At 58.8% G+C, this 115,343-nt stretch carries 92 protein-coding genes and 3 pseudogenes (2 of these 95 running past the window's edge); 38 read left to right on the top strand and 57 right to left on the bottom strand.

Translation table 11 applies throughout. The features are described 5' to 3' along the window. The 6 genes from HHL24_RS02060 to HHL24_RS02030 form a co-directional block, all read right to left on the bottom strand. Positions 1–339 carry the 5' portion of an ABC transporter substrate-binding protein gene (locus tag HHL24_RS02060; RefSeq protein ID WP_169483725.1) on the bottom strand. Its footprint begins 657 nt before the window's first position, so only the first 339 of its 996 coding nucleotides appear in the window; its start codon is at positions 337–339; its stop codon lies off the left edge, out of view. Between the two features lie 191 nt (positions 340–530). Next, on the bottom strand, positions 531–2,639 hold the full coding sequence (gene fhuB, locus HHL24_RS02050; RefSeq protein ID WP_169483724.1) for a Fe(3+)-hydroxamate ABC transporter permease FhuB: 2,109 nt from the start codon (positions 2,637–2,639) through the stop codon (positions 531–533). Next, complete coding sequence (locus HHL24_RS02045; RefSeq protein ID WP_169483723.1) at positions 2,636–3,511, bottom strand: ABC transporter ATP-binding protein; 876 nt, start codon at positions 3,509–3,511, stop codon at positions 2,636–2,638. The genes fhuB and HHL24_RS02045 overlap by 4 nt, the downstream gene beginning before the upstream one ends. Beyond that, positions 3,508–4,590, bottom strand: coding sequence for a TauD/TfdA family dioxygenase (locus HHL24_RS02040; protein ID WP_230417305.1), 1,083 nt, complete (start codon positions 4,588–4,590; stop codon positions 3,508–3,510). Before HHL24_RS02040 ends, HHL24_RS02045 begins: the two co-directional genes overlap by 4 nt. A gap of 54 nt (positions 4,591–4,644) precedes the next feature. Next, complete coding sequence (locus HHL24_RS02035) at positions 4,645–4,902, bottom strand: MbtH family protein (RefSeq protein ID WP_169483722.1); 258 nt, start codon at positions 4,900–4,902, stop codon at positions 4,645–4,647. Between the two features lie 130 nt (positions 4,903–5,032). Then, positions 5,033–5,704, bottom strand: coding sequence for an RNA polymerase factor sigma-70 (locus HHL24_RS02030; protein ID WP_169483721.1), 672 nt, complete (start codon positions 5,702–5,704; stop codon positions 5,033–5,035). Between the two features lie 198 nt (positions 5,705–5,902). On the opposite strand from HHL24_RS02030, the pseudogene HHL24_RS02025 reads away from it, so the two are divergent. From HHL24_RS02025 to HHL24_RS02015, 3 genes and pseudogenes are all read left to right on the top strand, one after another. Then, a pseudogene (locus tag HHL24_RS02025) lies at positions 5,903–6,094 on the top strand (glycerol-3-phosphate responsive antiterminator); the annotation flags it as partial. A 25-nt stretch (positions 6,095–6,119) separates the two neighbouring features. Beyond that, positions 6,120–6,428 (top strand): putative quinol monooxygenase, encoded by a 309-nt coding sequence (locus HHL24_RS02020; protein ID WP_169483719.1) that lies wholly within the window; start codon positions 6,120–6,122, stop codon positions 6,426–6,428. Then, positions 6,428–7,588, top strand: coding sequence for an iron-containing alcohol dehydrogenase (locus HHL24_RS02015; RefSeq protein WP_169483831.1), 1,161 nt, complete (start codon positions 6,428–6,430; stop codon positions 7,586–7,588). Before HHL24_RS02020 ends, HHL24_RS02015 begins: the two co-directional genes overlap by 1 nt. Before the next feature lie 329 nt (positions 7,589–7,917). Here the strand turns inward: HHL24_RS02015 and HHL24_RS44740 are convergent, their stop codons facing one another. Then, positions 7,918–8,538 (bottom strand): hypothetical protein, encoded by a 621-nt coding sequence (locus tag HHL24_RS44740; RefSeq protein WP_329606580.1) that lies wholly within the window; start codon positions 8,536–8,538, stop codon positions 7,918–7,920. On the opposite strand from HHL24_RS44740, the gene HHL24_RS02010 reads away from it, so the two are divergent. Together HHL24_RS02010 and HHL24_RS02005 are read left to right on the top strand one after the other, a co-directional pair. Further along, positions 8,465–9,718 (top strand): collagen-like triple helix repeat-containing protein, encoded by a 1,254-nt coding sequence (locus HHL24_RS02010; protein WP_329606579.1) that lies wholly within the window; start codon positions 8,465–8,467, stop codon positions 9,716–9,718. The genes HHL24_RS44740 and HHL24_RS02010 overlap by 74 nt on opposite strands. 78 nt (positions 9,719–9,796) lie before the next feature. Further along, positions 9,797–11,065 carry an isoprenylcysteine carboxylmethyltransferase family protein gene (locus tag HHL24_RS02005; RefSeq protein ID WP_169483717.1) on the top strand — a complete coding sequence of 423 codons (1,269 nt, stop codon included), beginning with the start codon at positions 9,797–9,799 and terminating at the stop codon, positions 11,063–11,065. A 229-nt stretch (positions 11,066–11,294) separates the two neighbouring features. On the opposite strand, the gene HHL24_RS02000 is transcribed toward HHL24_RS02005, so the two are convergent. Next, positions 11,295–12,173 (bottom strand): EAL domain-containing protein, encoded by an 879-nt coding sequence (locus HHL24_RS02000; RefSeq protein WP_169483716.1) that lies wholly within the window; start codon positions 12,171–12,173, stop codon positions 11,295–11,297. Between the two features lie 434 nt (positions 12,174–12,607). On the opposite strand from HHL24_RS02000, the gene HHL24_RS01995 reads away from it, so the two are divergent. Next, entirely contained in the window at positions 12,608–12,886 is a 279-nt protein-coding gene (locus tag HHL24_RS01995) for a transposase (RefSeq protein ID WP_169483715.1), read from the top strand. Between the two features lie 390 nt (positions 12,887–13,276). After that, positions 13,277–13,594, top strand: coding sequence for a DUF4148 domain-containing protein (locus HHL24_RS01990; RefSeq protein ID WP_169483714.1), 318 nt, complete (start codon positions 13,277–13,279; stop codon positions 13,592–13,594). 313 nt (positions 13,595–13,907) lie between these two features. Here HHL24_RS01990 and HHL24_RS01985 read toward each other — a convergent pair whose 3' ends face one another. The 5 genes from HHL24_RS01985 to HHL24_RS01965 all read right to left on the bottom strand — a co-directional run bounded on the left by HHL24_RS01985 (position 13,908) and on the right by HHL24_RS01965 (position 19,895). Next, on the bottom strand, positions 13,908–14,156 hold the full coding sequence (locus HHL24_RS01985; protein ID WP_169483713.1) for a hypothetical protein: 249 nt from the start codon (positions 14,154–14,156) through the stop codon (positions 13,908–13,910). A 173-nt stretch (positions 14,157–14,329) separates the two neighbouring features. Continuing rightward, positions 14,330–15,376, bottom strand: a complete 1,047-nt coding sequence (locus HHL24_RS01980) for a phytoene/squalene synthase family protein (protein ID WP_169483712.1) — start codon at positions 15,374–15,376, stop codon at positions 14,330–14,332. Between the two features lie 109 nt (positions 15,377–15,485). Then, the gene (locus tag HHL24_RS01975; RefSeq protein ID WP_169483711.1) at positions 15,486–17,399 is read right to left on the bottom strand and encodes a feruloyl-CoA synthase; all 1,914 of its coding nucleotides are present in this window, start codon (positions 17,397–17,399) and stop codon (positions 15,486–15,488) included. A gap of 117 nt (positions 17,400–17,516) precedes the next feature. Further along, positions 17,517–18,968 carry an aldehyde dehydrogenase gene (locus tag HHL24_RS01970; RefSeq protein WP_169483710.1) on the bottom strand — a complete coding sequence of 484 codons (1,452 nt, stop codon included), beginning with the start codon at positions 18,966–18,968 and terminating at the stop codon, positions 17,517–17,519. A 99-nt stretch (positions 18,969–19,067) separates the two neighbouring features. Then, on the bottom strand, positions 19,068–19,895 hold the full coding sequence (locus HHL24_RS01965; RefSeq protein WP_169483709.1) for a p-hydroxycinnamoyl CoA hydratase/lyase: 828 nt from the start codon (positions 19,893–19,895) through the stop codon (positions 19,068–19,070). A 167-nt stretch (positions 19,896–20,062) separates the two neighbouring features. Here HHL24_RS01965 and HHL24_RS01960 point away from each other — a divergent pair, with 167 nt between their 5' ends. The 9 genes from HHL24_RS01960 to HHL24_RS01920 all read left to right on the top strand — a co-directional run bounded on the left by HHL24_RS01960 (position 20,063) and on the right by HHL24_RS01920 (position 30,961). Further along, on the top strand, positions 20,063–20,533 hold the full coding sequence (locus HHL24_RS01960) for a MarR family winged helix-turn-helix transcriptional regulator (protein ID WP_407947465.1): 471 nt from the start codon (positions 20,063–20,065) through the stop codon (positions 20,531–20,533). 468 nt (positions 20,534–21,001) lie between these two features. Further along, on the top strand, positions 21,002–22,162 hold the full coding sequence (mhpT, locus tag HHL24_RS01955; RefSeq protein ID WP_230417316.1) for a 3-(3-hydroxy-phenyl)propionate transporter MhpT: 1,161 nt from the start codon (positions 21,002–21,004) through the stop codon (positions 22,160–22,162). 81 nt (positions 22,163–22,243) lie between these two features. Beyond that, positions 22,244–23,383: a porin gene (locus HHL24_RS01950; RefSeq protein WP_169483706.1), complete on the top strand. Its 1,140-nt coding sequence runs from the start codon at positions 22,244–22,246 to the stop codon at positions 23,381–23,383. 15 nt (positions 23,384–23,398) lie between these two features. Beyond that, a complete protein-coding gene (locus HHL24_RS01945; RefSeq protein ID WP_169483705.1) occupies positions 23,399–25,132 on the top strand; it encodes a tannase/feruloyl esterase family alpha/beta hydrolase in 1,734 nt (577 codons plus the stop codon). A gap of 394 nt (positions 25,133–25,526) precedes the next feature. Then, the gene (locus HHL24_RS01940; protein ID WP_169483704.1) at positions 25,527–27,002 is read left to right on the top strand and encodes an ATPase domain-containing protein; all 1,476 of its coding nucleotides are present in this window, start codon (positions 25,527–25,529) and stop codon (positions 27,000–27,002) included. 6 nt (positions 27,003–27,008) lie between these two features. Beyond that, on the top strand, positions 27,009–27,359 hold the full coding sequence (locus tag HHL24_RS01935) for a response regulator (protein WP_169483703.1): 351 nt from the start codon (positions 27,009–27,011) through the stop codon (positions 27,357–27,359). 125 nt (positions 27,360–27,484) lie between these two features. Further along, a complete protein-coding gene (locus HHL24_RS01930) occupies positions 27,485–28,918 on the top strand; it encodes an MFS transporter (protein ID WP_169483702.1) in 1,434 nt (477 codons plus the stop codon). Positions 28,919–28,934: 16 nt separating this feature from the next. After that, complete coding sequence (locus HHL24_RS01925) at positions 28,935–30,134, top strand: CaiB/BaiF CoA transferase family protein (protein ID WP_169483701.1); 1,200 nt, start codon at positions 28,935–28,937, stop codon at positions 30,132–30,134. A 2-nt stretch (positions 30,135–30,136) separates the two neighbouring features. Beyond that, entirely contained in the window at positions 30,137–30,961 is an 825-nt protein-coding gene (locus tag HHL24_RS01920; RefSeq protein WP_169483700.1) for a citryl-CoA lyase, read from the top strand. On the opposite strand, the gene HHL24_RS01915 is transcribed toward HHL24_RS01920, so the two are convergent. Both HHL24_RS01915 and HHL24_RS01910 read right to left on the bottom strand, forming a co-directional pair. Then, the gene (locus tag HHL24_RS01915; RefSeq protein WP_169483699.1) at positions 30,949–31,713 is read right to left on the bottom strand and encodes an IclR family transcriptional regulator; all 765 of its coding nucleotides are present in this window, start codon (positions 31,711–31,713) and stop codon (positions 30,949–30,951) included. The genes HHL24_RS01920 and HHL24_RS01915 overlap by 13 nt on opposite strands. A gap of 125 nt (positions 31,714–31,838) precedes the next feature. Next, entirely contained in the window at positions 31,839–32,303 is a 465-nt protein-coding gene (locus HHL24_RS01910; RefSeq protein WP_169483698.1) for a DUF4126 domain-containing protein, read from the bottom strand. A 232-nt stretch (positions 32,304–32,535) separates the two neighbouring features. On the opposite strand from HHL24_RS01910, the gene HHL24_RS01905 reads away from it, so the two are divergent. Next, a complete protein-coding gene (locus HHL24_RS01905) occupies positions 32,536–33,408 on the top strand; it encodes a LysR family transcriptional regulator (protein ID WP_169483697.1) in 873 nt (290 codons plus the stop codon). A gap of 11 nt (positions 33,409–33,419) precedes the next feature. On the opposite strand, the gene HHL24_RS01900 is transcribed toward HHL24_RS01905, so the two are convergent. Continuing rightward, positions 33,420–33,674 carry a hypothetical protein gene (locus HHL24_RS01900; protein ID WP_169483696.1) on the bottom strand — a complete coding sequence of 85 codons (255 nt, stop codon included), beginning with the start codon at positions 33,672–33,674 and terminating at the stop codon, positions 33,420–33,422. A 46-nt stretch (positions 33,675–33,720) separates the two neighbouring features. Then, positions 33,721–34,224, bottom strand: a complete 504-nt coding sequence (locus tag HHL24_RS01895) for a lecithin retinol acyltransferase family protein (protein WP_169483695.1) — start codon at positions 34,222–34,224, stop codon at positions 33,721–33,723. Positions 34,225–34,766: 542 nt separating this feature from the next. On the opposite strand from HHL24_RS01895, the gene HHL24_RS01890 reads away from it, so the two are divergent. Both HHL24_RS01890 and HHL24_RS01885 read left to right on the top strand, forming a co-directional pair. Further along, a complete protein-coding gene (locus tag HHL24_RS01890) occupies positions 34,767–35,054 on the top strand; it encodes a hypothetical protein (protein WP_054035641.1) in 288 nt (95 codons plus the stop codon). 5 nt (positions 35,055–35,059) lie between these two features. Next, a complete protein-coding gene (locus HHL24_RS01885; RefSeq protein ID WP_169483694.1) occupies positions 35,060–35,830 on the top strand; it encodes a PP2C family protein-serine/threonine phosphatase in 771 nt (256 codons plus the stop codon). A gap of 105 nt (positions 35,831–35,935) precedes the next feature. Here HHL24_RS01885 and HHL24_RS01880 read toward each other — a convergent pair whose 3' ends face one another. The 9 genes from HHL24_RS01880 to HHL24_RS01840 form a co-directional block, all read right to left on the bottom strand. Next, positions 35,936–37,294: a sigma-54 interaction domain-containing protein gene (locus HHL24_RS01880; RefSeq protein ID WP_169483693.1), complete on the bottom strand. Its 1,359-nt coding sequence runs from the start codon at positions 37,292–37,294 to the stop codon at positions 35,936–35,938. Continuing rightward, positions 37,291–40,347, bottom strand: coding sequence for a peptidase domain-containing ABC transporter (locus HHL24_RS01875; protein WP_169483692.1), 3,057 nt, complete (start codon positions 40,345–40,347; stop codon positions 37,291–37,293). Before HHL24_RS01875 ends, HHL24_RS01880 begins: the two co-directional genes overlap by 4 nt. Positions 40,348–40,459: 112 nt before the next feature. Further along, positions 40,460–41,212 (bottom strand): peptidylprolyl isomerase, encoded by a 753-nt coding sequence (locus HHL24_RS01870; RefSeq protein ID WP_169483691.1) that lies wholly within the window; start codon positions 41,210–41,212, stop codon positions 40,460–40,462. Positions 41,213–41,249: 37 nt separating this feature from the next. After that, entirely contained in the window at positions 41,250–42,623 is a 1,374-nt protein-coding gene (locus HHL24_RS01865) for an HlyD family efflux transporter periplasmic adaptor subunit (protein ID WP_169483690.1), read from the bottom strand. Beyond that, positions 42,601–45,219 (bottom strand): FHA domain-containing protein, encoded by a 2,619-nt coding sequence (locus tag HHL24_RS01860; protein ID WP_169483689.1) that lies wholly within the window; start codon positions 45,217–45,219, stop codon positions 42,601–42,603. The genes HHL24_RS01865 and HHL24_RS01860 overlap by 23 nt, the downstream gene beginning before the upstream one ends. Positions 45,220–45,456: 237 nt before the next feature. Continuing rightward, positions 45,457–46,869 (bottom strand): efflux transporter outer membrane subunit, encoded by a 1,413-nt coding sequence (locus tag HHL24_RS01855; protein WP_169483830.1) that lies wholly within the window; start codon positions 46,867–46,869, stop codon positions 45,457–45,459. A 319-nt stretch (positions 46,870–47,188) separates the two neighbouring features. After that, positions 47,189–47,473: a hypothetical protein gene (locus HHL24_RS01850; RefSeq protein ID WP_169483688.1), complete on the bottom strand. Its 285-nt coding sequence runs from the start codon at positions 47,471–47,473 to the stop codon at positions 47,189–47,191. Between the two features lie 286 nt (positions 47,474–47,759). Then, entirely contained in the window at positions 47,760–48,203 is a 444-nt protein-coding gene (locus tag HHL24_RS01845; protein ID WP_169483687.1) for a DUF4399 domain-containing protein, read from the bottom strand. A 46-nt stretch (positions 48,204–48,249) separates the two neighbouring features. Then, positions 48,250–48,753, bottom strand: coding sequence for a DUF4399 domain-containing protein (locus tag HHL24_RS01840; protein WP_169483686.1), 504 nt, complete (start codon positions 48,751–48,753; stop codon positions 48,250–48,252). A gap of 428 nt (positions 48,754–49,181) precedes the next feature. Here HHL24_RS01840 and HHL24_RS44970 point away from each other — a divergent pair. Continuing rightward, positions 49,182–49,940: pseudogene (locus HHL24_RS44970) on the top strand (caspase family protein); the annotation flags it as partial. Positions 49,941–50,501: 561 nt separating this feature from the next. Continuing rightward, positions 50,502–51,182 (top strand): formylglycine-generating enzyme family protein, encoded by a 681-nt coding sequence (locus tag HHL24_RS44965; RefSeq protein ID WP_407947467.1) that lies wholly within the window; start codon positions 50,502–50,504, stop codon positions 51,180–51,182. Between the two features lie 16 nt (positions 51,183–51,198). Here HHL24_RS44965 and HHL24_RS01830 read toward each other — a convergent pair whose 3' ends face one another. Then, positions 51,199–53,439, bottom strand: coding sequence for a serine/threonine protein kinase (locus HHL24_RS01830; RefSeq protein WP_169483684.1), 2,241 nt, complete (start codon positions 53,437–53,439; stop codon positions 51,199–51,201). 415 nt (positions 53,440–53,854) lie between these two features. On the opposite strand from HHL24_RS01830, the gene HHL24_RS01825 reads away from it, so the two are divergent. The 6 genes from HHL24_RS01825 (at position 53,855) to HHL24_RS01800 (ending at position 59,632) form a co-directional block, all read left to right on the top strand. Continuing rightward, positions 53,855–54,142, top strand: coding sequence for a hypothetical protein (locus tag HHL24_RS01825; RefSeq protein WP_169483683.1), 288 nt, complete (start codon positions 53,855–53,857; stop codon positions 54,140–54,142). A gap of 88 nt (positions 54,143–54,230) precedes the next feature. Further along, the gene (locus HHL24_RS01820) at positions 54,231–54,515 is read left to right on the top strand and encodes a hypothetical protein (RefSeq protein ID WP_169483682.1); all 285 of its coding nucleotides are present in this window, start codon (positions 54,231–54,233) and stop codon (positions 54,513–54,515) included. A gap of 183 nt (positions 54,516–54,698) precedes the next feature. Beyond that, positions 54,699–54,926 (top strand): hypothetical protein, encoded by a 228-nt coding sequence (locus tag HHL24_RS01815; protein WP_169483681.1) that lies wholly within the window; start codon positions 54,699–54,701, stop codon positions 54,924–54,926. A gap of 487 nt (positions 54,927–55,413) precedes the next feature. Continuing rightward, positions 55,414–55,698 (top strand): DUF3303 domain-containing protein, encoded by a 285-nt coding sequence (locus HHL24_RS01810; RefSeq protein ID WP_169483680.1) that lies wholly within the window; start codon positions 55,414–55,416, stop codon positions 55,696–55,698. A gap of 19 nt (positions 55,699–55,717) precedes the next feature. Then, complete coding sequence (locus tag HHL24_RS01805) at positions 55,718–57,358, top strand: MFS transporter (protein WP_169483679.1); 1,641 nt, start codon at positions 55,718–55,720, stop codon at positions 57,356–57,358. Positions 57,359–58,681: 1,323 nt separating this feature from the next. Next, positions 58,682–59,632 (top strand): glycoside hydrolase family 26 protein, encoded by a 951-nt coding sequence (locus tag HHL24_RS01800; RefSeq protein ID WP_169483678.1) that lies wholly within the window; start codon positions 58,682–58,684, stop codon positions 59,630–59,632. On the opposite strand, the gene HHL24_RS44735 is transcribed toward HHL24_RS01800, so the two are convergent. The 12 genes from HHL24_RS44735 to HHL24_RS01740 form a co-directional block, all read right to left on the bottom strand. After that, entirely contained in the window at positions 59,618–60,718 is a 1,101-nt protein-coding gene (locus tag HHL24_RS44735; protein WP_169483677.1) for a glycosyltransferase, read from the bottom strand. The two genes, HHL24_RS01800 and HHL24_RS44735, sit on opposite strands and share 15 nt — an antisense overlap. Positions 60,719–60,726: 8 nt before the next feature. Continuing rightward, on the bottom strand, positions 60,727–61,671 hold the full coding sequence (locus HHL24_RS01790; protein ID WP_169483676.1) for a glycosyltransferase: 945 nt from the start codon (positions 61,669–61,671) through the stop codon (positions 60,727–60,729). Beyond that, on the bottom strand, positions 61,668–63,110 hold the full coding sequence (locus HHL24_RS01785; protein ID WP_169483675.1) for an oligosaccharide flippase family protein: 1,443 nt from the start codon (positions 63,108–63,110) through the stop codon (positions 61,668–61,670). Before HHL24_RS01785 ends, HHL24_RS01790 begins: the two co-directional genes overlap by 4 nt. A gap of 4 nt (positions 63,111–63,114) precedes the next feature. Further along, a complete protein-coding gene (locus HHL24_RS01780; RefSeq protein ID WP_169483674.1) occupies positions 63,115–64,278 on the bottom strand; it encodes a glycosyltransferase in 1,164 nt (387 codons plus the stop codon). Positions 64,279–64,286: 8 nt separating this feature from the next. Next, a complete protein-coding gene (locus HHL24_RS01775) occupies positions 64,287–65,507 on the bottom strand; it encodes a hypothetical protein (protein WP_169483673.1) in 1,221 nt (406 codons plus the stop codon). Positions 65,508–65,512: 5 nt separating this feature from the next. Further along, positions 65,513–67,738, bottom strand: coding sequence for a polysaccharide biosynthesis tyrosine autokinase (locus HHL24_RS01770; protein ID WP_169483672.1), 2,226 nt, complete (start codon positions 67,736–67,738; stop codon positions 65,513–65,515). Between the two features lie 69 nt (positions 67,739–67,807). Next, a complete protein-coding gene (locus HHL24_RS01765) occupies positions 67,808–68,257 on the bottom strand; it encodes a low molecular weight protein-tyrosine-phosphatase (RefSeq protein WP_169483671.1) in 450 nt (149 codons plus the stop codon). 730 nt (positions 68,258–68,987) lie between these two features. Then, positions 68,988–70,061: a glycosyltransferase family 4 protein gene (locus HHL24_RS01760; protein ID WP_169483670.1), complete on the bottom strand. Its 1,074-nt coding sequence runs from the start codon at positions 70,059–70,061 to the stop codon at positions 68,988–68,990. Between the two features lie 230 nt (positions 70,062–70,291). Beyond that, on the bottom strand, positions 70,292–71,464 hold the full coding sequence (locus HHL24_RS01755) for a polysaccharide biosynthesis/export family protein (protein WP_407947464.1): 1,173 nt from the start codon (positions 71,462–71,464) through the stop codon (positions 70,292–70,294). A gap of 480 nt (positions 71,465–71,944) precedes the next feature. Continuing rightward, complete coding sequence (locus HHL24_RS01750) at positions 71,945–72,679, bottom strand: carboxypeptidase regulatory-like domain-containing protein (protein WP_169483669.1); 735 nt, start codon at positions 72,677–72,679, stop codon at positions 71,945–71,947. Positions 72,680–72,698: 19 nt separating this feature from the next. After that, complete coding sequence (locus HHL24_RS01745) at positions 72,699–75,077, bottom strand: YjbH domain-containing protein (RefSeq protein WP_169483668.1); 2,379 nt, start codon at positions 75,075–75,077, stop codon at positions 72,699–72,701. A 23-nt stretch (positions 75,078–75,100) separates the two neighbouring features. After that, positions 75,101–76,480, bottom strand: coding sequence for an undecaprenyl-phosphate glucose phosphotransferase (locus tag HHL24_RS01740; protein ID WP_169483828.1), 1,380 nt, complete (start codon positions 76,478–76,480; stop codon positions 75,101–75,103). Positions 76,481–77,431: 951 nt separating this feature from the next. Here HHL24_RS01740 and HHL24_RS01735 point away from each other — a divergent pair. Both HHL24_RS01735 and HHL24_RS01730 read left to right on the top strand, forming a co-directional pair. Then, positions 77,432–77,587: a DUF3309 family protein gene (locus tag HHL24_RS01735; protein WP_169483667.1), complete on the top strand. Its 156-nt coding sequence runs from the start codon at positions 77,432–77,434 to the stop codon at positions 77,585–77,587. Positions 77,588–78,141: 554 nt separating this feature from the next. Further along, positions 78,142–78,513, top strand: coding sequence for a hypothetical protein (locus HHL24_RS01730; RefSeq protein ID WP_169483666.1), 372 nt, complete (start codon positions 78,142–78,144; stop codon positions 78,511–78,513). Positions 78,514–78,597: 84 nt separating this feature from the next. Here the strand turns inward: HHL24_RS01730 and HHL24_RS01725 are convergent, their stop codons facing one another. Then, the gene (locus HHL24_RS01725) at positions 78,598–79,218 is read right to left on the bottom strand and encodes a LysE family translocator (RefSeq protein ID WP_169483665.1); all 621 of its coding nucleotides are present in this window, start codon (positions 79,216–79,218) and stop codon (positions 78,598–78,600) included. 394 nt (positions 79,219–79,612) lie between these two features. On the opposite strand from HHL24_RS01725, the gene HHL24_RS01720 reads away from it, so the two are divergent. After that, positions 79,613–80,086, top strand: a complete 474-nt coding sequence (locus HHL24_RS01720; protein ID WP_074286292.1) for an Lrp/AsnC family transcriptional regulator — start codon at positions 79,613–79,615, stop codon at positions 80,084–80,086. Position 80,087: 1 nt separating this feature from the next. Here HHL24_RS01720 and HHL24_RS01715 read toward each other — a convergent pair whose 3' ends face one another. The 4 genes from HHL24_RS01715 to HHL24_RS01705 all read right to left on the bottom strand — a co-directional run bounded on the left by HHL24_RS01715 (position 80,088) and on the right by HHL24_RS01705 (position 81,951). Continuing rightward, positions 80,088–80,246: a hypothetical protein gene (locus HHL24_RS01715; RefSeq protein WP_169483664.1), complete on the bottom strand. Its 159-nt coding sequence runs from the start codon at positions 80,244–80,246 to the stop codon at positions 80,088–80,090. A gap of 203 nt (positions 80,247–80,449) precedes the next feature. Continuing rightward, positions 80,450–81,358 (bottom strand): ATP adenylyltransferase family protein, encoded by a 909-nt coding sequence (locus HHL24_RS01710; RefSeq protein ID WP_169483663.1) that lies wholly within the window; start codon positions 81,356–81,358, stop codon positions 80,450–80,452. A 3-nt stretch (positions 81,359–81,361) separates the two neighbouring features. Next, on the bottom strand, positions 81,362–81,508 hold the full coding sequence (locus HHL24_RS44960) for a pentapeptide repeat-containing protein (protein ID WP_407947463.1): 147 nt from the start codon (positions 81,506–81,508) through the stop codon (positions 81,362–81,364). Then, positions 81,466–81,951: an adenosine-specific kinase gene (locus HHL24_RS01705; protein WP_169483662.1), complete on the bottom strand. Its 486-nt coding sequence runs from the start codon at positions 81,949–81,951 to the stop codon at positions 81,466–81,468. The genes HHL24_RS44960 and HHL24_RS01705 overlap by 43 nt, the downstream gene beginning before the upstream one ends. Positions 81,952–82,252: 301 nt before the next feature. Here HHL24_RS01705 and HHL24_RS01700 point away from each other — a divergent pair, with 301 nt between their 5' ends. After that, positions 82,253–82,417, top strand: coding sequence for an FmdB family zinc ribbon protein (locus HHL24_RS01700; protein WP_169483661.1), 165 nt, complete (start codon positions 82,253–82,255; stop codon positions 82,415–82,417). Positions 82,418–82,544: 127 nt separating this feature from the next. On the opposite strand, the gene HHL24_RS01695 is transcribed toward HHL24_RS01700, so the two are convergent. Together HHL24_RS01695 and HHL24_RS01690 are read right to left on the bottom strand one after the other, a co-directional pair. Further along, entirely contained in the window at positions 82,545–83,690 is a 1,146-nt protein-coding gene (locus HHL24_RS01695) for an alpha-hydroxy acid oxidase (RefSeq protein WP_169483660.1), read from the bottom strand. 121 nt (positions 83,691–83,811) lie between these two features. Further along, entirely contained in the window at positions 83,812–85,047 is a 1,236-nt protein-coding gene (locus tag HHL24_RS01690; protein ID WP_169483659.1) for a YbfB/YjiJ family MFS transporter, read from the bottom strand. A 268-nt stretch (positions 85,048–85,315) separates the two neighbouring features. Between HHL24_RS01690 and HHL24_RS01685 the strand changes: the two genes are divergently transcribed. From HHL24_RS01685 to HHL24_RS01675, 3 genes are all read left to right on the top strand, one after another. Further along, on the top strand, positions 85,316–85,981 hold the full coding sequence (locus HHL24_RS01685; RefSeq protein WP_169483827.1) for a nitroreductase family protein: 666 nt from the start codon (positions 85,316–85,318) through the stop codon (positions 85,979–85,981). A gap of 127 nt (positions 85,982–86,108) precedes the next feature. Next, a complete protein-coding gene (locus HHL24_RS01680; protein WP_169483658.1) occupies positions 86,109–86,588 on the top strand; it encodes a hypothetical protein in 480 nt (159 codons plus the stop codon). A gap of 12 nt (positions 86,589–86,600) precedes the next feature. Then, a complete protein-coding gene (locus HHL24_RS01675; protein WP_169483657.1) occupies positions 86,601–87,428 on the top strand; it encodes a 4'-phosphopantetheinyl transferase family protein in 828 nt (275 codons plus the stop codon). A 24-nt stretch (positions 87,429–87,452) separates the two neighbouring features. Here the strand turns inward: HHL24_RS01675 and HHL24_RS01670 are convergent, their stop codons facing one another. From HHL24_RS01670 to HHL24_RS01630, 9 genes are all read right to left on the bottom strand, one after another. Continuing rightward, positions 87,453–88,151, bottom strand: coding sequence for a 4'-phosphopantetheinyl transferase family protein (locus HHL24_RS01670; RefSeq protein WP_169483656.1), 699 nt, complete (start codon positions 88,149–88,151; stop codon positions 87,453–87,455). Positions 88,152–88,351: 200 nt separating this feature from the next. Next, positions 88,352–89,749 (bottom strand): hypothetical protein, encoded by a 1,398-nt coding sequence (locus HHL24_RS01665; RefSeq protein ID WP_230417303.1) that lies wholly within the window; start codon positions 89,747–89,749, stop codon positions 88,352–88,354. 55 nt (positions 89,750–89,804) lie between these two features. Next, positions 89,805–90,092: a PAAR domain-containing protein gene (locus HHL24_RS01660; protein ID WP_169483654.1), complete on the bottom strand. Its 288-nt coding sequence runs from the start codon at positions 90,090–90,092 to the stop codon at positions 89,805–89,807. A 1-nt stretch (position 90,093) separates the two neighbouring features. Next, positions 90,094–91,548 (bottom strand): hypothetical protein, encoded by a 1,455-nt coding sequence (locus tag HHL24_RS01655; protein ID WP_169483653.1) that lies wholly within the window; start codon positions 91,546–91,548, stop codon positions 90,094–90,096. Then, a complete protein-coding gene (gene vgrG / locus HHL24_RS01650; RefSeq protein WP_407947462.1) occupies positions 91,538–95,089 on the bottom strand; it encodes a type VI secretion system Vgr family protein in 3,552 nt (1,183 codons plus the stop codon). The genes HHL24_RS01655 and vgrG overlap by 11 nt, the downstream gene beginning before the upstream one ends. A 326-nt stretch (positions 95,090–95,415) precedes the next feature. After that, complete coding sequence (locus HHL24_RS01645) at positions 95,416–96,738, bottom strand: MFS transporter (RefSeq protein ID WP_169483652.1); 1,323 nt, start codon at positions 96,736–96,738, stop codon at positions 95,416–95,418. A gap of 214 nt (positions 96,739–96,952) precedes the next feature. Then, the gene (locus tag HHL24_RS01640) at positions 96,953–97,189 is read right to left on the bottom strand and encodes a DUF2783 domain-containing protein (protein ID WP_169483651.1); all 237 of its coding nucleotides are present in this window, start codon (positions 97,187–97,189) and stop codon (positions 96,953–96,955) included. A gap of 131 nt (positions 97,190–97,320) precedes the next feature. Beyond that, positions 97,321–99,030, bottom strand: a complete 1,710-nt coding sequence (locus HHL24_RS01635; protein WP_169483650.1) for an FAD-dependent oxidoreductase — start codon at positions 99,028–99,030, stop codon at positions 97,321–97,323. A 70-nt stretch (positions 99,031–99,100) separates the two neighbouring features. After that, positions 99,101–100,060, bottom strand: a complete 960-nt coding sequence (locus HHL24_RS01630) for an MBL fold metallo-hydrolase (RefSeq protein ID WP_169483649.1) — start codon at positions 100,058–100,060, stop codon at positions 99,101–99,103. A gap of 284 nt (positions 100,061–100,344) precedes the next feature. On the opposite strand from HHL24_RS01630, the gene HHL24_RS01625 reads away from it, so the two are divergent. From HHL24_RS01625 to HHL24_RS01610, 4 genes are all read left to right on the top strand, one after another. Then, positions 100,345–101,202, top strand: coding sequence for an IclR family transcriptional regulator (locus HHL24_RS01625; protein ID WP_169483648.1), 858 nt, complete (start codon positions 100,345–100,347; stop codon positions 101,200–101,202). Beyond that, positions 101,199–102,173: an IclR family transcriptional regulator gene (locus tag HHL24_RS01620; protein ID WP_169483647.1), complete on the top strand. Its 975-nt coding sequence runs from the start codon at positions 101,199–101,201 to the stop codon at positions 102,171–102,173. Before HHL24_RS01625 ends, HHL24_RS01620 begins: the two co-directional genes overlap by 4 nt. 223 nt (positions 102,174–102,396) lie before the next feature. Then, on the top strand, positions 102,397–103,935 hold the full coding sequence (locus tag HHL24_RS01615; RefSeq protein WP_169483646.1) for a Fic family protein: 1,539 nt from the start codon (positions 102,397–102,399) through the stop codon (positions 103,933–103,935). Between the two features lie 152 nt (positions 103,936–104,087). Further along, on the top strand, positions 104,088–105,116 hold the full coding sequence (locus HHL24_RS01610) for a MerR family transcriptional regulator (RefSeq protein ID WP_169483645.1): 1,029 nt from the start codon (positions 104,088–104,090) through the stop codon (positions 105,114–105,116). Positions 105,117–105,142: 26 nt separating this feature from the next. On the opposite strand, the gene HHL24_RS01605 is transcribed toward HHL24_RS01610, so the two are convergent. Together HHL24_RS01605 and HHL24_RS01600 are read right to left on the bottom strand one after the other, a co-directional pair. Continuing rightward, on the bottom strand, positions 105,143–110,722 hold the full coding sequence (locus HHL24_RS01605) for a hypothetical protein (protein WP_169483644.1): 5,580 nt from the start codon (positions 110,720–110,722) through the stop codon (positions 105,143–105,145). A gap of 4,476 nt (positions 110,723–115,198) precedes the next feature. Continuing rightward, a pseudogene (locus HHL24_RS01600) lies at positions 115,199–115,343 on the bottom strand (phenol 2-monooxygenase); its annotated part runs 164 nt beyond the window's last position; the annotation flags it as partial.

Below are 115,343 nucleotides of genomic sequence, written 5' to 3'. Positions count from 1 at the left end.
TTTGGCCGCTGCAATCGCCTCGAGACTCGGCTCCTGGCGCGTGCCGATGTCCGGCACCGAGGCAAGACGCGCATCGTCGTAGCCGATCCACACCGGGTAGTACGCGGGATCGGCCATGCCGACCGGGGTGATGCCGAGCGCGGCCAGGTCTTCGGCGAACATGAATTCGAGCACGACGATGCGCTTCGGCCGCGCGGGCAATGACGGACTGGCCTGCGAGACGCTTGGATTGTCGGCGAGCGATGTGCAGCTTTGCGGTGCTTGCGTGGTGGCGCGGACGGCCTTGGCTTCGCTGCCCTGCGCGAACGCGTAAGAGTTGGCGAAAAGCGCGACTGCCATCGCCGTAGCCGCACAAACTCGCTTGAGGTGTTGCGTTTTCCTCGCGCGGCTCGTCAATGCGAAGCGTCCTGCGAAGCGATTTCCGCGTCGTTCATCGTCAATAGCAAGGGGCAGCGTCCACACAGTTGCGTCTCTCCATGAATTTCATAACGTACGCAGCACACGCGCCGTGCGCTACCCCTGCCGCCGCTTCACCGCTTGCCCCGCTTCTCGCGCCGAGCCTCCACGATCAGCAACGCGAGCAGATAAGGCGCGCCGATCAACGCCGTCAGCACGCCCGCAGGAATTTCGCGCGGCGCCAGCAGCGTGCGCGCCGCGATATCGGCGGCCACCAACACCAGCGCACCGCATGCGGCGGCGAGCCACAGACGCGTGCGATGCGCGCGCGCCCCCAGCATCGAGGCTAGATGCGGCGCCATCAAGCCGATAAAGCCGACCGGCCCGACCGCGGCCACGGCGGCGCACGCGGCCAGCATCGCCACGGTCAGCACCAGAGGACGCAGCACACCGATCGGCAAACCGAGCGCCGCCGCCTGGTCGTCGCCTAATGCGAGCAGATCGAGCGGCCGCGCGAGCAGCGCAAACACAGGGACTGCCAGTACGCACCACGGCAGCAGCGCCGTCACTTCGCCCCAACTGCGCCCATACGTACCGCCGACCAGCCACACGACGAACCGCGCGGGTTGCACGCTTTGCTGCGTGATGAGCCATTGCGATAGCGTGGTCCATAGCGTGCCGATGACAATGCCTGTCAGCGCGACGGCCAGCGGCGCGTAGCGATGCCGTCGATTGAGCAATAGCGTGAGCGCCAGCGTCACGCCGCCGCCCGCGAGCGAGGCAACGGCCAGCGTCGAATGTCCCGCGAGCGGCCACGCGACGAGCGCTGCGAGCGTGGCGAGGCCCGCGCCTTGCGTCACGCCTAGCACTTCGGGCCCCGCAAGCGGATTGCGCACGATGCTCTGCATCAATACCCCGCTCGCAGCCAGCAAAGCACCCGCCAGCAATGCGCAGATGAGCCGCGGCAGGCGCAAATCGAGCAGCATGCGTGCGAGATCGTCACGCTGATCCAACACGGCCAACCAGCGATGCAGGCCGATCGTGGTCGGTCCGAACGACGCACCGGCGCAGACGATCAGGATGCCGAACATCAGCAATACCGTCGCCGTCAGCGGCCATGGCCACGCATCGAGCATCCGCACAAAGCGCGTCCCGGCGCGCACGGCGGGACGGTCCTGGCCTGTGTGCAATGCACCCGACCACGCCGCGCCGCTGCGAATCATCGCCAGCATCAGCGGCGTGCCGACGAAAGCGATTGCCACACCGGTCGAGAGGGTCGCGTCGAGATCGAGCGCCTGGACCGCGCTATCGGTGAACAGCACGAGCGAGCCGCCCACCAACGCAGACAACGGCACAAGCACGGCCAGACGCGAGGCCTTCGCGCCGCGTGCCTGGCGCAGCAGATTCGGTGCGATCAAACCGACATATGACAGCGGTCCCGCTACGCTCACTGCAACACTCGCGAAGCCGACCGCCACCACCATCGCCGCGAGCCGCGTCGCGTCGACGCGCACGCCGGCCGCCGCGGCAGCGTCGTCGCCGAGTGCGAGCGGGTCGAGCGGGCGGATCACGAATGGCAACGCGATGAGCGGCAACACGAGCCAGGCGGCCGCGATCTTCAACCCAGCCGCGCCCGGTTGATAGAGACTGCCGCTCGCCCACAGCGACACGCCGACGATGCTTTGCTCGAAGAACGCGAGAATTAGCGTAGTGAGCGCGGAGAACAGCAACATGCAGACGCTGCCGGCGAGCACGAGCCGCAACGGCGTCGCGCGCCAGCCACCTGCTGCGGCGGCCACGCACGCGGCGGCAGCGAGGCCGCAAACGAACAGCAATGGCACCGACGCCACACCCGCCAGCGACGGCACCAGCATCGCAGCGAGCAAGCCGAGTTGGGCACCACCGGTGATACCGAGCAGATCGGGCGAAGCGAGCGGATTGCGCGTCAGCGACTGGAACAACGTGCCCGCGACAGCAAGGCAGCCGCCTGCGATCAACGCCGCCAGGATGCGCGGCGCGCTCAGGTCGAACAGCAGAATACCGGCGAGTTGCGCGGCGTCGCTGCCTGCGGGCGCGGCGAGCCACGTGCGAAAGCCTGGCGCGAGGCGCAATGCAGCCACCACGACGATCAACCCGACGAGCGCGCCACCGATCATCCCTGCGCGGCTTTTTACAGGTGCACGCCAGCCATCGATCGCAGGCTCATGACGGCGCAGGCGTTTGCGCGCTGCAAGCGTCGTCATGCGGCGAGATCCTTGCTCGTGGATACGGAGGCGCTCAATACTTTGTCGTTGAACTCAACTGCTATCTGCGCCGCATCGCCCTCGTAAGCCGGCACGCACATCGGCGCGCCCGTCTGCGGATGCGCGATCTTGAGCATCGGCACACTGAAGGTTTCGTTCAGATGACGCGGGTCGAGCATTGCATCGGGCGAACCGTGGGCGATGATGCGACCCGCGCGCATCAGCACGATTTCGTCGCTGTAGGCCGCCGCCTGATTCAGGTCGTGTAGCACCCAGACGATCGTCAAGCCGCGTTCGCGATTCAGGCGCCGCAACTCACGCAGGATGTCCAGTTGATGATGGATGTCGAGGTACGTGGTCGGTTCGTCGAGCAAGACGATCGGCGCCTGCTGCGCGAGCGCCATCGCGATCCATGCTCGCTGGCGTTCGCCACCTGAGAGCGCGGCGACGTCGCGCGCGGCGTCGTCCGCGAGTCCGCTGGTGACAAGCGCTTCGTCGATGGCCGCGTGGTCGGCGCGCGACAGTCCGCGCAGCCAGCCACCATAGGCGTAGCGACCGTACGCGACCAACTCGCGTACGGTCAATCCAGAAGGAATCTGGTTGAATTGTGCGAGCATCGTCAGCGTGCGCGCCAAGGCACGCCGCCGGTATGAAGCGAGCGGCTTGCCGTCGACTTCAACGCTGCCGGAGAGCGCCGGTTGCAAACCGGCGAGCGTGCGCAACAACGTGCTTTTTCCACAGCCATTCGGTCCGCACAATGCGGTGACGCGGCCGGCGGCGATCGTCAGGTTCAGACCGTGGAGCACGACATGATCGCGGTAGCCGACCGTCAGCGAATGCGCCGCGAGTGCCGCGCCCTGCGTTTTCGTCATTGCGCGGCCGTCCGCTGGTCGCCTTCGCTTCTATCTGCGCCCGTGTCTTTAACTTCGACTTTATCCGCGCCGGTGCCTTTACTGTGGGCTCCGCTATAGCTCTGCGCCATCGCCACGACCACCTTGCGCGGCCCTTCGAATGGATCGCGTGCGTGCGCCGTCAGCATGTTGTCGAGCATCAGCACGTCGCCCGTGAGCCACGGAAACACAATGCGCTGCTGATCGAGCACACCGCGGATCTCCGCGAGCGCATCCGCTTCGAGCGGCACGCCATCGCCGTAATAGACGTTGCGCGGCACGTTTTCAAGCCCGACCGAATCGATCAACGCTTCCTGCATGTCTTCGTCGAGCGACGAGAGGTGGAACAGATTCGCCTGGTTGAACCAGACCATCTCGCCGGTGCGCGGATGGCGCGCTACCGCCTGACAGCGCTCTTGCGTGCGCAACAGCAGTTCGCCGTCTTCACTGTCGCGCCATTCGCAATCGATGCCACGTGTGCGGCAAATCCGTTCGACCACCCTCGGGTCGTCCGAACCGAAGGCCTGTTCCCACGGCAGATCGAGCCCTTGCCCGAAGTTGCGTACGTACAGCAGCTCGCGCTTCGCAAAGCGTGCGACGAGCGCCGGGTCGAGCGCACGATAGATCGCGCGGCTGTCGGCAATCGGCGTCGCGCCGCCCGAGCGCGCGGCGAGCGCGCAGTGAAACCAGATGCGCAGCGGCCACTCGCGCGTGTACGACTGCTCGTTGTGCAGCGGAATCGAACGATGCGGCGGATATTCCGTCGACGTGTACACCGCGCCTTCTACCTGGCTGCGCGGCGTCGAGGCGAATTCATAGCCAATCAACGGATGCCCAAACGAACCGGCAAAGCTTTGGAAAGCATCGATCGAGGCTACGCGAAAACCGGTGAACAGCACGCCGCCGGTCCGTTCAAGCGTATCGCCAGCGATCGCATGCAGCAGCGTCACCGCCTCTTCCAGTGAAATCTCCGCGCCCGCGCGCGGCGAGACGACAGTCGGCAGTCCCGGCTCGATCGACAAGTCGGCGAGCGTGGGCAACGGCATCGAAAGCATGGTCATGCGAACTCCTCTTGCGGAAGCGGCGTGGCCCGGGACTTATCCGGGCTGGCCCAATTACGATGCGCTCGCCTTCGAGGCGGCCTCGTCCATGTAACGACGCAAGCTGGCCGGACGCATGTCGGTCCACACCGAGTCGATATGCGCGAGGCAGGCGGCCTTCGGTCCGCTCACGCCCACTTCGCGCCAGCCGGCCGGCACGGCGCGAAACGTCGGCCAGATCGAGTACTGCTCTTCGTCATTGATGACGACCGTATAGACGGGATCGTCCGCCTCGCCTGCAGCGGCGGAAGGGGTTTGCTGTGCTTGCGTCATGATGATTGGCTCTGTCGATGAATGGTCAGGATGCCTCAGCAGATTGCTGATGAACTACCCCGGAACAGCGGCGGCGGCATCTCGCTCGCCCACCGCCTCTACCCAATTGACGTTTGATGCGCGCGCTTTTTTACCGCCGACGGGCGCGGCCGCTGCAGAACGCGGGACCGGCCACGCCGCGATTGCAGGCGTCGAGGCAGTCTGCGCAATGTTTTTCGGCATCGCGCACCATGAAATGCACGAGCGTTTGTGAAACATCGAGCGCGCGCGCCGTGCTTTGCAGCGTCTCTTCGCGCAAGCGCACCATCTCAAACGCCGCGCGGCTGCGCGGCGGCAGTTGCTCGAGTGCGTTGTAGACGTGCCGCAACGTGTCGCGCACGAGCAGCGCCGCTTCAGGCGAAGGCTCCGGCGAAGGCACGTGCAGGCCGTCGTCTTCGTCAGCGTGATACGTGTTTTCGAGGCTCTGACGGCGGAATGCATCGATCGACGCATTGCGCACCATGCGGGTCACGTAGGCCACGGGTTGCCGCACGGCATCCTGATCCGGGAAGTCGACCAGTTTGATAAAGACATCGTGCACCACGTCCTCCGCGAGACTCGCGCAACCCACAAAGCCGCGCGCCAGATTGACGAGCATCGGCCGGTTGGCGATCAGCACGTCGAGTAGCGTGCCTTTCTCCCAATCGACGGAGCCGGTGTGACTGTGCGGCCGCCGCTGCCCCGGAGGACAGGCGGCGCCGGCGCTGAGAACAGAAATGGGTATCGCTGTTGAAGGCTCTCGCCGGATGAGCACCTCAGCCATAGATTCGCTCCGTATCTCTCAAGGAAGAGCGCCAATCTATCGTAAACGCGAATCATTCTCAATCAAGAATTGGAATAACCTTACAATTTCAATATATTTATCTGATGAAACAGGGCTCGCGCGGGCCGGCTGTTAACTACAGGTAGCCAGAGGTCGGTGCTGGGTACTGGGTGACTGCGGTGACTGCAGTAAAACGGGCCGAATCTGGTACAACTGATGCCTGCGCCGATGCTCTCGCATCTGTCCGCGCAAGACCGCAAGGCTTTGCCGCCAATCATCGCCTCGGGCTTCGTCCGCAATACGGGCGACGGGTTCGATGAGGTGAAGAACGGCGCCGTTGCGGTACCCACCGGCGACACCCAATTGTGGAATCTGGATCCTGAACGTTGAAGGTCCCATCTTGTTGGAGTAATTGATGGCTAATGCTTACCTGCAGGTGATCGCGCATTATTTCGCCAAGCCGGGCAACGGCGACGCGATTGTGAAGCCCCTCACGGAACTCGCTGCGGCGACTCGCGCGGAGCCCAAGAACCTCTACTACGAGTTCTTCCGCTCACCGGCCGATCCCGACCACTTCGTGATTCTGGAACAGTACAGCGACGCCGATGGCCTCACCGCGCATCGCGAGACGCCGCACTTCCAAAGCCTCGGCTTCGGCACGATCATTCCGCTGCTCGACCGGCGCGAAGTCACGAGCCATATGGTGCCTGGGGACGCGGCATGATGAACGCATTCCGGTTTCAAACCGTGCCGACCATGGTCGTCGAATTCGGCGCGGCGCGCCGTCTCGGCGCTTTGTTGCGCGCGCAATTTCCGTCGCTCACGCGCCTGTGCGTGGTGACGGATGGTTTTCTTCACAAGAGCGGGTTGCTGAATCCGGCGCTCGCCGATCTCGCGGCGCATGGCTGGAATACCACCGTAATCGACGACGTAATCGCCGATCCGCCCGAGCATATCGTGCTCGAGGCGACGTCGCGCGCACGCGAGACCGGCGCGGAGATCGTGCTCGGACTCGGCGGTGGTTCGTCGATGGACGTGGCGAAGCTGATCGCCGTGCTGGCTCCGCAACAAGAGCAGGCACTCAGCGAGATGTACGGCGTAAACAAGGTCACGGTGTCGCGCTTGCCGCTCGTGCAGATGCCGACCACCGCGGGCACCGGCTCCGAAGTCACGGCCGTGTCGATCGTGACGGTGGGCGAGGCGAAAAAGATGGGCGTGGTCGCGCCGCAACTGGTCGCCGATCTGGCGGTTCTCGACGCGGAACTCACGCTCGGACTGCCTACGGCCGCGACGGCGGCGACCGGCGTCGACGCAATGGTTCACGCGATCGAGGCGTACACGTCCGCGCATTTGAAGAACCCGGTGTCCGACATGCTGGCGGTGAAGGCGCTTGAACTGCTGTCGCGCAATCTGTTGCCCGCATGCGAGAACGGCCAGAATCGCGAGGCGCGCGAAGCCATGCTGCTCGGCGCGGCGTTCGCCGGTCAGGCGTTCGCCAATTCGCCGGTGGCTGCGGTGCATGCGCTCGCGTATCCGATCGGTGGCATTTATCACGTCCCGCACGGTCTTTCGAATGCGCTCGTGCTGCCGCACGTGTTGCGCTTCAACGCCGAGGCGGCGGCACATCTGTACGCGGAACTCGCGGACGTGATCCTGCCGGGTATAACGGGCAGCGCCGAAAACAAGACGCTGGCGTTGATCGAACGGCTCGAACAGATGATTGCCGCGACCGCGATTCCGGCCCGGTTGCGCGATGTCGGCATCGAGCGTAGCGGGCTCGAACGGATGGCCAGCGACGCGATGTTGCAAACGCGGCTTCTGGTGAATAACCCCCGGCCTGTTACTGAGGCCGATGCGTTGGCGATTTATACCGCTGCGTTTTAATCGGCGTGGGGCGTAAGTGAGGGTGGGCGTCGCTGTGGTGTTTCACGGCGACTCTCCGCGCCGTTACGCCCAGCGGACACGTTACGTAGCATGCACGTGGAACACGGCGCAGCCCCTTTGGACAAAATCGTGTTTCTGACGCTATAAATTCTTCATATCATAATTTCTTCAACCAAATATTTGCTGAATCGCTAAGATGAAGCCACAACTCGCATTTGGCGTACAACTTGCAGTGTTGACCCCCACCAATAGTCGTTCAACGGGGACATCATGCAAAAATTCGTCGGTCGGACAGCCATCGCTGTTGCGACATCTGCATTACTTGCGCTCTATGGTTGTGGATCGACCGTTAACCCCGGCAGCGCGCTGGGTGGCGGTGGACTAGGCGGCACGTCGGGCAGTTCGGGTTCGAGCTCCGGTTCGGGTTCGAGCTCTGGTTCGGGTTCGAGCTCGGGTTCTGGTTCGAGCTCGGGCTCCGGTTCGAGTTCGGGTTCCGGTAGCTCTGGCACCAGCAGTTCGGGCACCAGCAGTTCGGGCACCAGCAGCTCGGGCACCAGCAGCTCAGGCACCAGCAGCTCAGGCACCAGCAGCTCGGGCACCAGCAGCTCGGGCACCAGCAGCTCAGGCACCAGCAGCTCAGGCACCAGCAGCTCAGGCACCAGCAGTTCCGGCACCAGCAGCTCAGGCACCAGCAGCTCAGGCACCAGCAGCTCAGGCACCAGCAGCTCAGGCACCAGCAGTTCCGGCACCAGCAGCTCTGGCACCAGCAGTTCCGGCACCAGCAGTTCCGGCACCAGCAGCTCCGGCACCAGCAGCTCAGGCACCAGCAGCTCCGGCACCAGCAGCTCCGGCACCTCGGGCACCTCCTCCACCCCTATCGGCAACGTTGTCACCCAAGGCAGCAACCTGATCACCGCCGTCGGCACGACCGTCGCTGATACGGGTTCCAAGATCACCGGCACCTCAGTCCCAGGCGTTAACGGCGCAACGACTGCGAATCTCGGCAACGCCATTACGGATCTCGGCAACGGCGTCAAGGTACTCGGCAACGGTACGGCCGCAGGTCTCGGCACGCTGGGCAGTTCGACCAATCCGCTTGGCCCGACCCTGACTTCCACATCGGGGCTCGTTACCAACGCAGGCGCGGCCGTTACAGCGGTCGGCGGTGTGGTGACGAGTCTTGGAACCGGGCCTCTCGCGCCGCTCGCACCCGTCACATCGACCTTGGGTACGGTTGTCGGCGGCGTGGGCGACGGCGTCGTCAAAGTGGGCTCGGGATTGAACTCGGCGCTGACCAGCGCACCGGTCCAGCAGATCGAGACCCAACTGAGCACGGTCATCAACCCGATCACCCTCTTGGCCTCGAATACGACGCAGACCATCGGCAACACCACGGGTCTCGGCGCGCCGCTCAATAACTTGCTGAGCACCATTGGCAACGGACTCGATTCGGCCGGTCAGAAAGTGTCGGGCGCGACCGGCGATCAGGCGGGTAAAGATGTCGGCGGCGTAGTGAGCCAGCTGGGCAAGACGGTCACGAGCACGGGCGGACTGCTGACGGGCGCGACGACCAACCCGTTGGCGCCGATCACCGGCCTGCTGGGCCCGCTTGGCGGACTGAGCGGATCCGGCAGCGGCCTCAGCATTCCGCCGCTGACCGGCCTGATCGGCAACCTCGGTTCGCTCGGTGGGACCGGTAGCACCGGCAACCCGCTCGCGCCGATCACCGGACTTCTCGGCGGCTTGAGTTCGCTCGGCGGCACCTCCGGCGCTGGCAGTCCGCTTGCCCCGGTCACCGGACTGCTCGGCAACCTGGGTTCGCTCGGCGGCACCTCCGGCGCCGGCGGTCCGCTTGCACCGGTCACCGGTCTTGTCACAACGCTGACCTCGACGCTGGGCGGCGCCTCGGGTCAAGGCTCACCGCTCGCGCCCGTCACCGGTCTCGTCACGACGCTGACTTCGACGCTGAGCGGCGCATCATCCGGTAAGACGACCTCGCCGCTAGCGCCGGTCACCGGCCTCGTGACGGGCTTGAGCAGCAGTGCGGGCAGCGGTTCGACCAGCTCGAATCCGCTGGCGCCGGTGACGAACCTTGTCACCGGGTTGCTTGGTGGCGTCGCCGGTAAATAAGCGGTAATTCGGCACAGCGGCCGGGACTTAAAAAATCAAAAGCCCGGCCGCTATCTATGTCATGAATACGAGGATGACATGAACTCCACTCTGGATAACGTAGCGCACGTAGAAGAGCAGCGGCCGCGTTCGGCGACGCCGTTTTCCGTAGGCCTGCTTGGCATCGTCGTCGGCCTTCTTACGCTCTGGCTGCTACGCGACAGTACGGCGCTGGACGGTGCGGGCCGCAGCACCGCCGCCTGTGTCGCGATCATCGCGACGATCGCCCTATACGAACTGTTTGCCGCACGCGTGTATCTACGTCCGAGCGCCGGACTGACCGGCCAGGCGGTTCGACCGCTCAGTGTTGCGCGCGTGGGTTTGCGCCTTGCCGCGCTGGCTTCCGTGTATGCCGGCATCGGTCTGCTCTACTGGCTATTGCCCGAGTATCACGGCACGTTCTATAACCCTTTCTGGACGCTGATCCGCGCGCTCGCACCGTATCTGATCGTGGCCGCGCCGTTTTACTTTGCGTGGATGGACAGGCGTCAGCGTGAAATCGACGATGCCTATATGTTGTGGGGCCGCCTGGTATTTCGCGGTCAGCGCCCAACCAACTGGAAGCCCGTGCGTGAAATGCTGGCCGGATGGATGGTGAAAGCGTTCTTCCTGCCGCTGATGATCACCTATCTCTCCACCGATGCGGACCATATCGGCGCATCGCTTGCGACCGCCATGAACGCGCCGTTCTCGCTTGCGACGTTCAGGTTCATGTACGACCTGTCCTTCACGATGGACCTGATGCTCGGCACTGTCGGTTATCTGTGCACACTGCGCATTCTCGATACCCACGTGCGCAGCGCGGAGCCGACCACGCTCGGCTGGCTGGTTGCGCTTGTCTGTTACCAGCCGTTCTGGTCGCTGATCTCGAGCCAGTACATCCACTACCAGGGCACGATGTTCTGGGACAACTGGCTGATATCCGTGCCCATTGTCCGAATCATCTGGGGCACCGTGATTATCGCCTTGGTCTTCTCCTACGCGCTTTCCACCATCGCGTTCGGATTGCGGTTTTCGAACTTGACCAATCGCGGCATCATCACCTCGGGCCCTTATCGCTTCACGAAGCATCCCGCTTACATCACGAAGAATCTTTCGTTCTGGATGGTCTCAGTGCCATTCATCGAGCCGTTGGGCTGGCGAATCGCGCTCACGCATTGCGTCGCGCTGGCGGCGGTGAACCTGTTGTATTTCCTGCGCGCCAAAACCGAGGAACGGCATCTAATGAGCGATCCCGACTATCGTGCTTACGCCGAATGGATCGCCAAGAATGGCTTGTTCGCCAGGATCGCACGCGCGTTTCAATGAGGTGTTTATTCTACAAACGGGGTGAAGCGAATTTTTTGCAGTGCACCATTTATCAAAGATGCGAGGGCTGTGATCGGTACTTTTTACCGATTCCAATCAGTTGCCGGTGGAAGCAGACCAGAACGTCAGCTGCGTGAAAGACACGATCAACGTCCAACGTTCAGCGAGCAATGGACGCCGGCCTCAACGACATTTCACACGGGACGTTACGTAACGTCCCGTGCCGTGGTTATGATTCGCGGCTTAGCGCCAGCGCACTGGCCAGCCCGGCCTTCGGGCGCGAGAACAGGAAGCCTTGCACCAACGCTTCCGGCCATGTGCTCAGCCATTGCAACTGTGCTTGGGTCTCGACGCCGTTCACCACGACCTGAACATCAAGCGCATGGAGCAGATCCAGCAGCGCCGATATCACCATGCAGGCACGAGGATCACGCGGAACCGCGGCCATCAGCTCAGGCGCGATCGTGACGGTGTCCACGTCGAGCGCACCGAGCAGCGCGAGCGAAGACGCGCCGTTGCCCCACTTGCCCAGCGAGATGCCGGCTCCCGCAGACCGAAGGCCATCCGTCAGGGTACGCAAAGACAGGAGACGTGCCGCGTCAGCGCTATCGGGCACTTCGATGTCAAGCAGGTTGACCGGCACACCATGTGAGCGCGCGATGCGCGTGAGATCGTCGGCAAACGATTCGAGCACGGCCACTTGCGCCGGCACCGTCATAGCGACCGGCAGCAGCGCCATCTTCGCAGAGAGGCAGTCGCGCAGTTCGCGGCACACGCCGTCGATAGCGAACAGGGCCATCTCCCGCGCGACCTGCGGGTGCTCGAGCGGCATCATGAAAATGCCCGGAAGCAGCAGCCCGTAGTCGGGATGCGTCCATCGAACCTGCGCTTCGAGGCGCGCCAGCGCTCCGCTTGCCGTGCGATAGGCGCCTTGAAACACGAGATGAAACTCGCCCGCACGCAGACCTTCGCGGACGCGGCTTTCGAGTTCACTCAGCGCCATGGGATCGTCGCGCGAGTCGTCCCAATCCGCCTGTTCAACGCAAGCGTTGCGCGTGCCGAACGTAGTTGCGGGCGATACAGGCTTTTCATAGTCGAGCGTTAGCATGGCGTGAGCGCAATTCTTTAACCTGGCTAACGCATGCACATGTCGTGCCAAGTTGCGGTTCACTGCGCGACCTAATGGAGACCATGATCGATAACCCCTACTGGACAACGGTTTACGGCGACAAGATCAGGTCTGTCGAGCTGCAATTCCTGTTGCCATACGTTTGCATGGACGCGAACGTTACGTAGCATTTTGCATCGACGTTACGGCGCATCGCATGGTGAAGTTGAACCCCGGCGGTTACCACAGGTCCGTCGCTTCACGCTAAGCAAATGTGTCATGCATAGCGAATCAGATCGCTATACAACAAACGGTGAATTAAGGTACCGCACTGCATCAAGAATATTTGACCGAGAAAAAAAGATTTACTACTATCGGCACCAACGCAGCACGCAACGACTGCGCATTCCTCACACAGTCATTCAAGGCGGCCGATGCTTCAAATCCCCCTCACAGACGCCGATTGGGCGCGCGTCCAGAATCTCTTTCCTGTGGTTCCGTCCGGTCGCGGGCGTCCCCGTCGCAGTGATCGCGAAATCCTCAACGCGGTACTCTGGGTGCTGCAAACGAAAGAAAAATGGCATAGGCTTCCGGCGACTTTTCCGCCGCAGCAGACTTGTTATCTGCGGTATACGACCTGGAAAAGAACGGGCGTTCTGGACCAGGTGAGTGAGCGTCTTCCGCTGTGCGATCCCGCGTTGTCGGCCTATTGAATCAGCGGCAGGCATTGCTTCGCATTCCGTATCGATTCATAAGTGACCTGCTGTTCCAAGAATCGCCTGCGCGCTCACGCCCAGTGGCGGTACGTCATACCTTGCCGCTTATTCGATCCATGAAGGCGGAGAAGCGGGTCGCCGATACTTATAATGCGCTGCGTTCCAATCACGCATTCTGGGGACACGCATCGTTAGTCAACCGATGCGACGAGCACGGTGGTTTCTCTGAGCATGTCCACCGTCCCCCTTTCTTTTATCTCAAATCTCGCAACAAACCTTACCTGAATTGATGATTACTCCGGTCAGATCGCAAAACTACAATGCAATCACTGACTACGAACAAGATCGCTCGTAGCAAGATAAAGACCGAACTGGAGGTAGTTCATCATGAAGACGCTCATTCAAGCCGTTGTTATCGCCGCTGTGCTGGCCGCTCCTGTTGCCTCGTTTGCGCAGTCCAACCAGCCCGTGACCCGCGCCCAGGTGCGCGCAGAACTGATTCAACTCGAAAAGGCCGGCTACCACCCGGGCCGCGCCGACCCGTACTACCCGGCTGACATTCAGGCTGCGCAAGCCCGTGTCGCCGCGCAAAACGGCACTGCGCAACCCGTGGAAAGCGGTTACGGCGGCGCGGTAAGTGGCTCGTCGCAGTCGGGCCACCCGGCTCCGGCAAACGGTCCAAAGTCGATTTACTTCGGCAACTAAGCTCGCAACCCAGTTGATACCTGGCCCGGCAACTGAGCTGGCAACCAGGCTGGCAACCCAGCTGTCCAGCGGAACGAACCGCAAAGGCCCCGCCCTTTGCGCTGATCCGCCGCTAAGCGCGCAAAACAGCCCCGCGCTCTGATTCAAACGAACTGGCCCGCGACCGAGCATCCCCGATCGCGGGCCAGTTCTGTATTCGATACCTCCGTCATCGGGCTCCCGATGACTTCGCCTGGACCTTCACGGTCTGGGCGCTTTTTCTTTTATATAGTGCTACGCCGGGCGGGCCCTCAGTGATGCCAGCCTGCTTGCGTCATTCGCGGGCAACCAGATCGCCCACTTGGCCACGACCCGTGACGAGACAGCTCGACAGGAAATTTTCGCCCTGGCTGCTGGCCCCGGCGTCACCGAAGCCCTTTTTCAACGCGTCCGACTTGATCAGTTCCGCGCCTTGGTGGCACGTAATTGTCCCGATCTCTCCGGCTTGCGCGCGCATCAGCGCCCTATCCGCCATCAAATAGCCAAGCAACAACACCACTGCAATATTGAACGCTTGTCTCATGGATCGTCTCCTCTTTTGAAGAGACTAACGCGAACCATCGGCGCAGGATGCTAGGGGTTTCCCGATTGGTGGCTATTCAATGATGCAGATTAAGTAAGGTGTAATGCCGCGTTAATTCGCTATGCAGCGTGGCTGGATCGGATAACCAACTATCCATACAGCTGAGCAGACGCTCAGAGCCGAGCTTCGATTTGCTTGATCCGCTTTTCCACCGACGCTCGCACCAGGCCATTCGAAGGGACCAGCAGCAGTGACGAGGCGATGATCTGATACACCTGATTGCGCCGGACCTTGGAGACCCTGGCCGGGTCGAGCCAGGCATCGTTATCCACCAGCAACAGCAGTGTCTCCAGGCCGATCAGGATCGGCCACAAACAGGCGAGACGCAAACGCACCGAAAACGCCGGTATCGCCAGCGTGTAGTCCAGGGCTTCACGGAAATGATCCAGCGCCTTGCCCACGAGTTCGACCATCAGAGGCCGAGCGCGAACGGAGTTGGCCGGCTGCAAGAGATCTTCCGCGCTGAGGCCATATTGATCGAGCATCGTCTGCGGAAGATAACAGCGCCCGATCCGCAAATCCTTGCCGCAATCGCGCAGAACGTTGGTCATCTGCAGCGCTTTGCCGAAACGCACACCGCGGCGCGCCATGGTCTCGGGCCGCTCTTTCAGCGTGCCGGGCATGTGCGCGTAGGTCATGGTGGTCCAGAATTCGCCGACGCAGCCCGCCACGAGGTAGGTATAGCGATCAAGTTCCTCGTACTCGCGCAGCGCGGCGATCTGGCCAGAACGTTCGTCAGGGAACGTGCGAAGGTCGAATTCCATGCCCTCGGTCAGCGTCGACACGATCCCGCGTACGGCCTTCCGGTCGGACTCGCTCAGTTGCGATAGCACGTCGAGCGCCGGGCCGAGCGATTCGAGCAGAACCTTTTCATCGGACTGGACCTGCTGGCCCGCCACTTCGGCAGCCATGCGCTGGAACAGCGCGCCGTCGTCCGGGGCGCCGTTGACCTGGTCGCGCAGCGACAGCAGCAACGCAAGACGTTGCTCGGGCGAGATCAGCGAGGTGTCCGCGATCGTGTCGGCCGCGCGTGCCAGCAGGTATGCGAGACCGATCGGATCGCGCATACCGACAGGCAACACGCGCAGGGTGAGATAGAAGGAGCGTGAAACGCCTTTCAGGAGCGGGCCGAGAAGAAAGGCCCGGGTCGGATTCGGCATGGATGGGATCAGGTCAGTATTGGGCAAAAATCAGGCGCAGCCGAATTGTATACGGCGAAGCGCCTTTGCCGTGCGACGAGGAACCCGGAAAGAGCGAGCGACGCGTGCCCTAAGTCGCGCCGCAAGCAGCCGCGTAAATCACGGCGGGATCGCGCTGCGCCGTGTCGTACATCGCGTCGACGAGCGCGGCCCGATGCGTTAGCACCGCGCGTTGATTGATCGATCCTTTGTCGGTGATCTCGCCGAGATCGAGCGAAGGCGCGACGTCCATGAGCCGGATACGGGCGATTGTGGTCGCGCCGCCGGTCGCACTGCGATTGAGCATCTCCAGTAAAGCCGCAAAGTGCCCCCGCACGACGGGGGCTTCGATGACCTCACGCGAGCTTGCCGACAAAGGCAAACCAGCCAGCCTCCGGCAATCGTCGAGCCGCGGAAACACCAGCAAACTCACGTCGTCGCGATTCATACCGGCGACAACCACGTCCTGCACATACGGCGCGCCTTCGGAGATCACGCGAGCCCGCATCGGGCCAACGCTGACGAAGGTGCCCGAACTCAGCTTGAAGTCTTCAGCGATGCGTCCGTCGAACAGCAGCCCAAGTTCCGGACGCTCGACATCGACAAAGCGCAACGCGTCGCCGCTGCAAAAATAGCCTTCTTCGTCGAAGGCGTTATCCGACTCTGCAGAATTCGTGCGCCAATAGCCGGCCATCACATGCGGTCCACGATAGCGCGCTTCGAGCTTGCCGCCGACCGGTGCGAGTTTGACCTCGCAGCCAGGCGCCGGTGAGCCGACATAGCCGGCACGCATGACCGGGCCCGTGGTAAACAGGCAGGACGGCGAGGTCTCGGTCATACCGAGTCCGGCCATGATGCGAATGCGCTCGCCGCAATACTTCTCGGTGACGCGTTCGAGCCGGTCCCACGCGGCTTGCGAGAGCCCCGCACCTGCGAAGAAATACACCTTCACGCGCGAGAAAAACGTCTCACGCAATTGCGCATCCTGCTCCAGTGCGATGGCCAGTTCTTCCCAGCCTTTCGGCACATTGAAGTAGATCGTCGGCGCGATTTCGCGCAGGTTGCGCAGCGTTTCCTGGAACTTGCCGTTGACCGGTTTGCCGTCGTCGATATAGAGCGTTCCGCCGTTGTAAAGCGCAATGCCCGCGTTATGGCTGCCGCCGAAGGTGTGGTTCCACGGCAGCCAGTCGACCAGCACCGGCGCCTCGCTCGCGAACTCAGGAAACGTTTCGAGCAGCATCTGCTGGTTGCTGCACAGCATGCGGTGCGTGGTCGGCACGGCCTTGGGCAGCCTGGTCGAGCCCGACGTGAACAGAAACTTGGCGATGGCGTCCGGGCTCACCGCCGCGTGAACAGAATCGACCGTGCCGGGCGTTGTATCCAGCAGGTCGCCGAACGAAGTCACGCTGCGCGCCGCCTGCGGCGCCTTGGGCCCCGTTGCAGCAACGACTTCGACGTCGACCGGCACCGCTGCATCGATCGCCTTGGCGAATATGTCATAGCCGCTTGCGAAGACCAGGCCCGGCGTCAGCAGATCGATCGTATGCCGCAGCTTGCCGAAGTCGCCGGAAGCGAGTGCATAAGCCGGGGAAATCGCCGCATACGGAATGCCGGCCCACATCGCGCCGAGCGCCAGTTGCAGGTGTTCGAGATCGTTGCCCGACAGAATCACAACCGGACGCTCGACGGAAAGATCGCGCGCCAGCAGCGCTTGTCCGATCGCGCGAGCACTTTGCAGCGCTTTCGCGTAGCTCAGGCCGATCCATTGACCGTCGCTGCCGCGTCGCGCCGCCAGCCAACGCTCCGGATGCTCGCGCGCGCCGCTCGCGAGCCGGTCGGTCAGACGTTGCGGGTGTTCGCCAAGCGGCTCGTTAGCGCGCAAATACCATGTGTCACCGCGCCGTTGCGCGTGCAACGATGGCGCGCCGATCGTCGTCGCGCGGTAATGCGTCGGCGCCTCGTCGTGCGCGCCGGGGGTGTTCGGTTGTCTTGGCTTGGAATGCAAAGCCTGTCTCCTTTGAAAGCTGCCTGCGCGCCGCGTTGCGACGGCGTCGGGCGCTCCGCGCTCTGCGGCGGAGCAACCTTCTTTGATGCTTCCATGTAGCGCATCGACCGCGGACGATCAGATCGGATAGTGACGCGGGCCGGTTTGAATCGTGATCCAGCGCAGGTCCGTGAACTCGGCGATCGACGCCTTGCTGCCAAAACGCCCATAGCCGCTCTTCTTCACGCCGCCGAACGGCATCTGCGCTTCGTCATGCACGGTCGGCCCGTTGATATGGCAGATACCCGATTCGATGCGTTTCGCCACATTCAACGCGCGCGATACATCGCGGCTGAATACCGCCGCGGAGAGACCGTATTCGCTATCGTTGGCAACCTGAATCGCCTCCTCGTCACCGGCCACACGCTGCACCGTCACCACCGGTCCGAAAGACTCCTCGGCATAAAGCTTCATGTCGCGCGTCACACCGTCGACAATCGCCGGTTGCATCACGGCGCCTTCAACCGAGCAGCCGACCGGCAGCTTCGCGCCCTTCTCATGCGCGTCTTCAACGAGCGCCTTGATGCGCCGTGCGGCCGCCACGCTTTCGAGCACGCCGAGCACAGAATCGGCCGCAGCCGGATCGCCTGCCTTCAGGGTTCGCGCTTTGGCCGCGAGCTTCTCGACCAACGCATCGGCGATCTTGCGGTCGACGATCAACCGCTCCGTCGACATGCAAATCTGCCCCTGGTTGAAGAACGCGCCGAACGCGATGCCATCCACTGCTGCATCCAGATCGGCGTCGTCGAGCACCACCACGGGCGCCTTGCCGCCAAGCTCGAGCAAGGCCGGTTTCAGATGCTGCGCGGCATGCTGCGCGACGATGCGTCCAACCCGCGTCGAGCCGGTGAAATTGACGCGCCGCACTGCCGGATGAGCAATCAGCCTTTCAACGATTGCCGGTGCATCTTCGGCCGAATGCGTGACGACGTTCACTACACCGTCGCCAAGCCCGGCTTCCTGCAACACGCTGCCAATCAGCCGATGCACGCCCGGGCAGCCTTCAGAAGCCTTGAGCACGACCGTGTTGCCGCAAGCGAGCGGCATGGCAATCGCCCGCGTGCCGAGGATCACCGGCGCATTCCACGGCGCCATGCCGAGCACCACACCGCACGGCTGGCGCACTGCCATCGCGAGACTGCCCGGCACGTCCGACGGAATCACGTCGCCGTCGATTTGCGTGGTCATCGCGGCGGCTTCGCGCAGCATGTTGGCGGCCAGCATCACATTGAAGCCGTACCAGTTCGGCATGGCGCCGGTTTCGGCCACACCGGTTTCGATGAATTGCGCCGTGCGGGCGTCCATCAGATCCGCTGCGGCCAATAGACGTTTGCGGCGTTCAGTCGGCGCCAATGCCGACCATGCCGGAAACGCGCGCGCCGCGGCTTCTACAGCCGCGTCGGCGTCGGCCAACGTGGCGGCAGCCGCACGCGAGGCCGCCACGCCGCTCGCGGGATTGATCCGCTCGAAGGTTCTGCCGTCCGATGCGCCGCGGCTCTCGCCGCCGATCAACAATGTCACTTCATGCATGTGTCTCGTCTCCTCGCTGTCTCACTTGCCCGCCAGTCTTCACGCGCGCCTCTTCCTACGCGTGTATCTGCTTGAACCCACCTTAGCGCCCGCGATAGCTCAACGCTTGTAGGTTTGCAGACCCGGCTTGATCGCCTTCTCGTCGAGGAACTGCTTCAGACCCTGCTCACGGCCGCCTTCGGGATCGCGCAGTTGCGCCTGATCGAGCTTGGCGTACAGATAGTCTTCGTTCTGATCCCAGGTCAGTTCGCGGCAACGCTTGAAGCCGTTCTTGGCTGCGCGCAGCACCACCGGATTCTTTTGCAGCAGCTTGCCGGCGAGAACACGCGTGGCCTCGCGCAGTTCGGCTCGCGGCACGCTCTTGTTGACGAGGCCCATTTGCGCCGCTTCCTCACCCGTGAACGTCTCGCCGGTCATGATGTAGTAAAGCGCCTGACGATGCCCCACGGTGTCCGCCATTGCCTTACTCACCAGGTTGCCCGGCGGAATGCCCCAGTTGATTTCGGAGAGGCCGAACACGGCCTCGTCAGCGGCGATCGCGAGATCGCACGCCACCAGCGGCGAGAAGCCGCCGCCAAAACACCAGCCGTTGACCATCGCGATGGTCGGCTTCGCGTACATGCGCAACAACTGCCATTGCCAGCGGCATGCATCGCGGCGAATCTTTTCCTGCAGGATTTCCGGGCCGGCGTCGACTTCACGGAAATATTCCTTCAGGTCCATGCCCGCGGTCCACGCGTCACCCTCGCCCGTCAGCACGAGAACCTGTGCTTCGGCGTCCAGTTCGACTGCCTCGAGGACCTCGATCATTTCCTTGTTCAGCGTCGGACTCATCGCGTTGCGCTTCTCGGGACGATTGAACGTGACCCATGCGATTCCCTCTGCAACATCGACCTTGACGGTTTCCCAACGACCTTCGTAATTCATCTTCTTTCTCCGTGAACATTGACCGCGACCGCGGCCTGATGAGTGCATTTAATATCAGGCTACCTGACATGTAAAGCGGAATTTCGCCGACTCGGTGCAAACCCCTATCGGTCGGATCGGCGGCGAGGCGCGCTAAGATGCGGGCTAGACCGAACCTCCTGCCCATCATGAGCAAAAATCAAACTTCGCCCGTCGAACCCGCCACCACGCGCACCCGTCGCTCCAACCTGCGGCTGGCCTATGTGATTGGCAGTCTCGACCGCATCCTCCGGCGCCGCATGACTGAGGCGCTCGCACCGCTCGGTTTGACGCTCGCGCAATTCACCGCGCTTTCGGTACTCGATGCAAAGGGGCAGGCGTCCAATGCGCAGGTTGCCGAGCGCTCCTTCATCACGCCGCAATCGGCCAATGAGGTGATGAACGCCATGGCAAGCCGGAACTGGGTCAGCCGCGAACCGGACCCGACGCACGGCCGCATCGTGCTGCTGCAATTGACCGATGAAGGGCGAGCCGTACTGCGCGAATGCGAGCAGGCGGTCAAGGCGATCGAGAAGCAGATGATGGAAGGCACCGGGCTCGAAGCGGCCGGCGCGGTACAAACCCACCTCGAAACGTTCGTGCGCAACCTGCGCGGCTGACGTTCCCGTCTTGGCAAATTGCTAGGTGTTTTCACCGAAGCGCTTGCGCTTGCTTTATCAGCCTACCTGATATTAAATCCAGTCCACGATGCAGCGGGTGGAGACGCGTTGCATCGCTTCGAGGCAAACGGACAGCAACGCAAGCATCGAACCGATGTGCTGCGCGCTGTGGTTTTCGTCGGGCTGTTCTTAAGCATTCCATCGTCACCTCGATGGCGGTCTGAATCCCGTTTCACCGGGACTGCCTGGAACTTCAGAGCGCCCCGGCGCTGAAGCACCTCAACCGCTTCCGCGCCGAACCGGCGCACCAGACGTGCGACTCGGTACCTGCCGTTCTTCATCGACACCGGAAAACCACGCATTTTAATAAGGATCACTAACGTGAAAAGAACCGGAGCATTACCCTCGACAGAAAGCCTTGCCGGACCGGCGACGTCCAGCCAGACGAGCGTCTTCCTCACACTCGGCTTGTGTTTTGCCATCGCCCTGCTCGAAGGGTTGGACCTGCAGTCGGTCGGCGTCGCCGCGCCACGGATGGCACGCGAGTTCGGTCTGTCGGTCGGGCAGATGGGGCTCGCGTTCAGCGCCGGGACCTTCGGCTTGCTGCCTGGCGCGATGTTCGGCGGACGGCTTGCCGACCGGATCGGCCGCAAGCGTGTGCTGGTGATTTCCGCATGCCTGTTCGGCTTGTTGTCGATCGCGACGGCGCTGGTGAGTGACTTTCACACACTGGTGATCGTGCGTGTGCTGACGGGGATCGGCTTGGGTGGCGCACTCCCGAATCTGATCGCGTTGTCGTCGGAAGCGGTCGAGCCGCGCTCGCGCAGCACTGCGGTGAGTGTGATGTATTGCGGCATTCCGTTCGGCGGTGTGATCGCTTCGGTGATCGGCGTGCTGAGTGCGGGCGACACCGAGTGGCGGCACATTTTCTACGTCGGCGGCGCAGGGCCGCTGGTGCTGGTGCCGCTGTTGCTCGTGTTTCTCGCGGATTCGAAGGCATTCGCCAAGGCCTCGCGAGACGGTCATGCGAAGCCCGCGCCGGTCGGCGAGATCCTGTTCGGCGGCACACGTGGCCTCTCGACCGTGCAGATCTGGGTCAGCTATTTCTGCACACTGATCGTCCTCTACTTTCTGCTCAACTGGTTGCCTTCGCTAATGGCGGCAAGCGGCCTGTCGCGTGCACAAGTGGGCTACGTGCAGATCTTCTTCAACATCGGCGGCGGCATCGGCGCGTTGTGCATCGGCATGTTGATGGACCGGATGCGCTCAGGCGTCGTGGTGGCGGGCATGTACGTCGGGATCATCGCGTCGCTCGCGGCGCTCTCGATGGCGCCCGGCTTCGGCGCACTCGCCACCTCCGCCTTTTTCGCGGGGATGTTCGTGATCGGCGGCCAATCGGTGCTGTACGCATTGTCGGCGGCGTTTTATCCGACTGCCATGCGCGGCACCGGTGTCGGCGCAGCCGTGGCGGTGGGCCGTATCGGCTCGGTGGTCGGACCGCTTGCCGCAGGCCAATTGCTGGCGATGGGTCGCAGTTCGTCGACGGTCATCGGCGCGAGCATTCCCGTCACGCTGATCGCCGCCGCGGCGGCGTTGCTGTTGCTGCGCCGTCCGCGCGCCGACGACTGACCGGGCACATAAGAAGACCCAACAAAACCCCGCAAGCCCCAACAACAAACACATTCAATCAACGGTTTGGAGACACACTTCATGCAAGCATCCGCACGCCTCCTTCTTTGCGGCGCATTGTGCGCCGCCAGTGGCGCAGCAACGGCCCAATCGAGCGTGACGCTCTACGGCATCGTCGACACCGGCATCGAATACGTATCGCACGCGAACGCCGCGGGCAATGGCGTATTCCGCATGCCGTCTGTCACGGGCGAACTGCCTTCGCGTTGGGGCCTGCGCGGCAATGAAGACCTGGGCGGCGGCTATAGCGCGGTATTCACACTGGAAAGCGGCTTCAACGTGCGCGGCGGCGATCTGGGCCAGGGCGGCCGGTTATTCGGGCGCCAGGCGTTCGTCGGCATCAAGAGTCCATACGGCACGGTTTCGTTCGGACGCCAGTACACGATGACGTATCTCGCGCTGATGGGTGCGGACCTGATCGGTCCGGACATTTACGGGCTGGGCTCGCTCGATGCCTACGTGCCGAACGCCCGCGCCGACAATTCAGTGAGCTACCTCGGCACTTATGCGGGTGTGACGCTCGGCGCGAACTATTCGTTCGGCCGCGACTCGGCAGGCACCGGCAACTCGCCGGGCCAGGGCACCTGCACCGGCTCGGTAGCCGGGCATGCAACGGAATGCCGCGAGTGGTCGGTGATGCTCAAGTACGACGTGCCGCTGTTCGGTGTCGCGGCGTCGTATGAGGAGCAGCGCGGCGGCAGTACCGCGGCCGCGAACTTCTTCGACGGCGTTGCGCCCATTCCGCTCACCAACGCCGCCGATAAGGACATCCGCACCCAAGTCAGTGCCTACGCGAATCTCGGCAAAGCAAAGATCGGCGCGGGCTGGCTCAATCGCCGTGTCGAGCCAGCGGCCGTCACGATTGCAGCCGTGCGTTCGGATCTGTTCTTCGTCGGCGCCTCGTACTTCGTGACGCCTGCCTTCATTGTCGATGGCGAGGTCTATCACATCAACAATAGCGAGCACGACACGCGCGCCGCGATGGGCACGCTACGTACCACGTATCTGCTTTCGAAGCGCACCGCTGTCTATGCGCAAGGCTCGTATCTCGCCAACAGTGAGAAGGCGCGCTACTCGGTCAGCGCCGGTGGCGGCGGCACGACACCCACGGCAGGCACCGGCCAGACCGGCGTGATGGTCGGCATTCGTCATTCGTTCTAGCCCAGGAGATACCGCATGAAACACACATCTATCGCTCTGGCAGCGTCTGCCGCGCTCATCCTCGCCGCGTGCGGCGGCAACGATGTCAGCGACTCGGCTAGCACCAACACGAGCGCTAACGCCCTTCCGCAACTGAACGCAGCCACACCCGGCACGCTCGCTGGAAATTGTGCGGCGCTCGCCGCCAAGCTCACATTCGCCAACACCGTCTTCACCTCGGTGACGGACGTGGCAGCCGGCACGCTCAAGGTGGCCGGCAAACCGATCGCCGAGCATTGTCTGATTCAGGGCAGCATGAATCAGCGCGTAAGCAGCGTCGACGGCAACACGTACGCCATCGGCTTCGAGATGCGTCTGCCGCTTGCGTGGAACGGGCGCTTCTTCTATCAGGCTAACGGTGGGCTCGACGGCAATGTCGTCACTGCTACTGGCGAAATCGGCGGCGGCGGCCCGACCAACGACGCGCTCAACATGGGCTTCGCCGTGATCAGCTCGGATGCGGGGCACAGTGCGGCGCAGAATCCGCTGTTCGGACTCGACCCGCAAGCGCGCCTCGACTATGGCTACAACGCGGTCGCCACACTCACGCCAATGGCCAAGCAGGTGATCAAGCTAGCCTACGGCAAGGGACCGGACCGCAGCTATTTCGACGGCTGCTCCAACGGTGGCCGCCATGCATTGGTCGCGGCGGCACGCTCATCGGCGCAATACGACGGGATCATTGCCGGTGACCCGGGCTTTCACTTACCAAAGGCCGCAATCGGTGAAATGTGGAGCGCGCAGCAATTGGCCAAAGTGGCGACCGCCACGACCTCGAACGGCCTGCCCGACATCACGACCGGCTTTACCGCGGCGGAACGTCAAATGGTGGCGTCGAAGATATTGGCCAAATGCGACGCGCTCGACGGCGCCAGCGACGGCATGATTCAGGATATCAAGGCATGCCAGGCAAACTTCAACCTGGCGACGGACGTGCCCACCTGCACGAACAACGTGCGCGACGGAACCTGTCTGACGAGTGCGCAGAAGGACGCGGTCGGCAACGTCTTTTCGGGCGCGCGCAACAGCACCGGCACGGCCCTGTATTCGAGCTTTCCGTACGACGCCGGCCTCGGCCCGGGCTGGTCGGCATGGAAGCAGGCGAACTCGATCACCCTCGATCCCGCCGCAGCGGCATTCACGTTCACCACGCTGCCGCAGAGTGCATCGGTGTTGAGCCAGTTGTCGGCCTATGCGCTGAACTTCAGCATGGATACCGACGCGCCGAAAATCTTCGCCACCAGCGGCGTGTATACCGAATCGGCCTGGTCGTTCATGACGCCGCCCGACGAGACCAACCTCAGCGCGTTGAAGCAGCGCGGCGCAAAACTGATGGTCTATCACGGCACGAGCGACCCGGTGTTTTCGTCGAACGACACGACCGACTGGTATCAGCGGCTCACGACGGCCAACGGCGGCGACGCCTCGAACTTCGCCCGTCTTTACACGATCGCCGGCATGAACCACTGCTCCGGCGGTCCGAGCACCGACCAGTTCGACATGCTCACGCCGATGATCGCGTGGGTCGAACAGGGCAAGGCGCCGGACAGTGTGGTCGCCACCGCGCGCGATGCAAGCAATGTCGTGCCGAACACGGATGTGCCGGCCGATTGGGGCGCGGGACGCACGCGGCCGCTGTGCGCGTATCCGAAAGTCGCCCGCTATCAAGGCGGAGACATCAACGCCGCAAGCAGTTTCGCGTGCAGCTAACGCGTCACTGAGTCGTTGCTGGGTCGTAGGCGGCCCTGCAAGAAAAACGCATAACCCTCGCGCATGATTTGTACTTTGCATGCGCGAGGGAATGCCCATCCCGTCTCCTGCGCTTCCCCCCTTCGTTGCATCGTTTTGAAAAAAACGCTCCTGCACGCTGTCGATACCTGCCTGTAAGCCGCACCCCTCGCGCACCCATTGCGCCGCCCGCCCACACGCCGTTCGCCAAGTGGGAGGGGGCCAGGCGGAACTCCCTTCATCCAATGCCGACACGCGTTATCGCCGCCCACTAGCGGGAACACGACTTGCTGGCAACGTTTGATTGAGCGATACCGGTCCGCTTGATTCCACTTGCAAGCTGTCGCTCCTCCGCACTTTGAACGACGTATCGACAATGACTATCCACGAATCTCAGACCTCCGCTCAGCCCAACGTGGAAACGGGTGTCCCCGGTCTCGACGAGATCCTGGGCGGGGGTCTGGTCCGCGGCGGGGTCTATCTGCTGGAAGGCATGGCCGGCGCCGGCAAAACAATTCTGTCGAGCCAGATTGGTTTTCATCGTGTAAGCAACGGCGAAAAGGTGCTGTACATGACCTTGATCGCCGAGTCGCACGACAAGCTGCTGGCGCACCTAAGAGGTCTGAGCTTCTTCGACGAAACCGCCGTGGCACAGCAGATGCTGTTCGTGTCCGGCTATCACGAGCTGATGCAAGGCGGTCTCGATGGCTTCCTCAAGCTGATCGCGTCGAGCATTTACGACTATCGTCCGAGTCTAATGATCATCGACGGCTTTCGCAGCGCGCGCGAATTCAGCGAAACAGAACTGTCGCTGTCGAAGTTCATCCACGAGTTGAACGCGCTGGTCGCGGCAATGAATTGCACCACCTTGTTGCTAGCACCGCTCTCCGGCAATGAACCGCACCCCGAGCACACGCTGGTCGATGGTCTGATCGAGCTGAACCGCTACGACAACGGCATGCGCCGCGCGCGCGAAATCGAAGTGCACAAGATGCGTGCGCGCAACCACCTGATGGGCAAACATTTCTTTCGCATCGCCGAAAGCGGGCTCTTGACGTTCCCGCGTCTGGAAGGGCTGCGCGCCGGGCAACCGGGCCCAGTCGAACTGAAAACGCGGCTCGGCTTCGGCCTCCCACATCTGGACAACCTGCTTGGCGGCGGTTTCGCTCAAGGCTCCACGACCACGCTGGTCGGGCAGTCGGGTGTCGGCAAAACCTTGCTCTGTCTGCAGTTCCTGGCGGCCGGCCTGGCGCGCGGCGAACGCTGCGTGTATCTGGGTTTCTATGAAGGGCCACAGCGGCTGATCGGCAAAGCCGAGGCCGTCTCTATCGCGCTGACCGACGCGTACAACGACGGCCGCCTCGTCATTCAATGGCAACCCGCCATCGAACTGGCGATCGACGAACTCGCGGCCGTTGCCTTGGCCACGGTCAGGAAGATCGGTGCGTCGCGCATCGTGATCGACGGCGTGGAGGGTTTTCGCGACTCGGCCTTGCGTACCGAACGCTTTGGCCTATTCCTGAACGCGCTGCTTCATCAGCTTCGGGAAGCCTGCGTCACCACCATACTGACGGAAGAGCTGCCGCTTTACGCCGCCCCCGGCCACGCGAAGAGCGTGCGGGTCTCCGCGTTGACCGAAAACCTCGTGCTGCTGCGCTACGCCGAAACGGAGTCGGGTCTGCGGCGCATGGTTTCCGTGGTCAAGCAACGCGAAAGCGCCCATGACAGTTCTCTGCGCGAACTCGTGATTTCGGCTCAGGGCCTCGACGTGATTGGGAATCCGGCCGACCCGGCTAGCGCGTATCCGCCGCAAGGCCTGTCGGCCACGCTGACGCCGCCACGAAATCCCTAACCGCCCATGAAAACCATCCTGGTCGTGGACGACGAGTTCGACATCCTCACGGTCTGGCGACTGTTGCTGGAGCGGCACGGCTATGCCGTACTGACAGCCTCCAACGGAGCCGCAGCACTTGAACAGATCCGCAACACCCGGCCCGACATCATCGTGTCGGACTGCATGATGCCGGTCATGTCGGGGCTGCAACTGTGCGCCGCACTGTATGACGACCCCGATCTGCGCGCCATTCCGATCATCCTGTGCAGCGCGGCCGCGGATATTCCCGCGCAGCCGAATCCCACCATCGAATACGCACGCAAGCCGCTTTCATTCGACACCCTTCTCGCCATGCTGGAGCGGATGGCGGTTTGACGGCTAGGTAAAACCCCGAATTCCTGGCAAACGCCACACAGGCTAACCTCGGCACACTCATTAAATAGAACGTCGTTCTATTAGACAGAACGACACAAGCGAGAGACACTCGAAGGAGAGATTCCATGGCAAGCCTGCCGATCGACACACCCGGCGCGTCGCCCGATTCAAGCGCCGGCGCGCAGTCGCTCACGCCGGGCGTCAATGCGCGCATCGACCGTCTGCCCGCGACGCGCACGATATGGACGCTGGTGTTCCTGTTGTCGATCGGCGGCTGGTTCGAGTTCTACGACCTGTTTTTCACGGCTTATGTCGGCCCCGGCCTCGTCAAAAGCGGGCTCTATGCGACGACGACCGCATCGTTTTTCGGCGTGTCCGGTCTGGGCGCCTTCGTGGCGGCATCGTTCGCCGGGCTCTTCATCGGCACCTTCTTTCTGGCGGGCATGGCGGATCGCTATGGCCGCAGAACCGTTTTTACCGTTTCGCTGCTGTGGTACTCCGCGGCCACGCTGATCATGGCGCTGCAAACCAGCGCGCCGGCCATCAACCTGTGGCGCCTGATCGCGGGCATCGGCGTCGGCGTCGAACTGGTGACGATCGACACTTATGTCAGCGAACTCGTGCCGAAACATCTGCGTGGCCGTGCATTCGCTTTTGTTCATCTGGTGCAGTACACCGCCGTGCCGTCAGTCGCCTTGCTCGCGTGGTGGCTGGTGCCGCAAACGCCGTTCGGCATTGACGGCTGGCGCTGGGTCGTGATCATCGGCGCGGCCGGCGCGCTGGTGGTGTGGGCAATCCGTCGGCGCGTGCCGGAAAGCCCGCGCTGGCTCGCGCAGCAAGGCCGCGCCGCCGAAGCGGAACAGGTCCTGCAAGCGCTCGAGGCGAAAGTCGCGAGGCAATACGGCAAGCCATTGCCCGCACCTGTACCGGCTGTCGAGCCGGCCACCACCAAGGCCGCCTTCCGCGAAATCTGGCAGCCGCCGTATCGCAAACGCGCAATCACGATGCTCGTGTTCAACTTCTTCCAGGCGATCGGCTTCTACGGTTTCGCGTCATGGGTACCGACGTTGCTGGTCTCCAAAGGCATAACGATCACGCACAGCCTGATGTACTCGTTCGTCATTGCGATCTCGAATCCGTTCGGCCCACTGATCGGCATGGCGATCGCGGACCGCATCGAACGTAAGACGTTGATCGTGTTGTCGGCCCTCGGTATCGCCGTGTTCGGCAGCCTTTTCGCGACACAAACCTCACCGGCCATGCTGATGACGCTCGGCGTGCTGATCACGCTGTGCGGCACGCTACTCTCGGTCGGCTATCACGCGTATCAGACCGAACTGTTCCCCACGCGGTTGCGGGCACGCGCCGTCGGTTTCGTTTACTCGATGTCGCGTTTATCCGCGATGTTTTCCGGCTTCATGATCGCCTTCGCGCTGCGCTACTTCCAGGTGCCAGGCGTGTTCGCGTTGATCACGGTGTCGATGGTGATGGTGATGGGCGCGATCGGCATCTTCGGGCCACGTACCAACAATCGCAATCTCGACGAAATTTCGCATTGAACAAGAGGCTTCAAAGATGACGCTGCCGTTAGCTGGAGTGCGGGTACTGGATTTATCGAATGTATTGGCGGGACCGTTTTGCGCGTATCAACTCGCGTTGCTCGGCGCGGAGGTGATCAAGGTCGAGCATCCCGAAGGCGGCGATCTTGCGCGGCGTCTGGGCGCCGACAAGGGAGCGTCGATGCGTAACATGGGGGCCTCGTTTGTCGCGGTGAATGCGGGCAAGCAGTCGATCACGCTCAATCTGAAAGACCCGCGCGGCAAGACCATTTTGCGCGAGCTCGTCAAAACCGCGGACGTGCTGGTCGAAAATTTCCGGCCCGGTGTAATGACGCGGCTCGGCCTCGATTTCGACGCGTTGCGCGAGGTGAATCCGAAGCTCGTGTATTGCGCGATCTCCGGCTTCGGCATGGACGGCGAGTTTTCGAAACGCCCCGCCTACGACCAGATCATCCAGGGCATTTCGGGTGTGATGAGCGTGACCGGCGACGCCGACAGCGCGCCGTTGCGCGTCGGCTATCCGGTATCCGACACGGTCGGCGGTCTCACGGCTGCGTTCGGCATCTGCGCCGCGTTGGTCGATGCCCGCGCGAGCGGACACGGCCGCATGCTCGATGTCTCGATGCTGGAAGCCACGCTCGCGACAATGGGCTGGGTCGTGTCGAACTATCTGAATGCCGGCGTCACGCCTGAGCCGATGGGCAACGAAAACTTCACCGCCGCGCCTTCGGGCACCTTCAAAACCGGCGACGGGCCGCTCAATATCGCCGCGAACGAAAACAAGCAGTTCGCGAGCCTATGCCATCTGATCGGCCGCGCCGATCTGCTCGACGACGCGCGCTTTTCCGAGCGCAACGCGCGCAAAATGAATCGCGCGGCATTGAAGGCTGAAATCGAAGCAGCGCTGGCAAGCGACAGCGCGACGAATTGGGAAGCCAAATTTTTCGAAGCAGGCGTGCCGGCCGGGCGCGTGATGTCGGTGCCGGAGATTCTCGCGCACCCGCATCTGGAATCGCGCGAGTTCATCCGCGAATTCGCCGGCGACGACACTACTGAGCGGCAACGCGTCACCCGTGCGGGCTTTCGTCTCTCCGATGCCGACACGGCGCCGACCACACCCGCACCGGTTCTATCGGCTCACACACGTGAGCATCTCGCCTCGCTCGGTTACGTCGACGCGCAAATCGACCACCTACGCTCCGAAGGAGTGATCTGAATATGACGCAAGCATTCGACGCCGCCAAGCTCGCCGCCGAGTACTGGAGCACCTCGATCATCGACATTCATCCGGGTTCGATCAAGGTGCGTGGCTTCCCGATTCAGGAGTTGATCGGCAACGTCAGCTTCCCGCAGATGATCTGGCTGATGCTGCGCGGCGAACTGCCTGACGCCGCGCAAGCGCGTTTGTTCGAGGCGGCGCTGGTTGCATCGGTGGATCATGGTCCGCATGCACCGTCGATTGCGATCTCGCGGATGGCGACCAGTTGCGGTCTGCCGCTGAACGGCGCGATGGCTTCAGCAATCAATGCACTGGACGATGTGCATGGCGGCGCGGGTCAACAGGCGGTCGAACTGTACGATTCCATCGCCGAACGCATGGAAGCAGGCGCTGCGTTGGAAGAAGCCGTCGAGCAAGGTATCGATGCTTTTACTGCCGAACAAGACAAGTATTTGCCCGGCTTCGGGCACCGCTTTCATCCGGTCGATCCGCGGGCAATCCGGCTTCTTTCGCTCGTGGACGAAGGCGTCGAACAGAAAAGTATCAGCGGGCGATACGCCGCCATCGCGCGCGGAATCGAAGCTTTGCTCAAGCAGCGCAAGAACAAACCCGTGCCGATGAATATCGACGGCGCAACCGCCGTGATCTACGCGGAACTCGGCTTTGCGCCGGAGCTGGCGCGCGGCGTGTTCTGCCTGTCGCGCGCGGTCGGCATTCTGTCGCATGCCTGGGAGCAACGCGGACGCAACGAGCGCAACAAAGGCCCGATGCCACGCCAGATGAACTACACCTACACGGGCAAGCCCGAGCGTCACCTGTCCTGAACTTCGGCCGCGCGCCGCTGCGCGTTGCGCATCGCGCGTGAGTCGCCGCCTAACGCATCCGTAGCGCGTGCGGCGCAGTCGAACAATGCACCGAGATTGCGTTCGAGGAACGCCTGATCGATACGCGAGCTTGGGCCCGCGAGCGTCAGCACGCCACGCAAACTCTGGCGCACACCGAATACCGGCATCGAGATCCCGGCTGTCTCCCGATCGCGCTCGCCGATCGACACACAGTAGAAATCCTCGCGAATCTTCTCGTACGGCTCGCCCGGCATGCCGCCGAACGCCAGCAACGCATGGCCGCCCGAGCCGCTTTCCAACGGCAACACATCGCCTTCGCGCACGTGAAAACGCACCGCATGCGTCGAGTCCACACGATGCAGACAGACACGCACCGCCTCGTCGCGCACATAGAAGGACACGCTTTCGCCGCTCGTTTCCGCGAGTTCGCGCATTAGCGGCACCAGAATATCGCCGACGTTGAGGCTGCGCTGGTACAACGCGCCGAGCATGAAGGTCGCGGCGCCGAGTTGATAGCGGCCGTCGTCCAGCCGCAGCAGCAGGCGGTGCTGGATCAGCGAGCCCGCGAGCCGCAACAGCGTGCTCTTGTAGAGTCCCGTGCGTGCTGCGAGTTCGGCGAGCGTGAGCGCGGCGTCATCCGGCCTGAAGGCGAACAGGATCGCGCAAGCACGATCGATGACGGCAACGCCCTCGCTTTCTTTTGAGTTTGATTTGTCCGCAGGCGTTGGCATGTTGGCGTGGGTAACGTTGCTTCATATCGAAGCGGAAATTTTACGCCATGACGCGGGACTGTCATACCCTGCGGGAGGCGCTCCAACGGATGCTGCGCGCCTGGAAATGCAAACGCCCACTCGGGTCAACGCAACGCCATCACAATCAACGCAGCACCAATGATCGCCACCGCGTCTTCGATCAACGCGGCCGGCAAGTCCCGGCCGAATGCACGCGCCAACGCACCTCTCACCTTCGCGCCGCCCAGTGTGCCGATCACCGCGCCCACCACCCCGGCAATCAAACCACCCAGCAAGCCGCCATGCGCTGCCCCGATCGCCGCGCCGCTCAAGCCACCCAACACGAGACGAGCGCCGAATTGCATCGGCACGGTACGGCTAGGCGTTTTCGGCAGTTGATCGGTAATCAGTTCGACGATCGCCAGCACGGTGAAGATGTACGGTGTGGCAGTGAAGCCGAGAAAGGCCAGAGGCGTGTCCTGCAGCGGCAACCATCCCAGATGCGCCGCCCAACTGACAGCCGCGGGCGCGGTCATCGCGCGAAGGCCAGCCACTACGCCGATTAGCAATGCCAGGACATAGACAGACATAGCGGACTCCGATTTGGTGTGGCCCTAGTGTCGCACGATTCGACTTTCGACCGTAAGCGCCGCCACTACCAACCGCAACCCCAGCTATCGAAACGCCGAGCATCGCGCCCGCGAATTTCCGTCTTGTGACCATCGCCGCTCCTTATGTGAAGCCGCAACTATCGGTTTTTCGGCGTCCGCGGGCAAACGATGATAAGTTAGTCGATCCCCAAGAAAATCTTATGCCTTCGCCATGAGACCGTATCTCCCGTTGAATGCGCTGCGCGCCTTCGAGTCGTCCGCGCGACATCTCAGCTTCACACGCGCCGCGCTCGAATTGAACGTCACCCAGGCGGCCGTGAGCCAGCAGGTCAGAACGCTGGAGGAACGGCTGGGCACCGCGCTCTTCAAACGTCTGCCCCGCGGACTGGCCATGACGGACGAAGGCCTGGCGCTACGCCCGGTTCTCACGGATGCGTTCGATCGCATCGAGGCCGTGCTCAAGCAGTTCGAGGGCGGTCACTTTCACGAGGTGTTGACGGTCGGCGTGGTGGGTACCTTCGCGGTAGGCTGGCTGATGCCGCGGCTCAAGTCGTTTCGCGACGCGCATCCGTTTGTCGAGCTGCGGCTGCTGACGAACAATAATCTGGTCGACCTCGCCACAGAAGGCCTCGACTTCGCGATTCGTTTCGGCGACGGCACCTGGCCTGGCTCGCTCGCCACCCGGCTGCTCGACGCGCCGCTCGCGATTCTGTGCGCGCCTGACATCGCCAAGCGTCTGTCCGACCCGACGGGTCTCGCCGACGAAACCTTGCTACGGTCCTATCGCGTCGACGACTGGATGAGCTGGTTCGCGGCCGCCGGCATCCCGCCGCGGCCGATTCGCGGACCGGTGTTCGATTCGTCGCGGCTCATGGTTGAAGCGGCCATGCAGGGTGCGGGTATCGCGCTGGCGCCGGCGCTGATGTTCGATCATGAGATCAACACGGGCCGTCTGGTGCGCCCGTTCGAGGTGGAAGTTCATGCCGGCAGCTACTGGCTGACGTGGTTGAAGGGCAAACCGATGACGCCGGCGATGCTGCTGTTCAGTCAGTGGATCGTGAAGGAAGCGGCCCTGCACGCATAAGGCACCCAAAGCTAGCAGACTGCCGCGCGGCGATGGCCATTCATGGCGGGCCGCTCAGCTTGCGGCGGGAACACGTTCCACGAGCCGTCGTCATGACGGAAGAAGAAGATCGACAGCAAGCCGCCCGGCCGCAGCGCTTCCACGCAGACGTAGCGCTGATGTTGCGACGCGCTGTGGCAAAACCGTACGACACGCGCGGGCATTGACGGCGTAGGCGCGAGCCATTTATCGACGGCCCAGTGCAAGGTCTTTTCTGCGGTAACCATGATGCGCTCCTTGAATCCTTGAATTCCTCGCCTCGTTCCCGTTCGCTCACGCGAGCTGCGCGGTAACGTGACCACCCTTCGCGGCGCTTTCGACAAACGCCTTCACCAGACACACCAGCGCGTGCATGCCGGCGCGGGGATGGGTTAAGCAGCAATGCACCTGTTCGCTGCGGCTTTCGCCGAGCAGGCACCACGTGCAGAAGTGCTCGCAGTTGTTCGTCAGCAGACGGTAGTGGTTTTCGCCGAGACGGGAGCGCGCACGGCACACGGCTTCATCGCCAACGTAACGAGCGCTCGGGGTCGGGTGTATCGTCAACGGATGACCGGCGGCGAAGCGGTTTAATTCCACTTCCTCCACCGGGCCGCGATGCGCCGAGCTTGCAAAGCCCGCGTAATGGACCACGCGGCCATTGCCGACGTAAATGCCGTGATGTTCGTAGCCGCGCCGTTGCGTGACGAGATGCGCGCCGATTGGCAGGTCGATGGTCGACGCTTCATTGCTGCTTGCGTCGCGGCCTTCGTTGCTCGTCGGAAGAGGGTTCGTGTTCATGGCTGGCCTCGCTTCGATATCCAACACTGTTGCGAGATCTTTTGCATCATCCGGGCCATGTGCTGAAAAGCCTTTATTTAAAGGGCTGGCAGGAATTGCGAGGTGTTTTGAGCACAGCAGGTGTCCGGTGTGAGCCGACAGAAATCAAGCCGATGTGTTGGCCTGTGTCAATCATTTCGGGGTACCGGTTCGCCAGCCGCTGGTGTGCCCGCGAGAGTCCGACAGTCTGGCCGACGTGTTGGCCTGTGTCGATTATTTGGGGGGACCGGTTTGCCAGCCGCTGGCGCGTCCGCGAGCGTCCGTGAGCCTGGCCCAATGTGTTGGGTCCTGCATCGGTGCACGCGCCCGGATGTTGGCTGCCTCCCGACCTCCGCACCTCCGTGTGAACAGGCGCTGCCTGCACGAGCATCTGGAATCGCCACGCAATCAATACGTTACGAGAAAGCGTGCGTGTGAGCCGCAAATTGGCATGGCACTTGCACTATCACGTCTAATTCCTTTTCAACCGCGCGCCCGACGCACGCGGCCAACCGGAGAACGACATGGCTTCCATCACTGTGAACGACCTCTCGCTCAACCTCGCGCTCGACCGTAAAGCGATGGCGGCGATCCGCGGCGGCGGCGGTGCGCCGTGGGTGTACGGCTGGATTCAGCCCTATGTGCGGGAAACGCCGAGCATTGGTCCGGTCGTGAACCTGTACGACATTTCGAACAACTTCTATGCTAACCAGATGATCAACACGTTCCAGTCGGTGGATGTGCGCAACACCGGCGCGAACTCGAACATCAACGTCTCCCCGGACGCACGCAGCAGAAACGATACGGTGTAGCCCTTGTGACCTGTCCGAGCCAATTTCGATGGACGTCGTCCGCGCGTTCCGACGCCGGACGCGTCCGTGAAATCAACGAAGATGCCTGCCTCGACCAGCCCGAATCCGGGCGCTGGGCCGTCGCCGATGGCATGGGCGGGCATGCGGTCGGCGATCTGGCGAGCCGTCTGGTGATCGACGCGTTGAGCCATCTCACTCCGCCGCTCGCCATGAAAACCTGTATCGCCGACGCGCGGGCACGCCTGCAAACGGCCAACCGCCAACTGCGGGACGAAGCCGCGCGCCGCCAGGTGCAACGGATCGGCAGCACAGTCGTCGTGCTGCTCGCGTGCGACCGTTTCTGCGGCTATCTATGGGCCGGCGACAGCCGCATCTATCTGTATCGCGCAGGGCAATTGCGCCAACTCACGCGCGATCATAGTCAGGTGGAAGAACTCAAGTCGCTCGGCGTGATTACCGACGAAGAGGCGCGGCATCATCCGGCGCAGCACATGATCACGCGCGCGGTCGGCGCTACGGATGTGCTCGAACTCGATGACGACGCGATCGAAGTCGCGGATGGCGATATCTTCCTGCTATGCAGCGACGGACTCAGCAACGAAGTCACCGATGCGGAAATACTGGCGGTGCTGACCACGGTCGCGTGTGAACGCGCGTCCGATGAACTGGTCGCATTGGCCATCGCACACGGCGGACGTGACAATGTCACCGCGGTGGTGGTGCAAGCTGAAGATCCGTATGCATCCGACAAGACCCTGCTGAACCCCGCGCCTTGAAAGCGCGGGTTTGAAAGCGCTGCCTTAAACACGTTATTGGCAACCGGGGCACCTCAAGGAACTCCGGGCAGCCAGGGCGTCCGAGAGCAACTTGGACACTCGCCTTCAGCTATCGCTGTCTTCCTCATCGTGCTCATCAGCGCCGTTTTTGCTCGTGGACGGCGCATTGCGGTTGCGAAAATCCTTTGAATGCAGGCCATGCTTCTTCAGGAGCATTTGCAGATGCGAGCGGTTCATATCGATGCGCCGCGCCAATTCCGCAACCGTGCCGCTCACCTCGCGCAGGCCGCGCTCCAGGAAGGCTTTTTCCGCGTCGTCGCTGGCGGCGCGCTTCGCGTCGCTTAGCGACATCAGATTCGCCACGCTGATCTGCTCCTGCCCCGTTGCAGTGGCTGCATGGGTCAACGCCGTGGCTGAACCGGGCGCGGCCGGGCGCATGTCCACCGGCAGATGATCGATATCCGCCATCTCCCCAGCCAGACACGACACGCGATACATCACGTTGCGCAGCTCGCGAATATTGCCTGGGTACGCATAGTTCAGCAGAAAGTCCCTTAAACGCGGCGTCAACCTAACAGGCCTGCGTTTTAGCGTACCCGCAGCCTCATCGCCGAACCATGCAATCAGCAGCGGTATCTCATCGCGCCTCTCGCGCAACGGCGGCAATGTGACGTGAATCACGCTGAGCCGGTAGAACAAATCCTCGCGGAACTTGCCCTCTTCGCTGAGTTGCCGCAGATTGCGATTGGTCGCCGCGACGATGCGTGTATCGACGGCAATCGTTTCATCGGAGCCCACGCGCTGAATCTCGTGCGCTTCCAGCACGCGCAGCAGCTTCACCTGACCGGCCAGTGGCAACTCGCCGATTTCGTCGAGAAAGATCGTGCCGGTATGCGCGCTTTCGAACTTGCCCTTGCGGTCATTCGAGGCCCCTGTGAACGCGCCCTTGCGATGACCGAACAATTCCGACTCCAGCAGATTGTCCGGAATCGCGCCGCAATTCACGGAAATAAACGGTTTGTCCGAGCGCGAACCATTCGCGTGAATCACCTTCGCCATCAGCTCCTTGCCGGTACCGCTTTCCCCATCGATCAACACCGGCAAATCGGTCGGCGCCGCCTTCTCGGCGATTTCGAGCGATTCGAGCAAGCGCGGATTGTCGCCAAATGTCCCTTCGAAAATGAAACTGCGTTCGATCAATGCTTTTCTACGCGCGCCCCGCGATTGGTCGGCAGGCGCAGCAGACTCGGCGGCCGTTGCGGCCTGCACGAAACGCTCCTTGTGCGAGAGCTGCATCACCTCGTCGCGTAACGAGGTGGCTTGCCGGAGCAGTTTGTCGATGTCGGCGCGCTCGAGCCGGGACGACCAGCGCAGCGTCGAGCGCAAAATCTCGATGCGCTCGATCAGGCCCGCGTACGAAATCGCCGGGCTGGGCTCTTCTACCTGGTCGAGTATCTTCATCATGCACTCAACTGTTTCTGGACCAGCTGGTAGTACATGCCGCCACGCTGGATCAAATCATCGTGACGGCCCTGTTCGACGATCGCCCCTTCATACAGCACCAGAATCTTGTCCGCACGCATGATGGTGCTGAGCCGATGCGCGATGATCACGGCCGTTCGCCCCTTCAGAATATCGTGCATGTTGCCGAGGATATTGCTTTCCGATTGCGAGTCCAGCGCCGAGGTCGCTTCGTCGAAAACCAGCAGACGCGGGTCGTGATACAGCGCCCGCGCGATGCAGAGCCGCTGGATCTGTCCACCGGATAGACCAATGCCGCGTTCGCCGACAATCTGCTCGTAGCCGAGCGGCATCTTGCTGATGAATGCGTGCGCGTCGGCCATTTTTGCGACTTCCTCGATGCGGCGCCGTTCGGGCGCGTCGTCGCCGCTGGCAATGTTCTCGGCAATCGTGCCGGAAAACAGCAGATTGCTCTGCATCACATAGCCGATCTGCGCGCGGTAATAGGCCTTATCGACCACGCCAAGATCGTAGCCGTCGATCGTCATCTTTCCCTCGGTTGGCGCATAGAAGCCAACCAGCAACTTGGCAAGCGTCGTCTTGCCAGAACCACTGCGGCCCACAATCGCCACCAGTTCGCCGGGCTTGATGTCGAAGCTGATATTTTCCAGAACATACGCCGAATCGTTCTCGCCGTAGCGGAAATAGACCCCGTTGAGGCTGATCTCTCCTTGCAGTTCAGGCAGCATCACGCGCGACGGCAAATCCTGCGGCTTCTGTTCCGGTTCGATATCGAGCACGTCGCCGAGGCGTTCCATCGCTACGCCCGCGTCATTCAACATGCTCCATAAGCCGACCAGTCCCATCAGCGGACCCAGCACGCTGCCCATGAACGCATTGAACGCGATTAGCTGACCGATGGTCATTTCGCGCGCCAGCACCAGATTCGCGCCGACCCAAAGAATGGCGATCGTGGTCGCGGCGTTCAGCAACTGGCTGCCAAGCCCAACAAGAATGCTGAAGGCGTGCGCCCGGTATTGCACTTCGAGCGCCTTCGCGTATTTCTTTTCCCAGCGCAACCTTACCGGCCGCTCGATGCCCATGCCCTTAATGGTCTCCACACCGGCGAGTGCTTCCATCAGAAATGACTTCGATTCGGTCGACGCCGTGAACACCTCGCGTGCGTAGTTTTTGATCTTGGGCGTAGCCAGCGCGGTCAACGCCATGATCGGTATCACGAACGCGATCAGCACCAGCGTCATCTTCACGTTGTAGACGAACATGATGGTGAAGTAGATGAACACCATCAGCAGATTCAGCGCGGTGGTCACCGTGGATTCGGTGAGGAAGGCGCGAATCGTCTGGTTCTCCTGGAAGCGCGCGAAGATGTCACCGGTCTTCCGTTTGGCGAAAAACGAAAACGGTAGAGACATGGTGTGCTTGAAGAACTGCGACATCATCGCGAAGTCCATGTTACGCACCATGAAATTGGCCAGATATGCGCGAATTGACGACATCAATTGCGAAAATACGTTGGCGATGATCAACCCGCCGATCAGCAGATGCAGCAGGCTGACATTCTGATGCACGATCACGCCGTCGAGAATGTTCTGGATAATCAGCGGCGGAATCACGCCGAGCACCTGAATGACGAACGTGGCAAGGAACAAGTGGCCGAGAATCTTCTTGTACGGCCTGAGATAGCCGACAAAGCGTATCCACGGCGAACGCGCAGCCGACATCTGCAAGAGATTCGCTCCGCCGGTAAAGAGCAAACACGTGCCGCTCCACCCGCGCTCGAAATCCTCAACCGTCATTTTCCGGAAGCCGAGCGCCGGGTCGGCGACCCACACGTACTCCTTCGAAAGCCCGTACACCACCACATAGTGATATCCCTCCCAATGCACAATGAAGGGCAGATCGAAACCGCGCAATGAATCGAATGTGCATTGCACGCCGCGCGCGGTGAAGCCGAGTGATTCGCCCGCGCGCGCGAGACTGTCGAGCGTGGCTCCCTGGGTCGTGACGTTGGCGAGTTCACGCAGCTTGCCGAGCGTCATCGGGATGTTGTAGTGGCGGCAGACCATGGCGAGACACGCGGCGCCGCAATCCATCTCTTCAGCCTGTTCGACCAGCGCAAAGCGCTTGATGACTTTTTCGCCGAACTCGGGTTTGGTCTGTAAATCGAGCATCAACGGCAACTTGCGCCGCTGTTCGAGACGCTTTTGCCGTTGCAATTCGCGGTCGCCGTAGCGAATCCGCTCATCCAGGACTTCGCGCAGCTTCGGATTGCGCTCCAGAATGAAATGGACGGTGCGCTCCGGGATCACCAGCAGCCGCGTGTCGGTCGTCGCCACCACCGACGCCATTTGCTCCTGCCGCATCAAACACGCTTTTTCGCCGAAGATTTCGCCTTCGCCTAGCGTCGCGAGTGTGTAGTCGTGGCCTTCCTCATGACGGACAATGCGCACTTCACCCTGCCGCACCACGTAGAGCCGCCGATCGTCGCGCCCGTCCTGCTTGAGAATTTCCTTTCCGGCGGCCACCCGTTTCACGCCGACGCTGCGCACATACTCTTCGAGTTCCGCCTTGTTGAGCTTGCCACGCAGATCGAACAACTGCGCGACGAAACCGCCGGCCGAGTTGATCGCCACGTAGCTCGCGATAAATGCCAGCGCGGCCTGATTGCCCGCTAGCACCGGTTCGATCGCAGCGCGGGGAATGAACAGCAACTCGGTTTTCGCCGACGACCGCACTGACGCCTCATGCACATATGCGCGCAACATCGCAATGTCGGCGAAAATCTCGCCGGTCTTGCGCACGCCCATGCTGGTTTCCTTGCCGTGTTCCTCGGTGAAGATCCGTACCGAACCGGAGCGAACCACGTAAAGACCGTCAGCCGTTTCGCCCGTCGAGCACACCGTTTCGCCAAACGAATAGAAACGTGCCTGCGCGTATTCGGCAAGACGCTCGATCTCGTCGCGCGAAAACGGCGAGAGGATTTCCACCGAGGTGAGAAACTCGGCAGCGGAAGGCGCGGTCTGGGGTGCATCCATGTGCTTGGGGACCTCGGTTCGGCTTTGCGTTGCGTCGCGATTCGTTGCGTTGCGCTGCGTTGTGCTGCGTTTCGTTGTTGCGTTGCGGCGTGATGCGATGCGAAATACGTGGCTAGCGCGCTTCGATCACATGCTCCTGCGCACGCGCGATCAACCAGCTCTCGCGCAGCAGACGCCTGACTTCAGCGGCCACATCGGCATCGAGCGTCGCCGGATATTTCGCCGTCACGGCGAAAATCTCGAAGCAGGAGCGATCCGCAGACGGAAACGGCCCGAGCAGATCGCCCACCGCGGCATTGAAAATCTTTGCCTCGATGTCCGGCTTCAACGATCCGCGCAGAACTTTGCCGATCACGCCACCGGCTTCGCGCGTATCCGCGATCGAATGCTCGCGCGCCATGTCGGCGAAACTGTCGGGATCGTCGTGCAGGTACGAGATCATTTCCTTCGCCTTGCCCTCGCTGTCGAGCACGATATGACTCACCTCGATCGCGTCGAACTTCGGCGAATTCAGCGCGAAGTAATCCTTGATGGCCGCCTCGTTGCCGACCACGTCGAGCATCTTCTCCTGATACAGCCCGTCCGTAATGAAGGCCTCGAACTCGTCGAGACTCACGCCGAGCGCATCGAGGTACTGATTCATATCCGTCGCGCGATGCAAGCCGCGCACACGGCGGAACTGATCGGCGCGCTGCTGGATTTCGTCCGCGGTGACGGCAATGCCCTGCTTTTTCGCCGCGTGCACCGTGAGCTTGTCGCGCACGATCTGCTCGATCAGGCTCTCGAACTGGCCGGTCAATTTCAGAAGACGAATGAACTCGGAAACGTCCACGACTTCGTCATCGATTCGCACTATCGCGGTCATGTCATTCGCTCCTTTTATTGACGTGTGATCGGCGCACTCAACCCGCCACCTGTCTGAACGGGTCGAGACCCAGATCGATCAGGCGCCGTTCGCGCACCACGATTTCCGCGCTCGCCGTCATGCCGTAGCGCAGCGGATAGCGGGTGTCGGCGATCTGGTAGTAGTTCTTGTCTAGCGTCACGCGGCCTTCGTATACCGGCTGCTTGTCCTGCAAGGACGGCTTGGTGGCCGGCGAAATATAAGCAAGCGTGCCGCTGATCAGCCCATAGCGCTGGTACGGGAACGCGTTGAATTTCAGCTTCACCGGCTGCCCCTCGTGCAGAAAAGCACGATCGTGTTCGGCGATTTCGATCTTCAACACGGCCTTCGCATCTTTTGGCGCGATGCCGCCGAGCGGCGCGTTCGCCTGGATCTTGTCGCCCCGCTGCGTCGAGGTCACGTCGGTGATGACGCCGGAGACCGGCGCGAGGATCAGCAGAAAATTGTCTTTGTCGATGTTCTCGAAGCGGATCCGCGCGGCGGCTTCGGCCACGAGGCGTGCGGTCTGCAATTGCAGACGCAGCTTGTCTTCCGCGTCGGTGATGTCGCGGACTGCCGAGTCGTACTGGAGTTGCAGGTCGGTGGTCTGCTGTCCGCTGGTTTCGAGTTGAGCATTGGCCTGCGCGTATTCGTGGCTCAGGCGGAAATCCAACTCCGCGAGTTTCGATTGCGCGACACGGTAGGCGTTATCCGCTTCCAATGCGGCGGTTCGTTTCTGCTCAACCTGCAACTCGGCGATACCGCCGCCGCCCGGCTGTGCGAAAAGCTGCGAGTAGCGGTCCAGTTCCTGACGCGCCGCCTCACGCGTGCGGCGCGCGTTGTCGAGTGCGCTGCGCGCTTCGTCGAGTTCGGCCTTTTGGCCTTCGGCGAGCTTGGTCGTGCCTTCGGATACACGATTTTCGTGTTGGTGGGCTTCCACTTCCAACTGCGCTTTCAGTGCGGCCGCCTTGCGCTCCATCAGGGCCTTCTTCTCGGGGAACTGCTTCCAGTCGCGCTCGGCGTCTTCGAGCTTGAGCTGCGCCTGCAGCGCGTTGCTCGCTGCTTCGATCGCACCGCGCGCATTCAGCCGCGCCAGCACGTCGCCCTTTGATACCGGCTGCCCCTCGGCGATGTACAGATCGGCGAGTTCGCCGTCGATCGGCGCATAGATGCGGCGCACCTCCGATTCCGGCGAGAGGGTGCCTTGCGCGCTGACGATCACATCCGCGCGCCCCACGAACGACCACAGCAAGCCGGCCACCACCAGCGCGACCATCGCCCAGATCAGCGCGCGCGCGAGCCGCACCGGCTCTGCGGTCAGAATCGCGATGCCTTCGACGCTGTGATCTTCCAGCGCCTCCGACAACGACCTAGGGTGACTGTCGCGTTTCACTCTGCTCGCCTCCGATCAACGCCAGTTTCGCCTTTAAAAGCCCAGGGTCCAGCACCATGCGCAGGTCCGTCAACGAGCGACGCTGCAAATCCGCTTCGGCTTGGATATCCGCGAGCAGGCGGTCGAAGTCGGCAGGATGGTCCGCCTTCAGTTGCGTATAGATGCGCATGCCCTGTTGCGCGGCCGACTGCGCATCGGAAAGCAGACGCGCCTCGCTGCGAAAGCCGGGCGAAATCCCCGCTTCCAGCCGTTGCGTGCCGCCGATCGGACCGCTCGCCCGATACTGCTTCCAAAGGCTCTGCGCGCGCAACAGCAGGTCTTGTGCACGCGCCAGTGCTTTGTCGTGCAAAGCGGCGACGTCTTTCTGGATCGATTGCACGAACCACGCGTCCGCTACCGGATCGAGACTGGCGTAGAACGACAGCAAGTGCTCGTCGTAATCCTTGCCGCCGCGCGTCTTCTGCAACTCGGCGAATTGGTCGAGCAGCGCTTTCTTGTGCGCCAGTTCTGCGGCGATTACATCGGACCACGGCCCGGCAGGCATGGCCTGCAAGCCAGCCAGCGCCTGCTGGGTGTCGCCGCGCTGCCACGCTGCGCTCGCCGCGTCATGACGCTGGATGACATCCGCCGACGGCAGGCGGCTCGCAGCCAGTTGCTGAAACTGCGCCTGAAATGGCGGGGTGCTGAAACGCACCGTTTTCAGCAAGGCGAGCAACGGCGTCAATTGCCGGCTGAGCGCGGCGTTCAGCACGTCGGCGTAGTGGCGCAAATCTTCCCGTACCCGATCGAGTCCGGCGAGACGCGGATAGCGCTGCGCGTAATCGTCGAGGACGGCAGGCAGCGCGTCGGGCTTGTCGCGCGCCAGTTCGGTGCGAATGGTGCCGTTCAGGCGGTCGATGGCGGCGATATACACCGAGTCGTCGCTTTCCAGTTTGCGCAGATGGCTCAGCGCCTGCGCGTACGGCTCCGCAAAAACGGGCACATACGAGGCGATGCGGTCGAGTGCGCGCTGATGGCTCCTCGGGTCGTCGTCCCAGCGCTGCAGCAGGCCGTTGATGGTGCCCTCGTCGGCGTACATGCGGATCGGCGCGTCTGCCCCGCCGCGTCCTACTACGAAGCGCTCCAGATCGCCCACCCATTGCAATTCGCCCACCAGAGCGGCGGCGTCCGCATTATTCGCACTCAACGATCTCATCTCCTTGAGCAGCGCGTCGGCCTGGTCGAACTGCGCCTTTTGCAGTGTGTTCAGCCAGCCGGGGAGTTTCGCCTTCAGCAGCGCTTCGCTCGCCAATGCGCTGACTTTTGTGTCGGCGGGATGGTTCGCCAGATAGCCGTTTGCCGCCGTCACCGCGCTGGTGTAATCGCCGCTCGCCAGCAGGTTTCTCAAGTCGCGCTCTGACGAGCCGCGCATGTAAAGCGTCAGCGCGATGGCCACCAGAACGGCGAAGGCCGCGCCACTCCACCACGCGGCCCGACGCGCCATCGTGTGATCGTCACCCGCAAAGGCCTTGCTGAGTTCGCCTACGAGCAGACGCCAACGCTGCGGCTGGCCCTTCGCTGCGCTCGAGCCATGTGAGCCGTTCGAGCCTTGCTTGCCGTGTGTCCCATTTGCGCCATGCGCGCCGTTTGTTCTGTTCGTTCCGTACGTGCCATTCGCGCCGCCTGACAGCGTGTCGCGCTTCGCATGCGCAGATGCGGCCTGCGCCGCCTCGTTGACTTCGTCTTCGCGTTGTAGCCCCGGGTCGACGCAAAAGATATCGAGGAACGAATGCGCGGCGCCGACGAACGTGGTCTTGTCGGTATCAGCAGCTTCGTCGGCAGCGGGATTGAGGAATAGCTGGGTCACGGTCGGCTCGACTTCAGGGGGTTTTTGCAACGTCACCCTGTAGACGAAGTGGTCGCCGCCAAATGCAAGGAGGTCCCCCTCCATAAGCGGCACCGCGGTTTCGTCGAGCCGCTTTCCGCCGACAAATGTGCCGTTGGTGCTGCCGAGATCTTCGAGGTAGAGTTCGCCGCCCTTCAGAAAGATGTGCGCATGACGCCGCGAGATGTAGTTGACCTGATGCGGATAGCGGTCCTTGTAGCGCGAGAAGACTTCGTCCGCCTTGCTAATGAGAAAGGGGAACGCCTGCACGTCGATTGGCTGAAGCCCGAGGTCTTCGCGCTGCGGCACCAGCAGCAGGCCGGGCACCGGTGCCGCACTCGCGGCGGCCACGATCCGCGCGCGCGGCTCGATACTCACGCGATAGCAGAGCTCGCCGCCAAAGCACAGTTCGTCGCCGGCACGCACCCGCGCGGGGGCTTGCCGCACCGCAATGCCGTTGACTGTCGTGCCGTTCTTGCTGCCGAGGTCGGCAACATAGACGGCGCCGTGCTCCGTGAAAATCCGCGCATGACGGCGTGACAAGCGGGTAATCCGCTCGGCGGGGTAGTCGGTAAACGGCACCTCGCTGCGGCCGACCGCGAAGAGGCTGTCGACGATCCGGATCGCGTCGAGTGCGGGACGCTGCGCGGACGCAACCGGCGACAGCACCACGTCGAACGTGGCGTCCAGTGTCGCGTGCATCTCAGCAATCGGGGCTTCGCCGTCGGTCATTTTATCTGGATCACTAATCGTTTACCCGCTGCGGCGAGAGCACAACGGGACCGGAAGGAAGAACTACGGCGAATAGCGGATGTTCTAGTGAGCCGTGCAGAACCTGGCTCCTTACAAATTTTAAGTCACACATGGCAAGTGTCAATTTTCAGATCGCCGGTTGTAAGGGCCATTCATGCGTCATCTGCAGCCGGAATACGCCACGCACGCCACACGCACGCCACGCCTCGGATTAGCTCAGTGTTCCTTTACTTCCGCTTGCACATCCACACTCGGCCAGCCGCCACCAAGCGCCTTATAGAGCAACACCGTGTCTGACAGAATCAATTGATGGTTGGCAAGCAGTTCCTGCTGCGCTTCCAGCAAGGTCCGTTCGGTTTCGAAAACTTCCAGCTGCGACACCACGCCGAGGCGCAATTGCGACTGGATCTGATCCGCGACGATTTGCAGACGCGATACCTCCTGCTGCAATTCCACACGCTGCGCCTTGTGCGAATTCAGATTGACCAGCGCGTTCTCCACTTCCTCGAACGCGCCCATGACGGCTACGCGGTACTGTTGCTCGGCGACCGTCGATTGCGCCTTTGTGACCTTCACATGGGCCCGCACACCGGGATCGAGCAGTGGAATGTCGATGCTGGGCATGAATCCGTAGGTGAACGATTTCAGCAAATCGGTCAACGCGAAACTCGCGGTTCCGCCATGGCCGGTGAGGTTGATAGTGGGCAACTGCGCGAGCTTGGCCTGACCGACCAGGTCGTAGGCCTCCAGCACTCGGAATTCGGCGGCCACTACGTCGGGGCGCCGCGCGAGAAGTTGCGCGGGCAAGCCATCGGGCACCACGGGCAGTTGCACGCGTTGCTGTAAATGCCCCTTCGGCAACTGGAACTCGCCTGCCGGCACGCCGAGCAGCGTGCATAGCGCGTTGTTCGCCAGATCGCGCGAGCGGCGCAGTTCGAGCAACTGGTTCGTCAGACGGTTGATCTCGGCCTGCTGACGCAACACCTGCGTTTGCGGCACGAGGCCATTGCGGCGCTGGCCTTCGTAGATGGTGAGAATCTGCCGGTTCGTCACGAGCGTTTGTTGCTGCTGCTCGATCTGATCGTCGAATTGCAGAATCTGGAAGTAGGTACTTGAGACGTTTGCCACCAGTTCCAGATAACCGGCGCGCCAATCCGCTTCGCTCGCGTGGAATTCGGCCTTTTGCGCTTGCACGCCCTTCTCCACTTTGCCCCAGATATCGATGTCCCAGCTCACCTGCGTCGCGACGTTGTACTGTTTGGAAAACGTCTGACCTGTACTCTTTTCGAAATCGGCGCCGCCGCCAAGATCCATGGTCGGCAACGCACCTGCTTTGGCCTCGCCGATCTGCGTGCTGGCCACGTCGATACGCGCGGCCAGCACCTTGATATCGAAGTTGCCTGCGATCGCTTTAGCGACCAGTGTGTCCAGATACGGATCGTGGAAGCCTTTCCACCAGTCCGGCTCGATGGTCGCGGCCGCCGATACCGGCGAGCCTTTCTGATCCGACCACGACGCCTTGGCGGGCGTATCGGGCCGCTTGTAGTCGGGCATGCTGACGTCGATACACGCGCACAGCGACAGCGCGCAGGCCGTTGCGGCGCAGAGTCCGCGCAATGCCGCGGCCATGCGGTTCGCACTGGCCGGTCGACGGTCCACACAGCACCGCGCCGAGGCGTTGAAAAAGCGCTGACGGACCATTGAATCAAGCAACGCTGACACGATTTTCTCCGATGACGCCGGGCACGCTGCACGAGAAGGACGCGCTGTTTAAGTAAAGCATCTCCTGCCCGTCTTCACCATCGAAGCGGTACAGGAAGGTCGGCGCGGGGATCGGGCGGTGACGCTGGGGTCGTGTGGAAAGAACGATTGGCTGCGAAATCTTTTTGACGCGCTGAGGGTGCGCGTCCCGCGGAGGCCTGAGAGCCTCCGCGGCGGCCTGAGCCGTTCAATACACGTTGATGTTGTTGCTCGAGCTCACATGCGGATCGATCGTGGTGGTCACGCCGGCGACGAATGCTGCGTTGTTGCCGTTGGCGTTCTGAATGTTCATTTCGTTGCTGATCAATTGCGTAGCGCTGACCTGCTTGCTGTTGTTCGGCGCATACACGGGCGTGAAGTTGAAAACCGACGACGACGGATAGCCGTAGCCAAGGCCGCCACGCACGGCGCTCATGGCCTTGCTGTCGAGTTGGGCGGTGAGGGACAGGTCTTTGATCATCAGCGTGTTCATGGTAAATCTCCTGGAAGGGAATCAGCACAGTCTTGCGGTTGGGTTCGAGCATCTTGTCTGCTCGAGTGTCACTAATGCATGGGCTGTGCCAGCTTTGATTTCCGATCCTAAGAAATCTTCTGGATGGCTGTAGATAAAGGACTTCGGGGAGGGTAGGCCGCGGCATGCAGCGCGACGGTTGCGAAGCGACAGGTTGGCACTGGTGGATCGCAACCAACAAAGCGTGCGACGGTGTTGGTTGCGACGTGACACTGAAGCAGAAAAGCCGCGTTGTGCCGATATCCCGTTAGCGCGCAATGACGGTGATCTTCTTCGAGTACACCGGCGGATTGTGCGGCATATGCATGTCGTCGCCCATCAGCAGTTGCAACGTGTGCTTGCCAGGCGGCAGTTGAATCGTCGTTTCCGTTTCACCCGCGCCGAAATGCAGATGGTTGCGGTCATTTGGAATTTCCTGGTCCATCGGCGGCAGGTCGGTATCGATCAGCAGATGGTGGTGCCCCGTGTTCGGATACTTGACGCCTTTCGGCGCCACGCCCATATAGCGCAAGCCGAACCACACCCGAAACGGTTTATTGGCCGCCACCACCTGCCCATCGTTCGGATAGCCGATATAGACGTGCGCACCGGCCGGCGACGGTGTCGTGCCGGCCATGGCGAGATTCGGCGAGGCCAGTGACGTCAATGTCGCAAATGCCACGAACGCCGCGAGCGCGATGATCTTGTACATGTTGGTCTCTCCGTCCTGGCGGACCCGCTTTGAACGAACGGGACCGCTAGTCTTTTAGTACGGTGATGGTGATCTTTTTCGAATACACCGGCGGCACGTGCGGTACGTGGTTCTGGTCGCCGAGAATGAGCTGCAGGGTGTGCTTGCCCGGCGGCAACTCGATGCGCGCGTCGGTCTCACCCGCACCGAAATGCAGGTGATTGCGGTCAGACGGAATTTCCTGGTCGAGCGGCGGCAGGTCGGTGTCGATCAGCAGATGGTGATGCCCGGTATTCGGAACGGCCACACCCTTAGGGCACACACCCATGTTGCGCAGACCCATACGGACCCACAGCTTGCCGCCGTGAATCACCGCGCCGTCCGACGGCCAGATGATGTATTCCTCGGCGCCCGGCGGCGAAGGCGTCTGTTCGGCAAGCGCGGCGTCCGACAGTGATGCGATACCGAGCAAGAGAAAAAGCGAGGCGCACCACGCAGTGCAGAACGCCGCAAGCGTTGCCTTCGTTCCATGACGTATGTCGAGCACGCCGAGTGTGAGGGTTCTTCGCATTGCGCACTCTCCCGAAGAATGGTCATAGCCGCCTCGGCTGCGCAAAGCGCAGGCCGGACGCTCCGGCTGGATGTCGCGGGCACTCGCGTCGTTTCACGTGGGTTCACGTGACGGGTTTATGTCGCGGGCTTACGTCGCGGGCTTAGGTCGATGAGCGGCAGCATTATTAAAACGGGCGTACTGCCCTACTTTGTGAATTAGCTTAGGACGTAACTTGCCAAAAAGATACGCCACACTCGTTAACCGTATAACGCATTGATGATGCGCGGACAGTTGTGACATGCAAACCGCGTGCTATCGTTATTCATAGGTTGTCGATGGAGAGTCGATAGCGGCCTCGATGCTGCGCCCGACCCACTCCAACGGCCGATGCGGGCGTCGCGGTCGTCGAGAACCTATGTTCTGTCCGGAACAAACAGGATACGAATATGTGGCGAACATTCCTGCTGGTGTGCATGGCCGGGGCAATGCAGGCGCATTGGGGCAGTGTTTATGCCGCGGCGCAGCGTGACGGCGCGGAACATGGCGCTGCCGCTATGCGTTCGACGGCTACGTTCATCGCGCCGTTCACGCTGCAAAAGGACAACCCGCAGCCTGCGCGCGTTGCGCTGGTGATCGGCAACGGCGCGTATGGCAATCACGCAGACGCGATTAGCGATAATGCGCCGCGCGATGCTAAAGCCATGCGTGACACGCTGCGTGCGCACGGCTTCCACGTCATCATGCGCACTGATGCGACGCCGCAGCAGATGCGGCAAGCCATCAGCGAATTCCGCCAACGTCTGCAAAACGGCGGTACCGGACTCTTCTATTTCGCGGGACACGGCTTGCAAATCGGCCGGCAGACGCTGCTCGTGCCAGCCGGCCTCGATGCACACGCGCCGGCACGGCTGGTCAGCGAGGGCGTCGATTTGAATACCGTGTTGCAGGCAATGCGCGCGCCGCGCGCCGGCGCGCTTAATCTCGTGATTCTCGATACGTGCCTGAACAACCCGTTCTCCAGCGACGTAACGCTCGATACGTCCGCGCTGCCCGCCAATACCGCCGTCGCTTACGCAACAGCGCCGGGCGGCTTTGCAGCGGACGGCACGCATCATGGCGTCTATACGAACGCATTGCTGGGCGCGCTCAACGGCGCTTCTTCATCACAGGATCTGGCGGGATTGTTTCAAGGCGTGGCGACGACGGTTAGCGAGGCGACTGGCGGTGAGCAAACGCCGTGGATCGCCTCATCGCTTGCCGAGGACGCGAGCCCGAGCGAGCCGGTATCTCGCGGCGTCAGCGCGGCGCTCATATCCGCTACCAGCAACGACCCCATTGTCGTGCTGCACAGCAGAGGCATTCTGCCAAAGGACAGTAGCGAGCAATACGAAATCACCTTCTGGAATTCCATTAAGGACAGCAACTATCCAGGCGACTACGAGGCTTATTTGAAGGCCTATCCGAACGGCCGCTTCGCCGCACTCGCCCACGCTCGCATCGACCGGCTGCGCGCCGCGGCATCGGCGAGTGCGCCATCCGCCACGCCATCTGTCGCACCACCGGTTGCGCCGTCGCCGCAAGTCGCGCGGCCAACCGCACCCGCCAGCGCCGCGCCACAAGACCATCCGCACGCCGCAGCGCCACCGGCGACGCCAACTCCGACGGCCGCCCCACCCGCGGTCCCTGCCACGCCTGCAGTCGTGCAAAAGCCCACGGCGCATCCACCGGTCGCCGGCGAAAGCCGCGATTGCGCCACCTGCCCGATCATGATCGCCTTGCCTGCGGGCGCGTTCTCGATGGGCAGCAACACCGACGACCCCTCCGAAAAACCCGTCCATCACGTGACCATCGGCACGCCATTCGCGATCGGCAAATACGCGGTGACCGTCGAGCAATGGAATGCGTGCGTCGCAGCGAACGCCTGTCAAAAGCTGACGCCCGAAAACAACACAAACAAAGCGGCGCCGGCACGCGACCTCAGTTGGGACGACGCGCAACAGTATGTGAAATGGCTGAGCAAAACGACCGGCAAACCGTACCGCTTGCCCACCGAAGCCGAATGGGAATACGCGGACCGTGGCGGCACCACGACGACTTACTGGTGGGGCGATCAGATGCGCAAGGGCAACGCCAATTGCAAGGACTGCGGCGACCCTTGGCACAAGGAAGGGCCCGAGATAGCCGGCTCGTTCGCACCGAATCCGGTCGGCCTGTATGACATGAATGGCAGCGTGTGGGAGTGGGTCGCCGATTGCTGGCACAACTCTTATCAGGGCGCGCCCGCCGACGGCCACGCATGGGACAGCCCCAGCTGCGACATGCGGGTGATTCGCGGCGGTTCATGGCGCGAAGGCGGGAGCTACATGCTGAGCGCGACACGCTTCAAATACAGTGCGAGCGTGCGCCAGTCGCAGGATGGCTTCAGGGTGGTCAAGGATCTCAAGTAAAGCAGCGCGCGCCTCCTTAAGGCGCGTGCGGCTTGGTCGTGATCGGCGCGAAATCCGCGACGATATGATCCTGACCGTATTTGCCCGCGATCTGCGCGAGTCGCGTATCCAGTGCGCGCAGATAATCGGCACGTGATTCGCTTTCGGGCCGCGGCTTGTCGAATAGCTGCACCGGCGTAATCAAAAGTACCACCATCTCCGATCCAAACGGCTTCGAAATGATCCAGTCACCCGCGCTGCCGATGGTGGCTGCATAGTGCGGGGGCGCCTGATTGTCCTTCGCACGCGGACTCGGCACCATGTGCACGACGCTGCCGTCGAGCTGGTAGTAGTCGAGGTTCACGTACGAGTCGTAACCGGGCGTCGTCACGTCGACGACCAGCGGATCGCCTTCGCTCAACTGGCCGCCTGGCGGCCGCACGTGCAGCGCTGCGACGTGGCCTGCTTGCCAGTTGCGGGTCCAGTAGGGGGCGAGCGCTTTGATCGTGTCGCATTTATCGTCGGCGAGTGGCTCGACCTGGAGCGTCAGTGTATCGACGCCAGGCAATGCCGCCAGCGTGTCCTTCAGATGCGCTGCGCCGTAGCGTTGCGAGACATAGCCGCGCACCGTCAGCGAGTGATCCTGTGCCGAGGCGGACAGCGCCGAGCACGGCACCTGCGCTAGCACCGGCGCGACAGCGGTTAAGGTCAGCGCGGGCTTGGGCGCGGGAGGTGCTGAAGGCTGCGCTGGAGGTGGTGCCGCGGGTGGCGCTGCGGTTGGCGCGGCCGTGAGCGCTGTAGTTGTCCCGGCAGATGACCCTGCGATCGGCCTTCCGCTGCCGCCTGCGGCCGGTGCGGCAGTTGACGGTGGCTCAGGCGCACTCGCCACCGGTGCGGCAGCAACAGGCGTCGCCGCCGAAGCCGCTTGATCCGCTGACGCCTCCGAGGCCGCTGAGACCGCCGCGGCCGGCTGCGTGCCACTCTGACGATTCGGCGCGGACCGGAAAGCAAACACGCCGACAGCCGCGGCACACACTACGGCAAAACCCGCGAACCCCGCCTTGACCAACGTACCCGACTTCTCCGCGCGCGCTTCGTTGTCGAACTCCGCGATGAAACGCACGACACTCGGCATACGTGTGTTGCGATCGAACGAAAGCGCGGCACGCAACGCGCGCCATTGCTTCGCATCGAGATTGGGCGGCCGCTGCGGTTTGAAGTCCGCATTGCGAGCCTGCGTCGCGGACAATCGGTCGAACGGATGGTGGCCCGTCAACAACTCGTAGGTAATGCAGCCGAGCGCGTAGATATCGTCGCGCGGATCCGGCTCGCGATGCTCGATCATTTCCGGACTCGCATACGCAGGTGTCAACGCGCCGAGGCTGCCGGGATCGAACACTGTGGCATCGCTCTCCTCTTCCGGCCGCTGGAACACGCGGGCGATGCCGAAGTCGATCACCTTCACTTCGGCATTCGTCGTGAGAAAGACGTTGGCGGGCTTGAAATCGCAATGCACAAAGCCGTGTTCGTGCGCATAGGCCAGCGCATTGCACATGCCGCGCACAATCGGCAGCGCGGCGCGAACCGGCATTCCCTGATAGCCCGGCGTGCGCAATAGCTGGCTCAGCGGCTTGCCGGTGAGGTACTCCATCGTCAGATAGACGATCGGTCCGTCGCGGTCGAAGTCGTACACCGCGATGATGTTGCGGTGCGCGAGCACCTGTGCCTTGCGTGCCTCCCGTTGCAGCGCGACGAGCGAATTCGGGTTGCCGCGGAACTGGACGTTGAGTACCTTGATCGCGAGATACGGTTTGCGATCCGACGCCTCGAGCTTGCGCAAATCGAGCGCCTTATACACCGTGCCCATCCCGCCTACACCCAGACATTCCTCCAGAACGAAGCGGTTGTTCAGCGTATCGCCGGTGCCTTTGATCTGATCATGTCCCAGCGCGCCGGCGGTGCTTGCTGCGCTTGCCGAGCCTGCCGCGCTCGCCCCGCTCGCCGAGCGTACCGAAGGTATCTCGACGGTGGTCTGCATGCCGGTTTCATCGCCCCCGGCTGCCACGTTCGAAACACGCAGCTGTTCGATACGCCGCCGCACTTCGGCGTAGAGATCGTCAGGCAGAGGGGTTTTGCGATGCGCTACGCCGAGCATTTCCAGCAGCTGCGTGGGACCGAGTCCTTCGGTCGTCAACGTGCTGTCGAGTTGAGCGACGAACTCGTCACGTGACAGCTCGCCGCTCTGATAGTCGCGAATCACATGCGCAAGGCTAGCCATTTGTGCGAAGCGCCCCCGCCGCCGTTGGGCCGGATCGCATGCGACCGGAGCCTTTCGGGCTGATAGAAAACCTGTCGTAATCAGTTACATGTGCCGCTTCGATACTAGCTCCCGACCTGAGCTTTCGCAAACCAGGATTGCCCCGCTGCGTGCCCTGCCGGCGAGTGTCTTGCGACATCCAACAGAATCCGTCGCGTTGTTGGGTACGCGCCATCAGCCGCCGGTCGTCTGCTCGTGGCTGTGCTGCGGCTTCGAGGCGGCGGCATGGCGCAAAAGCCTTGTGCATCAAGCCTCCGCCAACTTTCTTAGGAGACGCGAATAAAACTGGCACAGCCCATGCATTAGTGACACTCGAGCAGACAAGATGCTCGAACCCAACCGCAAGACTGTGATGTTCCCTTCCAGGAGATTTACCATGAACACGCTGATGATCAAAGACCTGTCCATCACCGAACAACTCGACAGCAAGGCTATGCGCGCCGTGCGCGGCGGCCTCGGCTTCGGCTTTGGCTACCCCAGCACGTCGTACACCAACATCAGCCCGGTGTTCGCGCCGAACAACAGCAAGCAAGTCAGCGCCACGCAGTTGATCAGCAACGAAATGAACATCCAGAACGCCAACGGCAACAACGTTGCGTTTGCCGCGGGCCTCACTTCGACGATCAACCCCTCCGTCACGTCGAGCAACAACATCCATGTCTAAAGCATGATTCGGCGAAGCGGAGGGGCCCCCGGCAATCTCCGCTTCGCTCCGATCACGCCCGTCTTCCGCGCACCTTTGGAGAATCACCATGTCATCCCTCATGATTCGCGATCTATCCCGCACCCGCGAGCTCGACCGCCGCGCAATGTCGGCGGTGGCCGGCGGCACCGGCAGCAGCGTGCCCGGCCTGCCCTCCATGACCGGCCTTAGCGGCATCGCCAATGTCAACGTCTCGGTGAAACAGAACCTCAGCCAGATTCAAAACGTCAATGTTGCTGCGCTCAACAACATCGGCGTGATCGGCGCAGGCTTCGTGCCGTTGAATCTGAATGTCAGCCCGTCGCTGTGGGCCGCCAATTACGCCAACGTTTAACGGCGAGCAGTAGCGAAGTGCCGGGGGCTTCCCTACTGTTGCCTGCTCACATCCAGCAGGCGAATTGCAGGCAGATTTCCTATACTGATAGTGCGACGAGACCTCAGTACACTTAAAGACACACCCGGGCGGCGACTGGACAATCGCACCAGCCGCCGGCTCGATCGCCTCCCTGGAGCCGCCATGGCAAAGCTCGTCATCAAAGACCTCACCGACAGCGTCGAACTCGACCGGCAGGCGATGGCCGCCATTGTCGGCGGCGCACGGATTGGTGCGCGTGCGAGCGTCGCCGTGCAGACAGTGCCGGGTTCTGCACGCGTCGTCGACTATCCACCTGGTTTTCCCGCAGCACATCAGACGATTGCCGATGTGCCCGCTGCCGCCGCGCCGCGCAATTCGCCGCGCAGCTAGACACGGGTCCAGACACTCGAAGCAACGGCACGCGCTTAACGCGCGTGCCGTTTGCGTTTGATGCATTTGCGCCTGTTCCGCTTGCCGTGCATATGCGTGCCGGTCGTGCCGGCACACTGCATGGCGCGCTTCGAACCAGATCGATACCGACATCGTCGTCAGCCATATTAAAAGGTCCTTCTTGTAGGACGTGCGAGATGCCGGCAATTGGAAACAAACGCCGCCGACACGCTTTCCCGGCGGCTGGCGCGGTGTGCGATTGACCTGGCGAATGTCCGCACGCGGCGACGTTAGCAACCATGCGCTCACCTATGATGTTTAGGATGCCACGTGGTTCTATGCCGTTCGCCGATGGCACGCGCTATCCGGACAGCATCCTGGGCGAAGACGTGTTTGCGACGCGACGCATGCAAAAGCGTCACACAGCACGAGCGACGATGACGGCGCGCCACGAGCCGGCATCGCCAACGCATATTGGAGACTCGCAATGAAATTCATCGTGCAATGGAATGGCCTGCCGACTGCGGAAAATTCCGTCATCGAGCGCTTCATGAAAACCGGCGGCCAAGCGCCTGAAGGTGTCAAATTGCTAGGGCGTTGGCATGCGATCGGCGGATTGCATGGCTTTGCGGTCGTCGAGGCGGAAGACACGCGCGGACTGTCGGCGCTGGCGCTCGAATGGGGCGATTTATTGACCATGAGCATCTTCCCAGCGGCGACGGACGAAGACCTCGGCGCGGCATTGGGCGCGCATCAGGCCGCGCGCAAATAAGTGCGTAAGTAAGACGGTCATGACTCCCGGCCTCGACACGCCTCTACCCAGCGGACAACTGCTGCCATTTCGTGAATCGCTGCTGGCTATGCTTGGCGTTGCCTTCGTCTCGATGCTGGTGGCGCTCGATCAGACCATTGTCGGCACCGCTTTGCCGCGCATCGTCGCGGATCTGAAGGGTTTCGAACTGTATGCATGGGTTGCGACGGCGTACATGCTGGCTTCGGTGATCACCATTCCGATCTTCGGGCGGCTGGGTGATCTGTTCGGCCGCAAGCCGTTCCTGATCGCCGCGATTGTGTTGTTTACCGGCGCGTCGGTATTGTGCGGGTTCGCCACCAGCATGCTGTTGTTGGTAATTTCGCGCGGGTTGCAGGGGATAGGCGGCGGCATTCTGATCGGCACAGTATTCGCCACCGTCGCCGATCTGTTCCCCAATCCGAAGCTGCGGCTGCGCTGGCTCGTATTCGTCACGTCTGCGTTCGGGGTCGCCAATATGGTCGGGCCGACGCTCGGGGGCGTGCTCACACAATACGGCGGCTGGCGGCTGGTGTTCTTCGTCAACGTGCCGGTCGGCCTGGTGTCGTTGCTGTTCGTGCAACGCTTTTTGCCGCCGCTACGTCACCTGCGGCACAAGGGCCCCGTTCGGCTTGACTGGCTCGGCGCGTTCGTGGTCGCGGTCACGTTCGGCGCGCTGCAATTGCTGATCGAATTGTTTCCGAAGTACGGCGTCGACACGATAACGATCGTGCTGGCCGTCGTTACGGCGAGTTTCGCAATGACGCTGTGGCTATGGGAGCGGAGGATCAAGTATCCGATCATTCCTGTGGATATGCTGTTGGACCGCAAGCTCTCTGCGCTCTTCGCGATGTCTGTGCTTGGTGGTTTCGCGCTGTTTTCGCTGGTGTTTTATGTGCCGCTGCTGTTTCAGGGTGGCTATGCGATGTCCGCGCATGATTCGGGCATGCTGATTACGCCGCTGCTGCTCGGCACGACGGTCGGCAGCGTGGTGAACAATCGTATCGTCACACGGATCCGCCGCGCGAACGGCATTATGTATGTCGGTTTTGCGTTGTCCGCGCTGGCGTGTCTGGCCGTGATCGTGCTTAGAGGTACCGAGCCGCATCTGGTGTGGATGTCGTGCATGGGTATTAGCGGTCTCGGGCTTGGGCTGGTGGCGACCAGTCTGACGGTCTGTTCGCAGCAGATCGTTGCGCGCGATCAGCTCGGCGCGGCAACTGCGCTGCTGCAGTCGCTGCGTACTTTTGGTGGGATGCTGGGGACGGTGATGACCGGTGCTTTGCTCGGGCATCTCTATACGCAGGGCGTGCATCGCTCGCTCGCTTCGTATCAGGCGACGCAGTGGTTCAAGTCGTTTGCGAGTCCCGAGCTGCTGGTGGACCGTGCGGAGCAAGCGGCGTTGATTAATCGTCTGGTCAGTGCGGGGCATGCGGGTGACGCGATGATGAATTCCGCGCGGGATGCGCTTGTGCAGTCGATTCATATCGGGATTCTGGTGGCGGGGGCGGCTGCGCTCGTTGGGTTGTGCCTTGCTTGGTTTGTGCCGCCGGTGAGGATTGGGTATCCGGAGGGGGAGGTGGTGGCAGGCGGAGGAGAGGCGGAAGGTGATGCGCTTCCGCCGCGGGGGAATGCGCTTTGAAGGGTGATGGGTTTGGGGTCGGGTCGCGGTGCTGCTAGCGTGTGTCAGTGAGCAGCGGCCGTTATCGGTTCGCTATTTTTTCAAGCATTGGCTCGCGCACCCTGTGCACTGGACTTTTGGGCGCTTTTTCCCCTTTCTTACTTGACGCAGAACTTTCGCTCGCTGCTATGCAGCATGTGCGAACGTTTGATCGGGCAGATCTGATACACAGATCGAGGGTGAGGAGCTTGAGGTTGAACTCCTGCTACCGCGGAAAGATTGACGAGGTTGCAGTTGTCAGACGAGGTATGGGGTAGCTAGGCGTTCTGGTTGTCTTTGTGCTGTCAGATGCGGATTCATCGGTTTCACCATTGCAGGTGCTTGTTTTGTTACCTTCGTACTACACCTATCAGACGAACGTAATAGAGGAACTGCTGCTTTAGTCCGCCAACTTAGACGACTCTCTCCTCACCATGATAATTGTGCACTCAACGAATGACCTAACCCTGCCGAGCCGCCCTGCTTCCACCAGCCCTCTGTTTTTCTTCCTGTTTCTTCAGGTTTGGAGGCGCTCACTTGCGCTGTTTGACACATGCCACATCGAAGCGATCTCGCGGGTCAAAGCACCTTCGTTGGAGACCCGACAAGCTACACCTTGAAATCCTGCTGTGATCGAAATAACCCCGAAATCAAGGCAAATTCGAAGAACTCTTCGTGCGAAATGCGGGCAGAAACCTTGACCAGGCGATTCTGATTTCTTACTATGAGCCCCGACGTTTGTGCCGCGACTACGAACTCGTTCTCACCAAACGCGTGCACATAAAAAAACCAAAGCTAAACATCGAGGTCTTTCGGGGCTGTTGCATGACAATGGATGAAGACATCGCGCACGTCGCGCGTGTGATGGCGCCGTCGCTGCGCGCCTTTCGTGGTGAACCTGTGCTGCAACCAGCATATTGGCGAAAGCGACTACAACGCATACAGGATGAATTCCCCCTGACCACATTGCAAACGTTTCAGATCGAGCATTTGCTTGGGGAGTTGGATCGGTTTGAGGCGGAGAGAGGCGGGGCGAGTTTAAGCGCGCACTTCCAGCTCTCGCGCAGATAGATTGTCTAGTTATGCCGCCTAGAGCGTCGCTAGTTTGATCGCCGGTCGAGCCTGTGGCCGATTGCGCCGAATCAGGATGTCTTCATCGCCACTGCTGCGGCTTCGGTATCGGAAGAGAATCCGCGCGTGGCGCCCCTTGTCTATGTCCATGGAATTTGGCGTAGTTGAACGCACGGCGCGATGCCCACCAAACATGCCACGCCTCGAATCACGATACCGAACAGGAACGTAACCTTGAAACCTTCGATGGCGATAAATTTCCGTGCCCTTGCACTGGCTTCAGCCCTGCTTTGCCTCTCTTCCTGCGCAACGGCGACGGCCTTAGGCCTGCATACAGGACATGACGACTCGATCGTCCAATATGATCAGTTCGGCGCTTGGCTAGGAAAACCGGTGCTATATCGAATAACATTTGCTGACGACGCGTCGTGGCAGACCATTTCATCTCCCTACTTTTTGAAAGCAACAGCGGAGTGGTTATCTTCTAATCCAAATAGAGTGGAGACCGTCAGCATTCCGTTGTTGCCCAAGCAACGTGGAGACGCCACCCTGAACGCAATCGCTGCGGGGCAACACGACGATATCTTCCGCAAGCTCGCCCACAACCTTGAATCGACCCACAATCCGGCACGCATTATCGTCCGGCTGGGCTGGGAAATGAACGGCACTTGGTTTGCATGGTCTGCCGTAGATAATCCGGCCTCTTATATAAACGCGTTCAGGCACGTAGTACTTCTCATGCGACATGAAACGCCGCAATTGCGATTCGAGTGGAACGTCGCCAGCTCGGGTGCACCCGATTTTGACTGGTCCAAAGCATATCCAGGTGACGACGCTGTCGACGTGATCTCGATGGATGTGTACGACCAGTACAACAGTGGATGGTCGGATATTCTTGGTCGCCCCGGCGGCTTGCGAGAATTTCGCTCTTTTGCACAAACGCACCACAAACCTGAGGCATATACAGAGTGGAGCGTATCAACTTCCGAACACGGTCACGGCGATGCGCCGACCTTCATCGAAAATATGCATGCATGGTTCGATGTGCCCGGGGCAAATGTACTGTATCAAGCATATTGGAACACTAATGCTGGGGGCCCCGATGCAGCGATTTCCGGACCTTCCGCGATCAATGTTCCTCGCTCCTCGCTTAAGTACAGAACTTTGTTTTCAGGTGGGCACTGATTTGCGCCTAAGCGCCTTTTTTGACATGTTCAATTGTTCGACATATTGCAGCCACCTTTTAGCGAAAGCCTCGGCCGAAAATACCTGAGCGGCGCTTTGGGCCCGCTCTCCACATTGCTGCCGCAATTCATCATTTTCGGCCAGTTCGCATAGCGCTATAGCTAACAGACGCCGGTCACCTGACGGAACCAGTTTTGCAACCGCCCCCATTGCATACAGTTCCGCTGGTCCCGACGAGTAGTCAAATGAGACAATCGGAGTGCCATGGGCTGCGGCCTCGCAAGCAGCCAGTGAAAAGCCCTCATATTTCGAAACGGAACAAAATATCGCCCCGCTAGCATACATTCCGCTTTTATTTTCCCGATAACCAGGCAGAAATACACATTCCCTTAAGCCTTTCTGGAGAATCAACGCCTCCAGCAAGGGTCGCTGCTCACCTTCCCCATAGATTATCAAACTCCAATCCTTCAATTTCTCCCGGACACCCACCCAAGCTTCTATAAGTTCACTAAAATTCTTTTGCGCGCTCAATCTACCTACCGCAATAACTATTTTGGGACGCGATCGATAAATGACTTTTTCATAAAATGGTACCATGTTATAAATAACAGACACGTCAGTCACATTATTTCGAATAAACAGTGCGCGATCCCGTTCAGTCAGCACTACAACTCCGTCGAGCCATCGATATAGCCAGTTCCGGAGAAACATCCGCAACGACTTGTGACGATCTTCCTCGTAGCGCAGATGCTGGACCTCAACGCATATCGGACCATCAACGAGTGGTGGCAAGGCCCAGTAACGAAAGAAATTGTTTCCAATCAAAATATCCACGCCTTTTAATTCATGTCGAATGAAATTCGAAATACCTAGACGTGTTCTAATTTTTTCAAAAACCGACACTGGCCGATATAAATTCAAATGGACCACGTCGACGCCGTTTATCAGACGGAGGTCATGCCCACTTGAAAATAAGCTCAGGACTGTCACATCGTGACATTTAGATAGAGCCGTAGCAATGTCGAGAGCTACTTGCTCGGCACCTCCTTTAAAACCTATATCCGGAATCCCGATTACGATTTTCACCTTTTCTCCTAGCGAAATACGAAGCGAAATGCTTTACGTGCGGGGCCATGAACGCGCATTCGTCTAGCCAATATAGCCAACCGACTACGCAACCTTCTCGGATAGAACTCTGAGAACGCAACTGTCAATTCGCTTGCTTCATTAACACAAGAAGGAAAGGCGAACTCCGTTCTCTGGCTAATTTGAGTCTGGTAGCGTTGCGACTTTTCAAAATGCTCACCGCTCCCATCCATTCCGCTGTTTTTCACTAGCGAGGACGAAGGATATAAGGTCAATTTATTTCCGGATATAAATCTCGCAAAATCAAAACGAATCGCCCAGGATTCGGATTCACCCTCTACCTGGTTGATCAGCATATCAAGCATATCCCGTCCCGCTCGACAAAACTCCGACCGCCGCGATCGGTCCTTTATAAAGAGCTCGTATTCTCCGACATTCCAATCCACAGATTGCCATCGGTCCCGCCAGGTGGCCCAACCCCATGAACAAATTCGCGGAATGAAAAAACCATCATTGAAATCCTCCTTCCCTTCAACCGGAGGAGAATAACCAGATATGGAGAATACTTTATTATTATTTATATACTCACTCAACGCACCACACATGTAAATCAAAAATCCAGGTGAAACTTCAACATCGTCTTCTATAACAATAACAGACTCATAAAATGATAACGCGTGGCTAACCCCTCGAACGACGGAATCACCCAGTCCGCGATTCTCGTCTGAAGTAAACACTTTTACACTCCGAAATCCCTTCGAATTTCGCGCTATATCGCGAACTTCATTCACCGCCTTCTGTTCGCTCTCGTTTCGAGGGCCATCACAGAATATCAACACATCTATTTCATTTGCACCGTGAGCGCGCCGAAGCGCTCCTAACGTCGCGTCAAGATGCCGAGGGCGATTATATGCGAACACAACAACAGGAACGTTTTCCCCAATCTTATTCATACCGCGCTCCTTTGAAATAAGATTCGCCGATCTCCCGAAATTATGATGGTGGCAGCGATGACAGCACACATAAATATAAATGCACACAGTGCGTCAACCCAGTATATTTCAAATACCGATTCAAGCCAAAGTAGAGACAGGCCAAAGATGTAATAGAGGAACGCTGGAATTATTATCATAGTTACCACCTCAGAAACCGATGCTCCGGATTTCCGTCGGTAAATAGTCAAGTAGCCCAAGACCCCGACAATCAAGTAGCTGACTATTGCGCTAATCAACATCACATAGACTCCGTTTGGCGCAGCCATCAGCATCACGGTCGTCTGGACGATAAGCTGGACGAGCGTCCACCAGAAATCTGTAAGCGGAGCGCCCGTACTTTGAAGAAATGCCGAGATGCCCCCCCCTGCAAATGTGCGAACCGACCAGAGCAAAGCGAATAAAATCAGCCAGTCCGCGTGAATGATAAATCTTGACCCGAATATAAACCTCGTTGATGGTTCAGAAGTCAACGCCACGGACACAAAAAAACCTATATAAACAGCGTTGGACCAGCAGATCAACTTATTCGGTGTAAACCGAGATTTTCCAGCTATTCCGCCCCTGTGATTCGCAAAGAACGGCATAGTCAACCTGCGCACCACAGGAGCAACAAAAGCCACCGCCTGGATAACCAGTTGCTTCATCGACGAATAAATGCCGAACGTCTCTAGAGGCATGGCCGCCGCGACGATCAGTTCATCGGCCTTGGCCGCCAACGTATTCGAAACCTGGCCGAGCATCTGTGCCACCGCATACGACACCACCGCGCCGCGCCTTCCGGCTGAACATTTTTGGCCTCGTGGTGCGATCAATAGGGCAAGAACGGTCTCATGCAAGAACAACAATCTGACAACCTGCGATACGTAAAATCCGGCTATCACGGATACCACTGCGTGTTCAGACGACGCCAAGAAAACGGTTGTCGCAACACCGCACGCTTTCCCTGCAAATTCAGCAAATGCCAGCCGCTCGATATGCAATTCTCGGACAGCAGCGCCTTGAACCGGACCGCTTATCACAGTCAATGGCATCGCAGGTGCAATCCACAGCAGCGCATTCCCTACATCCAAGGCACCGAAGCAATATCGAGCCAAGCACGCACCTACGAGACTAATCATGACCGTTGCAGATATAAAGATCGGCAAGACGGCCCGGACATCCAGCAACGTGAATTTCATATCCCGTTTATCTTGAATTACAAAGCTTTGCAGGCCAAAATCCGAAAATACGGTGGCTACCGCCACAATCATGAGGTTGATAGAAACAATACCTAAAGGTGCCGCAGCGAAGGAGCGCGAGATAACGCCGATCTGCAAGAGCTGAAGAGCCGCCATTAAAAGCGACGAAACTAGCTGCACGCTGCCCTTTTTTACGATTGAAGACAACCTGATTTCCATGTCATCAACCTCGGATAGACCGCACTGTCAAAATGTTCTCGACGTATTCGATGAGAGACCTCCCTCCGAGACTCCGTTTGAACAGGTCGCGGTTTATATCTTTTGGGATTGCCTGAGCCAGCTCTTCGAGGCGAAATGGATCATTCAAGCAGTCCACCCATTCCGCCTCACTCTCCATCACCACAATTGCTTCATCCTTTTCAAACGGAATCCCTCTTAATGCCTGCGGACTAGCAATTAATGCGCGCCCATTGTAAATTGCTTCCGCCACCTTAATATTTACGCCCGCACCAAGTCTAACCGGAGCAACAAATATAGGCGATATTCCCCAAGCATCATCCCGACTTTCGACGAATCCATGGGTTTTGACGCGTGAATTGGAGCGACTCCAACGATGCGAACCATGCCCAACCACGTGGAATGTAACGTCATTATCTATCGAACCGAGAATTTCGTTCACGAACCAATTAACAGCATCGATGTTCGGCCACCAATTCATGTTTCCAATGAAAACGACATCCCTTCCGGCTCGAGAAGAATTTCGCAACTTCACCGGCTGATAGTCAAAAGACGGCAGCAGTGTGAACTTGTTAGCAATACCACTATCGGCGGCGGCGGCTTCATCGGCTGAGAGAAAAATTACATTTTTAATTCTCTCAAACGATTTAGATTGAAATTTAGCGAGCCTGGCCAGATCGGACGCCAGGATATTTCGCCCCAACCGCCATTTCTGCCCATCGACCCGATTCGCGTGAAGCTTCACCTCATCGTTATGCTGTATTAAAATTGCCCCAATTTTCTTACTTACCAACCGTGAATATAACGAAGTTTCCAGATGATCAAAAATGACCAAATCGGCTTTTCCAGCAGCGGTTGCACACTTGATACGACGCGCTGCGTTATAGGACAGAAAATATAGCGCCTTTGCAGGCAGCCCCGATACGACAGCACCGAAAAATGCCGCGATAATTCTTAATTTTTTCCAGTTAATCTGATTTTCATGAACGTACACAGTCTGAACGTCCGCAAACGCACCTTTTAATATGTCTATAACGCTTCTCGTATATACAGACCCACCATTCGCGCCGGTCTCATCTTTAACGTGAGAGATAATAATCAATCGAGCAGACGAGCACATAGACTCGTCACAGTTGTCTGCTTTCATCATGTCCTCAATCAAATTGAGGCCGTAAGATCGCGTCGAACCGGACGCCGCTTTCGAACGGTGCTCACATTAAAAAAATAAATTAACATCACGGAAATTGGCTGAAGAAGTGCACCGGACAACACAAAATGCGTCACTACAAGAGCTGCGACGAGTGGCAGCGAACCGACAGACAATGCTATGCATGTGGCTATAGCCAAAAGTAACGGAACGCCACCGAGTAATCCATATTCAATTATGGCCTTCGGTATAGCGGAATAGTTGACAAGCGAATCGCTTGTATTTCCGAGCCGGTCAGAGGAACCTGCACCATATCCCGCAATCAAACTGCTAGTGTTTCGCGTTGAATATCGCGCCATTCTGGCAAACGGCTCAATAAATCTTGCGGACGCGCTTGTATCGGAAGCGCCGAACTCGGCAACACGGACCATTACCTCTGGTCGCATAATAACTGTCCCAACAAGAACGACAATAGCTGCCACCGTTAGGGCAATAACCTTCAAACTTCTGATATTTTTTATCAGAATAAATGGAGCCACCACAACAAGAAGCATCAAACCTGTCCCCGAGAAGGTCACTAGAAGCCCCAGCAGGAGCGTCGATAAAATCCACAGCCTCCTCGAAAAACTCAGTTCAATAACAATCGCCAAAGCAATAAACTGGGAAAGAAACGACGCCTCAAGAAATACGATTGCATTTGACTTATACAAGTCTCCGCCATAGGAAACTGGATAGCTTGCCAAATAACCTTGCATTATTACCGCATCAGGTAAATTCCCGATTGGATCCGCGTAGGGAATGTGCAGGATTAACTGGCTGAAATACTGCCATATCCCGACAACAGAAAATAACACCATCAGCAAAACGAAGTATCGAGCCGCCTCGCGCGTATTCTCGCGCGTTACAGATCGTGTAGCACTCATGGTCAGTGGCAAATACAAGGCGAGCAAGTACAGCAACGAGCTGATAGATGTTTTTCCGTAGGTACTCAACGAGCACAGCAAGATCAAGCCGAACGAAACCCAAAGAACGATCGCATTGAGTTTGCGCGGCACCGTTAGACCATCAACTGCGAGCCACAGAACCGTCGCCCAGTACAGCAGAAACGCCACCGGAAGCTGGGTGGCGCCGAGAGGAATAGCAAATCGCTGCGTTAGAATCGCCAAAGTCATCATCAGACACAGCGCCCGAACGGACCGCCCCACCCCAAGAGGTTTTATTTTCATCGCCATGACAGCTATTTCCCGTACGTGTATTCCGCGTGACGATAGCCGCCATACGCGGAACCATAGCCATACTTCCCGAGCGCGGGATTGACTCCGTTAAACACCACTCCTTTCACATACACACCTACCTGTGCGAGGCGCTTCGCAGATTCGCCTAGCTCGGCTACTTTCGTGGATCCCGCCAGCGCCACCAAAAAAGTAGTTCCACAATGCGGTGCCAGCACCGCGGCATCGGCCACCGCAAGTACAGGAGGCGTATCGATAATCACAAGATCATATTTCGAAGACAGGCTATTTATCAGGCCAACGAGACGCCCGGAATGAAACATCTCGCCGGGGTTGGTCGAAACTGCGCCGGCGGAAATGAACTCCAACCCTGGCACATCGGTACGTTGGATCGCCACGCGTTCATCGACAACACCCGCTAACAATTCTGCAAATCCTGCAGATCGACCTAAGCCAAGATAGCGATGAATGTGCCCCTTCCGAACGTCGGCATCGATAAGAAGAACTTTTCGACCAGATAGTGCGAGAACAGCAGCACAGTTTGCGGAGACAAACGACTTTCCGACACCGGGTAGAGAACCCGTAAACATCACCCGATTATTCGTTGATTCGACCATTGAAAATTGCAATGCCGTCCTAAAGCTACGAAGACTTTCAACGGCGGGATCGCCTGGAAACTGCACTGCAAGTAGTGTCGTCTTCCCACGGGCCGACCCGATTTTTCGATCAATTCGCCTCTGCTCCGAACTAATCGGCACCGTCGCATACACGTTGATACCTAGGATTCGTTCGATGTCGCGCGAATCGCTAACGCCACCAAATAGTCTGCTTCTCACCAGAGCGACTGCGAAGCCGACGAAAAGACCTCCTAGGAACGCCAACGGAATGATGACAATCGGCCGTGGCCATATCGGCTTCTCCGGAACCGGAGCAGCATCGACAAGCCTTACGCTGCCGACCTTGCCGGCTTTCACCAATTTCAACTGTTGGAGGTTATCCTGCAGTGTCAAGTAGAGTTCCTGATTCACCTGCACGTCACGCGTGTCACGTAATACGTTTTGCTCAATGAGCGGCCGCTGCTTGATCTGAGCATCGATATCTTTCGACCGGGTCTCAAGTTCAGAAATTTGCGCATCGAGCGCTTGCATCGCCGGGTGAGTCGTGGCGAATCGCGAGCCGAGGTCAGTCCGCTTTTGTCGAAGCGCCGTCAATTGAGTCTCTACATCCACCGACTGCTGCAGCACAAGCCCGGCTTCATCACCCAGATTTACAGTACTAAGATGCTGACGCGTTTTGTTATATTTGTCCTCCGATTGACGGAGTTTTTCGGCGAGCATTGGGAGTTGAACATTCAGAAAATCGATTGATCGCTGCGCCTCTTCGGTCTTCCGTAGTACGTTTTGCTTCACGTACTGTGCGCCGATCTCGTTCATAACACGACTAACAAGTTCCGGATCGGTTCCGTCGTAGGTCGCGGAAAGTACATCAGAGTCCTTACCCTTTTGCGTGATATCCAGCTTTTCCTGGAGACGCGTGATCGTTTCCAGGCGAGACGAGCGCGCCAAGTCAAATTTCGCTCCCTTCATACCATCAAGCGCCACCACTCGGAGAACAATTGGACCAGACAATGTCTGTACATTCAGCGTTTCACCTACCGCGCCGGTAGCTGGGCTATCAAGGTCATCTCCTGACAACTCAAATCGCCCATTGCCTAAGACTTCAATCCGAAAGAGATCATCTTCCATGATGCGAGGAACATCGAACGTGCTGACGTCGATTGTCTCAGCGCCCCAGACAAATCCCCCCATGCCAAACAGACCAGGCTGGGACATTTTTTTGTTGTGGCCCGCAATCCATTTTCCTACAATCGGAAAATATCGCGGATTCGCGTTTATGAACAAGTGCAGTTTGTCCACCGCAGCCGAGACCACCAATCGCGATCCCAATAGCTGGATCTCAGCATCTGCTGATGACTTCATGTCGAGCAAAGGGGCTATATTTGCAAGCAAGCCATTACTCGTCGCACTCGTGCCGTCTTCAATCTGAACCATGACGTCTGCGCGATAGATTGGGGGGCGCAGAAATGAGTAGAGTCCACCGAGGACTAAAAAAACGCCAACAATTGCAGATATCCAATAACGGTTTTCTATCACGACATCGACCACCGCCGACAGATCAAGCGTGTCAGAATCGTCCTCGTGAGATCGAAAATTTTGGGCTAGATTATTCATTTTTATCTTTCACCATTCTTGTGATTTCACCGACGCGATTATGAGCAAAACCACGTCGATGCGAACTACTTACCGCGCCATTTCCAGGTATTCGATGTACTGCGTCCATCTTTCAACAGAAGCATCAATTAGATTAAAAGATCGTTCAAATGCCTTTTGACCCTTTCGATATGGATCCGGTATATCGAGGTGTTCATGATGCCCGAGCTTGTACACCCTTCCGGTTAGTACCGGGGAATGACGCTCAATTGCGTTCTTTTGCTCGCTATCCATAACAAGGATCAGGTCTGCTGTCGAACATAGCCAACGGTTCAATTGCTGTGCCCTATGCGCCGAAATGTCGATCTTCCGTGCGCGAAGCAATTCAATTGCCGCTCTGTCTGCGGGCTGCCCGATCAAAGCTTGCAGCCCTGCCGACTGCACACTGAGGCGCGGCAATGCAGCTCCCAACACTCCTGCCGCCATAGGACTGCGACATATGTTTCCAGTGCAAACAATCAGGATGCTAGAGATGTTCATACTTGAGAATTCGTCGGAGATCGCTTCGTTGCGGCTGCATAACGATGAAGAATCATTCGCCACACTGCAGGCTGGAGATGGCCCCGAGACACAAATTTCCCGAGGTGCTAGATCTCCTGCTCCCTCTTTGCGTGGAAGAAGTGCTGTTCAACCCATCACTCAAAGACTGCGACAAATTGGCACCCGCGCCCCCTAACTCTGCGCTGCTCATTCCCACATTAGTTGACCGAGTGTTTCGTCCTCCCGCGAAGCCAGTGCGCATCTCCAAGCCGTCGACCAGATCGTCTGTTAGCAATGGATTCTGGCCTTGGCTGCTACGACTCGAAATGTTTGACTGCGGAGACTTCTGATCAGACCGCGTAGTGTCAGACGAGTACGGTGTGAGCAGTTGCTCTGGAGAAGCCCCGCGGTTCATTGATAGTGGCGCTGACGATCCGTCAGCCGCGTGCTCCGCCGCGCCTGAGGAAGACGCTAACGGGTCAATCGGTAACAACGTTTTCGCCGCCGCGGGCCCAATACCTACAGCAGAGGACAGTGCCAAGATTAATATCAAATCACCAATTTTTGAGATCATAAGAACAGCGCTCCGCGATAGACACCCTCGGTTGAATGGCATTCAAATAGGACAGTTCGCGAGGCAAATTTCCTCTAATTGACTGTTTTCGTTTCCGCTTTCTAGCTCAAGACTTCGCGGCGCCAATGATTCGAAATCGCCCTGCGACTCAACCTATCAACTGACAGTACCCGGGGACGAATACGTCAGTCGCGCTCGCCCCACTTCTAAAGCTGTAAAAATATGCTCCCGAAACCGCTCGCGCAGCAGTGTGGGATCATGGTTCCGGGCAACGTAGCTCTTGGCCTGTTCCGACAACCGCTTTCCCAATCCGTGATCCAGATTCAAACGAGCTATTTGATCTGCAATCTCTCGCGCGGTGTCAGCAATCAATAGATCTCGCTCGTGCACGACGGAGAGCCCTTCAACCCCCAATCCGTTCGTGATGACAGGGATTCCCATTGCCATGGCATCCAATATCTTCGTCTTAACGCCGGTGCCCTCCACAATGGGCAAAAGTGCAATCGAGCAGCGCTGTGCGACTTCTGAGAGATCGGAGATGAATCCATGCATCGTCACACGACTACATCCACTCGCCGCCTCGATCGCTCGGGTGTCATAGTCGCCGACGACGTGAATGTGAATATCCAGTCCCTGCTCAAGTACGATCGGCATAATCTCGCGAATTATCAGTTTCAAGGACGCGAGATTCTGGGAAGTGCGCAGATTTCCGATGAAAAAACACTGAACCATATTCTCAGCATGACCGGTCATTCTCCAGTCATAGGCTGACGCGACGGTCGCTTGCGGATTTGCGTAAACCTTCACATTTGCGCCGTCACCGCGAAGCTGACTCGCCTCAACTTCAGAGGTCAGAAAGGTCACATCGAACCGATGGGGTGTGCTTAACTCTCGCCTCGCCATCATCCTTCGCTCTCGCTCCAGAACTAGTCTTCTCAAGAAAGGCTCAGCCATCAGCAATGACTTCGGAATTCGTTTTGAAAATGTCCCGAAAACCGTCTGTTTACATCCGTTGACAAGGAACTGGCGATAACGCTCGGATAGAAGGTCGTCGAGGTCAAGCACCTTTGGTACGTCCATATCTTCACAGTACTGCCCAGTTCGCAACATGTCGGCGATGACAACGCTGATTCCACTGGACACTAGCTTTCGCACAGCAGCACGAGTCCGTCTTGAGAAGAACAAATTCTCTTGCAACGAATGAAGGCGACGAATGAAGATGTTAGTCAAGACCTCCAGAGCCCCCGGAAGCTGGACTAACTTAACGGACTTGCAACCCAATCTGAGGATGCTATCTACATCCGGCTTTTCGTCGCTCCGACAAAAGACCACTACATGAAGGTCATACTCCGGCGCGAGAAATTCAATGCTCTGTGCTATAAGCCGTTCTCGACCTCCCTTAGCGGGGTACGGTGGCCTGGACGCGAGATATAGAGCACTCAGCTTTAAATTTTTCGAGATCATTTCGTCACAATCGCCGCGGTCAGACCTGCATTGATAGCCGGCAAGAGCAGACTCAACACTCTACTAAAGCGAACCAAGCCGTTTCCATCCACATACACCACGTCCTTCGGCTGTAGTTCGAACTGGTTAGCTAGCAGCATCGACACCGGGGAACGAGCATTCAGGTGAAACACCTGAGGTTTTGTGTCGAGAGAACCGCGGATTACGTAGAGCTGCGCCGCATCGGCACTGCTGGTGTTTAGACTCCCCGCCTGCGACAGTGCGTCGCTCAAGGTAAGCTTGCCGCTCTTCATAGGGACCGCGGTCAATGGCCTATTTACCTCGCCCATGACGAAGACGCCGTTGTCATCACGTGAAACCACCCGAAGCAGATCACCATTCTTCAATAGAACCCTGGAAGGATTTTGATCGCTATCGAGCATTCGAGACAGGTTCAAGGAATAAGAGACCCCATCCCGGACGAGGATCATCCGACTCTGGTCGGCAGACGCACTGAAACCACCAGCTCGGTTTATTGCTTCGTACAGCGACATCGGGATGTCGTTGATAGGAACCGCACCCGGCGTGTGTACCTCACCGTCGACAAATACTTGCTTGGCCCGGAAAGAAGCGACTCGGACGGTGACTTGTGGTTTGATGAACACTTTTGCGAGTTCGTTATAAACCAGCTGTTGGACTTCATCGGCACGGCGTCCTTCTACATGGATACTTCCAGCGTACGGAATTTGAATGTTGCCGTTGTCATCAACCAAAAAACCTTGGACCGGGTCGTACGGGCGAGAATTTGTTTGAGGCTGCGTACCAAGTGCAGCAGCCAGCTCCGGGTGATCCCATACGGTTATTTGCAAGACGTCCCCGACGCCTAGCGTGTACGGACTCGGCCTTACCATTAAGGCACGAACGTGGTCGATGCTCGCCTGCGCAGTCGCATTGCGCATTCTCTCTATCAAAGAGGCGTCGATATCGGTTATGGGGATCTGCAGCTCCGCTGGCTGAGCAGCATCGTCGGCGCTAGATACCGGTAGGGTCGCGGAGGACGTCATGCGCATCCCCGGAGCAACGACACAGGCTGATAGTGATGCGGTCGCCACCACAGTAGTCAGCAGGGAAGCAGCGCGGCTGAGCCATCGCATCCTGTTGCCACTCCAATCCCCCAGCGAAACTGTCATCGAATTCACCTCGTTTTACGTTAGTTTTTTTACTTGTAGCGGTTGAGCCGCCATTCCCTACTAAGGCTTATTCCGCTTTGCACGCGGCGTCGCCAGAGAATCTCCGCTCGCTTGATCAGACGATCGAGCGCCTACTCAATACGACCAGTTACCCAGTAAGCTTTAAAGCACCAAATATGCCAACAATTGGCCAGACACTCCGGAAGCAAAACAGCGATGACATCCCTCAAGAATGCTGTGTTTTCTGCATTTAATCGGCGACACGCCGAAGACAAGCCTTCGAATTTCGCGACAGCGACCGTCTCGTAACGTAACGTTTCGCCGTAACACGTACCCATCTTCTTGCCCATCGATCGTTCTGCGGCCCATCTAGCAGCAACGCTCGTCAGCCGTGGCTTTTGAGTGCCGCACAAAGTCGGACCGTGAGTCAAACCACGATCCGACTTAAAGGTGTATCTACAAGCTGATTCCACCGACGCCCTACTTCGTCGCCGTCCCGCCCCCACCACTCCCACCCGACCCACCCGTCGACCCGCTACTCCCACTCGAAATCGGCGCCGCTGCCCCAGCAGCCTGCGCAGCCGCAGCCAACGAAGCCGCCGGCTGCCCATTACTCGTAATCGCCCCAGCCGCCAGCAACGTATCGAGATCCGCATCCGCGCCCGGAGCGCCCGGCGTAAACGAAACCGTCAAGAACGAGGAAGAAGAAAGCGTGATCCCATACGTGTTCTTGATCAGTGTCACAACCGCCGCCTCAGCATTCGCAATCACCGTGCTATTCGACAGCGCGTTCTGATACGACGCGTTAGAAGTAATCCCCGAGAGCAGCCCACTAACGGTCGTGCCCAATTGGCCCGCGATGTAGTCCAACAACAATTCCGTCAGCGGCGTCACGTTGAACGTACCCGCGCCGGCCGCAAACGAGTGAATCGTGATCGCGCCACCGGTCGCCGTAATCGCACAAGGACCGTCAAACGCGAACGTCGCCGTGTATGCGCCGTTGGAATTAGCCGTCGCGCTACCTGAACCGTTCTTGCAGGTCAGCGTGATGCTCGCGTTAGCCAGCGCCGCGCCGACAGCGGCCGTACCGCTCACCGTCGAGGTCGGCGAACTGCCGCTACTGGTTCCGCCACCGCATGCAACCAGCGCACTGGTCGCAACCACTATCGATCCGAACTGCAGCGTGCGCAGCGTGGCGCCGTTTAGAAGCTTCATCGCCTATCTCCAAAGAAAGTCATTCACAATTGACCGGCACCAGCGCCCGTCCGTCGCTTACACCCTGCAAACCGCTTCCGCAGACGCCATGTGAAAGCGCCGCGCCCGTCGATAGAGCCGGCACATTCACTTGCGGCTTCGGCTTCGTTGCGTCACTACCCGGGCGCCCGTAACGCAGATACGCATCACGCATCCGGTAAAGCTGGGTCGAGAAGTACTCGCCGCTAAAGCGGCCCTGATTCAGCAGGTACTGCTGCGTGCTATACGGGAAGGTCATGCTCTCCGCCGCATTGGTCGACAGGTAATTCGTCGATCCCACCCGCGTGCGGAAATCGAGCCCGAACTGTTCCGAGCCGTCCACCTGGCTGATCCCGGGCTTCATGCCCTGGCGCAACGTAAGCGGGAAGCTGACCGCGGCGCCCACAAACGTGCCCTGCCCGCTATGCTCGCCATGCACGCTTACCGAGACGTCGTCGAACCAGCGCGTGAGCGTCGCAACCGGTCCCTTGTCTCCTCCGACAAAGCGCGCCACGCCCGCTTCGATCCACAGCTTCCAGGACGGCTGCACCCAGCGGTAAGTCAGCTCGGCATTCTTCTCACTCGGCAATTCGTCGTGACCCGGCTCATGGTGCAGATAGGCAAGCCGCAAGCGGATCAGATCAGGGCGACCCGGCACGAACATCGTGGTTTCGTTCTGCACGCCGACATACGAGTAATCGAACTTGCCGATCGACGTCACGTTGAACACCTGCGGCATGATCCAGAAGCTTTGCGCCAATGCGACCGCGTTCAGGCCGCCACGCAGGCGGTAATCGCTAAACACGCGTCCTTCGTCCATGTTCTTCGTGTTGTAGATCGGCGCGATATAGCTCGCGTACAACTCCGCCCCACGCCACAGTGGCACGAACCCTTCAATATTGGCGCCGAGCGAGATGTCGAAGTTGCCGTACTCGGTGCCGTACAGGTAACTGACGATCGGCTCGATCTGGATACGCGTCAGCCCATGCGTGTGCTCGTTGCCATGCCATGCGATCGAATCCGCGTCGTATGTCGGGCGCGTGCGCATCGTCATTGACGCACTTGCAGCCGTCGGCGCGCCGCCCTCAACGAACTGCGCGAATGCATCACGATCGACAATGACTTCGCCTAACGGCTCATTGGCCTTCTTGATGACCACGTGAATCTTGTCGGTGCCGTGCGGCGCATTCACGCTCGCCACGCCAAGCACAATGCCGAGCGCGTCAGCTTCGTTCTGGTTGTAGCGATGGTTCTCGTACTCGACCACCAGATCGCGACCACTCATCCCGACACGCACCCGCTCGAGGCCGGCGGCAAAGAGCTGCGCGGCGATTTCGTCGAGCGCGGAGGTATCCAGCGCTTCCGGAATTGCGGGAGACGGCGCGTCCGACGTTTTGGCCGCCGTCACGTCACTCAGCATCACAGACGCATACGACTGCAGCGGCGGCACGTACGTAATCGGCGCTGCGCCCAGCGCGTTGTTGTTAGCTGTGGCAGCACGCGTGTCCACCGGTTGGAGGCTCGCGAGGCGGATCGGGCCGTCATCGTCGGCATCCGCGCTCTGCGCTGCGGACACTTGCGGGCCTTCGCACAAGCCATCTGCGCAACGTGCACTGCTAAAGCGTTTGCCCAGCGGAATCTGAATGCCCACCGAGAACGACGTGTGCGGCGATACACCATCGGTCGAGCGGATCGAACGCATGAACGTGCCGATCACGTTCGCATCGGCTAGCCAGCTGATCCGCGGAGACTGATAACGCACACCGGCATACGGCGTCTTCGAATCGTCTTCTGCGAGCAGCGACAACCCCGTGTTCCACAGCGAGACCTGTGCGCCGCCGAACAGACCATCGAGGCGATCGCCCGAGCCGTAACCGGCAGTCAACGTCACCGGACCAAACGCTTGCGACACCACGCCGTATTTCGAACGGAAGAAATGCGTCTGGCCGCCAATGTCGGTCACACCGAACGCAATGCTCGGCTGATACTTGAAGAACCTCGGCACTTCAACTTTGACGTCACCCATCAGGTGACGAAACAGGAAGTGGTCGGCGCCGCTGAATGGCGCCGGGACATTCGCCGGGTAATTGGCGAGTCCGCCGGACAACTCAACATAAGGCAGCAACCCAACCGCGCCCCAGTACATCTGCGCGCCCGTCGCCTGCTTTCCGTAGCGCGGGTCGATGTAGTTGTTGTACTGCGCCTCCACCGTCCCTTCGGGCAGTGCAAACGCATAGGGAATCACCAAACCACCCGCCTGCCCGAGCGCATTGAGCGCAGGGTCAGCCGCTTGCGCTGAAGCGGAGAACGCTAGAGCCGCAGCAAGCGTCAGCGCGCTCGGCGCCGATCGGGGTTGTTGTCCGCGTAATTTCATGGCCATGTGTTTTTTATTGTGTGCAGGTGTCAGTACGCGTTGCTATGAACCAGACCCTTCGCTATCGTCGCCACGACTATCCGCATGTCGAGCCCGAATGACCAATTGCGCAGGTAATACAAATCGTGTTCGACGCGCCCTTGCATCTTCTCGATCCGGTCTGTCTCTCCTCTGAATCCGTTGATCTGCGCCCACCCAGTGATCCCCGGCTTTATCCGGTACCGATGGATATAGCCGTTCACTACTTTCTGATAAAGCTCGTCATGTTCAATCGCATGAGGCCGTGGCCCCACTACCGACATATCGCCTCTGAGTACATTGAAGAACTGCGGCAATTCATCCAGGCTAGTCCGCCTGAGAAACGCACCCACTCGCGTAATACGCGGATCCCCCCGCGTGGCCTGTTTCACCACGCCCGTTTCGACGGTATGCGGACGCATCGAGCGGAACTTGTAGATCTTGAAGATGCGACCATCTGCACCTTTACGCCTCTGCGTGAAAAACACCGGTCCACGCGAAGAGAGCTTTACAGCAATTGCAATCGCGATTAGCAACGGGGCAAGCGCAACCAGTGCGCAAGCGGCGAACGCACGATCGAAGATCTCTTTCTTCACCAACGCGCGAGCCGGCACCGGCGACGCGACCAGGTTGATCGCAGGCATACCGATCAGATCGATCATGCCGCTATCGAACAGCGAAACGCTGCGCATATCGGGTACAAAGCGCACGTTCACGAGATCGTCTCGAAACTCAGCAACAAAACGTGCGATGGTGCGTTCCTCGGAGAGCGGCAAGGCAAGCCACAATTCCTGCACATCGTGTGACCTCACGTAGGCGGCGAACTTTGCGATGTCGTCGTACACGGGCACACCTGAACCTATCGTTCCCATCACAGGCCGCACATCAAAGGCCGCTACCGCGCGAAATCCGCTGGCCGTCGAGCCCTCGATATTGCGCACGACCTGGTGGCAATGCGACCCGCATCCCACAACCGCAACCCGGCGGAGATTCATCCCTGCATGCCGAACGCGTGCGAGCACGGCGTGCACGACCAGACGCGACACAATCAGCGCGCCACCCGTGATTGCCATCCAATAGGCAAACCAGAGACGCGAGATGAAATCCGTACGATGCAACGAGAACATCAGCACGAGACCGCAGCCTTGAACCACGAACCACGCCAGCGATACCTGCCCGGCCATCCGCAGCATGGCCCGCCCGCGCCATGAACCATAGACACCGAATACGGGGAACAGAACCAGCGCAAAAGCCGCAGCAAACGCAACGAAGGCCGTATCGATACGGCTTTGCGTGAGATCTTCAAATCTCACTTGCGATGCGGCCACCGCCCCGAGGACGATGAGCATCACATCGAGCAAGCGCGCGATCAGGCTTTGCAACCCCGGTATCGTTCTTCTTTGCAGCTCAAAGTTAGCCGTATCCATTCCTACCCCCGCGCTGGTCTCTCGCGCCAAACGTTCTTGTCGAGCTGCTTAACTTGTGTTCGCATCAACAGCTCATGTCTCTCGTACTTCAACCACCACGCTCTTCGCGACACAACACTGCCCCGGCACGCGAAGAAGCGCGCAATGCAAAACAATCCGGATTTCACTCATCCAGCGCGAAACCAAACGACTGGACGTTCCTGAATAACGCTGGGGGATGTACGGCAAGCCGCTCGCACCCGTCTAACCTGGGCACTCAGGCAAAACGCCGCCACGACGAGATCCGAACAAAAGATCAGACCGCTTGTGCGTTGAGGAGACCGACCTGATAACCCCCGACCAAGCCAGTCGTTGACTCGAACTTCACGACCACTTACTGCTTGTGTTGTCTGTGTTGTGCACCGCACACCCTTTAAAGCAGCAACCATGCCAATCGTTAGATTTTTTTACAATTGGCTTGGACATATCGGGCAAACCCTTGTCAGACATACGTTTTTTCTCCGACGCGACCTCTCAGAAAGTCGGCAAATAAAACGCGAAACCGTGTTCGGTAACGCGTCCGTTACGTAACGTCGCCCGTAACGGCCCCGATCGATTAAGGGACAAAATTGGAGAGTTGCGCTGCGCGGTAAAGTCTGAAGAAAGGAGGGTGGAGAAGTGCTTTTGTGCAGTGCAAGCAGGTCGCGAGATATGAATTGATCCGCATCGCCTGCCGATGAATCGGCTCGGCAGGCGCCGCACGGACGCCGACAATCAACGACCGTTTCAAACAATCCTCGCCCGGACTTCCGCCTTTGGGCACATGGATTGCTCATCCCCACACATCGATACTGCCTTTTCGCAAGCTCGCCCAACCGCGTGCTGCATGGCTGTCGTGACAGGCAGGTCCTATCAACCCAAGCGGAGGTTATTTATATGTTGGGAACTATTCTTCTGATTGTGCTGATCCTTCTTCTCATCGGTGCTTTTCCGACGTGGCCGCATAGCCGTTCGTGGGGTTATGCACCGACAGGCGGTATCGGCATCGTGGTGATCGTCGTGATCGTGCTGCTCGTCGCCGGCGTCATATAGCCGAATTGAAGTACTCGGGTCTGTAATTCAGACCGAGCCGGCCGCCGGATATCCATGCAGTTCGCTGCATGGATATCCGGCGGCTTTCTTATGTCGATTGCCGATACCCATTCACGTTGTCAGTCGGAGAACGGAATGGAAAAGTTGCCCGAGCATCGGGTTGCTAGGGGCGGGCACGCCGGATGCTGAGTCACCATCGTATTCAAACGTTGATACGAAAGGAGATCACATCATGCCTTACCTTCTTGGCTGGCTTCTTGGCGTCCCGTTGATCGTACTGGTTATCCTGTACCTCATTTTCCACTAATCTTTTGCAAGATAAGCAGTTCACCTGAACGTCATCCCGCGCGGCCGTGCCTGTCCCAGCGGCCGCGCGTCCCGAGACGCTATCACCCGGATGTCGTCCTCCGCCGCCTAAGCAACGTGGCGCGTCGGCACACATACCTTTTCACTTGCGCTGTACAAAACGGTGCGTAAAACTAAGCCCCCCAGCCCGCGCAAAAAGCCAAATCTGCACACGCACGCACAGACTGCGTACGAGCAAGGAGGGACCGATGGCAAACAACGAATACACACTGTCACATCAGGACGTGGTGAAGGCAGTGATCATTCATCAGAATATTCATGAGGGCTTCTGGACGTTGAACATCAATTTCAACGTCGCCGCCACCCATGGTCCGCAAGTGCCGGATCCCTGTCTGGCCGTGACGATCAAGGGCATCGGCATCATGCGGGCTTCGCCTACCGATCCACTCGCTATTGACGCCGCCCTCGTCAATCCACCAGTGCCTGAACGTATTGAAGGCGCAGTGCAGATAGCGGCCGCCGTCAACGGTACGCATGAAGGCGGCATGCAATTCTGTCGCGACGTCTATCGCAATGTCGCGGTACAAAGCGCGGTCAGAGCGCCGACCAAACCCAGCTGAACGCGCTCTGCCATCTGTCTCGCAAGCGATCGGGCTGATCGGCCCTCGGTGTGCCGTAATGCCGGGGGCACTGCGTCGACTCGATCAGCGGACTGCCGCCATCAACGCGCCCATGCCTACCAGCAAACTGCCCATCAAGCGATTAACCGCGCGTAGCCGCTTCGGCCGTTGCAACACGGCCCGCAAGCGGTGCGAAAACACCGCCGTCGATGCCACGCCTAGCGCGAACACCAGCGCAAACGTCGCGGCCAGCAAGAGATATTGCTGATTCGCCGACCAATGCACCTCATCCGAAGGTGCGCTGATGAATTGCGGGAAAAACGACGGGAAGAACAACAACGTCTTCGGATTGAGCCCGGACGTAGCGAACCCGCGCCAGAACAGACTGCGTTGCTGATCCGTGCCGGCAGGCGCCGCCAGGCTGCCGCTGCGCCATTGCTTGCAGCCGAGATACACGAGATAGATCGCGCCGGCCCAGCGCAGCGCGATCAGTGCGCGCTCGTCGATCAGCAAAAGCGAGTTCAGGCAGAGCGCGGTGAACGCCAGTTGCAATAGCACGGCGCAGGTGCCACCCCACACGCAGGGCAACGCGGCGCGCCAGCCGGCGCTGAGCGCCTGACTCATCGTCAGTACGTTGACCGGACCAGGGGAATAAACGAGTACGAGGGAAGCGAGGAGAAATGAAACGTACAGCTGGATCGACATCGGTGGGCCAGGTTGCGGCTCTGCCAGCCGTGCGCGCCGCCGCCGCGCTCGAAGATCGTTCAAGGACGGCGTACGGACGGTCGGTGCTGGCAAGCATTCGGTTAAGAAAATGCTCCATGCCCGGCGAGCGCGTCTTCCGGCGCGGGTGACGCCGGAATTCGCCCGCGTGCCGCCTTCCTGTGAAGGCAGCGAGACACCGGATGGCAGCTTGTGGCCGCGCTTGACCGCAGGCCCGAGGCCGGCGGCCCGGACGGTTGTCCCGGGCATGAATGCACCCTGAAAATATACCAGGACGCTGGCTGGATATGCTTCTTAAAGCAATGCATCCACCCGCCGACTTCAGGACGTTCTTCCTTTAAAATGGCATTTAACTGAATAACCTTCCGAGAATGCCATGACCACCCGAAATCGCCCACTGGACAACCAGGATCGGAAGATCATGCGCGAGTTGCAGAAGAACGCGCGCCTGAGCAATGCCGAGCTCGCCGAACTGGTCGGCATGTCGACCACTGCGTGCTGGAATCGCACGCGTCAATTGGAAACCGAGGGGTACATCCGCGGCTACGTCGCGTTGCTCGATCAGCAGAAGCTCGGCTTCGCCGACGTTGTGTTGCTCGAAGTCACGCTCGACCGTCACGACGACGACGCCCTCGCCCGCTTCGGCGCCGAGCTGGCAACACTGACTGAAGTGCTGGAAGCGTATCTGGTGTCGGGCGATTACGATTACCTGGTCAAAGTGGCGGTCGACGGTACGGCGGGCTACGAGCGGTTTCTGCGCGAGAAGCTCTATAAGATCGCGGGCATCCGCCATAGCCGCTCGATGTTTGCGCTGCGGTGTATGAAGAGTATTCCGTCGGTGCAGATTTAGTTCAGTGCTTGTGGTGCAGCCAGTCCTTGATCGGATGCGCGTGCAGCCAGCGGGCACCCGGCTGGTCCTTGTGTTCCCGCCTGTAGCGTGCCGCTGTAATTACAACGATGCATAGCACCACCACGATTCCCACTACAAAACTGATCATTGAGTCGGTCATGGCAACCTCCTTTGAGGTCAGAACCATGCCTATATTTTAGGTGACCAGAGAAATAGCAGCGGCCATTCTCATTCATCTACACCTGTTTCGAACGGGCGTTTTTAAGTCGGCAGGCCCGAATGCGTTCGCAGATACTTGAAGGGTGACTTAGGCACCGGAAACGACCCTAGGCTTGAGTGGAGACAAGCCCTATTTCCCCATGACTATATGGGGACCGCGGCTCGTTGCAGCACGGTCATCGGACCGAGCGTCTTGATGACTTGCATCTGTGCTGCGTCGCGCACGAAGAGCGATCCCGCAAACCCAAGCGCATTCACCGCAACTCCCTCGACGCGTTCTGAAGACCTTGGCACGAGCAGCATCCATCGAGGAGCGACAAGCAGGTTGTACGGCGCCGACGGGTGCAGCTCGCCATCCACCTCAATCGCTCGCAGGCCAACCGCTTTGAGCAGCGCATGGTAGCAATCGAGCGCGGCGTGCGCGGCGTGCCGCGAAGCGGCAGGAGCCAGTTCCAGGCGGGCGAACGCGTGCCGAAAAGGTAGACCAGGTACCGTGCCAATCGGACCTTCCATGCACGCGGACGCAAGAACGGACTCAATGGGGAGCGGCGGACCTGATTCTCCGAGCGGCAGCGGCACGACCTGCAGATGCTTGTGAAGTTGACTCGCGCCGGCCTCGGCGCCGCCATTGTAGAAACCCACGCCGTCGAACTCGGCCATGCAGGCGATCAATGCAGCAAAGTCTGCGAGATCGAGGAGCGTTTCCTGCGATTTAAAGCTACGGGTGACGATCAGAAGATGATGGTCGATGACGTTGAACTTGTTGAGCAAGGCGATGTGAGTGTCCGAGAGATCGGCCACAAAGAGGTCTGGATCATAAGGAAGGAACGGATTGACTGCGCTGCGCGCCGCCGCCCTGAGCTTAGGCGCTTGTCGGGCTTCCTCTTTGCGAGCGAGGCTCGAGACCTGGCGGACAAGGAAACGTACGCCACTATCGTCGATCAGCGCCTGGGTTGTCTCGATCGGTCGCAGCGCACCACAACGCAGTGCATGCTCAGTCTGGCGCAGAATGGCCGACCACAGAGTGCCAGGCTGGAGACTTAGATGTTCCATGGATCAGGCCGACCGGCGCGCATGTCGCAAACGCGCACGTTGCAAACGCGCACGTCGCAAACGCGCACGTCGCAAACGCGCATGTCGCGGATTGAACGCAACCGCACCTACGCTTTGTAGCCGATAGCACGCAACAGATCCTTGCGCCATTGAACGCCCTCCTCGTCTTCCACGCCGAGCGGCGGGAATCCGTCAACCACACCGAGGATACCGCGCCCCTGGTCTGTCTCGGCAATCAGAATCTGCGTGGGATTCGCCGTCGCGCAGAAAATCCGGCATACCTCCGGCACAGCCTTTATCGCATTCAGAACATTGACCGGGTAAAAGCCATCGCCCAGAAAGATCACGAAGCAGTGGCCTGCAGCGATAGCCAAGGCATTCTGGCACGCCAATTCGATCAGGTCGGCGTCGGTGCCGGACCGGCGCACGAGTCGATTACCCGACGCTTCACAAAAGGCCAAACCAAACTTGATACCCGGAACGGTACCGACCATGGCCTCGTGCAGATCCTCGACAGACTTGATGAAGTGGGTTTGCCCCAGGATGAAGTTCGTCGCTTCGGGTTTGACGATTGTTACCGTAAGCAGTTGCATATCGGACCTCGCTCTGTGGTGCCGGGAACACCGGGGGGAGGCTGTTTTCGTCAGCGAATCTCGGTTCGTCGCGTTTCGCCAGCCGGCGACTGCCTTCCACAATCAAGCCTAGTACGAACGAGCCGTCAGCGGAAGCGCTGGTCGTGGATGGCGACGTAGCAGGCCAGTGAGCACTGGGAAAGATGAGGCGCATGACAGCGCATTTGCTGCACTAGAATGGATTGTCACCCTACTGGATCATGCTGGGTGCTGGCGAGTCGTATCCGGCCAGCACGGGTGCAATTCGTGTTGGAGGAGAGCCATGCCGACGTACCAATATCGTTGCGAGAAGTGTGGCGAGTTGTTCGAGCACGCTGAACATCTCGCTGAACATGAGGTCGCCCATCCGCTTTGCCCGAAGTGCGGAAGCGAAACGTGTCAGCACGTACCCACGCCATTTGTCGCCAAGACCTCAAGAAAGAGCTGATATCTCTTACCCCCGCATCAGTGGCGGCGTTCTAGTTCCGCAGATGACGTGCGCAAGCGAAGCGCAGGCGTGAGCATGTGCTCACGACCTAACAAACCGATAATCGCCTGCCACCTGGCGTCTACATTCAACGCCTGTCAGGCAGCAGGATCCGCTCGTCCACCTGACGAATGTCAGTGTGACCGCAAAAGGCCATGGTGATGTCCAGTTCCTTCTGGATGATCTGCAGGCACTGTGTGACACCCGCCTCTCCCATTGCACCCAGGCCATAAAGGAAGCTGCGACCGATCAGCGTGCCCTTGGCGCCGAGCGCAACGGCTTTCAGCACGTCCTGTCCGCTGCGGATGCCGCCATCCATCCACACTTCAATGCGCGAGCCGACCTCGCGTGCGATCTCGGGGAGCGCCGAGATCGAAGAAGGCGCACCGTCGAGTTGACGGCCGCCATGGTTGGAGACGATCAACGCGTCAGCGCCGCTGTCGGCGGCAAGGCGTGCATCTTCGACATCCATGATGCCTTTCAGAATGAGTTTGCCGCCCCACAGCTTCTTGACCCACTCGACGTCTGCCCAACTGAGCCCCGGATCGAACTGTTCGGCGGTCCACGAGCTCAGGGACGACAGATCGCCCACGCCCTTCGCATGACCGACGATGTTGCCGAAGGTGCGCCGCCGGGTGCCGAGCATGCCGAGGCACCAGCGCGGCTTGGTGGCGAGGTTGATGAGGTTCGCAGGGGTCAATTTGGGCGGCGCCGACAGCCCGTTCTTGATGTCCTTGTGGCGTTGGCCGAGGATCTGCAGGTCCAGCGTGAGCATCAAGGCGCTGCACCGTGCCGCGCGAGCGCGCTCGATCAATCGCACAATGAAATCGCGGTCGCGCATCATATAAAGCTGGAACCAGAACGGCTTGCTGGTTGCTGCGGCAACGTCCTCGATCGAGCAGATGCTCATCGTGGACAAGGTAAACGGGACGCCGAACTTCTCCGCCGCGCGCGCCGCGAGGATTTCACCGTCGGCATGTTGCATCCCGGTCAACCCCGTCGGCGCGAGCGCCACGGGCATGGCGGCCTCCTGACCGACCATTTCCGTGCGCGTGCTGCGGCCCGCCATGTTGACCGCCACTCGCTGGCGCAGTTTCAAGCGATGGAAGTCGCTTTCATTGGCGCGGTAGGTACTTTCGGTCCACGAGCCACTGTCGGCGTAGTCGTAGAACATGCGCGGCACACGTCGTTGAGCAAGCACGCGTAAATCTTCGATGCAGGTAATGGCAGGCACAGTTTCTCTCGGCGCAGGGAACAAGCGGTGAGTGTACGTTCTTAATACAGTCGCCCGGTATTCCGGGAATTCCTGGGGTCAATTCAAAGCGGGTACGCAGGTGCTCGCTGAATGAGCCGGCTCAGACTCCGCGCAAAGGCTTCTGGCAAGCCGCCAGCACCGCGCCGGCCGCGAGCAGCAACGCGGAATAGACCAGGCCGCGTGCGAGGCCGGCGCCATCCGAGACCCAGCCGATCACCATCGGCCCGACGATCTGTCCGAACGCAAACACGATCGTGAATGCGCTGATGCCCTTGGCCCAATGACTTACCGGCAAATTGTGGCGCACGAAAGCCGTGGTCGACGCGACGGCCGAGAGAAACGTCGCGCCGAACAGCACGCCGGAGACAAACGCCACCCACGGTTGCGTGAACAACGCGGGCAGCAGCGTCGCCACCGCGAGCAACGCGTTGAGTATTGCGAGCGCGTGGCCGCCGCGCATGCGGTCGAGCAACCCGGACCACACGCGCGCCGATACAACGGTCGCCACGCCGAGCAACAGGTAGAAGGCCGTCACCACTACCGCGCTCATGCCCGCGTTGCGCAGCAGCGCGACGATGAACGTCATGTAGCCGATATAGCCGACACCGAACAATCCATAGCCTGCCAGCGCGGGGCTGAAACGCGGCCAACGCGGCGCATCGGCGGTATCGGAAGCGTGCGCGGCAGAAGAACCCGTCGGGTGCGCGCTTTCGATTTTCCTCGCGGCGCCAACGGCGATCGCGGCGAACACCGCGCACGCAGCCGCCAGCGCGAACCACGCAAACTGCCAGCCATGCGCGACGTTGAAAATCGTCAACGGCACCAGCACCGACGACGCGACGATGCCCCATCCGGTTCCGCCGTAATACAAGCCGAGCACGAGCCCCGCATCGTGCGGTCTCGCCGACGCAAGCCGCGCCGCCAGCACGCCGCCGCTGATGAAAATCGCCGCGCTGCTTGCGCCGGTGATCACGCGCAACGCGAGTAGCGAATGCGTGTCGGCAAGCAACCCGCTGATGGCCATCAGAAGCGCTGTAGCCGCGCAGCCGGCGCCGAACAACGCACCTGCCGGCCAGCGGCGCGCGAGCCGCGGAAAAGCGAGCGCGCCCAGCAGATAGCCCAGCGCATTGGCGGTATTCATCGCACCGGCTTGAGCGAAGCTCCAGCCGAGGTCGAGTTTCATCGACGGCAACAGCAGCGCGTAAGCAAAGCGGGCGAGGCCCAGCGCGATCGCGCTGCCCAAGGATAGGCCGGTGGCCAGCATCAAGGTGGGCAGGCGCTGCGCCGCTTCGGTGGGATGGGTGGTCGATGCGGCGTCGAGAGATTTTGTCGGCATTGGCAGCGTGGGTAGACAAGGATGCGGCAGGCTTGCTGCAGCACTTCGCCATCATATCCGGGGTTATCCCGGGTCGCCTTGCGCGGCTGACCGTTAGTTGCAGATCAGACGCCCGATGCCCGACTGCAAGGCCGCCGGGTCGCTTGCAGCCAGAGCCAAGCCGCGATGCAATGCTCTGTCCAATTCATTTTGTAAATGCGAATGATTTGCATTTACAACCAAAATGGCTCATCATGAAGCCCATTCCACCATGCCGAACACCGAAATCATGATCACGCTAGACATCAGCCGCCTCGAAACAGAAAGCGAACAGACAGCAGCGGCGACGCCACGCATCGCAGCCAGGTCGAGGACGACAGCCGCGCTTGACGTGCTGCTGTCGCGCCAGTCCCAATGGCCGCTCACCGAGCCGGGTCCGGCCGACGCCGAGCTTGATCTGATCTTCGACGCCGCCTTGCGCGCGCCCGATCACGGCAATCTGCGGCCGTGGCGCTTCGTCACGATCCGCGGCGACGCCCGCGGCCACCTCGGCGACGTGCTGGTCGACCTCGCCTGCGCCCGTTCGCCCGGCGAGCCGCGCTCAGCCCATGCGCATCGTCGGCAGAAAGCCTACGCGGCGCCACTCGTGATCGCGCTCGGCGCGGCGCTCTCGGCCCATCCGAAGGTGCCCGAGATCGAGCAGTTGCTGGCGGTCGGCGCGGCCACGATGAACATACTGAATGCGATCCACGCGCTCGGCTACGGCGGCTTCTGGTCCACGGGACCGGACAGCTATGAAGCGCAACTCCACGACGCATTGGGCTTCGCACCGAACGAGCGGTTGCTCGGCTTCCTGTTTGTCGGCACCCCGAAAACGCCAGGCCAGGAACCGGCACGGCCGGCGCGCAGCGAACACGTGCGCGAATGGCTGCCGCTGCAGCCCGTAAAAACTTGAAGCACGCCACGACGCAAACGCTGCGTCATCGCCCATCCGTCGCACGCGACATGCGCTGGCCTGCGACGCGGCCCTCCTCCGATCAGGCCGGCGCGACTCATTGGACCGTGTCCATACAGGAGCAACGATGAACTTCCGCTCTCAATACAGCAGCCGTCCCGAACTGGTCGACGATCACGTCACGGATACCACCGACGCGCCCGATCGCACGGTCCTCACCGCCGTGCGCACCTGGCTGCGGCCGGCGTGTGAAACGGCGCGCGGCGGCGTGCACTGGCGCGAGATCCTGAGCGGCGTGGGCCTGCGGCAAGATGGCATCGAACATTTCGATCTGCTGATGCGTTCGCTGATGCACGTGTCCTATCGTCCGCTCGATATGCGCTGCCGCTGCGCCAGCGATCTTGGCAAGGACGAAGCCGTGATTCTGCAAACCATCGCGCTGCTGCAAAAAACGCACAGCGGCGCTGCGTTGCGCATGCTGAGCGAATGGCTGCCGGGGCCGGCCGTCAGTGGCGTGCTGAAGCTGATCCGCTGGTTCGCCATCGATCTGCTCGACGCCGGCGTCGAACTCGACGTGCAAGCGCGCCGCGTCACGTATATGCATTGAGGACCCGAGCGTATGCCGTTGGAACTCGCTTATCTCGCGCCTTCGCGTGTGCGCGACAGCATCGACTCGCAGGTAGCGAATCACTTAAACGCCTTGCGAGCCGATCAACCTGCTCGACGCGCACAGGCTATCGTTAGTGCCGTCGCGCCGGAATTCGTCTCGCATTCGCTGACTCGCCACTATCCGCGCAGCGTCGCCGCACCACGCGCGGGTGAATTGCATCTGTGGCGGTTCCGTTGCGAATGGCTACCGGTGCCGGTGCAGGAAGGTGATGCGTGGCTGTCGAAGGTAGAGCGCGAACGCGCACGGCTTCACCCGAACTCGGCATTACGCAAACGCTTTGTAAGCGCACGCGTGGTGGCGCGCTGGATCGTCGCGAATCTGTTCGACTGCGAGCCGCGTGCCGTCGATTTGCAGGACGACGGCAACGAAAAACTGCGCGCGCGTCATCCGCACGACGGTCGAGACATCACGATCGATATCGCGTACGGCGGTATCTGGATTGTGATCGGTATTGCGTCGGCGACGCTCGGTCTGAGCGTCGTCGTACCCTCGCCTGGTGCCGCGCTCGACGATGCACCGGAAGGCTCACGCCGACGCGCGCGTTACGGCAGCTTGTGCAATGCGTTGCGCTATGCACCCGTCGATATCGATCTGGATCTGCTGTCGAGCGATGCTGCTGTCGGCGCGTTCGAGCTTGCGGAGCATGGCCGCTGGCATGTGCTCGATTTGCCGATGTCGGGCAAGATTCGTGCGGCGGTTGCACTCGCGCAACCCGTCACGCAAGTGCATGCCTTTGGATGGCCGAAGGCTTGGGTGTTTGGAGAGTCAAACAAGTAGGTGGTTGGGCGCCACGCATGTCTTCTATCGCGCGAACGTTTTCGTCGACCACGCGAGGCATGCGGAATAACCTTCTGGCGCAGCAATCCAGCGCGCGGCAATCTCGCGCATGTCATGCGGAATCTCATTGCGTAGCGTCACCTGCATGTTGTCGCGCGGCAGCACCGTCAGATGCTGCAAGCCGCGCGTGATGCCCACGCCCGTCGTTTTGACGAGCGCTTCTTTCGCGACCCATGCGTCGTAAAACGCACTGACCTGCTGCGTGACGTCTAACCGCTCGATCCACGCAGCTTCGCTCGCATCGAGCGTCAATGCCACGATCGAACGCCAATCGAATTTATCGCTGTATTGCTCGATGTCGACGCCGACGCGCCGGCGCGGCGACATCGCGATCAGTCCGTGCGTGCCTGCATGGGAGACGTTGAAGTCGTATGCATCGGAATCAGCGAGATGGGGACGGCGGTTGGTATCGAGCGTGAAGCGGACAGCGTGTGCCGCAATGCCCAGATATCGCGCGAGTTGCTCGCGCAGCGCCACGCGCACCGTCGCAAAACGCAGCGCGTCTTCGTGGCGGCGAAAGCTTTGGGCTCTTGCGCGTTCTTCGTCACTGAGTGGCGCGAAGGCGGCGTTGTCCAGTGAGACGTCGAAAGCGAAATCGACCTGCCACAACGAAATGTCGGGCGGGCCGTCATGAGGTAATGGAACAGGTTCGATCGAATGCATCGCGAAGGTTCGGACGTTAGAGGCACTGTCGCAAGGGAATATGCGCGACTCTACCCGATTTGACGTTCTCCGCTATCTGACGGAAGGGGATTCCTACTTCAAAGAATGCGAGCCAGCAGACGGTCGTTATCCATGCGCAACTCGCCAGCACCACGCAATGAATCGGTCGATCCAGTTCAACGGTCGAATGCTCCTGACCGTCACCCGTGTTCACGCCAGAAGTTGTCCGTGTAGACCCTGCGCATGAATATTTTTGCTCCAACGAATAACAGGGAAAAGATGACACCCAGAACGACAACAACGGTCTCAAAAGTGCCCCACGCCTTGTTGTCGGACACCAATAGCGCGAGTGTTACGACCGTCATGCACATGCAGATTTCTTCAAAAGCAATCAGGCTGTATCCATACTCAGGTTTCCACGGCATGTCTGCAGGAGTGTGCGCCTTGACGACAAGGTTGAGCGCGACGCCCTTTTCATGAGGTAGCGCAACGAGTTGCGCCCCCTGCCCGAAATGCGCCATCTTCGCCGCCAGCGCAGGGAGAAGCCACCGCACAACCGGGGCCTGCGGACCAATTGCCGGATCAAGCGCATGCTCTTCGACCTTCAGATCGGTGTCCCTGACCGCTCCGACAGTCGTATGCTGCGCCAGCCCTTTGAGCCGGCTGTGCCAGAAATGGCGGATACGCTCAGGCGGTGCCTGCTCAGCCCTGAGTAGCAACGCTAGCGACCTGTCTACCTGGTCGGCTTCGCCAACAATCTGGCGCAACAGCCACGCCTGATGCTTGGTGTCCGGCTTCTCCTGCATGAGCGCGGTCGAGCCCAGCAGCAGTGCAACCGCCGCCTCTGAAGCCGTCTGCGGGACCTCTGCTCCTCCTTCGTTCAGATGCCACGCCAGCAGAAGTCGATACCTGGGCGTCTGGTGAAACGAGCTGAATGAGTAAGACGTATGGCTGTCTTCCTTGAACCAGTTATCTGCAAAGCCCACTTCCCTGTCGTTGTCCATCCATCTGATACGGGGACGCCCAGGCAACTTTAGCTCGCTCCACACTGCCTGAACGTCCGCCGACATTTCCTGCCGTTCACACTGCATCACGATCTCGAATGAATCACTGCGCGCCGCCTGGGTAAGCTTCGCCGCCATGGGTGTCAGAAGCCTGTCTAGCACACCACGGACGCGCGACACGCCATCGGCTACATCAACGCTGTCGAGCGCCATGACTTTTCCCGGATTCTCCGGTGGGCTGCCCTCCAGGCTGAGCATGCGTTCGGCAAGATCGGGTTCGGGCGTGAGGATCACGCTGTCAAGAAGTGCTATGCCTGCACGGCTCTGCTCCTTCCAGCGTGTCACCAGACGCCAGCGTTCCGAGTTCTTGACCGCCGCTTCATAGACAAAGCCCCCATACAACGCGTGATACACAGCAATGCTGATTGCCACCCAGACAAGGAGAGGGGCAACAACTGCATCGAGTACGAACTTCTGTGACGCGAGAGGCTCTCCCCCAGGCCAGCTGCTCAGCGTCAATAACAGGGCGGAACCTTCAGTCACGAGGTACAGCAGTACGAAAACCCATACCGGTGGCGACTTAGGCGTCTTCATCTCAGGCGGCATTGGGTGATTCCAACGGAATTTCATTGAGTCCCCGGTCTGTTGTTCAGGTGTCGAGCGTCCAGTCTTTCTGCGACGCAATCATGGTTGGCTTCGGACTGCAGGCACATAGACAGAAGTCCCCCTCCAAGGCGGGCTGCCTGCCAGCCAGATCATTGTCGGGGCGGCCACCATCCGACCCAATCCGTCCAATGGACTTGCAGGCGGGACACTGGACCCGCGCACCCAGGTAACTCAGCTTGCGGTCGTTCCAGCACACGTCGTCAAGACCATCGAGCACGGTGCCGCCCGCGCTGGTCCGGTCATACTGGAGAATGTGGGCACGCTCTCCCATATCAGGCTCCCACCCATTCCCATTCGGTCTTGCCCCCGTCGCCCTGAATGTGCGGCATCTGCTGTCCCGCGCGTCGCGTGACGAGGCTGGAAAGACGGTACGTGTAGTCTCCGGCCCAAGAATCGGGCACGGTTCGCTCGATCCAGCGCCCGCTGCGCGGACAGGGGGCGCCAGGCTTGCAGACATGCTCGGTGCCTTCGATGTAATCGGACGAAAATGGTTTGGTGCGTGTTGGGGCACTGGCTTCCCATACCCACTGCACCGGACCGTTGATCTCGACACCGTTCGCGGATTCCATCGGCATCCTCACGTTTTCGATGGTGGCAATGTCCCCGGCCTTGAATGGTTTGACCTGCAGGCTGCGGTAACTTGCGCCGGAAATCAGACGTACGGCGCGATACAGGCCATCCTCGGCAAATGTCTCACCAGGTTTCACAGGCTGGTGCGACATGTCGGCGCGGTGCTTCGCTTCCCATTGCTCGCGCTCCTGCGGCGACGAGGGGTAGTCATGGTCGATGGTGATCTGCGTAGCCTTGCTGGGGTTGGAGCGAAAATTAACCTTTCCCATTGTGGCTACGTCGCCTTCGCCAGTAATAGCAGTAAATACCAGCGCATTCATGCGATATGCCCCGCGATCTACCATTACGTTGGGCACTATGAGAAATTTGAATGTTGCCCGGTTGCCCGCCAATATCTCAATCGTCTCATCGGGAAACTCTGACCTATTGACCAGAGGCAAGCCTAGCAGGTCAACGCTCCACTTCTTCTTGCCATCCAGGCTAGCCGCCTCCACGCTAAACGTATCGCCCCATTGACGCTTCCAGTTATCGGGCGTAAACATCTTAATTGGCAGTTTGCCGCTGTTGATGAAGTTCACCGCCACAAGAAAACCATCTTTCTGACGTTCTACGCTGAACACTTGTACATCAAGCTTCACAATTGGGTGACCACTGTGCGCATATTTGTCTCGCGCTCCTAAATAGAAGTGGTCAATCACAGCGCAGAGGTCTCGTGATAACTCGAATGTTTTGCCCTGGTATGTCTTCACTTTGCCCTGCTCCATGCAATTAACGGAGTAGACAGTCGCGGGTTCAATTGCCTCAACCTCACTCTTTGGCCCATTAAGCGCCGACTCACAGAGGGCTGCGTGAATTGCCTCTGCCTGCATCAGATCTTCCGCCGACAATCGATCCTCGATGACACCCACACCGCTGAAATCGTCACGGCTAACCGTATCTGAAAGCCCCACATGAATCTCGCCCGATAGCCAAACTCCGATACCGTTGGTACCGTAATCGTGTCCGCCGAGCCTACTGATTCCGAACCCCGGTTGAGCGGTCAGATCGGTACCGGCAAGAATTTTTTCAGACATAGACATTTCTCCCAAGACGATAAAAAAAACAAATATCAGATGGACGAAAGAAGATTGACCCTGAAGTTTTTGCTTACGAACCATAACCAATCCTCCAAGATAAACCCGTTTTGCCGTGGAAATGACGTCTAATGTATTCCAAATAATATGGATGCACCGTTGCACTTGGAGGCAAGCTTGAATCCAATGGAATCACATTATTACATCCACCACCCATGACATTCTTGTCCGATGATATTTGCCAAACCTCCTTACCCTTAAGGCCATCGCCTTTCACAAAATCAAGTTCATTATTTTTTATGTAATCGCAATGTACCCATCCGCCGTATTCCCAATATTCATCCGGGTAATTAAAAAGATGACCGCACTCATGCGCAATAACGTTGGTAGACGGTTGGTCTTCATTCTCACCCCACGACTTCCCGTCTGCGCGGGCCGCCTGGGGGAATAGGTACACTGATTTATGAATTTTTTTGCCTGCCCCGATATCGCTCGCATCATTCAAACCCAATACTAATTCCACGTTGAAAACGACCGAAACACGCCATCCACATGAAGCGCCTTTCGCACACCCATCCAGAATCAGCTTGCATTTATGCCCGTTCAGCACACTCTCCACATCACGTTTCTTTTTTGCCAAATCAAATTTTTGGCCGACATGGTTACGGTATTCCATAACATATCCAGCATCGAACGGTGCATTTACTCCGCCTGCAACGCCTCGCCAGTGTGCATCATGGTCGTATGGCACCGTTTGCTTTTGGCCATTGGCCCCAGACTTGAACAGTTCGACAGGAATGATCTTGACGCGGACAGTGGCATATAGCGTTTTTTCTTTATCGTCATAACGCAATTCAAAATTCGTTGGAAATTTCGCTCCGCCAATAATCTGATTATGAAACTGGTCAAGCCACGGTGCTTTGTACCTGTCGAGCGCCCTATATGAGCCGGTCTCTGTTTCATCAGTACATTCACTAACAAATCCGGCCATTGACCAGTTACAGGGCGCCGGCTTCGTCAACTTGATCGGTTCCGGATGATCCTCGACCTGCCCCGTTGGCGCGTTGTCCGGATCATTCATTACGGGAGCTGCCTTCTCGACTAACGTATTTCTCCCTGTCTGCGGAAGACCCGGCCCCCATGGATTTCCGTTCTCTTGACTACCTCCCGCAGCTGTCGATGCCACCGATGCCCCATCCAGTGAAGGCGCTGACGGTGGCACAACGCCCCCGTCGCCCAATGCCGTTCCCGGAGCCTGGGCCGGTACAGGGGCAGGCGAGGTCAGCTCAGTGAACTTCGGATTGGTGCGCCATACCTCGCAGTCCGTCGTGAACGGCACGAACCTCGGCGCGAAAGCCGCACCGCCCAGGTCCATCTGGGCAGGCCCCGCCATCTTCAGGCTGCCTGTTCTGAACAGGACGCCACCGCGCGTGCCCGCTTCGATCTTGTCAGGCGTCATGCGGAAATATGAGCCACCTACATTCAGTACGATTTCCTTCGGGGACTTCACATGCACCACGCCGTCAACCGTTTCGACGGTCATGTCCTCCTGGGCCGCGAGCTGCATGGGACCGCGCTGGGCCTGCATGACGACCGCCCCAGCCGATGCAATGAGCTTCATACCCGCCTGCGTGAAAAGTGAAATGACGCCCCGTGCGGCAGCGGTAAGCTGCTTCAGTGTGCTGACGGGGACACCCTTCTTCGCCGTCGCGATGATAGAGCCGTCGGCTGCGAGCTGTACGCCATCACCCGACACGATGCCAACCGGGCCAGGTGCAGTGACAAGCGCACCGGGCTGACGAAGTTCGCTGAGGGCATCGTTAATCGCTTTCTGCGCGCGGGTGTCGGCTGGCGACGCCTTCGACGCTTCGGCGGATTGCGCCAGCGATTCTGCAAGCGCCAGCATTTCCTTGAGCTGCGCAACCGTTTCCTGCATGTCGATCTGACGCCCGCGACCACCCAGACGGCTATACGCCGTCATCATCGCGCCCGCGCCGCCGCGCATAACCGCGGTCTCATCTGTGCGAAGCTCGGCGCCGTTACCGCGCTCGTTCTGGTCGCGATCAACCGAATGCCCAAGGTTCAGTTGTGACTTTCCCTGTTCGGTCGCGAGCTTGATGTGCTCGTGGCCAACGCGGTCCTCGAACTGGAGCGTGTTGTTCCTGCGCGTGCGCAGCGTATTGCGCGTGGCCCACGGGTAGGCTGAATTGATCGGGTCAGTATGCTGCACGGTGTGCAATACCTGACTGATGAAGGGAAGGTCCGGGCAGCCCCACAGGAAGCCCACGGTCACGATCGTCCCTTCGACCAGACCGAAATGGAAACCGGTCTGTCCCGCGCCCGCGAACGGCTTCGCCAGTCGCATCGGGCAGCTTTCCAGTCCAGGTTTGCGCTTGTCCTGATCCGCATGGATGTGCACGATATAGGAGCCCTGCGCGCCCAGATACGGGTCCTTGTACCCGCCCGGCGAGGCTATGGTGCCGGTAATGACCCCCTCGATTCTGGGCCACGTATGTTCCAGCAGAGGCAGCCGGTACAGCCGGTCGGACGGAATGGCCGTGAACTCGACGCGGTAAGGCTGCTTGCGCGATGCGCTGCATCTCACCCGTACCGTGACCAGCCCGTACTCAGCATCGGGCAGTTTCCGGTTCGAGAACTTGAGGGTGCAACTGGGCGCGAGATCCAGCATGTTGCAGGTGCCCCGATACACCACCTGCGCGGCCACTGCCGCCTCGCGGCGCAGCAGCGCTTCTGCCTTCGTCTCATCCTCGCTCAGGTTCGGCGTGCCCCACGTATAAGCCTCGCCATAGGTGGTGCGGTCCTCTCTGATCAGGCTGGCCGCTTCGATCGGTTCTGATAGTGGACGCTCAGTGCTGAACGTGCGCACCTTGTAGCTCGTCGGCAAGGTCGTCGCGTCCATTTCAAGCGAATCGACCGACTCCGCCCCTGAGCTTTCCAGGCCGCTGTGCTGGCGATACGGCACGGCCAGGTCCGGGTCGCGGCGGTAGTGCGTGAAGTCGTCACCAAACCGCACGTTTTCGCAGTGCTTGCCCTCTTCGCAGACAAACCAGATACCCGAGCGGCGGCATAGCCGCGTGATGAAGGTCAGGTCGTCTTCCTGCCACTGCATCACGAATGCGCGCCGGGCATATTGGCGGTACAGGTCGAACTCGAAGCTTCCGTGGATCCTGTCGAAGTCGTGTTCGCGCAGTATCTGCTCGATGATTTCCGGAAAGCTCTTCTCAAGGAAGAACCGGTATTTAGGCGCGTTGCGCAGCAGCGCCAGGCGCGACTCCAGCACAACCTCATAGGTCGTTTCGTCCCGGCTGCTGCCCCGCTGGCTGAAGCCGGTGATGACGCCCTGCACACGCCGCGCGGGTTCCGGCTTGAGCGCTGCGAGCGGATTGAATGGCGGCTGGATCACGAACGCCGCAGGCTTGTTCAGATAGTCAGTGCGCGACAGGTCCGGCTGCTGATGCGTGAACCGGATCTGGTATCGGGTGGGCTCCCCGATGGCCCGCTCACCCTCAAAGGCAAAGATATCGGCAAGCTCGGCACTCCTGGCCTGTGGCATGTCGAGACGGTAGTGCCGGTGCGTAGAACCAGGTTTTTGACTCAAGCCCACTCCTGTTAGAGATTCGCGGAATACCCCGGCAAAACTCTAGTGGACTCTGGAATCGAATCAAATAGGACGGCCTCAGAATCAGGTCATTTTTTGTCAACGCAATTCATTTAGTATTACAAACCGTTAAAGAGATAACTAAATCGCATACTATTGCAGCGTCGTCGTGGATGTCCCCAACTAACTTGCCTCTATCTATCATTCATCTTTCTGGCGGAGTGCAGCGGACAATTCGTTCATGACCACCGTCGAGCGCGCCGCCGCACGCTCCGGCCGAATTTTCCGCCCGCCGCCGGCCGGGCGCGCCTTGTCGGCGCCCCATACAAGTCCTAGATGCGCTTCATCTCTTTCGGCACGCCAATCAGCAGCGCCACACCGCTGACGAACAGCAGCGCAGTCAAGAGATACAGCGCGTTGTCCATGCTGCCAGTGTGTGTCTTGATCAGACCAATCACCCAAGGGCTCACGATCCCGCTCGTAATGCCGATGCTGCTGATCAGCGCAATCCCGGCCGCCGCCGCCGCGCCGGACAGATAACCCGATGGCACAGTCCAGAAAATCGGCAACGCCGCAAAAATCAGCACGGCAGCCAGCGAGAGAATCGCGAGCATCGCCGGAAAGCTGCTCAGATGCAACGTCAGCAGAGACAGCGCGATACCGCCGCCGATCGTGCAAACCGCAAAGTGCCGGCGTCGTTCGCCACGGCGATCCGAGTTGCGCGCAATCAGAATCAGGCCCACCGCGCCGACCGCATTCGGAATCACCGTGTACAGACTGATAGCCAGCACATCGTGAACACCGAAGTCGCGAATCATCAGCGGCATCCAGAAGTTCAGCGTTAGCGAAGCGCAGGTGAGCGAGAAATAAATGAACGCAAAGAGATAAACCCGTGGATTACGCAGCGCTTGCAGGACGGAACGCGACGAATGCGCGTCCGATGAAGCATGGCGGTCTTCATCACGTTGCGCGATCAGTTGCGCCTTCTCAGCGGCGTTGAGCCACGTTGCGTGTTGCGGACCGTCAACCAGATAAAACGCGGCGAACAGGCCGAGTACGATGGCCGGCGCGCCTTCGATCACGAACATCCACTGCCAGCCGAACAGACCCATCACGCCGCCCATATCGCGCATGATCCAGCCGGACACCAGGCCGCCGAGCACACCGGCCACCGCGACGCCGGCAAAGAAGATCGACAGCACAGCAGCGCGCCGCCGCGCCGGATACCAGTAGGTCAGATACAGCACGATGCCCGGAAAGAACCCCGCTTCGAATACGCCGAGCATGAAGCGCAGCACGTAGAAGTGCGTGGGCTTCGACACCAGCATCATGCCGACCGATGCGATGCCCCACAGCAGCATGATCCGCGTAAACGTGCGGCGCGCGCCGAAGCGCGCCAGCAGCATGTTGCTCGGCACTTCGCACAGCACGTAGCCGATATAGAAGACCGCGGCGCCCAAACCGTACATGGCGTCGCTGAAACCGAGGTCGTGCTTCATCTGCAATTGCGCGAAGCCGATATTAATGCGGTCGAGAAACGACACCACATAACAGAGGAATAGAAACGGAATAATCCGCTTCGAAACCTTGCGATATAACAGATCGTCGTGCGCAACGGCGGATGCGCCCAGCGCGGGGGCAAGGGATTGGCTCATCAGTTTTCTCCAAACGTGAGGGTCCAACGGACCCGCTAGGTCCGGCGTCTTGATGCGCCGCGTTTCGGTTTTCTACTGGGACGGCGTGCGACGCAATCGATGCGCTGCGCGCCGTGGTGGATTGCGCGTGGCTCGAATGGCCACGCGCGTACAGCGATTCATTGTTACCACTTGTGCTGTTCGTGCTGTTCGTATCCGCGCTTGTCCTGTTTGTTCAGGCGGCCAGCGGATGCGCATGTGCGCCTTGCACCGAAGCGTCGGTCACGCCTTCGCGTGCGTGCCGCATCGCTTCGAGCAGCGTCGCGTGATCGCCGATATGGTTGGCGAGCAACAGGATCAGTTGCGCATTGGCCGAATGACTCTGCGCATCGTCCAGATCGCGATGCATGTCGATCAGCGCCTCGTAGAAATCGTCGGGGCGGGCGAGATTGGGTTGCGTGTTCAATGCCATGACTGTCTCCTGCTATTTTCTTGGGCCGATGTGCTGTGTGTGTCGGCGAGGTTGCGTGCGCCGCATATTGCGCACCTACCGCGTTCGCCGCGTTTTCGGTCTGCGCCGCCTTCGCTGCGTTTGCCCCGCCTTCAGGCCGTGCCTTCCACGCACAACGCTCGCTTCAACGCACCTTCCACAAAGCTCACGTCGAGTTGCCGCCGGCGCGCGCAGACATGCTGGTCCGGGCGGATCAAATAGAACGTGCCGGGTTTGGCGTCGTAACGCGCGGCTGCAAGACCGTCGATGTCGTGCACGACCTTTGCACCCGAAGCCGCCGCGACCTGCGCATCGCCGCTCGTCACCACGACGAACTTCAGCGGAATCGGCCCGCTGCACAATGCATCCAGCGCAGCTTGCGTCGCCTGATCGATAGCTTGCGAACCGCAGAACAACACGCCCGTGAATTGCTGGCCGAGTTGCTGTAACAGCCATGCCGGTTGCCCCGCTGCATGAACCGGCGCATCGACGCACGACGCGCCCGCAACCATCAGACCGTCGAAGCTGTCGCTGTCCGATGTATTCAGCGGGGAATCACGCAACACCGCCGGCACTGACAGGCGGCCGCTATTGGTCAACTGTCGCGCGAACGGGTGATGCCGCGCGAGCTTCAGCACAGCGTCGCGAAACACGCGGCTAACCGGGCTCTTCGGTGTGATGAAATCGGTTGAGCGCGTGGAGTTGCGGATGTTTTCGTCGGCGGCGAATTCGCGCTCGCTCGCATACGTGTCGAGCAACGCGTCGGAGGCTTTGCCTTCGAGCACCATCGCCAGTTTCCATGCGAGGTTTTCCGCGTCCTGCACGCCGCTATTCGCGCCGCGCGCGCCGAACGGCGACACGCCATGCGCGGAATCGCCCGCGAATAACACGTTGCCGTGCCTGAAACGGTCCATGCGCAAACACGAAAACGTATAGACGCTGACCCATTCCAGCTCAAACTTCGCATCCGGTCCGAGCAACGCACGCACGCGTGGGATCACCCGTTCCGGCGTTTTTTCCAGTACCGGATCGGCATCCCAGCCCAACTGGAAATCGATCCGCCACACGTTATCCGGCTGACGATGCAACAGCACCGATTGATTCGGATGGAACGGCGGATCGAACCAGAACCAACGCTCGGTCGGAAACTCCGCTTCCATTTTCACGTCGGCAATCAGGAAGCGGTCTTTGAATGTGACACCTTTGCTGTCGAGTCCCAACAGATTACGCATCGGACTGCGCGAGCCGTCGGCGGCCACCACATAGCGGCCGCATAACGGGTACTGACCGTTGGGCGTATCGATCGTCAGCGTCACACTGGCTTGAGGAGTGCCAGCCGTGCCGTTCTGCTGCGCGCCGACCACTTTGCTCTTCCAGCGGATCTCGAGATTCGGCAACTCCTGCGCGCGTTCGAGCAGAAAGCCTTCGACGTAGTACTGCTGCAGGTTGATGAACGCGGGCCGGTTGTGGCCCGCTTCCGGTTGCAGATTGAACGTGTAAACCAGTTCATCTTTCAGGAACACCTTGCCGACATTCCAGCTGATGCCCTTGTCCACCATGCGCTGCCCGCAGCCGAGCCGGTCGAAGATATCAAGTGAACGCTTCGAGAAGCAGATCGCCCGCGAACCGGTGGACAACGAACAGTCGTCGTCGACCAGGACGACCGGCACGCCCTGCTGCGCGATATCGATTGCGGTCGCGAGGCCTACTGGCCCCCCGCCGACCACAATCACGGGATAGACCGTCTGATCCGCATCACCTTGCCCGCTTTGTTCACGGCACGGTTGATACTCGAACGACAGCGTCTGATAGTTGATGCTCATCTTGTGTCTCCGTCCTTCTCTGCTCTGCGTGACGCTTTCCGGCATTTCTATGCGGTGATCAGGATTACGATCAGGCTTGCAGCGCGTCCCACATGTCCTTATCGCGCTGCGCGGTCCAGATACGCGGATGCGTGATGCCGCTCGCTTCGTCGAAGGCACGTGAGACGTCGAACGGCAGGCAGTGCTCGTAGATGAACACGTGGCCGAACTTCGGGTCCATCGCCTTGCGCGTGTGCGCCATCGCGGCCTTCAGATCGAGCTTCTGTTCGACGGCTTCGCGGCCTTGCTGCAGCAACGTCGTGACGAAGTCTTTCGTGTAATCGAGGCCCTTGTTGACGTCTTCCGGCGTGGTCAAGGCAGGACCTCGGCCCGGCACCAGTTTCTCGGCCTTCAGCGCGCGCAGCGCTTCCAAAGTAGCCGGCCATTGTTCGAGTTGAGCATCGCCGCAATAGCAGGCTGCGTCGTATTCGACCAGATCGCCGGAGAACAGCACCTTCTGCGACGGCAGCCACACCACCGTATCGCCCTTCGTGTGACCCGCGCCCAGATGCGCGATACGCACTTCGAGCTTGCCGAGGAACAGCGTCATTTCTTTTTCGAACACGAGCGTCGGCCACGTCAGCCCCGGCACCGTTTCGACACCGGCGAACAAGCGCGGGAAGCGTTCGATTTCTGACTTCATATCTGCTTCGCCGCGCTCGACGATCATCTCGTACGTGCCGCGGCTCGCGATCACCTCTTGCGCGCCTTCTTCGAAATACGCCGACGCGCCAAGCACGCGCACGGCGTGGTAGTGCGACAGCACGACGTATTTGATCGGTTTGTCGGTGACGCTGCGGATCTTTGCGATGAGGTCTTGCGCCATGGCCGGCGTGGCGGTGGTGTCGACGATCAGCACGCCGTCGTCGCCGATGATCACGCCCGAGTTCGGATCGCCCTCAGCGGTGTACGCGTAGGCGTTCTCGGACAGCTTGGTCCACGTGACTTTCTTGACTTCCAGGTCTGCCTGGGATGCGAATGCCTTTGCCATGCTTGTCTCCCTCAAAAGTTGGACGTGAGGCGAGACGGCAGACTGCGCGTTCAGATTCAGATGCGCGGGCTGGCGGTATTGGAGCTTGTCTCGCCCCGTTTTGACTCTGTGACTGCACCGGTATGTCGGGGTGAATGCATCTTATGGCCGGGCCAGTTTATTTGTCAATAGCTAAATGTATCGCTATACGCAAATCTCCGAGCGACTAAGATGAGGACAGGAAGGCGCGGGCTTTCGCGCAGGGCATCGGCTAACATGGACCCTTTTTACGGACGAGCGCGGGTGTGAGCAAAGCAGCGAAATCGGCCACCGGCAAAGGCGCGGGTGGCAACGAGACGGCAGATGGCGGCAAGACGCAGCGCGGGATTCAGAGCGTCGAAGTGGGCGGCCGCGTATTGCTGGCGCTCGCGCAGGCACGCAGTCCGCTCGCTTTGTCCGATCTCGCCACCGCCGCGCAGATCGCGCCGGGGCAAGCCCATGCTTATCTGGTCAGTTTGAGCCGCTTAGGTCTGATCAAACGTGACGAGCTGTCGGGCCGCTATGAACCCGGGCCGCTGTCGTTGCGGCTTGGATTGATGCATCTGGAGAACCAGCCGGCGTTTCGCGCAGCCGTGCCGCGCGTGGCGGCTTTAGCCGAGGCGATCGGGTTCAGCGTCGCGATCTGTATTGCCGGGCCGCAAGGGCCGACCATCGTCCGCTATGAACATGCGGGCTTTCCGTTGCATGTGAATCTGCACGTGGGCACGGTGATGTCGCTGCCGGCAACGTCGACAGGTCGTGTGTTTTGCGCTTATCTGCCACGCGGGGCGCTGGAGGGGATGTGGGCGAACCAGTCGGGCGCTGCGAGCAACGCGATGACGCCGCCCGCCGAACGCACTGCTTTCGAAGCGGTTTTAGATGCAATCCGCGCACGCAGGTTGGAATGCAGCGTCGATGCGCCGAGTCCAGGCATCAGCAGTTTGAGCGCGCCGGTGCTCGATGCGAGCGGCCGCTTGTGCCTCGCACTGACCGTGATCGGCTCAACGGGCGCGATCGACGTCACCGCTGATGGCCCCCTCGCTCGCGCGCTGCTTTCCGCCACTCATGACATCAGCGCCGAACTTGCGGCAGCACCTTCCTTGTTAGCCTCTTCCGCATCGTGACCGACTCTCTCGACACCTCTCATGCCGGCTCCGGCGCTGCTGCCGCTTCCACCGCTTCTGCCGATGCAAAGCCGCAGCGCGGGATCCAGTCGCTCGATAGCACGGGCGAGTTACTTGGCGCATTGGTTGCGGCCGCGCGGCCATTGAGCTTGCGCGACCTTGCCGCGGCTGCGGGCATGCCGCCGGCCAAAGCGTTTCCGCATCTGGTGAGTCTGCTTAAGATCGGTTTGCTGAACCGCGATGCTGCTGGCTGTTTCGAAGCCGGGCCTTTAGCGCTGGAGCTTGGGTTGATCGGCTTGCAGCGTTTGTCGCCGACGCGGGAGGCTGAGCCGGAAGTGGTCGAACTGGCGGCGTCGACGGGAATGAGTGTCGCGATGGCGGTACTCGGGCCGCTCGGGCCGACCGTCGTGCGTCTGGAAGAGTCTGCGCGGCCGCTGCATGTGAGCTTGCGGGTCGGCACGGTGATGTCGCTGGTGAATACGGCGATCGGGCGGGTGTTTGCCGCGTATGTCGCCGATGACGTGCGCAATGGTCTGTTGGCGCAGGATCATTTGCGGCTGGCGGGAGCTGAGGCGAGGGAGATTTTTGCGGGGGCTACGGCTGCGGCGGGGAAAGCTCCCGCGTCGTGCTCCTCGTCGATGGAAAAAGCAGCTGACGGTCCCACGACGACCGCAGGTCGCAAAGATGCCGCGCCGTCGCTACCGCAGATCAACCAGGCTTACGGACAACGTCTCGCGCAAATCCGTGCAGATGGCATCGATACCGCATTGAGCCGGCCAGTGCCGGGCATCAACACCCTGGCCGCGCCGGTGCTGGACCATACCGGCAGCATCTGTCTGGTGCTCGCGCTGATGGGGCCGAGCGGCAGCTTCGACAGCGAGCTCGCGGGCGACCCAGCGCAGACGTTGCGCGCCGCCACCCTGAGGTTGTCGCGGCGGTTTGGATGGATGGCGGTAGCAGACGGGGCCTGAAAATCTGCCTCAACGAGGGAATGTAATCGTTTTTCCATGAAACCGGCACTTTGTAATCGTTTTACGCGCCCAGTAATCGAAATGAAGCGCAGACGCCGTATAATCGTTTTTCCAGAAAACACGCGTTTTGTAATCGTTTTGCGAGCCGAGTAATCGAAACTACGCAAAACTGAGCGAAACAACGTGTCCTCGCGAGCGTCCCCGCCACTCCGGATCGAAACTCATGCCGCAGATCGGTTATCAATGGCTATCCAACACGTACCGCGTCGTACCGGTCCACCCGTTCGCCGTTCAAAGTGAAATCGGCCGGATTCGCTCTACGTCCACCGACGGTGACATCCGCCGCGAGGTTTACCCCGAACGCTATCGTCCGGCCGCCAGCCTGACCGACAACCTGACTTTCGCCTTCCGGCACGAGGGCATTCACCTGGAATTCCTCGCCCGGCTCTATGCGCAGCAACCGGTGCGCCACGAACTGGAGGCATGGATCGCCCGCGAACCCACAGGCGCGTATGCCCGCCGCGCCTGCTTCTTTTATGAGTGGTTGATGCCGGAGCCGTTAAACGCGCCGGGCGTCTCCCGGGGAAACTATGTCGATGCATTGAATCCCGAGGACTTCATCGTCGGCACGCCGGTGAACAACGCGCGTTGGCGTGTGCGCGACAACCTGCCGGGTAATCGGGATTTTTGCCCGGTGATTCGACGTGTCGACGCGGTTCAGCGCGCCGAAGCTTACGACCTTGCGGCACCGCTTGCCGAACTGGAAGCGGCCTATGGCATCGATCTGATCTTGCGCAGCGCCGTCTGGCTGACGGTCAAAGAGAGCCGCGCGAGCTTTCTGATCGAACACGAGCAGGACAAAGAGGATCGAATCCGCCGCTTTGCCGCGGTCATGGAAAGCGAATGCGGACAACATGCCAATCCTTTCGACGCTGAAACGCTCGACGTCTTGCAACGCGGCATCCTGGGGCAGTCGGCCCTGCGCTACGGCATCCGCCGCTCCCCGGTGTATTTGGGACACATCGCACGCTATCAACCGGTGGTCGACTACATCGCGCCGCATTGGAACCACATCGAGACGATGCTGGCAGGGCTTAGCCGCTTCCTGGAACGTACCGCAGGGGGGGCGTCGATCGTGCGTGCAGCCGCGGCATCGTTCGGTTTCGTCTATGTGCACCCTATGGCCGACGGTAACGGCCGCATTTCGCGCTTCCTGATCAACGACATTCTGCGTCGCGACGGCGCGGTGCCTGCGCCAATCATCTTGCCGGTATCCGCCGCGATCACCCACAGCACGCGCGATCGTGCCGCTTACGACAAAGTGCTCGAACGCTTCTCGCGCCCGCTGATGAAACACTATGCGGACCAGTACACGTTCGGCAAGACCGAGATCGCGGAAGACGGTGTCGAATACAACCTGCACTTTCGCGCCTATGACGACGCGTTGCCCGCCTGGCGCTATCCCGATCTGACTGCACACGTCATCTATCTGGCTGACGTGATCGACATGACGCTAACGCATGAAATGCGCACCGAAGCGCGCTTTCTACATGCCAACGACTCAGCACGGCGCGCCATCAAGGAATTTCTCGAGGCGCCAGACAACGATCTGGACGGCATCATTCGCAGCGTTCGGCAGAACGGCAACAGCGTGTCGAACAACTTGCGCAAGCGCTATCCGCTGTTTGACGAGCGGCCGGAGTTGAGTGCGCAAATCGTGAAGGCTGTCACCGAAGCATTTTCGGACGAGAACGATCGCTAGGCTCTGTCCCCGCCCCCTCGCTCCGGGTGCAATTCATCGTGCAACGCCATAAAAAACGACGCGAAAACGCTGCCGCGCGTTGAATATCTTGTTGACTCGGCCCCAAGGGCCAACTCCATGATGGGAGTGGTCAGCAAACCAGGAGGTGCCACATGACTTGTTCCACCGCATTTTTCACCGCGTCCGAAGCTGCCAGGCGACTCGGTGTTTCAACCAAAGCCCTGCGACTCTACGAACAGCGAGGGTTAGTGACGCCAGAACGCACCGCGGCCGGGTACCGGACCTACGGTCCCAACGAAATGTCTCGCGCTGCGGAGATCGTGGCCCTGCGCGCGCTTGGCCTCAGCGTTGCCCAGGTGTCACGCGTGCTGGAAGGCGACCCGCAAAGCCTGGAGTCCGCTCTGGCTGCGCACGAGGCGACGCTCGAAGGCGAAATTCGCCGGCTCGTGAATACGATCGACAAGGTCCGAGGGCTTCGGGCTGATCTTGCCCGAGGTCAGGCGCCGGCAGATGGAGAATTGACGCGCCTGCTCAACCCTTCGTCCGAATTCAGCACGGCTTTTGAGCTCCCTTGGCCGTGGGGTGGCGAACGGTTCGAACTGCGCGAAATCCGCCCGCTGAACTACATCGTCGGTCCTTTGGGAAGCGGTAAGACACGGCTGGCGCTATGCCTGGCTGAGAAACTACCGAATGCTGCATTCCTCGGTCTCGAACGGATACACGATGGACATGCCGTGGCCTTAAGCCGCCCCGAAGCCGATCCAACGCTCAAATCGCGAGTGGATCAGACTCTCGCGTGGCTCATCGACGAAGGCGCTGCGGAATCGGAAGCGCTCATCGCTCTGCTCGTCGGACTGGAATCCGAAGGGCCCGGCGCGCTTGTGGTCGACATGGTGGAGCAAGGACTGGATCAGGCCACGCAGGAAGCGTTGATCGTTCATCTGCGTCAACGCGCCAAAGCAGGGAGCCGCCCGCTGTTTCTGATGACGCGCTCTTCAGCAATTCTCGATCTGGCCGCAATGGGTCCCGACGAGTCCGTGATTCTCTGCCCTGCCAATCACAGCCCGCCGACTCAAGTCGCGCCCTACCCGGGATCGCCCGGATATGAGGCGGTCGCGACGTGTTTAGCCTCGCCGGACGTTCGAGCGCGGACGGCCGGCACGATTGCCTGGCGTCCTTGAAACAGTTGCTTTTTAAAATAAATCCATCAGCGCGGACCCAAAACATACCATACTACTTTTTTTGCTTCTTCATCGTATACTCCCACCCCTCCCTCATATAGGCCTATATTATTCCACACTTCTATTTCGCCATCATAAGAGTCAGGGCCATAAAATATTCCATAAAAATCAGGAGTCGATAAATTAAAATCGACCTTCGCATCCATTTTCGAAATGAAAGGCAATTTAATTACAGTATCTGCGGGGATTTTTTTATTTATATCGACATTGTCCTCGATGACGGCACTCCTGGCAAACTCCACCTTGTTCTTGATTGCCCCGCATTCCTCGAGAATACGCAGGTCTCTGTTTAAATATGCCAATTGCCTGGCATGCCCCCTATAATACAACTGCTGCACGGCAATTGACCTTAGAGTATCCCCCGGGCGAGTCAAGTATAAGCCAGGAAGCTTTAATTTAGCTTCCGCCGGAATATAACCATCCGCTGGTCCGCCGGGCGGCAAAAGCTCTCTGTTTTCGAACACCAGATCCGCCGTCTCCGCAACCGAATTGTACAATTTTCTTGAAACATCGGTCGCTTTCATTCTCGTCGGGGTTTGATAAAACAAATCCCCCTTATCATAGTCCAGAAGAATAATCTCATTAGAGGGAGCGACGTATTTCACGGCCTTCCTGACCGAATCAACGGCTTCCGGGCCTAGCGTGGGGGCTTGCTTCGCTTTGGGCGTAGTCGGCACGACCGTCGTCGTTGTAGAGAGCTTTATCCATTCTTCGTGATATTGACTGAATAATGCCAGCCAGTAACTGACAATCCGGCGAGGTGAATCGTGGGGTGTACTCTTAACAACTAGTTTGTCAGCAATTTTCTCAATCCGTTGCAATAGTTCCGACTTTGCAAAGCCTGTGGGATCAATCCCATATTTCGCCAAAATTAATATCGCTAATCGGCGCATAAATCGCCCGACTGCCGCGGCCGAAATATCTGCCTCCGTGTAATTAACCTTATCGACCACCGTCATATTGTTTAAGGTTGCGGCAATTTTTGTACCGCTTGTCACTTTTCGTATAAACACAGACAATTGATCTTCCTGCTGCAAATTCAGATCGCTGTCAAGTAAATCCATCGCAACTTGCAGGGCAACCAGGTAGAAGAAAACATCAAGCAAACTAATAGTACTATCTTTACCATACACGGGAAAAACGACCCTGGCCCTATCCAGAATATTTTCCTCAGTGGTTAATTTATCCAATAATCCGTCATTCCTGCCAACCGCATCATTAATTGGCAATGCGCCTCCCTCAGCGGGGACAAATGAATCGTAAATATCACTATCAACGACCCGATTTTCATCCGCCTCCGCAGCGTTGGAAATAGAGGTTATCTGATACCTAACATCACTCCCTTTCGAGAACATAGTTTCAACAAAACTATAGTACTTTTTGTCGCGGCCATTAGCATAGACAGAAAAAGCATCGTCAACCGCCACTGATTCAGAAATTCCATCATTATCTTCAATCGAAAATTTGTACGTTAAATTACCAATTTCATTATTTATTTTTTTCACCGATAATTTTACACGCTTACCTTTTATCTTTGCAGACAATTGAATTTCTGAAACGTAGTTTGCCTTCGGCAATATCTTCAATACCGCTCCAGACTGCCAGAGTTTTGCGCGATTCCACCGGCTACGCCTATAAGGGCCAATCAGCATCTTTTCTTTAAAAGGCGCCTCCCCATCTGAATCGCCTACCAATCCTTCATTATACTTATTGAATAATCCCAACCAACGACCAACAGTCCGATGGGGCCTGGTGGAAAAAAACGGAAGATGGCCTATTTGATAAGAAATCCGCTCCAGATTATGCAGAGTGTTTAACTCCGAAAACTCATCAAGATCAATCCAATAGTCCTTCCGCAAAATTAATCTTGATAACCGGCACATAAACCACCCAATTGCGGTGATTGAAAGATCATCTCTACTGTAGGGATACTCATCAACCCGCACCATTGCATTTAGCCGAGCGGCAACTTGCGCGCTACTCGCGACGAGATTCATAAACAAAGGCAATTCATCCACTCTGCTCAAAGCCAGAATATCATCGGCATCACCTGGCGCCTGGCTGATCAGATAGAAAAAAACATCTATTAGCGTCAGCTTATCCCGCTCGTCGCCTGGCAAAAAGGCCTTCCTGGCACTGTCTTGAATCCGCTCTGACGCAGTCAATTTATCCAAAAGGGCATCGTTTTCGCCTACAACGTTGTCTTTATCTAATACTCCTACGTCAATCGGCAATGGCAGGATATCGTAAGCGTTAGAAGTAAATACCACACCCTCATTTTCCGTTTTTTCCACGTGACCGTGGACAATCTGGAATTTAATATCCTCCCCTTCTGTGAAAATATTCTCGACGGAATTCCGATATTCATTATTATTCGGATCCATATAGACAGAAAAAGCATCGTCTAAACCCGTCCGCCTAACTACTTTTTTTCCGTCGTCCGCACACAAGCTGTACTTCAACTTGCCCGCGGCATCAAATCTCTTCACCACCGCAAATATCGTGAGCTGCTTTTCTATCGTGAGCTGCTTCTCTATACTGGCAGTCAATTGAATTTCTCTAATGTCATCTGCCCTCGCCGACAACTTGTCCGTCCTCGCAAACAGCTTTAATACTTCTCCAGTTCGCCATAGCACTTCGCGGTTCCACAGGCTACTCTCATAGGGGCCGATCAGAATACGCGGCGCTTGCTCGGGTGTAGCAGTTGGCGTCACGCCATACCCTAATTCATCTCGATAGTCGTCCGGGCGTCCGCTGACTGTACTGAACTCACTAGTCCATATCGCATTGCCGACGCTTTTTACGTTAAAAATCATATTAGCAATGGCATCAATAAACTCATCGTCAGATGTATCATCACCGATCTCGCTTAATACCAACGAAATTCCCGAATAATCAGATGCAGAAATTTCCGGATATCTTTTCTGGAAATTTGCCATTGACACACCGCCACCGACTAAACGGATGATATTCTGCAAAAACGACGCTGCGGGATCAATTCCTCCCCGCAATTCTCGGATAGCCTGCCTCAGTTCAAATATTTTCTCTGATAAATTATGCAGAATCTGGTATATCTGATCTTTAACCTTACTCTCCCCTCCCCCCAAAAACACAGCATCGCCATTCGGATGCATTCTCTGATAGTCCCCATTAACTTTCCCTTTATACGACTTTATTTTAAATCCAGCGTCGAATTTATCCGCCAGCCTCGCAGCACTGGAGTATTGTCCACCCCGGGCTCCATAACATGATTTTAATGAAATTCGCTTTATGTCAGTCGGAGCGAATCCCTTATGATAGGCGAGCCCGCGTATTATGTGGTATAGCTCATCAATAGTCAGATGGTTGATATTAAACGGAGCACCATGACTATCGATCAATAACTCACCAGAATATCTGTCGAAAATAAAACTCCCGTCTTTTCCTAATAGTTGAATTACCCTATTTTGACCACCCTCTTCTGCTGTCCCTGCAAGGGTACTGCCCCGGGGATATCCGACACGAATCTCTACTGCGGGCTCGACCATGCCAGCACTAGCCCCTCGTCTCAGGAACTTACCATCGACAAATTTCCCAAACTCTTCCGCCGTAACAATACTTTTACCGGGTCCTAAAGCAGGGTCCATATAATCATTTTTCATTCCGGCAAAGCGCCCATTTCCAACGCTCACCGCGACATGTTTTAATTGTGTCCTCCCGCCTGTCGCCTCTGAAAATACAGCTAATTGACCTTCCGGAATATAATTTAAATCCTGACTATCGTTGATTACTCTAGCACTTCTACTTTTGAAGAGATCGTCGATAGAAACATCGGCCGTATTTTGAGCCAGTTTTCTCGCGATCTGTTCCAGATCAGATGCCGCCCGAGCATCGATAACATTTGAATTTTTCAATACCTGTGTGACGAAATCCCAGCAAACACCAGTGCAGATTCCCTTGGCTGTCGATTGAGTCAACTCTCTGGCAGATTTCAGTATGGAAGATTTAGACTCGCGCAATGTGATAAAGCCGCCACCTATTACTAATGGTGAAGTTCCAGTACTGACATCGTCAATTGAGCGACCTGCATTGATAAGCAATCGGTAAGAGAACAGGTTACGATAAGCAATAGATATTTTTAGTCGCTTGATAATTGCGCTAGCACCCATGCTGACCCCAACACCTGCGGCTTCAAATAACAAACTCAGAGCTGCCTCAAATAAATGAGCCTCTTTTTTGTCGGGATCGTCAGCAACAGCCATTTGCAACAGCGGCGGGACAATCCCTAACGCCGCCCCAATAGCAAAACTGGCCAGCATCCCCAAGGGGCTAGCGACGATGGAGACGAACAGCGCCACCACCTTCACAATTTCCAGCAAATTGTTCAAGAAAGCTTCCAGGTTAGAGGTCGCCAGCAAATCGGCCTCATTAGCAAGACGATCGATATAATCTGCGTAGTAAGAGTATTCTTTTACCGCAACTTTTTCGTAACGGAGAAACCTGACATGCCCTATCACACCTACCCTTTCCGACTTTCTCTGAACTTTGGCAAGGGGATCGGTCGAATGCCGCAACATCCATCCCCATAAACTTTCATCGCGATTAAATCCAATATTGTACAAATCCTCAGAATCAAATGTACGGATCGATTGATCCAATAAAGATATAATATCGATCCCTCCAGCATCATTTATATGATGAAGCAGACCCATCAGCTTGTTCCCCGCGTATTTTATTTCACTAATGCCGCCAGCCTTCATTAATAATGGATTTATGTTCGCCCGCGCCAAAAGATCAAAATCAGCCTTAATATTTTTATTAGCTCTCCATCGATCTGTTTTTGCAAGATACAGGCTCTGCAAATCAACAGATAGCAGATAAATTACCAATTTAGAGTAATTGTCATCTTTATTTTTAACAAAATTTACAACTATATCTCTTTTATTAAAAATAATCTCGCCCAATGTGAATTCATCCGTCCACTCCCTCCCTCTCGGAAGCGGCAGACCGAGCATTTCCCCTCTTTTTACCTTGAAATCTATGCTTATTTTTTTATCAATCTTCAACTTCCCGGAAATTCCCAATTCTTTTGCTTTTTCATCAATTAATTCCTGGGCATAAGTATAAATATCCACCAATTTCTCTTTCTCGATATTTGCCTTTGCCTGTCGAAGCAATTTCATTCTGTCTATTACGTTTCTGACATCCTCAATCTCCTGACTAATACCCAACACCGCAGACCGCGCATTATTGTCAATGATCTCGGGCCAAAAGATAGCTACGTTATCTGTTTCGTGCCGAGGAGAATTTCCGGGGGTAATTTTATAGTGCTTATATTTAGAATATTCCCCAAACGCTATTTGTTGAAGACTGAAATATACCTTTTCTATCTCCCCTTCCTTTAACGTATAATCTACCGCTATCCGGCTATCATAAAGCAATGATTTTCCGATAATTTCAGCAAGTCGCTTGTTAACATAGCTAATATTGACGTACTCCTCTTCGGTTTGAGGAAAGGTAATGTTGGGGATTGGATTTTCATTGATTTGTTGGCTCGCATCAACCAAAGCCTTGATAAGGATTTCGGATGTTTGAATCGATAGTTTGTATTCGTTGATTTTGCTATCGCCAATATATTCCGGTTTATTTTTTGCGCCCTGGCAAGGTCGAATTGGCTATCAGCCAGCTTCGAGTTAAGTTTATCCAACAGCACCTTAACAATATGTCTTTCTCCCGCTATACCGATTGGTATCCCTTGATGGTATTCATCGGAAATCAGGAGTTGCTCATCCTGCATGCTATTTAGTGCGGCGAGATAGGTTTGTATTTTATAGTCGGAATGCCCGGCATCGTGCAACGCATAGCGCAGGTAGGTTTTCAGAATATTAGCCGGCCAGAATGTCTCGATAGTTTTGAACAGTTGCCCTCTGGCAAGACTTCGATAATAAGGAATAACCTGAGACTTATAATCCCTGAACAGGGTTTTAATCACCAGGTTGCGCACCCCGTTAAGCGCTAGCAGCCCTTCAAGATTGGAGTAGTCATTTTTCTTGATTTCCTCAATGATGAAGGCCTGCAGGGTCAACATCATCAGATCCAACTCCAGCAAAAACGCGTAATTATTTTCTGTTTTCTTCATCAACTCCGACATTCTAAATAGAGTAGGTTGCAGCTTGTCCATCAGGTGATTAAAGAACTGTTTTAGCCAGGAAGTACCTAGTTCTGCTGCCAGCTCCAGCGTGTACTTTCGTATATTGTCCTGTTGTTTTTCGACTGGTACAGTAGCCGAGTCTGCTGATAGATGACGGGCTGTAAACCTTGAAGGTAAATCAAACGCCTCGTCGAAACGCTCATCAGCTGCAACGTCAATAAACGAAACCTGATCCACCGCCTTATCGACATTAACCCATTGCCGGTCCATTACATATTTTTTGAAAAAGTACGCTGTAGCGGCCAGCCCCACGAGCAACGCCACCCCGAGTGCTAGCTCCTCGGGATTTTCGTTCACCCGACGCCATGCACCAGTGAGTCCCTTACTGGCTCGTCCTGTAAGGGTATTGGCTTCAGATCGCTCATGATCTTGCTCTGCGGAGGCGGGCGGCAAGTCGGTCGTTTCTTCCTGGGGCAGTAAATTGCCCTGTTCAGCGGGTATGGGCGTTACAGACTCGGTGGCCACTAGCTCCATCGGAATAGATACGCTCTCATTCGGCGCGACAGGGTCGTACCTGGTCGCGTCCGGTACGATGTCCTTTGCTGCTTTGTGTTTCTTGTAAATGACAAAGGCCGCTATTACCGAGAAAAAATAGACGGGCAGCGCAATGAGGAAAATTTTCTTCTGCTTGGCAAGTGCGCTATCTCCCCAGATGAAGTTTTCCATTTCAGGCACGATGCCAGAGGACTCGCCGGATAAGTCCACTCCTTCTACTACGCTCAGAGGGGGCATGCTTAAAAGGTTAAATAGCGGACTCACGCGTGTCGGTCCTAAAGGGGAGGTAAAGAGATTCATTCCCCTACCCTGCAGCAGAATGCTGTTCAGTGTGGTACCCGCAGAGGTCAGCGTCGCGCCCAATTGCTGCCGGGCCTCTTGCATGCCGATGCTGGCCCACTGGGCCAGCATCGTGACCAGTAATTGCTCTGTTGTGAATGTATCGAGCGCCAATGTGGACGCTGAAGTATTGGGTATCTCGTTAGCGAAAGGAGTTTCCCCGAACAGACTGGCTGCATTGGCCATCAGGCTATCAAACAGTCGGCGCAAAATGTCCTCGCCGACCTTGTGCGCCAAGGTCTCCACTTGCTCTACAAGCTGTTTTACCGCCGGATTAGTACTGGTGCTCGCCAGCCTGACCACTTCATGCAGCCACTCAATCCAATCGTGGTTGTGGGGTAATTTGTGCGTCTCACTCTTTAAGGCGAACAGCCCAGGTAGCAAGGGTAATATCTGGATAATAATGTCGAGGGTGGCGGTATTGATCTCAGGCAAGGAGCTTTTTAGCAATACGGCTGCATTTAGCAAGGCGGTATGGGCGTGGGCACTGGCGGTGCCCGGCTTGAGTGCTTGATAGAGCTGCCAATCGAGGCACACTTCTAGCATCCGATCGTAATACCAGCGCCCATCGGGATTCGATTTTATCTGCTCAAGCAGCCAGGTGACGGTCTTTTCCCAGCTCCAGTCCAATAGGGCATGAATAGCGCTAACTGTTGCCTGTATCGACCCGGCGCTAAATCCACTTAAGGATGCGAATAGATCTGCATCCTTCTTTAGGATAAAGCTTATCTTTTCTGCAAATTGTTTGCTGGTTGCTTGCCAGCTTTGGTCTGGCGAAACCTGGGCATACCAGTCTCTTAATTCGGAGACGTCTTTCCCAGCCTTGTAAACTGTCTTCCCAGCGTTGAGTGTTGCGAAAAGGTTTGGGAAATAAGGCAGGATAAATGATGCCAACTTCGCCCCTCGTCTGGGGGTGAATATTAACCTGAGTAGCTCGGGGAGCTTTTTCTTACGGTCAATTTGCGGGTTAGCTATTTTTATCAATAGCTTGGTGATCCGCATGATTTCTCTACTGTCGCCCAATGAATCTTGTAACCGCCCGACCATAGGCTCTAACAAGGTTCCCGCCAACGGTGGGCTGTCATTTGACGACGACAGTTGATGAGTCAGCCAGTCCAGTTGTGCAAGTCCATTTGCTTCAATAGGGTACTGTTTAAACAGTCTCACTAAAGCTATGGGGGTTTTCACTGCGGTGAGCACGTTGACATCAACGTGAGGAGCCAGCAACTCGACACCTTTATCCGCTATCAACAGCTTCATTAGCCAATCTAATTTACTACGTTCCTCCTTCCCCGCAGGAAAAGCGACATTATCCAGTTGCTGGCCCAACTGGTCCGCCAACTTAACGAGTGACAGCACGCTAGCAGGTGCGATACTGCGAAGCAGTGGGTCATCTTTAAGCAGGTCAAAATAGTCGCCGAACGGCGCCTCAGAGGGTAGTTTGTTGAATTTCGTTAGCAGGATAGTGGCCTGCGATCCCTGCTGTAACAGGGTACTAAAGCGAGCCACCTGTCCGGGGGACAATAATTCTGAAATTAGCGGGTTGGTGAGTAGTGTTTGGGTGGTGTCCAGTATCGTGCGTATATTTTCCTCTATGTTGCGCCCCTGATCAATTTCCTCCAATGACCAGGCCTTGATAGCCAGATCGAGCCATGGGGGCAATACTGTGATGAAATCCGGCAAACCTTCTTTATAATCCTTAATCAGAGCATTGATCGCTTTGAGCTTCTCTGGGAAAGGCTGCGATGAATCTCTATAGATCAGGGAGATTTGATTTGGCAATGTCATGTAATCCGCGACCAACGCCTCCCCTTTTTTTAATGCTGAATCGATTAGCCGCTCAATCACCTGTTGCAGTAGCCGATTGATCAAGACCATGAACAGGCTGCCGTCTTCGTTTGATTGACAGGGGACCGCGGGTTGTAACAATGTCGGGAGGTCGTCGATATTGCTTTTTCCCTGCTTATCTGTCACATGAGCTAACATTCTGTTAGTTTCATATGATTGAAACGCCGCTTCGGACAACTGCCCCCTCCCCCCTTTCATCAGCGCATCAGTAACGGAATTCCTGTGAAAGGGAATAAAATCCAAGGAGATACTTTCCTCAAGTTCACTTGCGTGCTGACGGATATAACCCGCCAGTTGGCTGCGAAAATAGTTGCTGGCCTGTTGTCGAGTCTGAATGTCTTCACCCTGAAAGATGCAGTGCCGGGAGGATTTGAACTCATCGCCCTGTAAAGCTTCCCGTACGGCATAGAAGAAACAGTTACCGTCGGCGGGAACATCCTTGTCGATACCTTCCACCACAGCCTTATAATGGTTGCGATCGACCCGCCGCAGGGTGATATCAGTCACGCAGGTGCTACCCTGTTCATCGTGCAGTACTATGCAATTATCCCCTTCCAGGATATTGATGCGCAGTCCGGCTGCGCTCGCGCCGGGTAAACGCACAATGAGCGAAGGCGCCATGTCACCTGCTTCGCTCGCCCACTCGCCATTTCGGCCGATTGCGCGTGCGACAGCATAGGCGCGTGGGTAAACGAGTTCGTTTGCGCGATCATCGTTTATGGCCGCCCTCTCCTGGACAAAAGCCTGGAATCGAGGAGATAACGTCCCATCATGAACAAAAATTTCTTCCTGCAAGGAATCATCTTCACCGACTGCATCCTCAATACTAATATTTGATTTTTTCCCAGGCTTATGTAGCAATGAATGCTCAGGCATAATAGGCAAACCCTATTTAAGAGTATCATTAATCTTATTTCCCACACCGCTCAACATGGCACACATTGCGCCTGGAACAATTAATCCAGGTAAATCCATATTTTTTAGATAAAACCGATACAAATTAATCAAGACAGGCAGGGAGATCAAGGCGCGTCCAATGAATTAGAGAGCGCAATTGTTTCATTACACATGCCTATAGCCTGCAGCACTCAACGCATACTACTTATAAACAGATATAAGTACATCAATGGAATTATGTCAATTAGACAGAATGGCGCGATTCGTCCGATTGCGCGGAAAAGCCGAACATCATCGTCGCCATATCACCATTGAATGCGGCGCCTGCCATGAACAGCGGATGTGTCAGCATGTGTTCGAATGAGAAGGACACGGCCGTTGGGAATTCGAACGGTCCC

This window comes from Paraburkholderia polaris (assembly GCF_012927345.1).
In the GTDB taxonomy this organism is placed as follows: Bacteria; Pseudomonadota; Gammaproteobacteria; order Burkholderiales; family Burkholderiaceae; genus Paraburkholderia; species Paraburkholderia polaris.
Note: the sequence above shows the minus strand (reverse complement) of the source record. Positions and strands in the feature narration are given on the sequence as shown.

What these genes read in the sequence shown, in the direction of transcription:
- fhuB (WP_169483724.1), bottom strand. Translation starts at nt 2,639, where the DNA reads ATGACGACGCTTGCAGCGCGCAAACGCCTGCGCCGTCATGAGCCTGCG.
- HHL24_RS02045 (WP_169483723.1), bottom strand. Translation starts at nt 3,511, where the DNA reads ATGACGAAAACGCAGGGCGCGGCACTCGCGGCGCATTCGCTGACGGTC.
- HHL24_RS02040 (WP_230417305.1), bottom strand. Translation starts at nt 4,590, where the DNA reads ATGACCATGCTTTCGATGCCGTTGCCCACGCTCGCCGACTTGTCGATC.
- HHL24_RS02035 (WP_169483722.1), bottom strand. Translation starts at nt 4,902, where the DNA reads ATGACGCAAGCACAGCAAACCCCTTCCGCCGCTGCAGGCGAGGCGGAC.
- HHL24_RS02030 (WP_169483721.1), bottom strand. Translation starts at nt 5,704, where the DNA reads ATGGCTGAGGTGCTCATCCGGCGAGAGCCTTCAACAGCGATACCCATT.
- HHL24_RS02020 (WP_169483719.1), top strand. Translation starts at nt 6,120, where the DNA reads ATGGCTAATGCTTACCTGCAGGTGATCGCGCATTATTTCGCCAAGCCG.
- HHL24_RS02015 (WP_169483831.1), top strand. Translation starts at nt 6,428, where the DNA reads ATGAACGCATTCCGGTTTCAAACCGTGCCGACCATGGTCGTCGAATTC.
- HHL24_RS02005 (WP_169483717.1), top strand. Translation starts at nt 9,797, where the DNA reads ATGAACTCCACTCTGGATAACGTAGCGCACGTAGAAGAGCAGCGGCCG.
- HHL24_RS02000 (WP_169483716.1), bottom strand. Translation starts at nt 12,173, where the DNA reads ATGCTAACGCTCGACTATGAAAAGCCTGTATCGCCCGCAACTACGTTC.
- HHL24_RS01995 (WP_169483715.1), top strand. Translation starts at nt 12,608, where the DNA reads ATGCTTCAAATCCCCCTCACAGACGCCGATTGGGCGCGCGTCCAGAAT.
- HHL24_RS01990 (WP_169483714.1), top strand. Translation starts at nt 13,277, where the DNA reads ATGAAGACGCTCATTCAAGCCGTTGTTATCGCCGCTGTGCTGGCCGCT.
- HHL24_RS01985 (WP_169483713.1), bottom strand. Translation starts at nt 14,156, where the DNA reads ATGAGACAAGCGTTCAATATTGCAGTGGTGTTGTTGCTTGGCTATTTG.
- HHL24_RS01980 (WP_169483712.1), bottom strand. Translation starts at nt 15,376, where the DNA reads ATGCCGAATCCGACCCGGGCCTTTCTTCTCGGCCCGCTCCTGAAAGGC.
- HHL24_RS01970 (WP_169483710.1), bottom strand. Translation starts at nt 18,968, where the DNA reads ATGCATGAAGTGACATTGTTGATCGGCGGCGAGAGCCGCGGCGCATCG.
- HHL24_RS01965 (WP_169483709.1), bottom strand. Translation starts at nt 19,895, where the DNA reads ATGAATTACGAAGGTCGTTGGGAAACCGTCAAGGTCGATGTTGCAGAG.
- HHL24_RS01960 (WP_407947465.1), top strand. Translation starts at nt 20,063, where the DNA reads ATGAGCAAAAATCAAACTTCGCCCGTCGAACCCGCCACCACGCGCACC.
- HHL24_RS01950 (WP_169483706.1), top strand. Translation starts at nt 22,244, where the DNA reads ATGCAAGCATCCGCACGCCTCCTTCTTTGCGGCGCATTGTGCGCCGCC.
- HHL24_RS01945 (WP_169483705.1), top strand. Translation starts at nt 23,399, where the DNA reads ATGAAACACACATCTATCGCTCTGGCAGCGTCTGCCGCGCTCATCCTC.
- HHL24_RS01940 (WP_169483704.1), top strand. Translation starts at nt 25,527, where the DNA reads ATGACTATCCACGAATCTCAGACCTCCGCTCAGCCCAACGTGGAAACG.
- HHL24_RS01935 (WP_169483703.1), top strand. Translation starts at nt 27,009, where the DNA reads ATGAAAACCATCCTGGTCGTGGACGACGAGTTCGACATCCTCACGGTC.
- HHL24_RS01930 (WP_169483702.1), top strand. Translation starts at nt 27,485, where the DNA reads ATGGCAAGCCTGCCGATCGACACACCCGGCGCGTCGCCCGATTCAAGC.
- HHL24_RS01925 (WP_169483701.1), top strand. Translation starts at nt 28,935, where the DNA reads ATGACGCTGCCGTTAGCTGGAGTGCGGGTACTGGATTTATCGAATGTA.
- HHL24_RS01920 (WP_169483700.1), top strand. Translation starts at nt 30,137, where the DNA reads ATGACGCAAGCATTCGACGCCGCCAAGCTCGCCGCCGAGTACTGGAGC.
- HHL24_RS01915 (WP_169483699.1), bottom strand. Translation starts at nt 31,713, where the DNA reads ATGCCAACGCCTGCGGACAAATCAAACTCAAAAGAAAGCGAGGGCGTT.
- HHL24_RS01910 (WP_169483698.1), bottom strand. Translation starts at nt 32,303, where the DNA reads ATGTCTGTCTATGTCCTGGCATTGCTAATCGGCGTAGTGGCTGGCCTT.
- HHL24_RS01905 (WP_169483697.1), top strand. Translation starts at nt 32,536, where the DNA reads ATGAGACCGTATCTCCCGTTGAATGCGCTGCGCGCCTTCGAGTCGTCC.
- HHL24_RS01900 (WP_169483696.1), bottom strand. Translation starts at nt 33,674, where the DNA reads ATGGTTACCGCAGAAAAGACCTTGCACTGGGCCGTCGATAAATGGCTC.
- HHL24_RS01895 (WP_169483695.1), bottom strand. Translation starts at nt 34,224, where the DNA reads ATGAACACGAACCCTCTTCCGACGAGCAACGAAGGCCGCGACGCAAGC.
- HHL24_RS01890 (WP_054035641.1), top strand. Translation starts at nt 34,767, where the DNA reads ATGGCTTCCATCACTGTGAACGACCTCTCGCTCAACCTCGCGCTCGAC.
- HHL24_RS01880 (WP_169483693.1), bottom strand. Translation starts at nt 37,294, where the DNA reads ATGATGAAGATACTCGACCAGGTAGAAGAGCCCAGCCCGGCGATTTCG.
- HHL24_RS01875 (WP_169483692.1), bottom strand. Translation starts at nt 40,347, where the DNA reads ATGGATGCACCCCAGACCGCGCCTTCCGCTGCCGAGTTTCTCACCTCG.
- HHL24_RS01870 (WP_169483691.1), bottom strand. Translation starts at nt 41,212, where the DNA reads ATGACCGCGATAGTGCGAATCGATGACGAAGTCGTGGACGTTTCCGAG.
- HHL24_RS01860 (WP_169483689.1), bottom strand. Translation starts at nt 45,219, where the DNA reads ATGACCGACGGCGAAGCCCCGATTGCTGAGATGCACGCGACACTGGAC.
- HHL24_RS01855 (WP_169483830.1), bottom strand. Translation starts at nt 46,869, where the DNA reads ATGGCCGCGGCATTGCGCGGACTCTGCGCCGCAACGGCCTGCGCGCTG.
- HHL24_RS01850 (WP_169483688.1), bottom strand. Translation starts at nt 47,473, where the DNA reads ATGAACACGCTGATGATCAAAGACCTGTCCCTCACCGCCCAACTCGAC.
- HHL24_RS01845 (WP_169483687.1), bottom strand. Translation starts at nt 48,203, where the DNA reads ATGTACAAGATCATCGCGCTCGCGGCGTTCGTGGCATTTGCGACATTG.
- HHL24_RS01840 (WP_169483686.1), bottom strand. Translation starts at nt 48,753, where the DNA reads ATGCGAAGAACCCTCACACTCGGCGTGCTCGACATACGTCATGGAACG.
- HHL24_RS44965 (WP_407947467.1), top strand. Translation starts at nt 50,502, where the DNA reads ATGATCGCCTTGCCTGCGGGCGCGTTCTCGATGGGCAGCAACACCGAC.
- HHL24_RS01830 (WP_169483684.1), bottom strand. Translation starts at nt 53,439, where the DNA reads ATGGCTAGCCTTGCGCATGTGATTCGCGACTATCAGAGCGGCGAGCTG.
- HHL24_RS01825 (WP_169483683.1), top strand. Translation starts at nt 53,855, where the DNA reads ATGAACACGCTGATGATCAAAGACCTGTCCATCACCGAACAACTCGAC.
- HHL24_RS01820 (WP_169483682.1), top strand. Translation starts at nt 54,231, where the DNA reads ATGTCATCCCTCATGATTCGCGATCTATCCCGCACCCGCGAGCTCGAC.
- HHL24_RS01815 (WP_169483681.1), top strand. Translation starts at nt 54,699, where the DNA reads ATGGCAAAGCTCGTCATCAAAGACCTCACCGACAGCGTCGAACTCGAC.
- HHL24_RS01810 (WP_169483680.1), top strand. Translation starts at nt 55,414, where the DNA reads ATGAAATTCATCGTGCAATGGAATGGCCTGCCGACTGCGGAAAATTCC.
- HHL24_RS01805 (WP_169483679.1), top strand. Translation starts at nt 55,718, where the DNA reads ATGACTCCCGGCCTCGACACGCCTCTACCCAGCGGACAACTGCTGCCA.
- HHL24_RS01790 (WP_169483676.1), bottom strand. Translation starts at nt 61,671, where the DNA reads ATGAATAAGATTGGGGAAAACGTTCCTGTTGTTGTGTTCGCATATAAT.
- HHL24_RS01785 (WP_169483675.1), bottom strand. Translation starts at nt 63,110, where the DNA reads ATGGAAATCAGGTTGTCTTCAATCGTAAAAAAGGGCAGCGTGCAGCTA.
- HHL24_RS01780 (WP_169483674.1), bottom strand. Translation starts at nt 64,278, where the DNA reads ATGATGAAAGCAGACAACTGTGACGAGTCTATGTGCTCGTCTGCTCGA.
- HHL24_RS01775 (WP_169483673.1), bottom strand. Translation starts at nt 65,507, where the DNA reads ATGGCGATGAAAATAAAACCTCTTGGGGTGGGGCGGTCCGTTCGGGCG.
- HHL24_RS01770 (WP_169483672.1), bottom strand. Translation starts at nt 67,738, where the DNA reads ATGAATAATCTAGCCCAAAATTTTCGATCTCACGAGGACGATTCTGAC.
- HHL24_RS01765 (WP_169483671.1), bottom strand. Translation starts at nt 68,257, where the DNA reads ATGAACATCTCTAGCATCCTGATTGTTTGCACTGGAAACATATGTCGC.
- HHL24_RS01755 (WP_407947464.1), bottom strand. Translation starts at nt 71,464, where the DNA reads ATGACAGTTTCGCTGGGGGATTGGAGTGGCAACAGGATGCGATGGCTC.
- HHL24_RS01750 (WP_169483669.1), bottom strand. Translation starts at nt 72,679, where the DNA reads ATGAAGCTTCTAAACGGCGCCACGCTGCGCACGCTGCAGTTCGGATCG.
- HHL24_RS01745 (WP_169483668.1), bottom strand. Translation starts at nt 75,077, where the DNA reads ATGGCCATGAAATTACGCGGACAACAACCCCGATCGGCGCCGAGCGCG.
- HHL24_RS01735 (WP_169483667.1), top strand. Translation starts at nt 77,432, where the DNA reads ATGTTGGGAACTATTCTTCTGATTGTGCTGATCCTTCTTCTCATCGGT.
- HHL24_RS01730 (WP_169483666.1), top strand. Translation starts at nt 78,142, where the DNA reads ATGGCAAACAACGAATACACACTGTCACATCAGGACGTGGTGAAGGCA.
- HHL24_RS01725 (WP_169483665.1), bottom strand. Translation starts at nt 79,218, where the DNA reads ATGTCGATCCAGCTGTACGTTTCATTTCTCCTCGCTTCCCTCGTACTC.
- HHL24_RS01720 (WP_074286292.1), top strand. Translation starts at nt 79,613, where the DNA reads ATGACCACCCGAAATCGCCCACTGGACAACCAGGATCGGAAGATCATG.
- HHL24_RS01715 (WP_169483664.1), bottom strand. Translation starts at nt 80,246, where the DNA reads ATGACCGACTCAATGATCAGTTTTGTAGTGGGAATCGTGGTGGTGCTA.
- HHL24_RS01710 (WP_169483663.1), bottom strand. Translation starts at nt 81,358, where the DNA reads ATGGAACATCTAAGTCTCCAGCCTGGCACTCTGTGGTCGGCCATTCTG.
- HHL24_RS44960 (WP_407947463.1), bottom strand. Translation starts at nt 81,508, where the DNA reads ATGGCGCAAGGATCTGTTGCGTGCTATCGGCTACAAAGCGTAGGTGCG.
- HHL24_RS01705 (WP_169483662.1), bottom strand. Translation starts at nt 81,951, where the DNA reads ATGCAACTGCTTACGGTAACAATCGTCAAACCCGAAGCGACGAACTTC.
- HHL24_RS01700 (WP_169483661.1), top strand. Translation starts at nt 82,253, where the DNA reads ATGCCGACGTACCAATATCGTTGCGAGAAGTGTGGCGAGTTGTTCGAG.
- HHL24_RS01690 (WP_169483659.1), bottom strand. Translation starts at nt 85,047, where the DNA reads ATGCCGACAAAATCTCTCGACGCCGCATCGACCACCCATCCCACCGAA.
- HHL24_RS01685 (WP_169483827.1), top strand. Translation starts at nt 85,316, where the DNA reads ATGATCACGCTAGACATCAGCCGCCTCGAAACAGAAAGCGAACAGACA.
- HHL24_RS01680 (WP_169483658.1), top strand. Translation starts at nt 86,109, where the DNA reads ATGAACTTCCGCTCTCAATACAGCAGCCGTCCCGAACTGGTCGACGAT.
- HHL24_RS01675 (WP_169483657.1), top strand. Translation starts at nt 86,601, where the DNA reads ATGCCGTTGGAACTCGCTTATCTCGCGCCTTCGCGTGTGCGCGACAGC.
- HHL24_RS01670 (WP_169483656.1), bottom strand. Translation starts at nt 88,151, where the DNA reads ATGCATTCGATCGAACCTGTTCCATTACCTCATGACGGCCCGCCCGAC.
- HHL24_RS01665 (WP_230417303.1), bottom strand. Translation starts at nt 89,749, where the DNA reads ATGAAGACGCCTAAGTCGCCACCGGTATGGGTTTTCGTACTGCTGTAC.
- HHL24_RS01660 (WP_169483654.1), bottom strand. Translation starts at nt 90,092, where the DNA reads ATGGGAGAGCGTGCCCACATTCTCCAGTATGACCGGACCAGCGCGGGC.
- HHL24_RS01655 (WP_169483653.1), bottom strand. Translation starts at nt 91,548, where the DNA reads ATGGTTCGTAAGCAAAAACTTCAGGGTCAATCTTCTTTCGTCCATCTG.
- HHL24_RS01645 (WP_169483652.1), bottom strand. Translation starts at nt 96,738, where the DNA reads ATGAGCCAATCCCTTGCCCCCGCGCTGGGCGCATCCGCCGTTGCGCAC.
- HHL24_RS01640 (WP_169483651.1), bottom strand. Translation starts at nt 97,189, where the DNA reads ATGGCATTGAACACGCAACCCAATCTCGCCCGCCCCGACGATTTCTAC.
- HHL24_RS01635 (WP_169483650.1), bottom strand. Translation starts at nt 99,030, where the DNA reads ATGAGCATCAACTATCAGACGCTGTCGTTCGAGTATCAACCGTGCCGT.
- HHL24_RS01630 (WP_169483649.1), bottom strand. Translation starts at nt 100,060, where the DNA reads ATGGCAAAGGCATTCGCATCCCAGGCAGACCTGGAAGTCAAGAAAGTC.
- HHL24_RS01615 (WP_169483646.1), top strand. Translation starts at nt 102,397, where the DNA reads ATGCCGCAGATCGGTTATCAATGGCTATCCAACACGTACCGCGTCGTA.
- HHL24_RS01610 (WP_169483645.1), top strand. Translation starts at nt 104,088, where the DNA reads ATGACTTGTTCCACCGCATTTTTCACCGCGTCCGAAGCTGCCAGGCGA.